This is a genomic window from Rhizobium sp. BK098 (assembly GCF_014193155.1).
In the GTDB taxonomy this organism is placed as follows: domain Bacteria; phylum Pseudomonadota; class Alphaproteobacteria; order Rhizobiales; family Rhizobiaceae; genus Rhizobium.
In genome coordinates this window covers 56,828-167,648 of record NZ_JACHYY010000002.1, presented here as the reverse complement: position 1 = coordinate 167,648, position 110,821 = coordinate 56,828, and the positions used below count along the sequence as shown (strand labels likewise).

Genomic DNA, 110,821 nt, shown 5'->3' with positions numbered 1-110,821 from the left:
GCCTTCACCGGCACCGTGGGCATCAAGCCGACCTATGGCCGCTGCTCGCGCTGGGGCATCGTCGCCTTCGCCTCGTCGCTCGACCAGGCCGGCCCGATCGCCCGCGACGTGCGCGATGCCGCCATCCTTCTGAAGTCGATGGCAAGCGTCGATGCCAAGGATACGACCTCCGTCGACCTGCCGGTGCCGGATTACGAAGCTTCGCTCGGCCAGTCGCTGAAGGGCATGAAGATCGGTATTCCGAACGAATACCGCGTTGATGGCATGCCGGAAGAGATCGAGACGCTCTGGCAGCAGGGCATCGCCTGGCTGAAGGATGCCGGCGCCGAGATCGTCAACATCTCCCTGCCGCACACGAAATACGCGCTGCCGGCCTATTACATCGTTGCGCCCGCCGAAGCCTCCTCGAATCTTGCCCGCTACGACGGCGTCCGCTACGGCCTGCGCGTCGACGGCAAGGATATCGTCGACATGTATGAAAAGACGCGCGCTGCCGGCTTCGGCCAGGAAGTGAAGCGCCGCATCATGATCGGAACCTATGTTCTCTCGGCCGGCTACTACGACGCCTATTATCTGCGCGCGCAGAAGGTTCGCACGCTGATCAAGCGTGACTTCGAACTGGCCTTCAACGCCGGTGTCGACGCGATCCTCACGCCCGCCACGCCATCCTCGGCCTTCGGCATCGCCGACGAGGACCTCGCGTCCGATCCGGTGAAGATGTACCTGAACGATATCTTCACGGTGACGGTCAACATGGCCGGCCTGCCCGGCATTGCTGTCCCCGCTGGCCTCGACCCGAAGGGCCTGCCGCTCGGCCTGCAGCTCATCGGCAAGCCGTTCGAAGAAGAAACCCTCTTCAAAACCGCCCACGTCATCGAACAGGCCGCCGGTAAGTTCACGCCGGCGAAGTGGTGGTAAGCGCCACACTCGGACGAGCGGGCTTGATGAGCGATCTCGTCAAGTTTCGCGGAGTTTAAAGCCAATAGAAAAAGGGCCGTCCGGAAATCCGGACGGCCCTTTTTCATGTGCCAATATTCCGCCCGCGCGCCATCACACTTTGGACCGAAATACGATCATAAATTGCAGCCGGCCGTTTGGTCTCGTCCTCTGCAACCGAATCGGAAGGTCTCTTCATGCTCAAGCAAGTCACGGCGATCCTGCTCCTCAGCGCATCCTTTCCAGCGATTGCGCTGGCGGCCGACAACGGGGCCATTCGATCCATCACCTTGTCCTCTGGCGGTCTGGCCCAGGTTTCCAGATCTGCCAATATCAATAGCGACGGCATGATCCGGATCGAGGTACCGCTCGATCAAGTCGATGATATCTTGAAGAGCCTTGTGGTGAATGGGTCGGCGGGCTCGGTGGCCGGCATGTCGCTGGCGGGGCCGCAGCCGTTGCAGGAGACCTTCAAGGGCCTGCCGTTCACGCCCGAAGCGCTTTCGTCCGTGCCGTCGCTTCTGACATCAATGCAGGGCGCCAGGGTGTCCGTCACCAGCGGGGGAAAGACCGTCGAGGGAAATATTCTCGGTATCGAGACGAGAAAGTCCGGCGATAAAGCAGCGGCTTACCTGCTCACCGTTATCGATAGGGATGGCGCAGTGGAGACGCTGGCACTGGGCGAGGACGCATCCGTCCGGCTTGAGGATGCCGAACTGAGAGCGAAGATCGCCAAAGCAGCGGCGGCCATCGCCCACGGCAAGAACGATCGCACACGCACCATCGATATCAAGGTGAACGGTGTGAAGGACGGCAGCGCCGTCGGCCTGACCTATGTCGTGCCGTCTCCCATCTGGAAAACGGCTTACAAGGTCGTCATCGACGGAAATGACAAGGCGCGCCTGCAGGCGTGGACGGTGCTGGAAAATGCCAGCGGTGAAGACTGGAAAGGCGTGAAGTTGACGCTGACCTCGGCCGAACCGGTCACGCTGAAGCAGGGTCTGCACCAGCTCTATTGGCGCGAGCGGCAGGAGGTGCCGGTCAACACGGCGTCGAACAATGTCCCCGATCCCGACAGCGGCGATCTCTCAAACAGGCGGCGTCTCGCTTCTGGTGCCGAGGCGCCGGCAATGCCCGCCCCGCGACGAGCGATGAAGAGCATAGGCGGAAAGATGGCCGACGCTCAGGCCTATGAGGCCGATGAATTGGCGCGGCCGGCGGAGCCGATGCAGGTTGCCGCCGGAGTCCCGGCCACGGCGACCGAAAGCGACATTTCTGCCACTTTCGAGCTTCCGGGGACCTACGATCTGGCCAATGGCGATACCTTGTCGGTGCCGATCATGGACGCGGATGTGGAAGCCGACATGGTGGACATGTATCGGTCCGGCAGCGCCTATCGCAATCCCATAGCTGCCGTGATGCTCAAGAATACCACCGGCGTCAGCATGCCGGCGGGAATTCTGACGCTCTATGACGGCAAGGCGGGCTATGTCGGCGATTCCCAGATGTCGGCACTGCCGGAGGACGACACGCGCCTCGCCAGCTTCGCGACCGATCGCAAGGTTACGATCAGCGAGCAGCAGACGCCAACGGAGGAGATTGCCTCGCTGAAGGTTGTCGATGGCGTGATGAATGCCACCGTCAAATATCGCCAGACGACAACATACACCGTATCGGGCGCGCTGGACGGCGAACGGACTGTTGTCATCGAGCATCCGATCCGGGATGGCTGGTCATTCTCCTCATCTGAAGGTTTCGGCAAGACGGCAACGCACCAGCGGCTCAAGGCGATCGTGCCGGCAGGCACGGAGAAAGTGTTGACCGCAGTCGACGAGCAGCTTCAGAGCAGCAGTTATGCTCTGGTCGATGCCGAACCGGACATGCTGCTGGGATGGTCGGCTTCGGCACATGACAAGGCACTTACGGATAAGCTCACAAACCTCGCAGATGCGCGCAAGAGGCAGGTTGCCGTCCAGAACGATCTGGAGCGGCTCGACAGCGAGATCGAGAAGACCACCAGCGAACAAGAACGGATAAGACAGAATCTCGGTGCCGTACCTGACAATAGCGATCTGAAGAAACGCTATTTGAAGGCTCTGGCGGATAGTGAGGATCAAATCGCCGCCATGAACGAAAGGCGCGATGCGGTGCAGGCAGAAAGCGATCGCCGCGGTAATGACGTGGCGGAGATCATCCGCACCTTCTGATCGCCCAGGGCTTTCTTTTCCGAATGGTATCGCCCGACGAGAGCCGCCTCATTCGGCGGCTCTCGTGTCCGGCTTATCGATTGTTCAACTGCGCCCTCACCAGCCGCAATCCCTTTTCGCTGATGCGATAGGGATGGCCGTCGGTGGATTTTATCGCCTTGAGGCGCTTCAGCCGTCGGAAGAGGTCGAGGTCGAAATCGGGGTAGACCCAGCCATCTCGCGTAAAGCAGTAGACTGTCTCGATCTTCTTATTGTCGCTGCGTTCGATTTCGATGCGCCCGCCTTGGGCGAGCAGGTGGAGAATGCGCTGTTCCGCGCGGGAAATGTCCATTGTTGTCAGAATCCGTATAGCGCCAAAGGGCGCACAAAAACGATCCGAGCCTTCCCTTGGGGAAGTCGGGGCTTCGTTTTTCAGGCCCGGCACGCAAGAAGACTTGCGAGCGGGGCCTCTACCGGGACTGACAAAAGTTAGACATCAAAACTCCGTTGATGTTTCTCTCTAAAGCAGGTTGCGCCACGTCGTCAAGTTCAACCCTTTCGATGCGTTTTGCTTCGTAGCTGTTTGCCAATCTCGCCGCTGGCAAATGCTTTCTATGGGTGCTTTACTATCTCCAAATAGCGGGGGCCTGATGATCCACATTCGCAATGCCCATGAAGGTGAAACTGCGGTATTGGCGAGCATCGGCCTGCGCTCCTGGCAGAAGGCGATGAGCGCGATCGGCGGCACGGGTGAACTGCTGGAGAGTGCCAGCGAAGCCTTTGAAAATTTCACCCGCAATCTCTGGCTGACGATATCAGTCATAGAGCTCAACGGCGAGGCTGTGGGATGGGCAGCGCGCGAGGCGCTGGACGAGGCGATTTCCGATTTCTGGATCGATCCGGATTTCGTCAGACGCGGCCTCGGCACGGCGCTTTTGGCGCGGATCGAAGCGGATGTGCGCGGGCAGGGACTGGAGAAGGTTTCATTGCAGAGCCATGCGGGCAACACCGATGCCATCGCCTTCTTCAGGGCGCGCGGCTATGAAATCCGCTGGCTGTCGATCGTCTATTCCCCCAAGCTCGACAGCGACGTGCCGACTGTCGGGCTTTCGAAATCGCTGGTCGACGACAGCGATGGCGCTTACGGACCGGGCATATAGCACGCAGGCGATGCCGAAAGCCTTGCGCCGCCTCGTCAATTGCTCTACCTCACCAAAGCAGAAAACAGCATTATACAAGAGCTTCCCATGACCATTGTCGACGTCCGTACGCCAGATCCGAAACGCTTCATTCCCGGTGCCACCGGTGATTGGGAAGTCGTTATCGGGATGGAAGTCCACGCCCAGGTGCTGAGCAAGTCCAAGCTCTTCTCCGGCGCCTCGACGGAGTTCGGCAAGCCGCAGAATTCCAACGTCTCGCTGGTCGATGCCGCCATGCCTGGCATGCTGCCCGTCATCAACGAGGAATGCGTGAAGCAGGCCGTGCGCACGGGTCTCGGCCTGAAGGCGCAGATCAACAATCGCTCGATCTTCGACCGCAAGAACTATTTCTATCCCGACCTGCCGCAGGGCTATCAGATCTCTCAGTTCAAGGATCCGATCGTCGGCGAGGGCAAGATCGTCATCTCCCTTGGCCCCGATCGTCAGGGCCAGTTCGAAGACATCGAGATCGGCATCGAGCGCCTGCATCTGGAGCAGGATGCCGGCAAGTCGCTGCACGATCAGCATAATACGATGTCCTATGTCGATCTAAACCGCTCAGGCGTCGCGCTGATGGAAATCGTCTCCAAGCCGGACATCCGCTCGGCTGACGAGGCCAAGGCCTATATGACGAAGCTGCGCTCGATCGTGCGCTATCTCGGCACCTGCGACGGCAACATGGACGAAGGCTCGATGCGCGCCGACGTCAACGTTTCCGTGCGCCGTCCGGGCGGCGAGTTCGGCACGCGCTGCGAAATCAAGAACGTCAACTCCATTCGCTTCATCGGTCAGGCGATCGAAGTTGAAGCACGCCGCCAGATCGGCATTCTGGAAGATGGCGGCACGATCGACCAGGAAACCCGCCTGTTCGATCCGAACAAGGGCGAGACTCGATCCCTGCGCACCAAGGAAGATGCGCATGACTATCGCTATTTCCCCGATCCGGATCTCCTGCCGCTCGAATTCGACGATGCCTTCGTCGCGGAGCTTGCCGAGCATCTGCCTGAGCTGCCGGACGACAAGAAGGAACGTTTCGTTCGCGAACTCGGTCTCTCGATCTATGACGCTTCCGTGCTCGTCTCGGAAAAGGCCATCGCCGATTATTTCGAAGCGGTTGCCGCCGGCCGCGATGGCAAGATGGCTGCCAACTGGGTCATCAACGACCTCCTGGGCGCTCTGAACAGAATCGGCAAAGACATTGAAGAGACTCCGGTTTCGCCCGCCCAGCTCGGCGCGATCATCGACCTCATCAAGGCCGAAACCATTTCCGGCAAGATCGCCAAGGATCTGTTCGAAATCGTGCTCACCGAGGGCGGCGATCCTGCCGAGATCGTTGAAGCCCGCGGTATGAAGCAGGTCACCGACACCGGTGCGATCGAAAAGGCCGTCGATGAGATCATCGCCGCCAACCCGGATCAGGTTGCCAAGGTCAAGGCCAAGCCGACGCTTGCCGGCTGGTTCGTCGGCCAGGTGCTGAAGTCGACGGGCGGCAAGGCCAACCCGCAGGCCGTCCAGGCGCTGGTCAAGGCCAAGCTCGGTATCGAAGAGGAATAGTCAGTGTTCTTCGTCCGTACCGCCAGCGAGCAGGACCTTGAAAAGGTCCGCGCTCTGCTCGGCGAGACTTGGCACGCGACCTATGACCGGATCTACGGGCCGGAAAAGGTCAGCGAGCTGCACGCCTCCTGGCACTCGCCGGCTTCGCTGAAGGCGCGGCTGGCGAACAAGAACTCGGAATTCCTGGTGGCCGACGACGGCAGGACCATTGGCGGCATGGGCTATGCCGCCATGTCCAAGGAGATGACAAAAACCGTCATGCTCTACATGCTCTATGTCAGCCCAAAGCATCAGCGTGAGGGTATCGGCCGAGACATATTTGCTGAGCTGGAGACCTGCTTTCCCGACGCCGAGATCATGCGCCTTGAGGTCGATCCGCAGAACAAGCCGGCAATTGCTTTCTACAAGGCTCATGGCTTTGTCGAGGTCGGTCGCACGGAAAACTGCGGCAATGGGCAGTCGGGCATTCCAGCACTGATTTTCGAAAAGCCATTGACGGCCCACTGAAAGAATAGACGAGACCGTTCATGGAAGCCGCCCGCCTGCTAATCCGCGAAGCGAAAGAAGCCGACCTTCGCACCCTGATCGGCTTATTTGCCGCCGACGCAGTGGGCGGCCATGGCGATACGACCGACCCGTCTGCCCATGACGATTACCTCCGTGCGTTTCGCATCATCGCGGCGTCGGCTGGGCAGATGCTCTATGTCGCCGAACGCGCCGGCGAAGTGGTAGGGACGTTCCAGACGATGATCACGACGACGCTGACCGGGCGGGGCGGCTCTGCCATGATCATCGAAGCGGTCCAGACGCGCGCCGATATGCGCGGGCAGGGGATCGGTGCCGCCATGATCAAGTTCTGCATCGACGAGGCAAAAAGCCGCGGCATGCGGATGATTCAGTTGACATCGAATAATGCCCGCAAGGACGCGCATCGCTTCTATGAGAGACTGGGTTTCAAGCCGACGCATCTGGGCTTCAAGATGCTATTGAAATGAAGCCTTTTGCCCGCTGGAATCACTGGACAAGCAGGCCTAGGGGCGGCATAAGCAAACTATCGAATTCTGGTATCGCTCGCCCCTCAGCGGGTATCGAGGAAAAGACATGTGGAATTTCATCGTACAGACCTTCACTTGGTGGAACAGCCAAACTTTGGGAACGCGCTTCGCGACCTGGCGGTTTGGCAAGCGTGTCGGCGAGGATGAATTCGGCAACGTCTATTACGAAGGCGGCATGTCTTCCTACGGCCTCCCGAAACGCTGGGTGATCTACAAGGGCTATGCCGAAGCCTCCGCCATTCCTCCGGGTTGGCACGGCTGGATGCATCATCGCACCGACGTTCCGCCGACCAAGGAAAACTATGTCGCCAAGGAATGGCAGAAGGAACATCGTGCCAATCCCACAGGTTCGCCGCAGGCTTACCGCCCGCCGGGCTCTCTCGCCGTTGCCGGCGAGCGTCCGCGCGTGACCGGCGATTACGACGCCTGGACCCCGGGCAACTAAGCGACAAGCCGGCTCGTCCTTTGGCCACAATTGGGCTTTAGGCGCGACATAGGCCGGCTTTTGCTCGGCGCCTTGACCGAGACCAAGCGGAGAGTGGCGGATATGATGGTTTTCACGCGGAGCGCTTCTTTGCGTGCACTGGCCGTAGCCGGCGTTGCTCTCGTCACCGGCATCTTGGCAGCTTCCACCGCCGAGGCCGCCCGTATCGCAAATCCGGTCGCCGTTTTCTCCGGCCTCGACAAGATCACCGGACGCATCACCACTTTCGATGTCTATGTCAACGAAACCGTGCAGTTCGGCGCGCTGCAGGTGACACCGCGCGCCTGCTATTCGCGAGACGATACCGAGCAGCAGAAGGTAGACGGTTTCGTCGAAGTCGACGAGATCACACTCGATCGCCGTATCCGCCGTATCTTCACCGGCTGGATGTTTGCCGATAGCCCCGGCCTCAACGCCGTCGAGCATCCGATCTATGACGTCTGGCTGAAAGAGTGCAAGCAAAAGTCCGACGTTCCGGCACCGGATACCGCTGGCGCGAAGTAATCGGTCTTCGAGACATTCACAGTAGGGTTATGTGCCCGCAGAAGCCTTGCTCCCGCGGGCATCGTCTTAACCGTTATCCGAATTGGCGGCGGATTCACCTATCGCCTGACGATCGGCAATCTCCGACAAATCAAGAATGATCCTCACGCCGTCTTTGACCTTGTGACGAAAGACGTCGTTGCGGTCCGGATGGGCTCTCAACTTGCCTCCGTCACGGAGGGCCTGAAGCCGCGAGCGCGAGATCGCCAACTCCGATGCAAGCAGCCGATCAAGGCGAAGGTTCACCGGGAACTCGGCTGATATCTCGATATCAAGCAAAGTCCGGCCGCTTGCCGCACGTATCGTCTGCTTCCGGATGATAACGTCGAGCGGCTCGTCGATACGTTTTGCTTTCCGCTTCAGTCCATCAAGATCGAACTCTTGCGCTCGCACCCACTCCGGATCGCTGCCTTGTAGCGCCTCTAGCGTGGACGGGCCAAGGTCTTGAACGGTCCGGCGCTCGAAGAGCGTTCGGTTCCATGTCTTGTCGCAATCGATGCACTTATAGACGAGCCAGGCATCGAGCCGCTTGCCATTGGCGTTGAGCCTGATCTTGCCGCTCGATCTGAAGGGCTTCTGGCATCCGCAGCCGCTGCAGGCGATCCATGGCTGAGGCGATGTTTTAGGCGTAAGGGTCCAACGGACCTGAAGAATATTGCACATACCGTCTTGGTCTTCCGTCTGGAAGTCCACCAAGCTGGCGGTGAGACAAGCCCGTCGGGGCACGGCATGGCGATATTGCGGGACGGCTGAAGAGCTGAGACAGCGGCGGCTGCATTAGGCGCGTTTTGACAATGCCAAACCGGTCTCAGGCCATCACCCAATGGACATGAACATGCATCGGACGGCATCTTGCCGCCCTGAGGCACGGGGTGATTTGGATGAGACCGGTATTTACGACGGCAAAGTGGAACCTCTGTGCACCAATGCTCTTCGCGTGAAGGGATAGCAGACCACAACCGGAATTTGAAGTGGTCCCAAAACGCTCAGGGCGGATCGTCGGAAAAGCTGAGATTGGGCGATTCCATCGCCTTCTCGAGCATCTTCGCATAGGCATCCTTCGGCACGTCGATGGCGCCGAATGTCTTCAGATGCTCGGTGGTGAATTGCGTATCGAGCAGGGTGAAGCCGCGTTCGCGCAGGCGCTCCACCAGATAGACAAGACAGATCTTGGAAGCATCCGTGCGGCGAGAAAACATGCTTTCACCGAAGAAGGCGGATCCCAGGGAGACGCCATAGAGACCGCCGACCAGCCGGTCACCTTCCCAGGCTTCGACGGAATGGGCATGGCCGATATGGTGCAGGGTGGCGTAGAGCGAGCGGATCGTCTCGTTGATCCAGGTGCTGGGGCGATCGCTCGTCTGTTCGCCGCAGGCCGCTATGACGGCCTCAAAATCGCTATCGAAACGGATGTCGAAAGGATGTTGACGGATCTTCTTGGCGAGACTCTTGGAGACGTGAAACGTATCCAGGGGGATGATGCCTCGCAATTCCGGCTCGACCCAGAAGATTTCCGGGTCATCAGCAGATTCGGCCATCGGGAAAAGCCCGATGGAATAGGCGCGCAGCAGGATCTCCGGGGTAACGCCGGGATGTCTGCTGCGCGCTCCGGGCATTGGCTAGGCCGATGTGTTTGCCAGGTAGTTTTCCAACCAGTGGATATCGTAATCGCCGTTGGCGATATCCTGGTTGGAAACCAGATCCTGGAAGAGCGGCAGGGTGGTCTTGATGCCATCTACCACGAATTCGTCCAGCGCGCGGCGCAGGCGCATCATGCATTCGACGCGGGTGCGTCCGTGCACGATCAGCTTGCCGATGAGGCTGTCGTAGTAGGGAGGGATTCTGTAGCCCTGATAGGCGCCGGAATCGATACGAACGCCGAGGCCACCGGGCGCATGGAAATGCGTGATCGTGCCGGGCGAGGGGACGAAGGTACGCGCGTCCTCGGCATTGATGCGGCATTCGATGGCATGGCCTTGGAAATGCACCTCATCCTGCGTCACCGAAAGACCACCGCCGGAAGCGACGCGGATCTGCTCGTGCACGAGGTCGATGCCTGTGATCGCTTCCGTGACCGGATGTTCCACCTGCAGGCGCGTGTTCATTTCGATGAAATAGAACTCGCCGTTCTCATAGAGGAACTCGATGGTGCCGGCGCCGCGATATTTCAGCTTCTTCATCGCGTCGGCGCAGATCTGGCCGATCTTCATGCGCTGTTCGACGTTGAGTGCCGGGGAGTTGGCTTCTTCCCAGACCTTCTGGTGGCGGCGCTGCAGTGAGCAGTCGCGTTCACCGAGATGGATGGCGTTGCCTTCACCGTCACCGAAAACCTGGATTTCGATGTGGCGCGGCTTGCCGAGGTACTTTTCCATATAGACGGATTCGTTGCCGAAGGCTGCTGCGGCCTCCGTGCGGGCCGTCGACCAAGCCTCGATCAGGTCCTCTTCCGTGCGGGCAACCTTCATGCCGCGGCCGCCGCCGCCGGCGGTTGCCTTGATGAGAACCGGATAGCCGATTTCGCGCGCCGTCTTCAGCGCATCCGCCTCGGTCTTCACTTCGCCGTCGGAGCCGGGGACAACCGGAATGCCGAGCTGCTGCGCCGTGGTCTTGGCAGTAATCTTGTCGCCCATGATGCGGATATGCTCCGCCGTCGGACCGATGAAGGTGATGCCGTGTGCATCGAGAATATCGGCGAACTTGGCATTTTCCGAAAGGAAGCCATAGCCGGGATGCACGGCGTCCGCGCCGGTGATTTCACAGGCGGCAACAATCTGGTGGATGTTGAGATAGCTGTCGCGCGACGGCGGCGGGCCGATGCAAACGCTTTCATCCGCCAGGCGCACATGCATCGCGTCGCCGTCAGCGGTCGAATGCACCGCAACGGTCGCAATGCCAAGCTCCTTGCAGGCGCGCAGCACGCGCAGAGCGATCTCTCCGCGATTGGCTATGAGAATCTTCGAAATAATGGGCATGGGCCGACCTTACTCGATGACGACCAGGGCTTCGCCGTACTCGACCGGACGACCGTCCTGAACGAGAATTTCAGTCACCGTTCCGGACTTCGGCGCGGGAATCTGGTTCATCGTCTTCATGGCTTCGATGATGAGCAGCGTCTGCCCTTCCTTGACGGACGCGCCGACCTGGATGAAGGCAGCAGAGCCCGGTGCCGGCGCAAGGTAGGCAGTGCCGACCATGGGCGCGCTGACGATGTTGTCGGGATTGCGGGCGTTGCTTGCCGGAGCAGCGGCGGTCGATGCTGCTGCAGCGGCGGCGGGAGCGGCATAGGCGACCGGGGCGGCAATCGGCGCCTGAACATATTGCGTCGCGCCGGCGCGCGACACGCGGATGCGCAAATCTTCCTGTTCGACTTCGATCTCGGTCAGATCCGTGTCGTTGAGAATATTGGCGAGATCGCGAATCAGCGCCTGGTCGATACCCGATTTCTTTTCAGCCATTGGATTTCTTGCCCTGTATTTTTGTTATTGGGTGATGGATTTCAGCGCTTGCAGCGCCAGGATGTAGCTATGAGGTCCGAAACCGCAGATCATGCCCTTTGCAGCGGGCGCGATCATCGATTTGTGCCGGAATTCTTCGCGTGCGTGGATGTTTGAAATATGCACCTCCACGACGGGAATGGAGATGGCGCGGATCGCATCGTGTAAAGCGATCGACGTGTGACCGTAGGCGCCGGGATTGATCGCGACACCGGCGGCCTTGTCGCCGGCTTCATGGATCCAGTCCACCAGCACGCCTTCGTGATTGCTCTGACGGAAGTCGACAACGAAGCCCAGGCTTTCACCGACGGACTTGCAGTCGGCTTCGATATCCTTGAGCGTCTTGCCGCCATAGATGCCCGGCTCGCGCTTGCCGAGAGCATTTAAATTGGGTCCGTTAAGGACGAAAATAGTTTGCGCCATCAGTGGTTCCGTCAAAGTGCAGCGCAACCTATAGACTCCCGAGGCCCTATAGGAAAGCCCCGGTGAGAAGGTTGCGTGCCTCTAGATGTGGAAACGCCGCGATTTTGGCATTTTTGCGCCGCTCAGCAGCTCGTCTTGCCGCAACTGCGAACGTTGGCGATCTTCTCCTTGATGGCATCGAGGCCAACCGCGCCGGAAATCATCTCGTTGCCGATGACGTAGGCGGGTGTACCGTTGACGCCGAGATCGGTAGCAAGCTGGTAAGTGGCCTTGATCATGGCGGTATTCGGCGCTTTTGCCATTTCGGCGCGGATGGCCGCCTCGCTGACGCCAAGCGAGGTGGCGACATCGATGGCCGTGTCCTCGGAGGCGCGGCCGTCGCTGCCCAGCAGCTTATGATGGAATTCGGCATATTTTTCCGGTGCGAGCAGGCGGAACGCGCTGGAAACCCGGGAGGCTGCTACCGAATCCTGGCCAAGGATCGGGAACTCCTTCAGCACGAAGCGAACATTCTTGTCCTGCTGCAGGAGCTTGTCCATGTCGCCAAGCGCATGCCGGCAATAGGTGCAGTTATAGTCGAAGAACTCGACAACGGTGATATCGCCCTTCGGATTGCCGATGGCGACATCATCCTTGGAATTGAAGATCGCGTCCTTATTCTGTGTGATCACCTGCGACGACTGTGCGATCCGGGCTTCGTCCTGCTTCTTTTCGAGCGCGGCCTGCGCATCCAGCAGCACCTCCGGATGCTCGACGAGATACTCCTTGATGAAATCCCCGATTTCCTTCTTCTGCTGGTCGTCCAGCGCCGCGGCCGGCTGGATTGTGGCGAAGGACGCTGTCAGGGCAATCGCCGAAACCGTCAGCAGGCTTTTGAGAGAAAAGGTCATTGGGTCCTCGTTTGGATCTGATCGGAGACGTCATTCTCGGATGCGCCATAGCATCGTCGGGTTAACATCCGCAAATAGGCATCGACAATTTACGGTGCGTCCTTATTTCCAGAAACAGGAATTTTCACGACAAAGCCGCAATCGCAGGATTGTGAACGAGCCGATATTGCGGCAAATGTCGCTTGCCTATCCGATCCGAGAGAGAATTGACCTTGTTTTCCCTATCCAAGCGCAGCGATGTCGAACCCTTCCATGCCATGGACGTACTGGCGGAAGCGACGCGGAGACGCCAAGCCGGACACGCGGTCATTTCCATGGCTGTCGGACAGCCGTCTCATCCCGCACCGCAGGCGGCGTTGGAGGCTGCGCGTGCGGCTCTCGGCCATGGCCGCATCGGCTATACGGATGCGCTCGGCACTCTAGCCCTGCGGCAGGCACTCTCCACCCATTACCAGGCACACCACGGCCTCAGCATCGATCCGAAGCGCATTGCGATCACGACCGGATCGTCGGCCGGCTTCAACCTTGCCTTTCTGACCTTGTTCGATGCCGGTGACAGTGTCGCCATCGCACGGCCGGGCTATCCGGCCTATCGCAACATCCTTGCCGCACTCGGTCTCGATGTCGTCGAGGTTCCGGTCACCGAGGAGACGCAGTTTACACTCACGCCCGAGAGCTTGGAGGCAGCACAAGCGGCGAGCGGTAAGCGACTGAAGGGCGTGCTGCTGGCAAGCCCAGCCAATCCCACAGGCACGGTGACGGGCAGGGCGGCTTTGAAGGCGCTGGCGGATTATTGCGCCGATCGCTCCATCGCCTTCATCTCCGATGAAATCTACCACGGGCTGACCTTCGTCGGCGAGGAGACGAGCGCGCTGGAACTGACGGACGAGGCGATCGTCATCAATTCCTTCTCGAAATATTATTGCATGACCGGCTGGCGCATCGGCTGGATGGTCTTGCCGGAGCGGCTGGTCCGCCCCGTCGAACGTGTGGCCCAGAGCCTTTATATCTCCGCGCCGGAATTGTCGCAGATCGCCGCCGAGGCAGCGCTCGGCGCAGGTGCCGAATTGGATGTCTATCGTGAGAGCTACGGCCGCAACCGCGATTTCCTCATGCGCCGGCTGCCGGAAATCGGCTTTCACATTGCCTCGCCCATGGATGGCGCTTTCTACGCCTATGTCGATGTCAGCCGCTTCACGAACGACAGCATGGTCTTCGCGCAAAAGATGCTGGCGGAAATCAATGTCGCCGCCACGCCCGGCCTCGATTTCGATCCCGTTGAAGGACATCGCGCGATGCGCTTCTCCTATGCCGGCTCGAATGCCGAGATCGAGGAAGCCACCGAACGCATGGCGGCGTGGCTGAAATAGAATCCGCAATAAACAGCTTGTGCGAGCTTGCGAAAGTGCTTTCGCAAGTCGACGAGCTGTACGCTTTGGCCTCGATCTGTTCAGTGCTTGGGCATGACTGACGAATAAATCGTGCAACGGAAACGAAAAATCCGGCCGCGTCGCCACGGCCGGATTTTTGTCAAATTATTCTCAGTCGGTTTTCTTAAAAGAAGCCGCGGCGCTGCCACCAGCCGGCCTTCTTCGGCTTCGCCGACTCTCCGTCGCTCTCGCCACCTTCATTGGTGCGAGTGGATTTTACCACTGGAGCAGAGGAGGAAACGTTCGATTCGCGATTGGCTCGGGCCGGCTTGACTGCATCCTCAGTCGCTTCGGGCGTTGCCGCTTCCGCCGAATTGTCCAAAGCTTCGGTGGTCTCGGCGACCGCTTCGATTTCGACATCCGCTGCCGGCGCTTCGTCAACCGCGGGCGTCTCGACGGGCGATGCCTCGATGGCCTTTGCCTTGCGACGACCGCGGCCCTTGGCGGGCTTGATGTCTTCGGTGACGGCTGCTGCGGTTTCGACCGCTGCCATGGCGGGCTGCGCCTCGACGGCAGCTTCGCCTTCGGCGACCGCGATCTCGGCCACCGTTACGGTTGCTTCGTCGCCGTCTTCGGCATCATTCTCATCAGCTTCGTCGGAACCGGTTTCCTCGCCTGCAGCGGCCTGTTCGTTGCCTTCGTTTTCACGATTACGCCGGCCACCACGCTTGCCGCGGCGACGGCGCTTGCGCTTCTGCTGCGCGTCATCGTCGCCGCCAGCGGATGCAGCGTTATCTGCGCCGGCATCATCCTCGTCATCGTCGCCTTCGTCTCCATCATCGGCGATATCGGCCGTGGAGCCGTCTTCGGAAGCAGGAGCGGCTTGGTTATCATTGCCGCGGCCACGACGCCGACGACGGCGCTTGCGCTTGCGGTTGCCATCATTGCTTTCAGAGCGAGCGGCAGGCTGCTGCTCGGCGCTTGCAGCCTTTTCTTCCAACTCTTCGTCTTCATCCTCATCGGCTTCGATGACGATATCGTCGTCATCATCGTCCGGAATGGCTGCGAAGTTGAACAGGCTTTCGATCTTCACCGGATTGGCGACCGGCTCGCCACGGTCGATCGCGAAGTGCTGCGTGCCAACGGCATTGTCGGCATCGATGAGGATCGCGACGCCGAAGCGGCTTTCGTAATCGATGATCGTCTGGCGCTTGTGGTTGAGCAGATAGAGCGCAATGTCCGGCGTCGTGCGCACGGTGATGTCGTGCGTCGTGTTCTTGAGCAGATATTCCTCGATGCCGCGCAGGACATGCAGGGCAACGGAAGACTGCGAGCGAACGTGACCCGTGCCGCCGCAATGCGAGCAGATTTGCGTCGTGCTTTCGAGAACCGAAGCGCGGATGCGCTGGCGCGACATTTCCAGAAGGCCGAAATGCGAGATGCGGCCGACCTGGATGCGGGCGCGGTCATTCTTCAGGCATTCCTTCAGCTTCTTCTCGACGGCGCGATTGTTGCGCTTTTCTTCCATGTCGATGAAGTCGATGACGATCAGGCCGGCAAGGTCGCGCAGGCGAAGCTGGCGAGCCACTTCGTCGGCTGCTTCGAGATTCGTCTGGAGCGCGGTGTCCTCGATCGAATGTTCGCGAGTCGAGCGGCCGGAGTTGACGTCGATCGAAACCAGCGCTTCCGTCTGGTTCATGATCAGGTAGCCGCCGGACTTCAGCGTGACCTGCGGCTGCAGCATGCGGTCGAGCTGCGCTTCGATGCCGGAACGCGAGAAGATCGGATGGATGTCGCGGTACGGCTGAACCACCTTGGCGTGGCTCGGCATCAGCATCTTCATGAAGTCTTTCGCTTCACGATAGCCTTCCTCGCCAGAGACGATGATCTCGCTGATATCCTTGTTGTAGAGGTCGCGGATCGAGCGCTTGATCAGGCTGCCTTCTTCGTAGACGAGGCAAGGAGCCGTCGATGCCAGCGTCAGCGTGCGGACGTTTTCCCACAGGCGCATCAGATATTCGAAATCGCGCTTGACCTCGACCTTGGTGCGGTTGGCACCGGCAGTACGCAGGATGACGCCCATGCCCTGCGGCACTTCGAGCATCTTGGCGATTTCCTTCAGGCGCTTGCGGTCCTGCGGATTGGTGATCTTGCGGGAGATGCCGCCGCCGCGCGCCGTGTTCGGCATGAGAACCGAATAGCGGCCTGCGAGCGAAAGATAGGTGGTGAGTGCCGCACCCTTGTTGCCGCGTTCTTCCTTCGCCACCTGAACCAGTAGAATCTGGCGGCGCTTGATGACTTCCTGGATACGGTATTGCTTGCGCGGCTTGCGCTGGGCGCGATCGGGAACTTCTTCCATCGCGTCTTCGGCGCCGACGGATTCGATCACTTCCTCTTCATGGTCATCATCATCGTCGTCGTCATCGCGGCGACGCTTGGAGGTCGCGACGTCTTCCGAGATCGAATCGGTTTCAACCATCGCCGCCATTTCGCCCGACGGTCCTTCTTCGTCCTCGCTCGGCGCATCGACTGCGTCCGTCGCTTCAGGGGCGGGGGCTTCTTCAACTGCGGCCTTCTTGCGGCTGCGGCGCGGCTTTGCCTTCTTGGCAGGCGCTGCCTTTTCGGTGGCTTCGACAGCCTCCGAAGCAGGAGTCTGTTCCGCGATTGCGGCCGGCACTGCGGCTTCTTCGGCCTGCGCCGGGACAATGCCGATATCGGGTTGTTCCTGCTGTGAAAGATCGAGCGCCGTTTCGACATGCTCGACGTCGTCGTCGCGGCGATGCTCTTCGGCCTCAGCCTTCAAAAGCGCCTGCCGGTCGGCCAGCGGGATCTGATAGTAATCGGGATGGATTTCCGCAAAGGCCAGGAAGCCGTGCCGGTTGCCGCCGTAGTCAACGAAAGCGGCTTGAAGCGAGGGCTCGACCCTCGTTACCTTTGCAAGATAGATGTTGCCGCGGATCTGCTTCTTGTGCTGGGACTCGAAGTCAAATTCTTCTATGCGGTTCCCGCGAACGACAACGACGCGCGTCTCTTCCTCGTGAGACGCATCGATAAGCATTTTGTCTGCCATGAAAGCTGTGCTCCTCGGCGCAGACAATCGGATGGGGGCCTTCCTGTCACTGGGACAGGCCGGATGTGATCCGCAATTGTTGCGCCGGATAATGAAAGTCGCGATTGGTTCGGCGATGACAGCATCCAGACGGCAGCCGGGGCATCATATCCCTGGGGTCTGTTGACTTTCTGAAAAAGCTGCTGCGGTAACATCCGTAACCAAGCGAGATCGACTATGCCTTAGACCCACAAATGGGTCCGATGAAGGTGCTCTCTAAAGAGCGTTTGGTGGCTTTCCACCGATGAATTTCCCGTTTGAAGCCGGAAATTCAGATATCCACTGTTTCGAGCAGAAGTACTGCAGACGGCGGATGAATGCCGCTTATTGGCGCCTGGTACTCGAGGCGGCTGCCTTTGCGACGACTCTATCCCGTCAACACTTCTACCCTAATATGCGTTGTATGTTTTATCTGTCACAATAGCAAGGGAAAAGCCAAGTATGCCATAATATTGATGGATTCGTCGGATGATGAGGACGCGGGAGGATGTCTTGTCGATTCGTCTCCCGGCGCATCACCGATGCAGCCATCAGGTCAAACCTGGTTCCCGTTATTGGCACTTCAAAAACAACGCCGAAACCAATATGGGGCGCGTTGGGCACTTGGTAAAGGGATTGCGGCATGTGGCGGAGAGTGGCGTGAGGGCTTTGCGATTTGCGGCAGCGGCCTTTGCTCTGGTGATTCTCGTTTCGGTTTCTGCATTTGCGCCCGCAGCGGCGGCGGATGCTTCTGTGCTTGCCTATGGCGCCCGCATCGCCGGCGACGATGCCCGCACGCGTATCGTCATCGACATGGACCGGGCTCCCACCTTCACGGTTCACTACCTTGACAATCCCGTCCGTGTCGTCGTCGATCTCCCATCAACTGCATTCGGCTTCCCCGCCGGCAGTCTGAAGCCGACCGGCCTCTTCAAGGATATTCGCTACGGCACGATGGATGCGGACAGCGCCCGTATCGTGCTGACGGCAAAGAAACCGGTTAAGCTGGTCACGGCCAAGGTTCAGGCCGATGAGAGCGGCAAGGGGCAGCGCCTCGTGCTGGATGCCGAGATGCTGCCTGCCGAACAATTTGCCGAGCTTGTAAATAAGCAGAGCTGGACGAGCGACGATACCGCCAAGGACGTCGGTCCGGTCGAGCCGGCGCAGAAAGCCGATCCGAATGTCTTCCTCGTTGCGGTCGATGCCGGTCACGGCGGTATCGATGCCGGCGCGACCGGCACGGACGGCGTCACGCAGGAAAAGGACATTACGCTCGCATTTGCGAAGATGTTTGCCGACAAGCTGAATGCGCAGCCCGGCATCAAGGCCTTCCTGACACGCGATAAGGATCAATATCTCTCGCTGTCCGAACGCGTGACCATCGCCCGGCAAAATCGCGCTTCGCTCTTCATCTCGCTGCATGCCGATACGCTGAAGCAGAAGGATATCCGCGGCGCGACCGTATATACCATCTCGGACAAGGCATCGGACCGTCTTGCCGGCGAGGTGGCCGATCGTGAAAACAATTCCGATCAGATCGCCGGCGCCGAGGCTCAGACGCAGCCGGCCGCCGTCAATGATATTCTCATGGATCTGACACGCCGCGAGACTCAAGCCTTCTCCATTTCGCTGGCGCAGGATGTATTGTCCTCGTTCAACGGCCAGATCGCCATGATCAACAATCCGCATCGCCATGCGGGTTTCCAGGTGCTGACTGCGCCCGACGTGCCCTCGATCCTGCTCGAGCTCGGTTTTCTCTCCAACAAGGAGGATGAAAAGCTGCTGCTCGATGCCAATTGGCGGGAGAAGGTCGCCGATCGTTTGACGGAGGCGGTGAAGCAATATCGCGTGGCCATCATCGCCAATGGCGGCTGATGGCTTCGGATTGGACGATCCGTCGTGGCTTCCATGTAACAGCGATGTACTTTAGGACTGGATGAAATTGGAATGCTGGCGTCGGGCCCTATTTTGCTCACATTCCCGCCGTTACAGCGAAGTATCATTTGCTCGCGTATGAAGCACGGCTTTGTCCCATTGCCGTCTTGCATTCACGCCGCGAGCGTGCAAAACGCCCGTGATTATGCGATGATCTCGCGCACGTGCCGCATGAAGAACAAGCACCGGTAGTATCAGATGATCAGACTGATTGGATATTTCTTTGGCCTGGGCTGCCTCCTGTTTCTGGGTGTGGCGGCTGCGGCTGCCATCTATCTGAGCGTGGTCTCGAAGGAACTGCCCGATTACGAGGTGCTTGCCAAATACGCGCCGCCGGTCACGACGCGCATCCACGCCGGCAACGGCGCGCTGATGAAGGAATATTCGCGCGAGAACCGGCTTTTCGTGCCGATCCAGGCCATTCCCGATCGCGTCAAGGCGGCTTTCCTTTCGGCGGAAGACAAGAATTTCTACAACCATCCCGGCGTTGATGTCGGCGGTCTTATCCGCGCCGTGGCCGTGAATCTGCAGAATATCGGTTCCGGCCGCCGCTTCGTCGGCGCGTCCACCATCACGCAGCAGGTCGCCAAGAACTTCCTGCTGTCCGCCGACCAGACTTTCGACCGCAAGATCAAAGAAGCGATTCTCTCCTTCCGCATCGAGCAGGCCTACAGCAAGGACAAGATCCTCGAGCTTTACCTGAACGAAATCTATTTCGGCCTGAATTCCTACGGCATCGCCGGCGCTGCGCTCACCTATTTCGACAAGTCGGTCAACGAACTGACCATCGCCGAATCGGCCTATCTGGCATCGCTCCCCAAGGGGCCGTCGAACTATAATCCCTTCCGCCGCGCCGAAGCAGCGCTCACCCGCCGCAACTGGGTGATCGATCGCATGGTCGAGAATGGCTATGTCAGCCAGAGCGACGGTGAAGAGGCGAAGAAGCAGCCGCTCGGCGTCGTGCCGCCGAAGAGCGGCCCGTCGCTCTTCGCGTCCGACTATTTTGCCGAGGAAGTTCGCCGCCAGTTGATCGACCAATATGGCGAGAAGACCCTCTACGAAGGTGGCCTTTCCGTTCGTACGTCGCTCGATCCGCAGATGCAGCTCGAAGCTCGCAAGGCCCTTCAGGATGGTCTGATCGATTATGACGAGCGCCGCGGCTATCGCGGCCCGCTCAAGCAGATTGCCACCTCACAGGATTGGGGCGTCGAGCTCGCGAAGGTTCCAAGCCTGAGCGACGTGCCGGAATGGCGGGTCGCCGTCGTCCTTTCCGTATCGGATCAAGGCGTTGATATCGGCCTGCAGCCGCGCGTCGATGCCGCCGGCAAGGTATCGACGGAGCGGACACGCGGCACGATCTCCCCCGCCGACATGCGCTGGGCCTATCGCTCGGCCGGCGGCAAGTCGGCCAAATCGCCGAGCGGCGTATTGAGCCCCGGTGATGTGATTTACGTGCAAAAGACCGGTAATGCCGATTCGAGCAGCTACCGTCTGCGCCAGCCGCCGAAGGTGCAGGGCGGTCTCGTTGCCATGGACCCGCATACCGGCCGCGTACTCGCCATGGTCGGCGGCTTCTCCTACGCGCAGTCCGAATTCAACCGTGCAACGCAGGCCAAGCGGCAGCCCGGTTCGTCGTTCAAGCCTTTCGTCTACGCGGCCGCCATGGATAATGGCTATACACCGGCCTCCGTCATTCTGGACGACCCGCTGCAGATCACGCTGAGCAATGGCGATGTCTGGAAGCCGACGAACTACGAAGGCGAGGGTGGTGGCGTTCATACGCTTCGTTTCGCCATCGAACACTCGCGCAACCTCATGACGGTGCGTCTCGCTTCCGATATGGGCATGCCGTTGGTTGCCGAATATGCCGAGCGCTTCGGTATCTACGACCATATGAACCCCGTGCTTGCCATGTCGCTCGGCGCCGGCGAAACGACGGTGCTGCGCATGGTTTCGGCCTATTCGGTCATGGCCAATGGTGGCAAACAGATCAAGCCGACGCTCATCGACCGCATCCAGGACCGTTACGGCAAGACCATCTTCAAGCATGAGGAACGCGTCTGCGACAGTTGCAACGTTAGCGCCTGGCAGAATCAGGACGAGCCTGTCATCGCCGACAATCGCGAGCAGGTGCTCGATCCTATGACGGCCTATCAGGTCACGTCGATGATGCAGGGCGTCATCATCCGCGGCACGGCCGCCGGCAAGATCAAGCTCAATACCGATGTCGCCGGCAAGACCGGCACCACCAATGATGAGAAGGATGCCTGGTTCGTCGGCTACACGCCGAGCCTCGTCGCCGGCCTTTACATCGGCTACGATACGCCGACCCCGCTCGGCCGCGGCGGCACCGGCGGCGCCCTTGCCGCGCCGATCTTCAACGAGTTCATGCAGGCCGCCACCAAGGATGAGGCGCCTGAGAAGTTCCAGGTTCCGGCCGGCATGACGATGGTTGCGGTCAACCGCGCGACCGGCATGGCCGCACAGCCCGGCGAGCCGAATGCCATTATGGAAGCCTTCAAGCCCGGCACCGGCCCGGCTACCAGCCTGCAGGTCATCGGCGGCGGCGATGCCGCGGCGCAGGTGGCGCCTGAGGAAATCCTCAGGACTTCGCCGCAGGCGAACCAGGCGGTCACCTCCGGATCCGGCGGTCTCTTCTGATCCGACCCTATTTGTCTGATCGACATGCCGCGGGGCTTTACACCAGCGGCATGTATATCTATGTCACCAGCACTCTTTGAATTGGATGACCGCTGTCTTGAGCGGTGAACTGAAGAAGTGGGATTATGCGAGCCGAAATCGAGAAAGTAGTCGATGAAACCAAGCAGGCTATCACCCTGCTGAGGAGGCATCTTTGACTGGGACCAGGCGGTAAGACGACTGGACTGGTTGAATAACAAGTCAGAGGATCCGACCCTCTGGAACGACGCTTCTGAGGCGCAGAAGCTCATGCGCGAGCGCCAGCAGCTTGACGACGGCATCAGTGGCGTGCGCGCGCTGGAGCAGCAGCTTGCCGACAATGTCGAGCTGATCGAGCTTGGCGAAGAAGAGGGCGACGCCGATGTCGTCCGCGAGGCTGAAGAAGCGCTCAAGGGCTTGAAGGCGGAAGCCGCCCGCCGGCAGGTGGAAGCCATGCTGTCGGGCGAGGCTGACTCGAACGATACCTACCTCGAAGTCCATTCCGGCGCCGGCGGCACCGAGAGCCAGGACTGGGCGAACATGCTCCTGCGCATGTATACCCGCTGGGCCGAACGCCAGCGCTTCAAGGTGGAGCTGCTGGAAGTCCATGACGGCGAAGAAGCCGGCATCAAGTCTGCAACGCTGCTCGTCAAAGGCCACAATGCCTATGGCTGGCTGAAGACCGAATCGGGCGTGCATCGCCTCGTGCGCATTTCGCCATATGACAGCAATGCGCGCCGTCACACGTCATTCTCATCGATCTGGGTCTACCCGGTCGTCGACGACTCGATCCAGATCGAGATCAACGAAAGCGATTGCCGCATCGATACCTACCGCTCGTCGGGCGCCGGCGGTCAGCACGTCAACACGACCGATTCGGCCGTGCGTATCACGCACATCCCGACCGGGATTGTCGTGCAGTGCCAGCAGGAACGCTCGCAGCACAAGAATCGCGCCAAGGCGTGGGACATGCTGCGTGCCCGCATGTACGAAGCTGAGTTGATGAAGCGGGAAGAGGCGGCCAATGCCGAAGCCGCCTCCAAGACGGATATCGGCTGGGGTCATCAGATCCGTTCCTACGTCCTGCAGCCTTACCAGCTGGTGAAGGATCTGCGCACCGGCGTTTCCAGCACGGCGCCGAGCGACGTTCTGGACGGGGATCTCAATGAGTTCATGGAAGCAGCCCTAGCGCATCGCATCAGCGGTGCTGCCGATGCCGTCGTCGACGACGTCGAATAAGGTCGCATCCTTTCATGCATAGAAAAGCCCCGGAGACGGGGCTTTTTTCATGGTGCTTCTGGCCGGCTGCTTCCGGTCTCTTGGGCCTGATGCAGATAGCTGGGTCAATCCGAAAACTGTTCCGCCAGGATCCTGTCCGACCATGATCTGTCCGGATCGGAGAGGATGCGAGCCGTCGTATCCTCGCTCTGGCGGATCTGAATGCCGAGAACCGATTTGACTTCGGTATTGTCTGCGGCGGCATTGACGGGGCGCTTCTCTGCCTCAAGCACGGTGATGTCGACCGTCACTCTGTTGGGAAGGAGCGCGCCGCGCCAGCGGCGAGGGCGGAAGGCGCTGACGGGCGTCATGGCAAGCAGCGGCGCTTCCAGCGGCAGGATCGGGCCATGGGCGGAAAGATTGTAAGCGGTGGAGCCCGCCGGCGTCGTCACCATCAGCCCGTCGCAGATCAGTTCCGGCAGGCGGACCCGCCCGTCGATCTCCACCTTAAGCTTTGCCGTCTGATAGGATTGACGAAACAGCGACACTTCATTGATGGCGAGCGCGACGCAGGAGCTGCCGTCGGCATTGCGTGTGGTCATCTGCAGGGGGTGAAACGCGTTTTCAACGGCTGCTTCGATGCGCTCAGCCAAACCGTCCGTGCGGTAGTCGTTCATCAGGAAGCCGATGGAGCCGCGATTCATCCCATAGACGCGTTTGCCGGTATTCATCGTCTTGTGCAGCGTCTGCAGCATGAAACCATCGCCGCCGAGAGCCACGACAATATCCGCATCTTCCTGCGATGTCTGGCCGTAGAGGCCAATAAGCTCTTCCTGCGCCGCTTGAGCCTCTGGCGCGGTGGAGGCGAGAAAACAAACGGATTGAAGATTGCGCGACATGCAATGTCCCCTGAATAGCGATTCTTCGTAATGTTATTCCCTTGTCGCGACAAGACGTTTCGCGCGAACTGGTGAATCGGTCGATCCCCAGCTTTAACGTGGATCGACCGATTTTCCCTTTACAGGATTTCAAAGTCTGTTATTTGGCATGCCTATACGCCCTTGTAGCTCAGTTGGTAGAGCACCTGATTTGTAATCAGGGGGTCGCGGGTTCGAACCCTGCCGGGGGCACCATTTTTTTCCTGAATATTGTCGATCGTTTCATCTCCGGTATGGAAAACCGGCGACAACGACATAATATCTCGTTGCTAACGGGCTCCGAACGCTCGTAACAGTCATCAATCCTATATTCGTGTGCCTGGAACCCTATGCCGAGCAAGCCCAAGAAGCCTAAACTCGAACACTCCGAGCTTTCGGGTGAATTCACCGACGATGGCGTGACCGTCCTGGTCGATATCTTTCGCCCGGCCGGCACCAATGCCGACTGGCGGATGGAGGTAATCACGCCGGAAGAGGATCTGATCGAATGGGAAGAGCCCTTCGCGACCGATCGCGAGGCATTCGACGAGTTCCTGGCGACGATCGCCCGCGATGGCATCAGGTCGTTCTTCGATGAAGCGGACCCTATGGTTCACTGAGCCTGCCGATAGGTCTTGGTGAGCGCATCAAATCGCCCCCGGTTCTTCATGCATCCATTCGCCTGCCTGCTCGGGATTGCAGATGCATTTACAACGCCAGAAATCGGCATACACTTCATCCGTCAATGGTGGAGAGGATACGTCCATGCGCGGGATATCGCGGCATGCCGCCTTGGGATTGCCGGTTGTCGTGATCACGGCGTTTACAGGCGCATCAGTGTTAGCTGGTGGAAACTGCTACTGTAAAAATGCGGATGGAAAGCAGCATGCGGTCGGCGAGGTCGCCTGTATGACCGTCGGGGGGCGGAGCTACCTCGCGCAATGCGAGATGAACCTCAATGTCACCTCCTGGGCGAAGCTGCAGGACGGCTGCCCGGTTACCGAGAGGGTGCTTTGGCGCCAATCGGCCTGGCATCGGGCGCCGATGATCGTGCGATGAGCATTACGCGCTTGATTTAGCGCTCGCGGTGAGCGTGCTTCGATATGCTTCAACCAACCTATTTGCGGACCAGCAGCAACGGCTCGCCTTCCTCTTCCTCGGACTTCTGGAAACTGCCGTCGGGCTTCATATCAAAAGAGAGCGAGGAGCCATCGCTGCCCAGCATGACAAGTCCGAACCCTTCTGTCGCCCACAGGGAAAGCTTGAGGTCGGCGACTTCGCCGGCGCAGTTGCCGCTGGATGACATCTTGGCGGTGCCGTCCTGATCCTTGTCGGTTGTGAGCGTGATATCGCAGATGGGCTTGCCGTCCGGCGTCTGGATGCGCCACGTGCCTGCAAGGCTTTCGGTAGTCGGCACGTGATCGACAACGCCGAGCGCCGGCAGCAGCCAGGTCCGATCGCCGCCTTCGCTTTCCCACGGCGAGCCTTCCTCCTGCTGGAAGCGCATGAGCGGCTTGCCCCCACCGTCCGTGATCGCCAGCGCGCCATCATCGGTGAAATTCCAGATCTTGGCGGCGGTAAGGGCGGGGAGCGGCGTCGCACATGCATCCGCCCCTGTAATCTCGTAGCCGCCAGAGACCGTATTCGTCCCGAAGGTGAGGCGGCAGCCCTTGGCGCCGCTTTCAGGCGCAACCAGCCAGACGCCTGCTTGCGCCTGGATCATTTCGTCATCGGCGGCGCGCGCCGGCTGGACTATGGCCAAAGCAAGGGCGGCGGCAACCGCCGCAGGACCAAGAAGACGGATCAAAGCAAATTCTCCCAACGTGCTGCGGCCGCCAAGGGCGCCACTATGATTTGAGATAGGACCGCGTCGCATATAGCGCGATCGCGGCAGCATTCGAGACATTGAGCGACTTGATGGCGCCCGGCATATCGAGCCGAGCGAGCGCATTCACCGTCTCCCGTGTCTTCTGGCGCAGGCCCTTGCCCTCGGAGCCGAGCACGAGGGCGATCTTGTCGCCGCTGAAGGTGCCTTCCAGCGGTGCCGGACCTTCCGAATCAAGCCCGATGGTCGTGAAGCCGAGCCGGTGCAGCTCGCCGAGTGCGTCGGCGAGATTGGTGATCTGTATATAAGGTATGAGTTCCAGCGCGCCCGAGGCCGATTTTGCCATCACGCCTGATTCGGTCGGGCTGTGGCGTTGTGTCGTGATGACGGCGCCCGCATCGAAAGCGACGGCCGAGCGCATGATGGCGCCGACATTGTGCGGGTCCGTCACCTGATCGAGGACCAGTAGCAACGGGCTGTCCTTCAATGCCTCGAGACGGCGCACGGGCAGGGGGCGCGTTTCCAGCATGACGCCTTGGTGAATCGCTTCCGGGCCGAGCACCTTATCGATATCCTGCGGCGAGACGATCTCGACGGGAATGCCGAGTTGGTCGGCCGGGCCGACCTCAAGCCGCACCAGCGCATTCTGCGTCGTCGACAGCTTGATGTTCTTGCGCTCGGGATTGGCAAGCGCCGCGCGGACCGTATGGAGGCCATAGAGAAAGACCTGGTCGGGTGCGAGCGCCGGCGGCTTCCAATCGTCCGCACCAGTCTTCTTGCGCTTCTGCGGCGTCGGCGTCGGGATTTCGCCGCGCTCGCGCTTGGCATCGCGATGCGCGCGACGCAGGGTGGCGTAATGCGTGTCCTTGGCCGACTTGTCGTCGGAGGTGCTGTCTGGGCCGGCGCGGCCGGAAATTTTATCTTTGCTCATGCGGCTTTATAACCAGCGCGTCCGCAAGCGCCTAGCCTCTTTCAGTGCCGGGCTTTTCCCACAGGCTGAAATTTTTTTGTCATTTTTGGCAATTCCTTGTGTTGACAGACGGAAGTGGTCCGGCCATATACGCGGCGCAGATCACGGCGGCGACGCCACGGTCTGACAAGCTTGGTCGCAAGATCCAGTCGGAATACTGGAGGGATGCCCGAGTGGTTAAAGGGGACGGACTGTAAATCCGTTGGCTCAGCCTACGTTGGTTCAAATCCAACTCCCTCCACCATTCCGTGCCGGATCTTGACCATCCCGCGGGTATAGCTCAATGGTAGAGCAGCAGCCTTCCAAGCTGAATACGCGGGTTCGATTCCCGCTACCCGCTCCAAGAATTTCAGTTTGTTAGCATCTTCATCGTTCTTCGTTAAAGCGAAGAGGATATTGTGCCTTGCATGCTTGTCGGTCCTGATGGCGGCTTCGGTCTCGGCGTGTTGGCTTCTGCCTTTGCATATTTGACATGAAGGGTTGCTTATATTTGCGCGAGCGATACATATTGCTCAGGCAACCGAAACGGGAGAGCGCAAATGGGTATCTTCGACAAGATCAAGGGTGCAATCTGGGGACAGGCAAAGGCTGCCGAGGCTGCTCCGGCACCGACGACGACAGCCGCAACTGCCAATCCGGCGCCTGCGCCGACGCCAGCTCCTTCAGCGACGACGGCAGCAACCTCGCCTGCTACCAGCGCACCGTCCGCGCCGGTGGATATCGCCTCCATCCTCGATGCTGCTGTCAAGAAAAGCGGCCAGAAGCTCGACTGGAAACATTCGATCGTCGACCTGATGAAGGCGCTTGGCATGGATGCGAGCCTTTCCGAGCGCAAGGAACTGGCGCAGGAGCTTGGCTATACCGGTGATGCTGGCGATTCCGCCAAGATGAACATGTTCCTCCACAAGGCTCTTCTGAAGAAGCTTGCGGACAATGGCGGCAAGGTGCCGGCTGATCTTCTCGACTGATCGCTGCAAAGCTTCGGCGTCTCCGATCGGCTGCGTCGAATGATGCATCGTGACAAGCGACGATTGATTGTGGTTTGATAATTCTGCGCCCTTTCCTGCCGGGAGAGGGCGCTTTGCGTTCGAGATCGTACGAATGCCTACCCCTCTAGCGGCACTGGATTTCTTCGCCGTGTCTCCCTATGTAAGCGCCTGAACCGGCAAATGCTTTTTTGTCTTTCCGGATCGGCCGGCGAACCTTACGCGGCGAAGGAATGTTGATGGCTTGAGATCATCCGCCATCGGCCAGGCTTCGCCCGGAATAGGGCCTGCAATTAAGTCTTGCGCAAATGCGATGAAAGCCTTAAACGGCGGCACTAAACCGGTTCGCCGGGGTCACTCATTACGTTCACAGGAAGCATTCAAATGGCAAAGAGTAAGTTTGAGCGCAATAAGCCGCACGTTAACATCGGTACGATCGGTCACGTTGACCACGGCAAGACGTCCTTGACGGCAGCGATCACGAAGTACTTCGGCGAGTTCAAGGCGTACGACCAGATCGACGCGGCTCCGGAAGAGAAGGCTCGTGGTATCACGATCTCGACGGCCCACGTTGAATACGAGACGCCGAACCGTCACTATGCGCACGTTGACTGCCCCGGCCACGCCGACTACGTCAAGAACATGATCACGGGTGCCGCTCAGATGGACGGCGCGATCCTGGTTTGCTCTGCCGCCGACGGCCCGATGCCGCAGACGCGCGAGCACATCCTGCTCGCTCGCCAGGTTGGCGTTCCGGCGATCGTCGTGTTCCTGAACAAGGTCGACCAGGTTGACGACGCCGAGCTTCTCGAGCTCGTCGAGCTTGAAGTTCGCGAACTTCTGTCGTCCTACGACTTCCCGGGCGACGATATCCCGGTCGTCAAGGGTTCGGCGCTTGCAGCCCTTGAAGATTCGGACAAGAAGATCGGCGAAGATGCGATCCGCGAGCTGATGGCTCAGGTTGACGCCTACATCCCGACGCCTGAGCGTCCGATCGACCAGCCGTTCCTGATGCCGATCGAAGACGTGTTCTCGATCTCCGGCCGTGGTACGGTTGTGACGGGCCGCGTCGAGCGCGGTATCGTCAAGGTTGGTGAAGAAGTCGAGATCGTCGGCATCCGTCCGACGTCGAAGACGACGGTGACCGGCGTTGAAATGTTCCGCAAGCTGCTCGACCAGGGCCAGGCCGGCGACAACATCGGCGCGCTGGTTCGCGGTGTTAACCGTGACGGCGTCGAGCGTGGTCAGATCCTGTGCAAGCCGGGTTCGGTGAAGCCGCACAAGAAGTTCATGGCTGAAGCCTACATCCTGACGAAGGAAGAAGGCGGCCGTCATACGCCGTTCTTCACGAACTACCGTCCGCAGTTCTACTTCCGTACGACTGACGTGACGGGCATCGTGACGCTTCCGGAAGGCACGGAAATGGTTATGCCTGGCGACAACGTCACGGTTGCCGTTGAGCTGATCGTTCCGATCGCGATGGAAGAAAAGCTTCGCTTCGCAATCCGCGAAGGCGGCCGTACCGTCGGCGCTGGCATCGTTGCATCCATCGTCGAGTAATCTTCGGATTATTCCTTTATAAGAGGCCCCGCTGGAAACAGCGGGGCCTTTTCGCATTCGGAGGTATTGCATGAGCCTGATCATTCTGACCGGGGCTTGGGGCTCGGGAAAGACCGCGATCGCGCAGGCGATCGCCAAGGACCATGCCTATACATCAGCCGTCCATCATTTCGACAGTATCGGCGTGCCGTCGCTTGACGCCATGATCCGCGATCACGGTTCGCCCGAGGGCTGGCAGCGGGATAAGACCCTGGAATGGCTGGCGCGGCTTGCGCCACAGGTGCGGAAAGGTAGGGCCACTCTTCTCGAGGGGCAGATGCGGCCATCCTTCATCAAGGAGGCAGCGGCCGCCGCCGATATCGATGACTATCGCCTCATATTGGTCGATTGCGATGATGCAACGAGGACACATCGTTTGTCCGTCGAGCGAGGCCAGCCGGAACTTGCCGATGCGAATATGATGAACTGGGCCGCCTACCTGCGCCGCGAAGCTCAGACAAATGGCTGCGAGATCCTGGACACGAGCAATCTTTCGATCGGGCAAAGCGCGGATGTCGTGCTGAAATAGCTGTTCCGGTAGCCCCAAACCCTTCATCACCGAGTGGTGACGTGATCCCAGTTGCCATTGGCCTCTTGGGCAAGTCGGCCGTCTCGATTCCCTTATTTTGCCGAGAAAGCGTCAGCTCACCAAGCCGTGTCTTGCGAAATGGAAGCAAGGGCCTATGTATCGCTCGATTTTATCTGGAGGAGATTTCATGAAGAAACGTATTTTGTTCACGGGCGGCAGCGGCAAGGCTGGACGTCACACGGTTCCTTGGCTGGTCAATGCCGGCTATGAGGTCCACAATGTCGATCTCGTGCCACTGAACAGCCCTGGCGTCACCAACCTGCAGGCCGATGTCACCGATGCGGGACAGGTCTATAATGTCCTTAGCATGCACCGCGATTTTCCGGATCTCGATCAAGGCAAGGGTGTGCAGCCTTTCGACGCTGTGGTGCATTTCGCCGCTATTCCCCGAATCCTGATCAAGCCCGACAACGAGACATTCCGCGTCAACACGATGAGCACCTACAATGTCATCGAGGCGGCCGCGAAGCTTGGCGTCAAGAAGATCATTGTCGCCTCCAGCGAGACGACCTATGGCGTCTGCTTTGCCGAAGGCCATCGCGACTTCCATCAGTTCCCGCTGGAAGAAGACTATGATGTCAACCCGATGGATTCCTACGGTCTGTCCAAGGTCGTGAATGAGAAGACGGCTCGGGCTTTCGCCGAGCGTTTCGGCATCGACATCTATGCGCTGCGCATCGGCAACGTCATCGAGCCGCATGAATATGAGCGGTTCCCCGAGTTTTTCGCCAACAGCGAAATCCGCAAGCGCATCGCCTGGAGCTATATCGACGCCCGCGACCTCGGCCAGATCGTCCATCTCTGCATCGAGAAGAGCGGCCTCGGCTTCCAGGTGTTCAATGCCGCCAACGACACGGTATCGGCCAATACGCCATCGCGAGAGCTGGCCGCCAAGCACTTTCCGAACGTCCCGTTCACGCGCGAGATCGGCGAATATGAGGGCTTGCTGTCTAATCGCAAGATCCGCGAGGTCCTAGGCTTCAAGGAGGAGCACGACTGGCGGAAATATGTGAAGGTCTGAGGCGTACAGCCTGAGAAGTACCCCGGGCGCCGCTCTCTGGCGCGCCCGGGAGAGGGGCAAGCGGAAATCTCTCCATTTGTTACGCAGCATAACCAAAAATGCTTCCGCAAACACTCGACAAATATCCTTGTTTCTTTAAGTAGGATCAGGTTCGCGGCATCTCCCGTAGATTGCAGCGCGTCGTGCGGCGTATTCGGGCACATGTGTTGAACCCTCATCCCGCAGCCGATAGGCTTCATGCGATGAATTGAGCCTTGCTTGCGTCACGGCGAAAGATAATTTGCCGGCTGATTCAAAACAAACCAGCCGTTTCGGAGGTATCATGAAGGATAATGTTGCACGTATTTTCGTCGGGTTCGATTCCAAGGAGGTCGTGGCTTACCACGTCCTGACCCAGAGCATCATCGAGCGCTCGTCTATTCCGGTGGTGTTCTCGCCGATCGTGCTCAATAATCTCGAGGGCATCTTCACGCGCGAGCGCAACCCGCTGCAGTCGACCGAGTTTTCCTTCTCGCGCTTCCTCGTGCCTTACCTCAGCGATTACCAGGGCTGGAGCATCTTCATGGATTGCGACATGCTCGCCCGCGCCGATATTGCCGAGCTTTGGGCGCTGCGTGACGATCGCTACGCCGCCATGTGCGTCAAGCACGATTACCAGCCGAAGATCGAGACCAAATTCCTCGGGCAGACGCAGACGAAGTATGAAAAGAAGAACTGGTCGAGCATGATCCTGTTCAACAATGCCAAGTGCACGGCTTTGTCGAAGGATTTCGTCAATACGGCAACGGGCCTTCAGCTTCATCAGTTCAAGTGGCTGGAGAACGACGATCAGATCGGCGAGGTGCCGGTCGTCTGGAACTATCTCGTCAACGAATATGATTACCGCGACGATGCCAAGCTGGTGCATTTCACCGATGGCGGCCCCTATTTCGATGAATATCGCAACGACGATTACGCTGAAGAATGGTTCGCCATGCGTGACCGGATGCTGCACGTCCAACAGAAATGAAGGAATTAGACCAAAGAGCGTCAGGTGCCGTTGATGTCGGTCTTCCGGCTGCGGGTTCCGCAGCCGGCCTGAATAGCACCGACGAATGGCACAGGGTGCTGGCGGCTTTCTCACATATCGTGCTGGTAGCCAACAGCGACGCGGTCGATATCGCAAGCCTGCAGACGCAGTTTCCTGAGACGGCGCTCTTCGTCTTCTTCAACAAGGTCTACAAGGTTCTGGATCGCCCGTTCCATGGGCACTCGCTGCTAGTCTCGCGCGGCCAGCCGCGCGGCGCCAACATCGTCTATCGCGGCGAGGTGGGCGAAGTGGTCAAATTCTTTCCGAAGGAATATTTCCTCGGCATCATGAACATACGCCTCGGTCTGGAAGAGAAGCTCAATCCGGTCGCCGACTTCCAGGGCGCGCCGACCGGCCACCTCGACCTCGTGGGCTTCTGCTCGGATTTCTATACGGAAGGCAAGACGCCGACGAGCGGCTTTGCCATGGCGCTTTGGCTCAGCGATCTGAAATTGCCCGGCGCGATCGTGCTTGCCGGCTTCTCGGCCAGGCGCAGTCAGAAGTGGAGGGTGGTTTCCGCCCATGACTGGAGCTTCGAGCAGACCTTTCTTCGTCTCTTTGCCCGCCTTGGAAAGATCACCATCCATGGCGGGGTCGCGCTGAACCCCTATATCAGCCTTGCCCAGCGCTTCACGGAGGTGCCTCCGGCCGAAATTGCTTTGGCCGCAGCCGAAGTTTTGTCGGAGCGGCTCGGCAATACCGATGCTGAAATAGACAAGCTGATCTCCCTGACCAATGTGATTCGCTCGGCGGATAACTTCATGCGCCGCCTCCGGCCGAAATTTCTCAAGCGCAAGCCGAAAGGTTCTCCCGGAGAGTAGTGAGGGTGAGGGGCATCCTTTCCGTAGCGTTCGCGGCGGCTTTGCCTGTCCGCAGGGGCTGTCCCATGTGAAGTTGCAGGTCCGATTGGGAAAAAGCAAAAAACGCTCTTGCCAATCGTTTCATCCCGCCTTAAAGGGAGCGCCAAGTCTTCGAACTGCTCAAGCGGTCCACCGCTTGAAGTGAATATTCGAAGGAAGAAGGGGTATAGCTCAGTTGGTAGAGCGGCGGTCTCCAAAACCGCAGGTCGTAGGTTCGAGCCCTGCTGCCCCTGCCATTCTCCTTGATTTGACTGGCGCGTCGTTTCGCAGCTTCTCTGGTTGAGGGTTATGCCGGATTGTCGGCAAATTTTAGAAAGCACCGTATTGCCTCTTGTTAAATTGGGAATCGGTGTTTATGTAGAGTTCAACAGACACGCGGTGCGTGGGGCTGATAGTTTCAGCTTTACGCGCCGTAATTGCGTGGGCAGTCAATGGCATCCAAAACGAATCCACTAGCGTTTCTGCGGCAGGTGCGCTCCGAGACGTCGAAAATCACTTGGCCCTCGCGTCGCGAGACGATGATCTCGACGGTGATGGTGCTCGTCATGGTCGTTTTCGCCTCGCTGTTTTTCTTTGCTGCCGACCAGCTTATTGGCTGGATTCTCAGCTATGTGCTGAATACCGGCAACTGATATCGGGTGGAGATGAACATGGCGGCACGTTGGTACATCGTCCACGCTTATTCTAATTTCGAAAAGAAGGTGGCTGAATCCATTGAGGAGAAGGCCAGGCAGAAGGGTCTCGAGCATCTGTTCGAAAAGATTCTTGTGCCAACCGAAAAGGTTGTTGAAGTTCGTCGCGGCCGCAAGGTTGATAGCGAGCGCAAGTTCTTCCCGGGTTACGTGCTTGTGCGCGCCAACCTGACGGATGAAGCTTACCACCTGATCAAGAATACGCCGAAGGTCACTGGTTTCCTCGGCTCCGACAATAAGCCCGTTCCGATTCCGGATTATGAAGCCGAGCGTATTCTCGGTCAGGTCCAGGAAGGCGTCGAGCGGCCGAAGGCTTCCGTATCCTTCGAGATCGGCGAGCAGGTCCGCGTCTCCGATGGCCCGTTCGCTTCGTTCAACGGCACGGTTCAGGATGTGGACGAAGAGCGTTCGCGCCTGAAGGTGGAAGTGTCGATTTTCGGCCGTGCTACGCCGGTCGAGCTGGAATACAGCCAGGTCGAGAAGGTCTGATTGCGATTTCTACGAAAGGTTGGCCTGGCGGCTAGCCTTTCGTTCGAGTTTGGATATAAGCAAATGCTTGCTTATATCTCGCGGCCAAGCCGCAATCCGCGTGGAAGGGTAGGGTCTTAGCCGGGCCTGGTGATCCGCACCACGCAACCGCAGCCGCCGGAGCGATCCGGCATAGTGGGCCGGGCGACCGGTCATATAGAAAGGCAGAGAGAAATGGCTAAGAAAGTTGCAGGCCAGCTCAAGCTGCAGGTCAAGGCCGGCTCGGCGAATCCGTCGCCGCCGATCGGTCCTGCGCTTGGTCAGCGTGGCATTAACATTATGGAATTCTGCAAGGCGTTCAATGCCGCCACGCAGGAAATGGAAAAGGGTATGCCGATCCCGGTCGTCATCACCTACTACCAGGACAAGTCCTTCACCTTCATCATGAAGCAGCCGCCGGTCAGCTACTTCCTGAAGAAGGAAGCCAAGATCCAGTCCGGTTCGAAGACCCCGGGTAAGGGTTCCAAGGCTGGTTCGCTCACCAAGGCTCAGATCAAGTCGATCGCCGAAGCCAAGATGAAGGACCTGAATGCGGCCGATATCGAAGGCGCAATGGCCATGATCGAGGGCTCTGCCCGCGCGATGGGCCTGGAAGTGGTGGGCTAAGATCATGGTAGCAAAGCGTATTCAGAAGATTCGTGAAGGCGTTGATCCGACCAAGCTTTATGCTCTGGATCTGGCCATCAACATGGTCAAGGAACGTGCCGTCGCCAAGTTCGACGAAACCGTCGAAATCTCGATGAACCTCGGCGTTGACCCGCGTCACGCCGACCAGATGGTTCGCGGCGTTGTTAACCTGCCGAACGGCACCGGCCGTACGGTTCGCGTTGCCGTCTTCGCTCGCGGCGCCAAGGCTGATGAAGCCAAGGCTGCTGGCGCAGACGTCGTCGGTGCTGAAGACCTGGTTGAAATCGTTCAGGGCGGCAAGATCGATTTCGATCGCTGCATCGCCACCCCGGACATGATGCCGCTCGTCGGCCGTCTCGGTAAGGTTCTCGGCCCGCGCGGCATGATGCCGAACCCGAAGGTTGGCACTGTTACGATGGACGTCAAGGGTGCCGTCGAAGCTTCCAAGGGCGGCGCTGTCGAGTTCCGCGTCGAGAAGGCTGGCATCGTCCATGCCGGTATCGGCAAGGCTTCGTTCGACGCCAAGGCTCTGGAAGAAAACATCCGCGCATTCGCTGATGCGGTCATCAAGGCGAAGCCGGCTGGTGCCAAGGGCAACTATGTCAAGCGCGTAGCGATCTCCTCGACCATGGGTCCGGGTGTCAAGATCGAGCCGTCGACGGTTACGGCGCCGAGCGCCTAATGATTATGCCGGGCGTTGTGCCCGGCGTTTAAGAATTCCCGGCCCTTCGGGGCCGGGATTTCCGGAGAAATCCGGAATTCCTGTCCGAGATTGCAGGTGGTTATCCCTTAATCACTCAAGCCTGCATGAGACGGGTAAGACCCGAATTTTGAAGAAGCTTTGCTTCGATGAACTCGGTTCGAGCCTTGGATGCCTTGTGCCTTGGAGCCGTCAGGCTCGAGCGCGAGGGGACAGGATCCTCAAGCGTCGCTTGGGATCTCATTGATCCCAGGAGGCAAAAGGCAACCCGGCAGGCCCGTTAATCCGGTCCTGTCAACTGGAGAAAAGCAGTGGAAAGAGCGGAAAAACGCGAATTCGTCACGGAACTGAACGAAGTCTTCAAGGCTTCTGGTTCGGTTGTCGTGGCCCACTATGCTGGTGCTACAGTCGCTCAGATGAACGATTTTCGTTCCAAGATGCGCGCTGCTGGCGGCACCGTCAAAGTCGCGAAGAACCGCCTGGCCAAAATTGCTCTTCAGGGCACGGATGCGGAAGGGATTTCCAATCTCTTCACCGGTCAGACGCTGATCGCATACAGCACTGATCCGATTACCGCTCCGAAGGTCGTCGTGGATTTCGCCAAGGGCAACGACAAGATCGTTGTCTTGGGCGGCGCCATGGGAACAACAACGCTCAACGCCGAAGGTGTAAAGTCGCTCGCGACCCTGCCTTCGCTGGACGAGCTGCGCGCGAAGCTGCTGGGCATGATCCAGACTCCGGCTACCCGCATCGCAGGTGTTGTTGCAGCGCCGGCAAGTCAGCTTGCTCGCGTGTTCTCGGCCTACGCCAAGAAGGACGAAGCCGCGTAAGGCGGTTTTTCGCTGTTCATAACCAACCAGTTCGAACCGAACAAAAGGAACTACAAAAATGGCTGATCTCGCAAAGATCGTAGACGACCTCTCCTCGCTGACCGTTCTCGAAGCCGCAGAACTGTCCAAGCTTCTCGAAGAAAAGTGGGGCGTTTCCGCCGCTGCTCCGGTAGCTGTTGCTGCCGTTGCCGGTGGTGCTGGCGGCGCTGCTGCAGCTGCTGAAGAAGAAAAGACCGAGTTCGACGTCATCCTCACGGATGCCGGCGCGAACAAGATCAACGTCATCAAGGAAGTCCGCGCCATCACCGGCCTGGGCCTCAAGGAAGCCAAGGATCTCGTTGAAGCCGCTCCGAAGGCTGTCAAGGAAGCTGTTTCCAAGGCTGAAGCTGCTGACATCAAGAAGAAGCTCGAAGACGCCGGCGCTAAGGTCGACGTTAAGTAAGCTTGAAACTGCTTTGGGAGGTGGCTTTTTGCTACCTCCCATTTGCCGTTTTTCTGAACGAATTACCCAAAAGCCGCGGGCAAAACGGCTTTTGGGTAATGGGTTCTTCAAGAGGATGGTCTCAAACCGAACCGCGACGCAATCCGGCTGAGCGGTTTTCGGTTAGATAGACGAGATTGAACTACTCATTGATTGATGGGGTCGCCTGGCCAGCGATTCCCGTCCGTTGCAGGCCCGGGTGCAGGATTTTAAAGGAGCGACGATGGCTCAGACCCTTTCGTTCAACGGTCGCAGGCGCGTACGCAAGTTTTTTGGTAAGATTCCCGAAGTCGCAGAGATGCCGAACCTCATCGAGGTTCAAAAGGCGTCCTACGATCAGTTTCTCATGGTCGAAGAACCCAAGGGCGGCCGCCCGGACGAAGGTCTTCAGGCCGTCTTCAAGTCGGTTTTCCCGATCACCGACTTCTCCGGCGCTTCTATGCTGGAGTTCGTTTCCTATGAATTCGAGCCGCCGAAGTTCGACGTCGACGAGTGCCGCCAGCGCGACCTGACCTATGCAGCGCCGCTGAAGGTGACCCTCCGTCTGATCGTGTTCGATATCGACGAGGATACGGGCGCGAAGTCCATCAAGGACATCAAGGAACAAAGCGTCTACATGGGCGACATGCCGCTCATGACGAACAACGGTACGTTCATCGTGAACGGCACCGAGCGCGTGATTGTGTCGCAGATGCACCGTTCACCGGGCGTCTTCTTCGATCACGACAAGGGCAAGAGCCATTCTTCCGGCAAGCTGCTCTTTGCCGCTCGCGTCATTCCGTATCGCGGTTCCTGGCTTGACATCGAATTCGACGCCAAGGACATCGTCTACGCCCGTATCGACCGTCGCCGCAAGATTCCGGTGACGTCGCTGCTGATGGCACTCGGCATGGACGGCGAAGAAATCCTGTCGACGTTCTACACGAAGTCGCTTTATGAGCGCTCCGGCGATGGCTGGCGCATCCCCTTCAAGGCGGAAACGCTGAAGGGCGCCAAGACCGTTACAGACATGATCGACGCCGACACCGGCGAAGTCGTGGTCGAAGGCGGCAAGAAGCTCACGCCGCGCCTGCTGCGTCAGTTGCAGGACAAGGGTCTCAAGGCTCTGAAGGCGACCGACGAAGAGCTGTACGGCCTGTTCCTGGCGGAAGACATCGTCAACTTCCAGACCGGCGAGATCTATCTCGAAGCCGGCGACGAAATCGACGAGAAGACCCTGCCTGTTATCCTGAAGGCCGGCTTCGACGAGATCCCGATCCTCGGCATCGACCACATCAATGTCGGCGCCTACATCCGTAATACGCTGTCGGCTGACAAGAACGAGAACCGCCAGGACGCTCTGTTCGACATCTACCGCGTCATGCGTCCGGGTGAGCCACCGACCATGGAATCGGCCGAAGCCATGTTCAACTCGCTGTTCTTCGATGCGGAGCGTTACGATCTCTCCGCCGTCGGCCGCGTGAAGATGAACATGCGCCTCGACCTCGATGTCGAAGACACCGTTCGCATCCTGCGCAAGGACGACATCTTGGCCGTAGTCAAGATGCTTGTCGAGCTGCGTGACGGCAAGGGCGAGATCGACGACATCGACAACCTCGGCAACCGCCGCGTCCGTTCGGTCGGCGAGCTGATGGAAAATCAGTATCGTCTGGGTCTGCTGCGCATGGAGCGTGCGATCAAGGAACGTATGTCCTCGATCGAAATCGACACCGTCATGCCGCAGGACTTGATCAACGCAAAGCCGGCTGCTGCTGCCGTCCGCGAATTCTTCGGCTCCTCGCAGCTGTCGCAGTTCATGGACCAGGTGAACCCGCTTTCGGAAATCACCCACAAGCGCCGTCTTTCGGCTCTCGGTCCGGGCGGTCTGACCCGCGAGCGCGCCGGCTTCGAAGTCCGTGACGTTCATCCGACGCACTACGGTCGTATTTGCCCGATCGAAACGCCGGAAGGTCCGAACATCGGTCTTATCAACTCGCTGGCGACCTTTGCCCGCGTCAACAAGTACGGCTTCATCGAAAGCCCTTATCGGCGTATCATCGACGGTAAGGTGACCAACGACGTGCTCTACCTCTCCGCCATGGAAGAGGCGAAGTACTACGTTGCTCAGGCCAATGCCGAGCTCGACGCCGACGGCTCCTTCATCGAGGAATTCGTCGTTTGCCGTCATGCCGGCGAAGTCATGCTCGCTCCGCGCGACAACATCAACCTGATGGACGTCTCGCCGAAGCAGCTGGTTTCGGTCGCTGCCGCTCTGATCCCGTTCCTGGAAAACGACGACGCCAACCGCGCTCTCATGGGCTCGAACATGCAGCGTCAGGCCGTGCCGCTTCTGCGTGCCGAAGCTCCGTTCGTCGGCACCGGCATGGAGCCGGTTGTCGCGCGTGACTCCGGTGCTGCCATCGGCGCCCGCCGCGGCGGCGTGGTCGACCAGGTCGACGCAACGCGTATCGTTATCCGCGCCACCGAAGACCTCGATCCGTCGAAGTCCGGCGTCGATATCTACCGCCTGATGAAGTTCCAGCGTTCGAACCAGAACACCTGCGTCAACCAGCGTCCGCTGGTCACCGTCGGTGACGTGGTCAACAAGGGCGACATCCTGGCAGACGGTCCGTCGACCGACCTCGGCGATCTGGCTCTTGGCCGCAACGTGCTCGTCGCGTTCATGCCGTGGAACGGCTATAACTACGAAGACTCGATCCTGCTCTCCGAGCGTATCGTTGCCGACGACGTGTTCACCTCCATCCACATCGAAGAATTCGAGGTGATGGCGCGCGACACCAAGCTCGGTCCGGAAGAAATCACCCGCGACATTCCGAACGTTTCGGAAGAAGCGCTGAAGAACCTGGACGAAGCCGGCATCGTTTACATCGGCGCCGAAGTTCAGCCGGGCGATATCCTCGTCGGCAAGATCACGCCGAAGGGTGAAAGCCCGATGACGCCGGAAGAAAAGCTCCTGCGCGCCATTTTCGGTGAAAAGGCATCGGACGTTCGCGATACCTCCATGCGCATGCCGCCCGGCACCTACGGTACGGTCGTCGAAGTTCGCGTCTTCAACCGTCACGGCGTCGAAAAGGACGAACGTGCCATGGCGATCGAGCGCGAAGAGATCGAACGCCTTGCCAAGGACCGCGACGACGAACAGGCGATCCTCGACCGTAACGTCTACGGCCGTCTGGTCGAGATGCTGCGCGGTCAGGTTGCTCTTGCTGGTCCGAAGGGCTTCAAGAAGGGCACGGAACTGTCGAACGCCGTCGTTTCCGAGTATCCGCGTTCGCAGTGGTGGATGTTTGCCGTCGAGGACGAAAAGGTCCAGAGCGAGCTCGAAGCCCTGCGTGGCCAGTACGACGAATCCAAGTCGCGTCTCGAACAGCGCTTCATGGACAAGGTCGAAAAGGTCCAGCGCGGCGACGAAATGCCTCCGGGCGTCATGAAGATGGTCAAGGTCTTCGTCGCTGTGAAGCGCAAGATCCAGCCGGGCGACAAGATGGCAGGCCGTCACGGGAACAAGGGCGTGGTCTCACGCATTGTTCCGGTCGAGGACATGCCGTTCCTGGAAGACGGTACGCATGTCGATATCGTGCTGAACCCGCTGGGCGTTCCCTCGCGTATGAACGTCGGTCAGATTCTCGAAACGCACCTTGGCTGGGCTTGCGCCGGCATGGGTCGTCAGATCGGCGAACTGATCGAAGCCTACAAGGCGAGCGGCAACATCGAACCTCTGCGCAAGACGATCGATCTGGTCGTTGGCGACGGTCCGAAGAGCGACGACGTTCACGAGTATGACGATGCGTCGGTGCTGCGTCTGGCCGATCAATGGAAGCGTGGTGTGTCCATCGCGACCCCGGTCTTCGACGGCGCTGGCGAAGCTGACGTCAACCACATGCTGGCAATGGCGGGTCTCAAGCAGACCGGTCAGTCGACGCTGTACGACGGTCGTACCGGCGAGCAGTTCGACCGCCAGGTCACGGTTGGCTACATCTACATGCTGAAGCTGAACCACCTTGTCGACGACAAGATCCACGCCCGTTCGATCGGTCCGTACTCGCTCGTTACCCAGCAGCCGCTGGGCGGTAAGGCGCAGTTCGGCGGCCAGCGCTTCGGCGAAATGGAAGTCTGGGCGCTCGAAGCTTACGGTGCAGCCTACACGCTGCAGGAAATGCTCACGGTCAAGTCGGACGACGTGGCCGGCCGCACCAAGGTCTACGAAGCCATCGTTCGTGGCGACGACACCTTCGAGGCGGGCATTCCGGAAAGCTTCAACGTTCTCGTCAAGGAAATGCGCTCGCTGGGCCTCAGCGTCGAACTGGAAAACTCCAAGGTCGACGATCTGCAGACGGCAAGCCAGCTTCCGGACGCAGCCGAGTAATAGCCTGCGGGTGCGCGCTGCCAGTCAGCGCGCACCGCTTGGAATATTGCAGCGCCGTTGGCGTCCCTTCGGATGCATGGCGCCGCAAGGCGGTTTTAAAGCGTCAGTCCGGTTCCCGGGATTTGCCGGCACTGTTCGCAATTCGAGGGCGTTTCGCCCCTAAAGGAGATAGGCATGAACCAAGAGGTCATGAATCTTTTCAATCCGCAGGTGCCTGCGCAGAATTTCGATTCCATCCGGATTTCGATTGCGTCGCCGGAGAAGATTCTTTCCTGGTCTTATGGCGAGATCAAGAAGCCGGAAACGATCAACTATCGTACGTTCAAGCCGGAACGCGATGGTCTTTTCTGCGCACGAATCTTTGGACCGATCAAGGACTACGAATGCTTGTGCGGCAAGTACAAGCGCATGAAGTACAAGGGCATCATCTGCGAAAAGTGCGGCGTCGAAGTCACGCTGTCGCGCGTTCGCCGTGAGCGCATGGGCCATATCGAGCTCGCCGCTCCCGTTGCCCACATCTGGTTCCTGAAGTCGCTGCCTTCGCGCATTTCGACGCTGCTCGACATGACGCTGAAGGATGTGGAGCGCGTGCTCTACTTCGAAAACTACATCGTCACCGAGCCGGGCCTGACTGCTCTTAAGGAGCACCAGCTTCTCTCGGAAGAAGAGTATATGCTCGCAGTCGACGAATATGGCGAAGACCAGTTCACCGCCATGATCGGCGCTGAAGCGATCTACGAGATGCTGGCCAGCATGAACCTCGAAAAGATCGCCGGCGACCTGCGTTCCGAGCTTGCCGACACCACGTCGGATCTCAAGCAGAAGAAGCTGATGAAGCGCCTGAAGATCGTCGAGAACTTCATGGAGTCAGGCAACCGTCCGGAATGGATGATCATGAAGGTCGTCCCGGTCATCCCGCCGGACCTGCGCCCGCTGGTTCCGCTGGATGGCGGCCGTTTCGCGACATCGGATCTGAACGATCTGTATCGCCGCGTCATCAACCGTAACAACCGTCTGAAGCGCCTCATCGAACTGCGCGCTCCGGGCATCATCATCCGCAACGAAAAGCGCATGCTGCAGGAATCTGTCGATGCGCTGTTCGACAACGGCCGTCGTGGCCGCGTCATCACCGGCGCCAACAAGCGTCCGTTGAAGTCGCTGTCCGACATGCTCAAGGGCAAGCAGGGCCGCTTCCGCCAGAACCTGCTTGGCAAGCGCGTCGACTATTCCGGCCGTTCGGTTATCGTGACCGGTCCGGAACTCAAGCTGCACCAGTGCGGTCTGCCGAAGAAGATGGCGCTCGAGCTGTTCAAGCCGTTCATCTATGCCCGCCTCGACGCGAAGGGTTACTCCTCGACCGTCAAGCAGGCCAAGAAGCTGGTCGAAAAGGAAAAGCCGGAAGTCTGGGATATCCTGGACGAGGTCATCCGCGAGCATCCGGTTCTCCTGAACCGCGCACCGACGCTGCACCGCCTGGGCATCCAGGCCTTCGAACCCACTCTGGTCGAAGGCAAGGCCATCCAGCTGCACCCGCTCGTCTGCACGGCCTTCAATGCCGACTTCGACGGTGACCAGATGGCCGTTCACGTGCCGCTCTCGCTGGAAGCCCAGCTGGAAGCCCGCGTGCTGATGATGTCGACCAACAACATTCTGCACCCGGCAAACGGCGCGCCGATCATCGTTCCCTCGCAGGACATGGTTCTCGGCCTGTACTATCTGTCGATCCTGAACCAGAACGAACCGGGCGAAGGCATGGCCTTCTCGGATCTCGGTGAGCTGCATCACGCGCTTGAAAACAAGGTCGTGACGCTGCACTCGAAGATCCGTGGCCGCTTCAAGTCGATCGGCGAAGATGGCAAGCCCTATTCGAAGATCTATGAAACGACCCCCGGCCGTCTGCTGATCGGTGAACTCCTGCCGAAGCATGGCAAGGTGACCTTCGACATCTGCAACCAGGAAATGACCAAGAAGAACATCTCCAAGATGATCGACACGGTCTACCGCCATTGCGGCCAGAAGGACACGGTCATTTTCTGCGACCGCATCATGCAGCTCGGCTTCTCGCATGCCTGCCGCGCCGGCATTTCGTTCGGCAAGGACGACATGGTCATTCCGGATACCAAGGTTAAGATCGTCGGCGATACTGAAGCGCTCGTGAAGGAATACGAGCAGCAGTACAACGACGGTCTCATCACCCAGGGCGAAAAGTACAACAAGGTTGTCGACGCCTGGGGTAAGGCCACGGAGAAGGTCGCCGAAGAAATGATGGCCCGCATTAAGGCCGTTGAATTCGACGAGAAGACCGGTCGCCAGAAGCCGATGAACTCGATCTACATGATGAGCCACTCTGGTGCCCGTGGTTCGCCGAACCAGATGCGCCAGCTGGGCGGCATGCGCGGCCTCATGGCCAAGCCGTCGGGCGAAATCATCGAGACGCCGATCATCTCGAACTTCAAGGAAGGCCTAACCGTTAACGAGTACTTCAACTCGACGCACGGTGCCCGTAAGGGTCTGGCCGACACCGCCTTGAAGACCGCGAACTCCGGTTACCTGACCCGCCGTCTCGTCGACGTCGCGCAGGATTGCATCGTCACGCACGTCGATTGCGGTACCGAAAACGGCCTCACCATGACCGCCATCGTCGATGCCGGTCAGGTCGTCGCCTCGCTCGGCGCCCGCATCCTCGGCCGTACGGCCCTGGACGACATCGATCATCCGGTCACGGGTGAGCGCATCGTCGACGCCGGCAAGATGATCCTGGAACCGGATGTCATCGAGATCGAGAAGGCTGGTATCCAGTCGATCCGCATCCGTTCGGCCCTGACCTGCGAAATCCAGACGGGCGTATGCTCGGTCTGCTACGGTCGTGACCTTGCTCGCGGTACGCCTGTCAACATCGGCGAAGCTGTCGGCGTCATCGCCGCTCAGTCGATCGGTGAGCCGGGCACCCAGCTGACCATGCGTACCTTCCACTTGGGCGGCACGGCGACCGTGGTCGACCAGTCGTTCCTGGAAGCTTCGTATGAAGGCACGGTTCAGATCAAGAACCGCAACATGTTGCGCAACTCCGACGGCAACCTGGTTGCCATGGGCCGCAACATGACGGTCCAGATCCTGGACGAACGTGGTGTCGAACGCTCCTCGCAGCGCGTCGCTTATGGCTCGAAGCTGTATGTCGACGACGGCGACAAGGTGAAGCGCGGTCAGCGTCTGGCGGAGTGGGACCCCTATACCCGTCCGATGATGACGGAAGTAGCCGGTACGGTTCACTTCGAAGATGTCGTCGACGGTCTCTCGGTTCTCGAAGCGACGGACGAATCCACCGGTATCACCAAGCGTCAGGTTATCGACTGGCGCTCGACGCCGCGCGGCTCCGATCTGAAGCCGGCGATCGTCATCAAGGACGCCAGCGGCAATATTGCCAAGCTGTCGCGTGGTGGCGAAGCCCGCTTCCTTCTCTCGGTCGACGCGATCCTGTCGGTCGAGCCGGGTACGAAGGTGTCGCAGGGTGACGTTCTCGCCCGTTCGCCGCTGGAAAGCGCCAAGACCAAGGACATCACCGGTGGTCTGCCGCGCGTTGCCGAACTGTTCGAAGCTCGTCGTCCGAAGGACCACGCCATCATCGCAGAGATCGATGGTACGATCCGCCTCGGCCGCGACTACAAGAACAAGCGTCGCGTCATCATCGAGCCGGCGGAAGACGGTGTCGAGCCGGTCGAATACCTGATCCCGAAGGGCAAGCCCTTCCACCTTCAGGAAGGCGACTATATCGAAAAGGGTGATTACATCCTCGACGGTAACCCGGCTCCGCACGACATCCTGGCGATCAAGGGCGTGGAAGCTCTGGCTTCCTACCTGGTCAACGAAATCCAGGAAGTCTACCGCTTGCAGGGCGTTGTCATCAACGACAAGCACATCGAAGTGATTGTCCGTCAGATGCTGCAGAAGGTGGAAATCACCGATGCGGGCGACAGCCAGTACATCGTCGGCGACAACGTCGACCGTATCGAGCTGGACGACAACAATGATCGCCTGATCGAAGAAGGCAAGAAGCCTGCTTATGGCGATCCGGTTCTGCTTGGGATCACCAAGGCATCGCTGCAGACGCCGTCCTTCATCTCGGCCGCATCCTTCCAGGAAACGACGAAGGTGCTCACCGAAGCTGCAATCGCCGGTAAGACCGACGGTCTGCAGGGCCTGAAGGAAAACGTCATCGTCGGCCGCCTCATCCCGGCCGGTACGGGCGGTACCATGACGCAGATCCGCCGTATCGCTACGGCTCGCGACGAACTCATCCTCGAAGAGCGCCGCAAGGGCACGGATGCCGGCGTCGCAACGCCGATGCTGCAGGATCTCGCCAGCGAGAACAGCCCGGCTGAATAAGTCGGTAGCGAATGTGAAAAATCAAAACCGCCCGGAGCGATCCGGGCGGTTTCTTTTTACGCGATGATAAAATCGATGAGGCGAGGGGAGGCCGCCTCCGCTGGCGGTCGGCCAATCAGCGGAAGCGGATGATCGCGACTTCACCTTCGAGCGCGCCTTGGTAGGCGGAGGCATGCGGCTCTTCGTCCGGTATATCCGTCAGGAGCCCGATCTGGTCGAGATCGGCCTCGATGAAGCCTTCCTCGGCCAACGCGTTCAGCGCCTCGCGCACAGCGGTATCGTCGTCAGGCGCTTTCAGCATGACATGCAAGTCGATGCCTTCGCCGCCATCGGTCTCGTAGCCCTTGCCGATGATGATGAAGACCATGGGACCGTCTGAATTGTTGTCGTTGTCTGGCGCAGTAATCATGGATCTTCCTTCGGGAGTATCGAATCGACCCGGCGATTCCTTTTTGCCGCGCGGGTCCGTCGGATGAAAATATTCTTCCGTGATTCCTTATAGGGATTTTGTCGAAATACCAAAGTCCATCTTGCGGAAGGGGCGGCATTTCCGTATCCAATGCGCCAAATGGCTGGTTTGGCCGGGGTTTCCGGGCTTTATGACAAAGATAATTTCTTAACCGGCCTTGACGAACCGGCGGGAAACCAGTAGTACCGCCGCCATCGGAACCCATGTGAGGCATGGCTATTCGGGGCGACGCGCCCTGGAGTTCACCTCAAACAAGGTTCTAAACGCACGTTGAAGACACGAATGCTGCACGCACGACGCCACTTTTGGTGTCCTCTGCTTTTCTGTGGTCCATCTGCGAGAGCGGATCGGGCCACGTTTTGCGCATTGAGACGAACGTGTGTCGGTGCCGGTGACGGCGAAAGTCATGCCCGTAAGGGTGTCGAGATAGATTTACAAGGGATGGTTGAATGCCTACCGTAAACCAGCTGATCCGCAAGCCTCGCCAGGCGCAGGTAAAGCGTAACAAGGTTCCCGCTCTTCAGGAGAACCCGCAAAAGCGCGGCGTTTGCACCCGCGTCTACACCACGACGCCGAAGAAGCCGAACTCGGCTCTGCGTAAGGTCGCAAAGATCCGCCTGACCAACGGCTTCGAAGTCATTGGTTACATCCCCGGTGAAGGTCACAACCTTCAGGAACACTCCGTCGTCATGATCCGTGGCGGCCGCGTTAAGGACCTTCCGGGTGTTCGCTACCACATCATCCGCGGCGTTCTCGATACCCAGGGTGTCAAGAACCGCAAGCAGCGCCGTTCGAAGTACGGTGCAAAGCGTCCGAAGTAATTCGGATTTTTAGATATTCCGGCGCTGCGCGAGGTTCTCCGCGTGGTGAAGCGTCGCAAAAGTTGAGAGACGAGAAGTTATATGTCCAGACGTCACAGAGCAGAAAAGCGCGAGATCAACCCGGACCCGAAGTTCGGCGATCTGGTCGTAACCAAGTTCATGAATGCCATCATGCTCGACGGCAAGAAGTCCGTAGCTGAAAACATCGTATATGGCGCGTTTGACGCCGTGCAGGGCAAGGCAAAGCAGGAGCCGCTCGGCGTGTTCCATCAGGCTTTGGATAACATCGCTCCGCACGTTGAAGTCCGCTCGCGCCGCGTTGGTGGTGCTACGTACCAGGTTCCGGTCGATGTGCGTCCTGAGCGCCGTCAGGCTCTGGCCATCCGCTGGCTGATCACCGCTGCTCGCAAGCGTAACGAGACGACCATGGTCGATCGTCTCTGCGGCGAACTTCTCGATGCCTCCAACAACCGCGGCGCTGCCGTCAAGAAGCGCGAAGACACGCACAAGATGGCTGATGCCAACCGTGCGTTCTCGCATTATCGCTGGTAATCCCGAACGGTTTCGGAAAGGCAGTCCATTATGGCTCGCGAATATAAAATCGAAGACTACCGCAATTTCGGTATCATGGCGCATATCGACGCCGGCAAGACCACGACCACCGAGCGTATTCTTTACTACACCGGCAAGTCGCACAAGATCGGCGAAGTGCACGACGGCGCAGCCACCATGGACTGGATGGAGCAGGAGCAGGAGCGTGGCATCACGATCACTTCCGCTGCTACGACCACCTTCTGGAAGGGCCGCGACGGCAAGACCCGCCGCTTCAACATCATCGACACCCCCGGCCACGTCGACTTCACCATCGAAGTCGAGCGCTCGCTGCGCGTTCTCGACGGTGCCATCGCTCTGCTCGACGCCAATGCCGGCGTTGAGCCACAGACGGAAACCGTATGGCGTCAGGCTGAGAAGTATCATGTTCCGCGCATGATCTTCTGCAACAAGATGGACAAGACCGGCGCTGACTTCTATCGCTCGGTCGAGATGATCAAGACCCGCCTCGGCGCGACGGCTGTTGTCATGCAGCTGCCGATCGGTGCTGAAACCGAATTCAAGGGCGTCGTCGACCTGATCGAGATGAATGCTCTCATCTGGCGCGACGAATCGCTCGGCGCTCAGTGGGACGTCGTCGAAATCCCGGAAGACATGAAGGCCAAGGCTGCTGAATACCGCGAAAAGCTGATCGAGACCGTTGTCGAGATCGACGAAGCCGCGACAGAAGCCTACCTCGAAGGCAATCTGCCTGACAACGATCAGATCCGCGCGCTCGTCCGTCGCGGCACGATCGACGTCAAGTTCCATCCGATGTTCTGTGGCACCGCCTTCAAGAACAAGGGTGTTCAGCCGTTGCTCGACGCCGTTGTCGATTACCTGCCGTCGCCGCTCGACATTCCGGCGATCAAGGGCATCGACTTCAAGACGGAAGCCGAAATCGAACGTCACGCCGACGACAGCGAGCCGTTGTCCATGCTGGCATTCAAGATCATGAACGACCCCTTCGTCGGTTCGCTCACCTTCGCCCGCATCTACTCCGGCAAGCTCGAAAAAGGCGCATCGGTCATCAACACGGTCAAGGACAAGCGCGAGCGCGTCGGCCGTATGCTGCAGATGCACTCGAACTCGCGTGAAGACATCGAAGAAGCCTTTGCTGGCGACATCGTTGCTCTGGCCGGCCTCAAGGAAACCACGACTGGCGATACGCTCTGCGATCCGCTGAAGCCGGTTATCCTTGAACGCATGGAATTCCCCGAGCCGGTCATCCAGATCGCGATCGAACCGAAGACCAAGGGCGACCAGGAAAAGATGGGCCTCGCGCTCAACCGTCTGGCTGCTGAAGATCCGTCCTTCCGCGTGAAGACGGACCAGGAATCGGGTCAGACCATCATCGCCGGCATGGGTGAACTTCACCTCGACATCATCGTCGACCGCATGCGTCGTGAATTCAAGGTTGAAGCGACTGTCGGTGCGCCGCAGGTTGCTTACCGCGAAACCATCACACGCCAGACGGAAAAGGACTACACCCACAAGAAGCAGTCGGGTGGTACCGGTCAGTTCGCTCGCGTCAAGATCGTGTTCGAACCGAACCCGGACGGCGACGATTTCAAGTTCGAGTCCAAGATCGTCGGCGGTTCTGTTCCGAAGGAATACATCCCGGGTGTTCAGAAGGGTATCGAAAGCGTCCTGTCTTCTGGTCCGCTGGCTGGCTTCCCGATGCTCGGTGTCAAGGCGACGCTCATCGACGGCGCCTTCCACGATGTTGACTCGTCGGTTCTGGCCTTCGAAATCGCTTCCCGCGCTTGCTTCCGTGAAGCAGCCCGCGAAGCTGGTGCCCAGCTCCTCGAGCCGATGATGAAGGTCGAAGTCGTGACGCCGGAAGATTACGTCGGCGACGTCATCGGCGACCTGAACTCGCGTCGTGGCCAGATCCAGGGCCAGGAAAGCCGCGGTATCGCTGTTGTCATCAACGCGAATGTCCCGCTGGCGAACATGTTCAAGTACGTCGATAACCTGCGCTCGATGTCTCAGGGCCGTGCACAGTACACGATGACCTTCGATCATTACGCGCCGGTTCCGTCGAACGTCGCACAGGAAATCCAGGCAAAGTATTCCGGTCAGAAGTGACCGGAATACCAATTGACCGATAACAAGAATTGATCCCTCAGGGGACAGGAAAACGGAGAGCCGAAAATGGCAAAGAGTAAGTTTGAGCGCAATAAGCCGCACGTTAACATCGGTACGATCGGTCACGTTGACCACGGCAAGACGTCCTTGACGGCAGCGATCACGAAGTACTTCGGCGAGTTCAAGGCGTACGACCAGATCGACGCGGCTCCGGAAGAGAAGGCTCGTGGTATCACGATCTCGACGGCCCACGTTGAATACGAGACGCCGAACCGTCACTATGCGCACGTTGACTGCCCCGGCCACGCCGACTACGTCAAGAACATGATCACGGGTGCCGCTCAGATGGACGGCGCGATCCTGGTTTGCTCTGCCGCCGACGGCCCGATGCCGCAGACGCGCGAGCACATCCTGCTCGCTCGCCAGGTTGGCGTTCCGGCGATCGTCGTGTTCCTGAACAAGGTCGACCAGGTTGACGACGCCGAGCTTCTCGAGCTCGTCGAGCTTGAAGTTCGCGAACTTCTGTCGTCCTACGACTTCCCGGGCGACGATATCCCGGTCGTCAAGGGTTCGGCGCTTGCAGCCCTTGAAGATTCGGACAAGAAGATCGGCGAAGATGCGATCCGCGAGCTGATGGCTCAGGTTGACGCCTACATCCCGACGCCTGAGCGTCCGATCGACCAGCCGTTCCTGATGCCGATCGAAGACGTGTTCTCGATCTCCGGCCGTGGTACGGTTGTGACGGGCCGCGTCGAGCGCGGTATCGTCAAGGTTGGTGAAGAAGTCGAGATCGTCGGCATCCGTCCGACGTCGAAGACGACGGTGACCGGCGTTGAAATGTTCCGCAAGCTGCTCGACCAGGGCCAGGCCGGCGACAACATCGGCGCGCTGGTTCGCGGTGTTAACCGTGACGGCGTCGAGCGTGGTCAGATCCTGTGCAAGCCGGGTTCGGTGAAGCCGCACAAGAAGTTCATGGCTGAAGCCTACATCCTGACGAAGGAAGAAGGCGGCCGTCATACGCCGTTCTTCACGAACTACCGTCCGCAGTTCTACTTCCGTACGACTGACGTGACGGGCATCGTGACGCTTCCGGAAGGCACGGAAATGGTTATGCCTGGCGACAACGTCACGGTTGCCGTTGAGCTGATCGTTCCGATCGCGATGGAAGAAAAGCTTCGCTTCGCAATCCGCGAAGGCGGCCGTACCGTCGGCGCTGGCATCGTTGCATCCATCGTCGAGTAATTCGAAGACGGCCACTCCATCCGAGTGGCCGATTCGATGACAATATTATGATGCAAGCGGCACTAGCCGCTTGCTTATGACATAGAAATGTTGCAAATGGCGCGCGAGCGCGATTTGCGCGCTGCTTCGGATGACGAAGTGGCCAATGAAATTAACAATAAGGTGGGCCGAAAGGCCTAAAGAGTGGATAGGGATGCCGTAGCCGGCGTCCCTCTCGATCTTTGAAACCGGTGGTCCGCCTTAGGAAACAGAACAAACCGTGCCTTTTCGAAAGGCACGCGAGATAACAAACACAAGGATAACGTCGAATGAACGGCCAAAATATCCGCATTCGCCTGAAGGCGTTCGATCACCGGATTCTCGATGCTTCCACGCGCGAGATCGTGTCGACGGCGAAGCGCACCGGTGCAAGCGTCCGGGGCCCCGTTCCGCTTCCGACTCGTATCGAGAAGTTTACGGTAAACCGGTCCCCGCACATCGACAAGAAGAGCCGCGAGCAGTTCGAGATGCGCACGCATAAGCGCCTCCTCGACATCGTTGACCCGACCCCGCAGACGGTAGACGCGCTGATGAAGCTCGATCTCGCCGCCGGTGTCGATGTTGAGATCAAGCTCTGAGACCTCCGGTCCTCGAGCTGAGTGAGAAGGATTGAACCGATGCGTTCAGGTGTGATTGCACAGAAGGTGGGAATGACCCGCGTCTATAACGACGCCGGCGAGCATGTCCCGGTTACCGTATTGCGTTTGGATGGCTGCCAGGTCGTAGCCCAGCGCACAGTTGAAAAGAATGGCTACACTGCAGTTCAGCTCGGTGCCGGCCAGGCTAAGGTTAAGAACACGACGAAGGCTCTTCGCGGCCATTTCGCCGTTGCAAGCGTAGAGCCGAAGGCCAAGCTCGCAGAATTCCGTGTCACGGAAGACAATCTGCTTGAAGTCGGCACCGAGCTCAACGCAGGTCACTTCACGGCGGGTCAGCTCGTCGACGTGACCGGCACGACGATCGGTAAGGGCTTTGCCGGCGCCATCAAGCGTCACGGCTTCGGCGGTCTGCGCGCCACGCACGGTGTGTCGGTTTCGCACCGCTCGCACGGTTCGACCGGTTCGCGCCAGGACCCGGGCAAGGTGTTCAAGAACAAGAAGATGGCTGGTCACATGGGCCAGACGCGCGTTACGACGCAGAACCTTGAAGTGGTATCGACCGACGAAGATCGTGGTCTGATCCTGGTCAAGGGTGCGGTTCCCGGCTCCAAGGGTGCCTGGATCATCGTGCGCGACGCCGTCAAGTCGGCAGCGAAGTAAGGGAGCCAAACCAATGGAATTCAACGTCAAGACCCTCGAGGGCAAAGACGCCGGGAAGGTTTCCCTTTCTGATGCGATTTTCGGCCTCGAGCCGCGTGAAGACATTCTCGCTCGCGTCGTTCGCTGGCAGCTTGCCAAGAAGCAGCAGGGCACGCATCAGGCAAAGGGCCGCGCGGACGTAGCGCGCACCGGCGCCAAGATGTACAAGCAGAAGGGTACGGGCCGCGCTCGTCACCATTCGGCTCGCGCTCCGCAGTTCCGCGGCGGTGGTAAGGCTCACGGCCCGGTCGCCCGCAGCCACGAGCATGATCTGCCGAAGAAGGTTCGCGCCCTCGGCCTGCGTCACGCTCTCTCGGCCAAGTTCAGGGCTGAAGACGTGATTGTTATCGACAATCTCGTCGCTACCGAAGCCAAGACCAAGGCACTCGCTGGCGCTTTCGAGACGCTCGGCCTGACGAACGCTCTGTTCATCGGCGGTGCTGAACTCGACAGCAACTTCAAGCTCGCAGCCCAGAACATCCCGAATATCGATGTTCTGCCGGTTCAGGGCATCAACGTTTACGACATCCTGCGCCGCGGCAAGCTCGTGCTGTCCAAGGCTGCAGTTGAAGCTCTAGAGGAGCGATTCAAGTGACGGATCTTCGCCATTACGATGTGATCGTTTCTCCTGCGATCACCGAAAAGTCCACGCTGCTTTCGGACAATAACCAGGTTGTTTTCAACGTTGCTAAGACCGCGACGAAGCCGGAAATCAAGGCTGCCGTCGAAGCGCTCTTCGGCGTCAAGGTTACGGCCGTTAATACTCTGCTGCGCCTCGGCAAGACCAAGCGGTTCAAGGGTCTCGTCGGCAAGCAGAAGGACGTGAAGAAGGCTGTTGTGACGCTCGCCGAAGGCCAGTCGATCGACGTCTCCACCGGTCTCTGAGGAATAAGAAAATGGCATTGAAAACATTCAATCCGACGACCCCGAGCCAGCGTCAGCTGGTCATTGTCGATCGCTCCTCGCTCTACAAGGGCAAGCCGGTCAAGTCGCTGACCGAAGGTCTCACCTCCAAGGGTGGCCGTAACAACACTGGCCGTATCACCGTCCGTTTCCAGGGCGGTGGTCACAAGCGCAGCTATCGTCTGGTCGACTTCAAGCGTCGCAAGTTCGACGTCGAGGCAACCGTCGAGCGTATCGAATACGATCCGAACCGTACCGCTTACATCGCTCTGGTGAAGTACACGGACGGCGAACTGGCCTACATCATCGCTCCGCAGCGTCTTGCTTCGGGCGACAAGGTCATCGCTTCGGAAAAGGCAGTGGACGTGAAGCCGGGCAACACCATGCCGCTTCAGTTCATCCCGGTCGGCTCCATCATCCACAATGTGGAAATGAAGCCGGGCAAGGGTGGCCAGATCGCTCGCTCCGCCGGTTCCTATGCTCAGCTCGTCGGTCGTGACCAGGGCATGGCGATCCTTCGCCTGAACTCGGGCGAACAGCGCCTCGTGCACGGCACCTGCCTCGCAACGATCGGTGCGGTTTCGAACCCGGATCACGGCAACATCAACGACGGTAAGGCCGGTCGTTCGCGTTGGCGTGGCAAGAAGCCGCATAACCGCGGCGTTGTCATGAACCCGGTCGACCATCCGCACGGCGGTGGTGAAGGCCGCACCTCCGGTGGTCGCCATCCGGTGACCCCATGGGGCAAGCCGACCAAGGGCAAGCGTACGCGGTCGAACAAGTCGACCGACAAGATGATTATGCGCTCGCGCCATCAGCGCAAGAAGTAAGAGAGGAAGTCTCAAGTGGCTCGTTCAGTATGGAAAGGTCCGTTTGTTGACGGCTATCTTCTCAAGAAGGCTGAGAAGGTGCGTGAAGGCGGACGTAACGAAGTAATCAAGATGTGGAGCCGTCGCTCCACCATCATGCCGCAGTTCGTTGGTCTCACCTTCGGTGTCTACAACGGCAGCAAGCACATTCCGGTCAGCGTCAATGAAGACATGGTCGGACACAAGTTCGGCGAGTTCGCCCCGACCCGTACCTATTATGGTCACGGTGCGGACAAGAAGGCGAAGAGGAAGTAACAATGGGCAAGGCAAAAACCGAACGCCGGCTGAAGGACAATGAAGCGCAGGCAGTTGCGCGCACGCTCCGTGTCAGCCCGCAGAAGCTCAACCTGGTCGCGGCTTCGATCCGCGGCAAGAAGGTTGATCGCGCGCTCGCAGAGCTGGAATTCTCGCGCAAGCGCATCGCAGGAGCCGTCAAGAAGACGCTCGAATCTGCGATCGCCAATGCAGAGAACAACCACGATCTCGACGTTGACTCGCTGGTCGTAGCGGAAGCTTACGTCGGCAAGTCGATCGTCATGAAGCGTTTTCACGCTCGTGGCCGTGGCCGCGCATCTCGCATCGAGCGTCCGTTCGCACACCTGACGATCGTCGTTCGTGAAGTGGAAGCTCAAGAGGAGGCCGCATAATGGGTCAGAAAATCAATCCAATCGGCTTTCGTCTTGGCATCAACCGCACTTGGGATAGCCGCTGGTTTGCGGACAATGCCGAGTACGGCCAGCTCCTCCACGAAGACCTGAAGATGCGCAAGTTCGTTATGAACGAATTGAAGCAGGCTGGTATCTCCAAGGTGGTCATCGAGCGTCCGCACAAGAAGTGCCGCGTCACGATCCACTCGGCTCGTCCGGGCCTGATCATCGGCAAGAAGGGCGCTGACATCGACAAGCTCCGCAAGAAGCTGTCGGACATGACGAATTCCGAAACGCACCTCAACATCGTTGAAGTTCGCAAGCCGGAAATCGACGCGACGCTGGTTGCCCAGTCGATCGCTCAGCAGCTGGAACGCCGTGTTGCTTTCCGTCGCGCCATGAAGCGCGCCGTTCAGTCCGCGATGCGTCTTGGCGCCGAAGGCATCAAGATCACCTGCGCCGGCCGTCTCGGCGGTGCTGAAATCGCTCGTACGGAATGGTACCGCGAAGGTCGCGTGCCGCTGCACACGCTGCGCGCCGACATCGACTACGGTACGGCTGAAGCAGAAACCGCTTTCGGTATCTGCGGCATCAAGGTCTGGATCTTCAAGGGCGAAATCCTTGAGCACGATCCGATGGCCTCCGAACGCCGCGCGCTCGAAGGCGACGCCCAGGGTCCGGCTAGCCGCGATCGCGATAGAGACCGTCGCCGCGACAACGCTTGATAGCGTACGTGGCAGATAAGTTCGGAGAATAAGAAAATGTTGCAGCCAAAGCGTACGAAGTACCGCAAGCAATTCAAGGGCCGCATCAAGGGCGTTGCCAAGGGTGGTTCTGATCTGGCGTTCGGCGAATTCGGCCTGAAGTCGCAAGAGCCCAACCGCGTCAACGCTCGCGAGATCGAAGCGGCTCGCCGCGCGATCACGCGCTATATGAAGCGCGCCGGCCGTGTATGGATCCGCGTGTTCCCGGATGTTCCGGTAACCGCAAAGCCGACCGAAGTCCGTATGGGTAAAGGTAAGGGCTCTGTCGAATACTGGGCATGCAAGGTCAAGCCCGGTCGTATGATGTTCGAGATCGACGGTGTGAGCGAAGAAATCGCTCGTGAGGCTCTGCGCCTCGGCGCTGCCAAGCTCTCGGTCAAGACGCGCTTCGTTCAGCGCATTGCAGAGTAAGGAAGAAGCTCATGAAAGCCGCAGATGTTCGCGCCCTGAGCGCCGACCAACTCAAGGACGAGCTTGCCAAGCTGAAGAAGGAGCAGTTCAACCTGCGCTTTCAGAAGGCGACCGGCCAGCTCGAGAAGTCCTCGCGCATCAACGAAGTCCGCAAGGACATCGCTCGCGTAAAAACCATTGCCCGCCAGAAGGCGGCAGAAGCAAAGGCCTAAAGGAAAAATAACATGCCGAAGCGCATTCTGCAGGGCGTCGTGGTCAGCGACAAGAACGAGAAGACGGTAGTTGTCCGCGTTGAGCGTCGTTTCGCTCACCCGCTGCTCCAGAAGACCGTTCGTCGTTCCAAGAAGTACAAGGCTCACGACGAAAACAATCAGTACAAGACCGGCGACGTCGTTTCCATCGAGGAATGCGCGCCGATCTCCAAGGACAAGACCTGGACGGTCATTTCCGCCCAGTCCAAGTAACAGAATTTCGCTCAGGCCCTTGCGCTTGGGCGAAATATCTGTATGAAGCACGAGCTTGGAAGCAGGACGCTCGAGAACGGGCGTTCTTTTGCTTTATTGATGGCCGGCAGAGACGATCCTTGTGGTCGCGAAGCCAGGCATAATCAGACAAGACACTAGTCCATAAGCCGGGGTAGGGGGTCTATCGGCCCAACCATTCCGGTAACAACAAGAAGGCGACCTGACATGATTCAGATGCAAACAAACCTCGACGTGGCGGATAATTCCGGCGCACGTCGTGTCATGTGCATCAAGGTGCTGGGCGGCTCGAAGCGCAAGTATGCCTCGATCGGCGACGTTATCGTCGTTTCGATCAAGGAAGCTATTCCGCGCGGCCGTGTGAAGAAGGGTGACGTGATGAAGGCGGTCGTCGTTCGTACCGCCAAGGACATCCGTCGTCCGGATGGCAGCGTCATCCGCTTCGATACCAACGCAGCAGTCCTCATCGACAACAAGAAAGAGCCGATCGGCACCCGCATCTTCGGACCGGTTCCGCGCGAACTTCGCGCCAAGAACCACATGAAGATCATCTCGCTGGCTCCAGAAGTACTGTAAGGAGCGGAGCGATGCAGAAGATCCGTAAAGGCGACAAGGTTGTCGTATTGACCGGTAAGGACAAGGGCCGTACCGGCGAAGTCATTCAAGTGCTGCCGAAGGAAGACCGTGCGGTCGTTCGTGGCGTCAACATCATCAAGCGCCATCAGCGCCAGACGCAGAACCAGGAAGCCGGCATCATCAGCAAGGAAGCCTCGCTTCACCTGTCCAACCTGGCAATCGTCGACAAGGACGGCAAGCCGACCCGCGTCGGTTTCAAGGTTGTAGATGGCAAGAAGGTCCGCGTGGCGAAGACCTCGGGAGAAGTGATCGATGGCTGAGGTAAAGTACGAGCCGCGGCTCAAGAAAGAATACGTTGCTCGCATCCGTGCAGCCATGCAGGAGAAGTTCTCCTACGCTAACGAGATGCAGATCCCGAAGCTGGACAAGATCGTGATCAACATGGGTGTTGGCGAAGCGACGGCTGATTCGAAGAAGCCGACCGTTGCTGCTGCCGACCTGGCGGCCATCGCTGGCCAGAAGCCGGTCATCACCCGCGCACGCAACTCCATCGCTGGCTTCAAGGTCCGCGAAAATATGCCGATCGGCGCGAAGGTCACCCTGCGCGGCGCCCGCATGTATGAGTTCCTGGATCGTCTGGTCAACATCGCGCTTCCGCGCGTTCGCGACTTCCGCGGCCTGAACCCGAAGAGCTTTGACGGTCGTGGCAATTTTGCCATGGGCATCAAGGAGCACATTGTGTTCCCTGAGATCAACTACGACAAGGTTGATCAGATGTGGGGCATGGACATCATCGTTTGCACGACGGCGACGACCGACGACGAAGCACGGGCTCTTCTGACAGAGTTCAACTTCCCGTTCCGTCAATAACCGTAACGACGAGCGTAGAAAAGGAACCCTGATATGGCGAAGACAAGCGCAGTTGAAAAGAACAAGCGCCGCCGCAATACGGTTGCCAACCAGGCCGCGAAGCGGGCTGCTCTCAAGGCAATCATCATGAACCAGTCTCTCTCGATCGAAGACCGGTTCAAGGCCACTCTGAAGCTGGCATCGCTGCCGCGCGATGGATCGAAGACCCGTATTCGCAATCGTTGCGAAGTGTCTGGCCGTCCGCGCGCCTACTACCGCAAACTGCGCATGTCGCGTATCGCGCTGCGTGAACTCGGCAATCTCGGCAAGGTGCCGGGCATCGTCAAGTCCAGCTGGTAAGGAGCAGATTAGATGTCTATGACTGATCCTTTGGGCGATATGCTCACCCGCATCCGCAATGGCGCTTCGCGCCGCAAGTCGTCGGTTTCGACGCCTGCGTCCAAGCTCCGTGCACGCGTTCTCGATGTACTCCAGGCTGAAGGCTACATCCGTGGCTACTCCGTCGTCGATTTCGGCAACGGCAAGTCTGAGCTCAACATCGAACTCAAGTACTACGAAGGCGCATCGGTGATCCGTGAGATCGGCCGTGTGTCTAAGCCGGGCCGCCGGGTTTATGTCTCGGTCAAGTCCATTCCGCAGGTCGCGAACGGCCTCGGCATCACGATCCTTTCGACTCCGAAGGGTGTGATGGCCGATCACCAGGCTCGCGAACAGAATGTTGGTGGTGAGGTTCTCTGCTCGGTCTTCTAAGATCGAACAGACATCTCCTTCGAAACAGACAGGTTTGAAAAATGTCTCGTATCGGTAAGAAGCCCGTTCAGGTACCTGCAGGGATCACGGCCACGGTTGATGGCCAAAAAGTGACCGCCAAGGGCCCCAAGGGCGAACTGTTTTTCGTCGCTAACGACGAAATCGGTCTCAAGCTGGAAAACAATGCAATCGTCGTGACGCCGCTCAACGACTCCAAGGATGCTCGCGCAAAGTGGGGCATGTCCCGCACGATGATCGAGAACATCCTCAAGGGTGTTAAGGACGGCTACGAGCGCAAGCTCGAAATCAACGGCGTCGGCTACCGTGCCTCCATGCAGGGCAAGAACCTGCAGCTCGCGCTCGGCTTCAGCCACGACGTGGTTTATGAGCCGCCGCAGGGTATCTCGATCGCTGTGCCGAAGCCGACGGAAATCGTCGTCACCGGCATCAACAAGCAGCAGGTCGGCCAGGTTGCCGCTGAAATCCGCGAATACCGCGGCCCCGAGCCCTACAAGGGCAAGGGTGTTAAGTATGCCGAAGAGCGGATCATCCGCAAAGAAGGCAAGAAGAAGTAAGGATCACGCGAAATGGCTAGCAGGAAAGAAGCACTTGCGCGTCGCGCCAACCGCGTGCGCCGCCAAATCAAGTCGGTGGCCAATGGCCGTCCGCGCCTGTCGGTTCATCGCTCGTCGAAGAACATCTACGCCCAGGTCATCGATGACGTGGCTGGCAAGACCCTCGCGGCTGCCTCCACCCTCGACAAGGATCTGCGCGGTTCTCTGAAGACCGGTGCCGATACCGCAGCCGCAGCCCTCGTTGGCAAGCTCGTTGCAGAGCGCGCCTCCAAGGCCGGCGTGAAGGAAGTCGTGTTCGATCGCGGCGCTTTCATCTACCACGGCCGTATCAAGGCTTTGGCTGAAGCAGCCCGCGAAGGCGGCCTGACCTTCTAATCAGATTTCCGGCCGGCGATCCCAAGGATGCCGGCCGGATATTCACCGGACCGCAGGTTTCCCGCAAGGGAAGGCATGCGGTCTTCGTTTTGTTTGCCGATTGCACCCGGAAAAGAAAAAGGAAGAGGACAATGGCACAGGAAAAGAGGGCTCCGCGGGAAGACCGTCAGAGCCGTGAAGAGCGCGATAGCGAATTCGTCGACAAGCTGGTCGCGATTAACCGCGTCGCCAAGGTTGTTAAGGGTGGCCGTCGCTTCGGCTTCGCCGCTCTCGTCGTCGTCGGCGACCAGAAGGGCCGCGTAGGCTTCGGTCATGGCAAGGCACGTGAAGTGCCGGAAGCTATCCGCAAGGCAACCGAAAGCGCGAAGCGCGACATGATCTTCGTACCGCTGCGCGACGGCCGTACGCTGCATCACGACGTTCATGGCCGTCATGGCGCCGGCAAGGTTCTGCTGCGCTCGGCCAAGGTCGGTACCGGTATCATCGCCGGCGGCCCGATGCGCGCCGTTTTCGAAACGCTCGGCGTTCACGACGTCGTTGCCAAGTCGACCGGTTCGTCGAACCCGTACAACATGGTTCGCGCCACGTTCGACGCCCTGAAGCACCAGGTTCACCCGAAGGACATCGCAGCTCAGCGCGGCATCAAGTATGCCACCCTGCAGGCTCGCCGCGCCGCTTCGGGCAACGCCTCTGAAGAATAAGGGAGTTTGACCTATGGCCAAGACGACCAAGAAGGCTGAAGCTAAGGCGACCGTTACGGTCGAGCAGATTGGCAGCCCGATCCGCCGTCCGGATGTTCAGCAGAAGACGCTGATCGGTCTCGGACTGAACAAGATGCACCGTCGCCGCACGCTGGAAGATACTCCGGCTGTTCGTGGCATGATCCGTGCTGTCCAGCATCTCGTTCGCGTTGTCGACGAGAAGTGAGCCGGAGGTAATTCGCTATGAAACTGAATGAAATCAAGGATAACGAAGGCTCGACCCACAGCCGCAAGCGCCTCGGCCGCGGCATCGGCTCCGGCTCCGGTAAGACCGGTGGCCGTGGTGTGAAGGGTCAGAAGTCCCGCTCGGGCGTTGCGATCAACGGCTTCGAAGGCGGTCAGATGCCCATCTACCGTCGTCTGCCGAAGCGCGGCTTCAACAACATCTTCGCATCCGACTACGTCGTCGTATCGCTGGCACGCATCCAGGCTGCCGTCGATGCCGGCAAGCTCGATGCCAAGAACACCGTTGATGCAGCGGCTCTCAAGGCTGCCGGCGTTATTCGCCGCGTCAAGGACGGCGTTCGTGTTCTCTCGGACGGCGAACTGAAGGCGAAGCTTGCTCTTGAAGTTGCAGGCGCTTCCAAGTCTGCAGTCGAGAAGATCGAAAAGGCTGGCGGCTCCATTAAGCTGCTCGCTGCCGCCGCAGAATAATATTATCAATAATCGCCCGAAGTGACTTCACTTCGGGCGATTTTGCTCCCATATGTGAGCCTCACGAATCTGATCGATGCGGCAAGTGTCTTTCCGATCGATAACGGGAACCAAGGGTGAGGCGCCCGATTGCTGCGCAATCCGTCCGAAGCCCGGCTTTTGAACAATTTACAGACCGATTCCGGACTCGGCCGACTATGCCGGAATTGGTGATGCGGAGATTTGCATGGCTTCTGCAGCGGAACAATTGGCGTCCAACCTCAATTTTTCGACCTTTGCCAAAGCCGAGGATCTCAAGAAGCGCCTGTGGTTTACGCTCGGCGCTCTCCTCGTCTACCGGCTCGGCACCCATATTCCGCTTCCTGGCCTCAATCCTGCCGCTTATGCCCAGGCTTTCCAGAATCAGTCGGGCGGCATTCTCGGCCTCTTCAACATGTTCTCGGGCGGCGCTGTGCAGCGCATGGCGATCTTCGCGCTCGGCATCATGCCCTACATTTCCGCCTCGATCATCGTTCAGCTGATGACGTCGGTCGTCCCGTCGCTCGAAAACCTGAAGAAGGAAGGCGAGCAGGGCCGTAAGATCATCAACCAGTACACCCGCTACGGCACGGTGCTGCTCGGCGCATTGCAGGCCTATGGCATTGCGATCGGTCTAGAGCACGGCAACGGCGTCGTCGTTGATCCCGGCTGGTTCTTCCGCATCTCCACCGTCATCACGCTGCTCGGCGGCACAATGTTCCTGATGTGGCTTGGTGAGCAGGTGACGTCGCGCGGTATCGGCAACGGCATCTCGCTGATCATTTTCGCGGGTATCGCTGCAGGTCTTCCGACTGCGCTTGCCGGTACGCTCGAACTCGGCCGCACCGGCGCGCTTTCCACGCCGCTCATTCTCGCCGTGCTGATCGTCGCTATTCTGGTCATCGCACTCATCGTCTTCGTCGAGCGTGCGCAGCGTCGCCTTCTGATCCAGTATCCGAAGCGCCAGGTCGGCACGCGCATGTTCCAGGGCGATACGTCGCACCTGCCGCTGAAGCTCAACACTTCGGGCGTCATCCCGGCGATCTTCGCGTCGTCGCTGCTGCTGCTGCCGGCAACCGTTGCAGGCCTCGGCAACAACACCGCGCTCCCGACCTGGGTGACTTCGATCGTTGCGGCACTCGGCCACGGCCAGCCGGTCTATATGGTGCTTTACGGCGCTCTGATTGCCTTCTTCGCTTTCTTCTACACGGCTCTCGTCTTCAATCCGAAGGACACGGCTGACAATCTGAAGAAGCACGGCGGCTTCATTCCGGGCATCCGTCCGGGTGAGCGCACCGCCGAATATATCGATTACGTGCTGACCCGCATCACGGTCATCGGCGCGATCTATCTTGTCTTCGTCTGCATCCTGCCCGAAATTCTCGTATCCCAGACCGGTATTCCCTTGTCTCTGGGTGGCACTTCGCTTCTGATCGTGGTTAGCGTAACGCTGGATACGGTGGCGCAGATTCAGGGTCACCTGATCGCACAGCAATATGAAGGCCTGATCAAGAAATCGAAGTTGCGTGGAGGAAAGAGGGGGCGATGAGACTCATACTTTTAGGGCCGCCGGGAGCAGGTAAGGGGACCCAGGCCCAGCGCATCGTGGAAAAGCACGGCATTCCGCAGCTTTCCACAGGCGATATGTTGCGCGCGGCCGTTCAGGCCGGCACGGAAGTCGGCAAGCGCGCCAAGGCTGTCATGGACGCCGGCAAGCTTGTTTCGGATGAGATCGTGAATGCGATCGTTTCCGAGCGCATCGATCAACCGGATTGCGTCAGGGGCTTTATCCTCGACGGCTTTCCGCGCACCTTGGTGCAGGCCGATGCCACCGAAAAAATGCTCAATGCGAAGGGCCTCGAACTCTCCGTTGTGATCGAGTTGAAGGTCGATGATGCCGAACTGATTCGGCGCGTCTCCGGCCGCTATTCCTGCTCGAACTGCGGCAGCGTCTATCACGACACTGACAAGGTTCCTGCAAATGCCGGTGTCTGCGACAAATGCGGCTCGACTCATTTCAAGCGCCGCCCTGACGATAATGCTGAAACCATGGCGACTCGCCTCCAAGTCTACTACAAGGAGACGTCGCCGCTGATCGGTTACTACTATGCTAAGGGTAAGTTGCAGAGCATCGATGGCATGGCCGATATCGAGCATGTGACCGAAAGCATAGAGGCTATCCTGGCTAAGCTCTAGATAGCCTAAAATAAACTTGCCGGAGCGGTTGCTTTTTCGCGCTGATTCCGCTAAACACCGCGCCAACTCGCGACATGCTATGCGATCGGCGCGGATTTCCAACGGGAAGTCCGAGCACGGTCGTTTTGACATGTGGCGGACACACATCGAACAAGCAGCTCCCGGGCTGCATAACAAGACCCTTTGCCAAGGCAAAAGGAATGCAAGGAGAACAGGCGTGGCTCGTATCGCTGGCGTCAACATCCCGACTGCAAAGCGCGTAGTTATTGCGCTTCGTTACATTCACGGGATTGGACCGAAGTTTGCACAGGAAATCTGCGAGAAGGTTGGTATTCCGGCCGAGCGTCGCGTCAACCAGTTGACGGATGCTGAAGTTCTGCAGATCCGCGAAACCATCGACCGTGACTATCAGGTCGAAGGTGATCTGCGTCGCGAAACCGCGATGAACATCAAGCGTCTTATGGACCTGGGTTCCTACCGTGGTCTGCGTCATCGCCGCGGCCTGCCGGTTCGTGGCCAGCGCACGCACACCAATGCCCGCACCCGCAAGGGCCCGGCAAAGGCGATCGCTGGTAAGAAGAAGTAATTTCCGGGCAACCGGATTTGGGAGGCTGGCGGTCCGCCGGCCTCTTTTGAGTTTGAAGCGGTGCTCCATGGGTGCCGCTTCGGTGTAGCCGCTGGCATTACGGCGGTGCAGAGATCCAAGAAAGGACTAACATGGCCAAGGAAGCCGTACGCGTTCGTCGTCGCGAGCGTAAAAATATCACGTCGGGCGTCGCACACGTCAACTCGACCTTCAACAACACGATGATCACCATCACCGACGCACAGGGCAACGCTATTGCCTGGTCGTCCGCTGGTGCCAAGGGCTTCAAGGGTTCGCGCAAGTCGACCCCGTTCGCTGCCCAGATCGCTGCCGAAGACTGCGCCAAGAAGGCTCAGGAACACGGCATGAAGTCGCTGGAAGTTGAAGTTTGCGGTCCGGGCTCCGGTCGTGAATCCGCTCTGCGCGCCCTCCAGGCTGCTGGTTTCATGATCACGTCGATCCGCGACGTGACCCCGATCCCGCACAATGGTTGCCGCCCGCGCAAGAAGCGTCGCGTCTGATCATCGCCACTCACGACACCGGCCGGGGTAGATGCGCCCGGCTTGGTGTTACTCAAGCTCGGTTGCCACGATTGGATGGTGGCAACGAACGGAAGGCAAAAACATGATTCAGAAAAACTGGCAGGAACTGATCAAGCCCAACAAGGTCGAGTTCACCTCGAGCGGCCGCACCAAGGCAACGCTCGTGGCCGAACCGCTGGAGCGTGGCTTCGGTCTCACCCTCGGCAACGCGCTGCGTCGCGTTCTGCTGTCCTCTCTGCGCGGCGCCGCTGTAACGGCCGTGCAGATTGACGGCGTGCTGCATGAGTTCTCCTCTATCCCGGGCGTTCGGGAAGACGTGACGGACATCGTGCTGAACATCAAGGAAATCGCCATCAAGATGGACGGCGATGATGCCAAGCGCATGGTCGTCCGCAAGCAGGGCCCAGGCGTAGTAACGGCTGGCGACATCCAGACGGTCGGCGATATCGAAATCCTCAACCCTGAGCATGTCATCTGCACGCTCGACGAGGGTGCCGAAATCCGCATGGAATTCACCGTCAATAACGGCAAGGGCTATGTGCCCGCCGAGCGTAATCGTGCGGAAGATGCTCCGATCGGCCTCATCCCGGTCGACAGCCTCTATTCGCCGGTCAAGAAGGTGTCCTACAAGGTTGAAAATACCCGCGAAGGACAGGTTCTCGACTACGACAAGCTGAGCATGTCGATCGAAACCGATGGTTCGATCAGCGGTGAAGATGCCGTCGCGTTCGCGGCTCGCATCCTTCAGGATCAGCTTGGCGTGTTCGTCAACTTCGACGAGCCGCAGAAGGAAACCGAAGAGGAAGCAGTTACCGAACTCGCTTTCAATCCGGCGCTCCTCAAGAAGGTGGACGAACTCGAACTGTCCGTTCGTTCGGCAAACTGCCTGAAGAACGACAACATCGTCTACATCGGCGACCTCATTCAGAAGACCGAAGCAGAAATGCTCCGCACGCCGAATTTTGGTCGCAAGTCGCTGAACGAAATCAAGGAAGTTCTCGCTTCCATGGGCCTGCACCTCGGCATGGAAGTGCCGGCATGGCCGCCCGAGAACATCGAAGATCTCGCCAAGCGTTACGAAGACCAATACTAACCAACAAACTGCAGGCGAACGATGCCTGCAAGTGAAGGAGAATAGCCATGCGCCACGGTAAAGCCGGCCGCAAGCTGAATAGAACCGCTAGCCACCGCAAGGCGATGTTCGCCAACATGGCGGCTTCGCTCATCACCCATGAGCAGATCGTCACCACGCTCCCGAAGGCGAAGGAAATTCGTCCGATCGTCGAGAAGCTGGTAACCCTCGGCAAGCGCGGCGACCTGCACGCTCGTCGTCAGGCCATCTCGCAGATCCGCGACGCAGCTGTCGTTTCGAAGCTGTTCGACGCGATCGCAACCCGCTACGCCACCCGCAACGGCGGCTACCTGCGTATCATGAAGGCCGGCTTCCGCCAGGGCGACAATGCCGCTCTCGCAGTCGTCGAGTTCGTGGATCGTGACGTCAATGCCAAGGGCGCAGCCGACAAGGCTCGCGTTGCTGCTGAAGAAGAAGCCGCAGCCGCTTAAGGCTAAGCTTCGGATTAAATATAAAAGGCCGGATGAGCGATCATCCGGCCTTTTGTCGTTTGTGCTATGGGAGCGGCCTTTCAATCCCTCTGAATGCTTTGGAGTATCGTAAGCAGCCTTGCTGAGTCGCAGGCGACTCGGGTGCATCAGGGCAGGGAGCGTTGTGGGACATGCAGCGAAAATTGAAGCGTGGGAGACTGCTTCTGGTCGTGGCGCTGCTGGTCACCATCGCCAGCGGTCTTGCGTTGCGGCGCTATGGTTATGCGATCAATCTGCCCTTCGTGGTCGTCAAATATGGCGGCTCGCTCCTATGGGGAGCGATGGTCTATTGGCTCCTGGCGGCAATCTTCGTGTCGCCAGTGCGTTTTGGGATTGCCGCGGCAGCATTGCTCATCGCGGTCGCCGTAGAGTTTTTCCGGCTTTGGCACACGCCTGATCTCGATGCTTTTCGATTGACTGCCGCCGGAGCCCTGTTGCTGGGCAGGGTATTCTCGCCGTGGAATATCGTCGCCTATGCCGCCGGCATTGCGCTGGCGCTGGCGGTCGATTGCGCGCTGTCGAAACCCAAACCGGTGTGAAAAGCCAAAACCGCTAGGGCGCGAGCTCATTCAGCCGCCGCAGCCAGCCTGCGCGCGGGTTCGCTACGATGAAGATGAACGGCAAGCGTGTCCCAGGGCGGTGTAATGGAGAGCTGCGCTAGAAGTCGACCGATCTCGCCTCTGTGGTAGCCTCCATGCGTGACGACATGAAGGAGCATCTCCTGGCGCGTCATGCAGCCTCTGTCGCCATCCGTGAAGACGAATGGTACGGGAGCTGACAGAAGCTCCGGGTCGACGGTTTCGAGATATTGCAGATACCATTGATCCGAGGCTGTCAGCGCCGCGCCGAGATCGGGCAGGGAGGGAGTTTCCGGCGTGTTGTCGTCCGCGTAGCCATGCTCTCTTCCTGTGAGATGCGCCGCAAATATGCGGCCGATGACCAGCGAGTGATTCATCAGGCGTAGGGCGAGATGGCCTTCCTTGTTGTGATGGGCGGGATCGAGGCCACCGATAGCGTCGAGCAATTCCCCGTTCGCCCAGGCCTGATAGCGGAACAGAGTCTGCAGCAATGATATCTCGCTCATGATGAAACACCCTTTCGCCCGTCGATGAAATGCGAGTAGTCTGCTCACATTTTCATGGAATGGGTGCCGCATGTCTACTCGCATTAAAAAACCGCGCTCGCCGATGCGAAAAGAGCCGAGCCAGGCGCGTTCGCGGGCAACGGTCGATGCAATCGTCGAATCGGGTGCTCGCGTTTTAGGGGAACGCGGATGGAGCGGCTTTACGACGAATACCGTCGCGGCCGTCGCTGGCATCAGCATTGGTTCGCTCTATCAGTATTTCCCCGACAAGCTTTCCTTGGTCGAGGCCGTCAGGCGTCGGCATTTCGATGAGGTGCTTGCGGTCATGCACAAGACGATGGCCGATGCGCTGCCGTTGCCGCAGCGCGCGGAGGCGCTCGTGCAAGGCATGATCGACGCTCACAATGTGAACCCGGAGCTTCACAGAGTGCTGCTGGATGAGGCGCCGGGCCACGACGGTTCGAGGTTGGCGCACGATGCCTTCCTGGCCGAATATCACGCTCACTACAAAGCTTTCGTCGTCACGCATCGCAATGACCGTGACGGTTCCTCCGACGACGTTCTCGCGCAACTGCTATCCGGTGCCGTTGAGGGAGTGATCCACAGTGCGGCTCGAAAGCATGTGCTGGGCTCGCCGGAACTAAAGCGGGAGCTCGTCAGAATGATCTGTTCCTATCTGAGCAACGCCGATCGATGAAAGACGGGTCGAGTGGCTGGGCCGATCTCCACCCAGCGATCTCGACCTCTTTACTGTCTTGATCATCGTTGAGCGCATAGCTGCATTTCTCATCTACGATAGCGCTTTTGATGATAATAATTTTAATCCTAATTAGTTTAGTGCTAATAGGTTCTCATGAACTCGTCAAACGCCCTGCAACGCATATTCACCGCCAATCTGCTGACCACCGGCCGCCAATGGCGCCGGGCTGTCGATCTTGCGCTGAGCTCCCATGGCATATCCGAGGCGGTGGCCGCGCCGCTGCTTTGGATCGGCCGCCTGGGGGGAGGAGTGCGGCAGGTGGTGCTCGCCACCTGTGTCGGCATCGAGGGCCCGTCTCTGGTTCGGCTGATCGATCAGCTCGAAGGCATGGAACTTGTCATCCGCAAGGATGATCCCACGGATCGGCGCGCGAAGGGCCTGTGGCTGACGCCTGAGGGCGAAAAGCTGGCTTCCCGTATGGAAGACGTACTTGATGAGCTGCGTGGCAAGATCCTTGCCAATGTCGACCCTGCGGATATCGAAGCCGCGGTTCGCGTCCTGAAGGCTTTCGAGGAGTTTGAGGCATCCAAGGCCGTCGAACCGGAGCCGGAGAAGGTCTCATGAGCGTTCCATCCTGGCGTGAGTGGTTATTTTCCGTCAAAGCCTTCATTGCTGCGATCATGGCGCTGTTCATCGCCTTGTCGCTCGATCTGCCGCGTCCCTATTGGGCGATGGCCGCTGTCTATGTGGTTGCCAATCCTCTTGCCGGCGCAACCAGTTCCAAGGGACTTTACCGCGCGCTCGGCACGCTTATCGGTGCTACCGCGTCGGTCATTCTCATCCCACTCTTCGTCAATGCGCCTGAACTGCTTTCGATCGTGGTAGCGCTCTGGACCGGCACTTTGCTGTTCATCTCGATGCTCGATCGCACCTCTCGCAGCTATGTCTTCATGCTGGCCGGCTATACCTTGCCGCTGATCGCGCTGCCGACCGTCGGCTCGCCCGAAACCATTTTCGATGTGGCGCTCGCCCGCTCCGAGGAGATTATTATCGGCATCGTCTGCGCTAGCGTGGTAAGCGCCGTCGTCTTTCCGAGCAGCGTCGGCACCGTGCTCGGTCAGCGCATAGGTTCCTGGCTGGATGACGCAGGCACCTGGGCGGATGAGATCCTGCGCGGCGAGGGCGCTTCGCCCGCAACTCCCCTGAAGCGGCAGAAGCTTGCCGCCGACGTTTCCGGCCTGGATCTCGTCATCAGCCAGTTGCGCTATGATGCCGGCAGCCGTGACATCGTGAGACATTCGCGCGAGCTGCGCGGCCGCCTGCTGATGCTGCTGCCGCTCTTTTCCTCCCTTGCCGACCGCCTGCACGCCTTGAAGGCCGGTGGCAAGCCGTTACCGCAGGAATTGGTCGGTGTTTTGAACGAGGTGGCCGACTGGCTGAGGCAGGGTGGTCGTGGCAAGGCCGATGAGACCTTGTCGCGGAAGATCGAGGAGTTGCAGGAGGACGACCTCGATATCGGTTGGGACGATCTCGTCCGGTCGAGCGCGCTTGCTCGCCTCAAGGAAATTGTCGACTTGTGGCAGGATTGCCTGACGCTGCGCGCTGAGATCGTCTCGGGGCAGCAGGTCGGCACCTGGCGCCCCGCCTTCCGCTACCGCAATGTCGTCGGTCGCAGCAGGCATTATGATTACGCCCTACTTGCCTTCTCTGCCGGTAGCGTCATCGCCGGGATTGCCGTCGCCTGCTTCTTCTGGATCTATTCCGGCTGGGCGGATGGTGCCGGCTTCATCGCCATGGTGGCCGTTGCCTGCTCGTTTTTCGCCGCGCTCGATCGTCCCGCCCCCTTCATCACCACCATGTTCGTTTGGACTGCGGTGAGCCTGGTTATCGCCTGCGTCTATATCTTCATGGTGCTGCCGTCGATTTCCGGTTTCGAGATGCTGGTGCTGGTCTTTGCACCGCCCTTCCTGGTGATGGGGCTGCTGATTACGCGCCCGCAAACCAACATGCTCGGCATGCTGCTGGCGGTGAACGGTGCAAGTTTCATCGCACTGCAGGATCGTTACACCGCCGATTTCGCCAGCTTCACCAACAGTGCGATCGCCGCTCTGGCCGGTGTTGGCTTCGCCTTGGTCTGGACCTTGCTTACCCGTCCCTTCGGTTCTGAGCTTGCCGCCTGGCGTTTGGTTCGAGCCGGCTGGAGAGATCTGGCCGAAACTGCTGCCGGTATCCGCCGCGCCGATCATGAACGGCTCTCCGGCCGCATCCTCGACCGCCTGGGTCAGCTCGTGCCCCGCCTTGCAGGCATTGAGGACCGAGAGTTGAAGAAGGTCGATGGCTATGCCGATGTCCGTCTCGGCTTCAACGTGCTGATGCTGCAGAAGGAGCGCGGCCAGCTGAAACCGGCTGCCGCTGCATCCGTCAGCGAAGTGCTCATCGGTGTGTCGGATTTCTATCGTTCGCGGCTGAAGGCAAAACGGGCTGTAGATCCGGCCGATGACCTGCGCGCCTCGATCGACCATAGCCTAGAAGCCGTTGCGCAGGAAAAGCGAGAATCCGCTCGGGCGAGCCTCGATGCACTGGTCGGCCTTCGCCGGGCGCTCTTCCCGCATTCCGAACCGCCGGCGAGCTGGCGACCGCCCGTAGCGGACATAACCCCACCACATCCCATTGCCGCCGAGTAATATCATGCCCGCAGAATTCGATCTTTATGGCGTCTATATCCCGCGCCTTCTCGTTCTCATGCTCTTGACCTTGTTCATCGTCATCATCCTTCGACGCCTGCTTGCATGGATCGGAGTCTACACTCTGGTCTGGCATCGCGGTCTTTTCGATCTCGCGCTTTATGTCCTGCTGCTCGGCGCCGTCTCCTCAGTCTCCCGTTGGTACTTCACATGAACGCGTTAAAACTCATCGGCCGTGTGGCTGTCACTCTCATCTTCGTCGTTGCCGCCGTCTATGTCGGCCGCCAGCTCTGGGGCCATTACATGGACGAGCCGTGGACGCGCGATGCGCGCCTCAGGGCCGATGTCGTCGGCATCGCGCCTGACGTCTCCGGCCTGGTGAGCGAGGTCCTCGTCAAGGACAACCAGACCGTCAAGAAGGGCGATGTCCTCTTCCGCGTCGATCGCGATCGCTTCGCCATCGCTCTCGAACAGGCGGATGCAGCCCTTGCAAGCAGCAAGGCGGCTCTCGATCAGGCCCAGCGTGAAAGCGCGCGGCAGGCGCGTCTCGGCGATGCCGCCTCCCTGCAGCAGAAGGAGCAGGCGCTGACCACCGTGCAGCAGGACGAAGCCGCCGTTCGTCAGGCGACTGCCAATCGCGAACTCGCCCAGCTCAATCTCGATCGCTCCGAGGTTCGCGCCACCGTCAACGGCACGATCTCGAACCTCAGCCTGCGTCCGGGCGATTATGTCTCTGCGGGCACTGCGAAGGTGGCGCTCATAGACAGCGATTCCCTTCGTGTCGAGGGCTATTTCGAGGAAACCAAGCTGCCGCGCATCCATGTCGGCGACGAAGTCCATATCCATCTGATGGGCCAGGCCGAGAAGCTGACCGGCCACGTCGACAGCATCGCCTACGGCATCGAGGACCGCGAACGCACCTCCGGCAGCCTGCTTGCCAACATCACCCCGACCTTCAGCTGGGTGCGGCTGGCGCAGCGCGTGCCGGTGCGCATCGCGCTCGACAAGGTTCCCGATGGCACGAAGCTGATCGCCGGCCTGACGGCAACCGTCGAGGTGCAGGAACAGAGCCAGGCAAAGATCGCCAGCGCCGCCGAATAACCATCACTGGAACAGGCAGTGCGGCCGTCTCAAGCCGCTCTGGAGCTCGACGCCGCAGCCGGCTTACGCGCCGCCCGGCGTCTTTCCATCATGATCGGCCGGTAGGACCTGTAGAGGATCATGGCGATCAGCAGGCCGATATAGATGAACTGCTCCACCGACAGCACCTTGGTCGACAGTGCAAAGTGCAGAGCACCGCAGGCGGCGATGATATAGACGAGGCGATGCAGCCAGATCCATTTCTTGCCGAGCCGTTTGATCGAGAAATTGTTCGAGGTCACGGCCAAGGCCAGCAGCATGACGAGCCCCGCCATGCCGAACATGATGAAGGGCCGCTTCAGCACATCATCAATGACCGCCTGTACGTCCAGCGCCTGGTCGAGGACCATATAGACCGTCAGATGCATCAGGGCGTAGTAGAAACAGAGCAGGCCGAGCGCACGGCGATAGCGCAGATAGTTCCAGCCGAAGAGATCGCGGAGCGGCGTCACCGCAAGCGTCAGCAGTAGGAAGCGGATCGCCCACAGGCCCAGGAAGAGCTCGAAGGTTTTCACCGCATCGGCGCCGAGCTGATCGGTAGCGCCAAGATAGAATTCCCAGGCCGCCGGTAAAAGCCCGACAAAGTAGAGCGCCCAGACGGAGGCGGGTTGCCAGCGCTTGGGAAGAGCGAAGGAGAGGGCCATCAGAAATTCACCCTGAGATCCATGCCGCTATAGAGGCTGGCGACCTGATCGGCATAGCCATTGAAGGGCAGGGTGGGGTGGCGGTTGGAGCCGAAGAAGCCGCCTTCGCCGATGCGCCGTTCGGTCGCCTGGCTCCAGCGCGGATGATCGACGGCCGGATTGACGTTGGCATAGAAGCCATATTCCTGGCTGTTCGTCGCTTGCCAGGTATTGATCGGCTGCTTGTCGGTGAGCGTGATGCGGACGATCGACTTGATGCCCTTGAAGCCATATTTCCAGGGCACGACGAGCCGGATAGGCGCGCCGTTCTGGTTGGGCAGGGTCTCGCCATAGAGGCCGACGGCAAGCAGCGTCAGCGGGTTGCGCGCCTCATCCAGACGCAGGCCCTCGACATAGGGCCAGTTCAGGGATTGCAGGAGGCCAGACTGCCCCGGCATTTCTTCAGGTCGCACCACCGTCTCGAAGGCTACATATTTGGCGCTGCCCTGTGGCTCCACCTTGTCGAGCAGGGCGGAGAGCTGGAAGCCGTCCCATGGAATGACCATCGACCAGGCTTCGACGCAGCGCATGCGATAGACGCGCTCTTCCGGCGGGAACTCCTTGATCAGCGCATCGATGTCGAAGGTGCCGGGCTTGTTGACCATGCCGTCGACCTTGATCGTCCAGGGACGTGGCTTGAACTTGCCCGAGAGGTTGGCCGGATCGGCCTTGTCGAGGCCGAACTCATAGAAATTATTGTAGGTGGTGACATCCTTAATCGGCGTCAGCTTCTCATCGACCGTATAATTGCTCTTGGTCGCCGTCAGTGCCTCGGCCAGCGCCGTCTTGCCGCCGATAGCCGCCATGCCGATGCCGGCCCCTGCTGCCGTTAGGAAGTCGCGGCGCTTCAGATAGATCGAGCGGGGTGTAATCTCGGAGGATGCGATTTTCGGCGGGCGATAGGCGGCCATGGAACGATTCCTTTATGCGATAGCAGCTTCGATATGAGCGATACGCAATGGACACAGGTTTTGTTACACTCTTAGGCAGGCATTTCTTTGGAAGTGAAAGCAACTTTTTGTGTGCGCTTGTGATCGGCCTGTTCCGTTCCCAGCTTTGGTCGAGCGACTTGTTTGCCTGGACGCGGCCTTTGCCCGGCAGCGTACCGGATTCGCTCGAGTTGATAGTGACAGTACTGCATGATTGGATTAGGACAATTCCAAAAAGCGGAGTTGCCGGCGCCCCTTTGGCCTGAAACCTTTGGCCCATGCCCGACGCCGCGCAAATTCCAGGATGACGAGGAAGACACCATGCCAGCTTATCGTTCCAGAACAACCACCCACGGCCGCAACATGGCCGGCGCGCGCGGCCTTTGGCGCGCGACGGGTATGAAGGACAGCGATTTCGGCAAGCCTATTATTGCGGTGGTCAACTCCTTCACCCAGTTCGTGCCCGGCCACGTTCACCTCAAGGATCTCGGCCAGCTCGTCGCGCGTGAAATCGAGGCGGCCGGCGGCGTTGCCAAGGAATTCAACACCATCGCCGTCGACGACGGTATCGCCATGGGCCATGATGGCATGCTCTATTCGCTGCCGTCACGCGAGCTGATCGCCGATAGCGTCGAGTATATGGTCAACGCCCATTGCGCCGACGCCATGGTCTGCATCTCCAACTGCGACAAGATCACCCCCGGCATGCTGATGGCGTCGCTGCGCCTCAATATCCCGACGGTCTTCGTGTCCGGTGGCCCGATGGAAGCCGGCAAGGTCGTTCTCCATGGCAAGAAGGTCGCGCTTGACCTCGTCGACGCCATGGTTGCGGCGGCCGACGACAAGATCAGCGATGAAGACGTCCAGGTCATCGAGCGCTCCGCCTGTCCGACCTGTGGCTCGTGCTCGGGCATGTTCACCGCCAATTCGATGAACTGCCTGACTGAAGCGCTCGGCCTGTCGCTGCCGGGCAACGGCTCGACGCTTGCCACCCACTCCGATCGCAAGCGCCTCTTCGTCGAGGCCGGCCATCTCATCGTCGATCTCGCCCGCCGTTACTACGAGCAGGACGATGCCTCCATCCTTCCACGTTCCGTCGCCTCCAAGCAGGCCTTCGAGAACGCCATGGCGCTCGATATCGCCATGGGCGGCTCCACCAACACGGTTCTGCACATCCTGGCAGCTGCGCACGAAGGCGAGGTCGATTTCACCATGGCCGACATCGACGCGCTGTCGCGCCGCGTCCCGTGCCTGTCCAAGGTTGCGCCTGCCAAGAGCGACGTTCACATGGAAGACGTGCACCGCGCAGGCGGCATCATGTCGATCCTCGGCGAACTCGATAAGGGCGGCCTCATCAACCGCGATTGCCCGACGGTTCACGCCGAAACGCTCGGCGACGCCATCGACCGTTGGGATATCACCCGTACCAACAGCGAAAGCGTACGCGAATTCTTCCGCGCGGCTCCGGGCGGGGTTCCGACCCAGATCGCCTTCAGCCAGAGCTCCCGCTGGGATGAACTCGATACGGACCGCGAGAAGGGCGTCATCCGCTCCGTCGAGCATCCCTTCTCCAAGGATGGCGGTCTTGCTGTCCTCAAGGGCAATCTGGCGCTTGACGGCTGCATCGTGAAGACGGCCGGCGTCGATGAATCGATCCTGAAGTTCTCCGGTCCGGCCAAGGTCTTCGAAAGCCAGGACGCTGCCGTCAAGGGCATCCTCAGCAACGAAGTGAAGGCGGGTGACGTGGTCGTCATCCGATACGAAGGCCCGAAAGGCGGCCCCGGTATGCAGGAAATGCTCTATCCGACGAGCTACCTGAAGTCGAAGGGCCTCGGCAAGGCCTGCGCGCTGATCACCGACGGCCGCTTCTCCGGTGGCACCTCGGGCTTGTCGATCGGCCATGCTTCGCCGGAAGCGGCCAATGGCGGTACGATTGGCCTGGTGCGCGAAGGCGACATGATCGACATCGACATCCCGAACCGCACCATCAACCTGCGCGTTGATGACAAGGAACTTGCCGCTCGCCGCGAAGCGCAGAACGCCAAGGGCTGGCATCCGGCGGAAGCGCGCAAGCGCAACGTCACCACGGCCTTGAAGGCTTATGCCGCTTTCGCAACCAGTGCTGACCGTGGCGCTGTTCGGGATTTGGGTGGGAAGTAACAAAGCACCTTCGCCCCGTGAAACGGGGAGAAGGTGGACTTGAGCGGTCGAGCGGAGCTCGGCTGCGAGAGGGCGGATGAGGGGCTTTTCGAATTCCATCGCGATGGCACAGCTTGCCGTTCCTGCGTTTGCCCCTCACCCTGACCCTCTCCCCGCATGCGGGGAGAGGGGACTTTGTCCGGTCAAGCCCGCAAACCTTTCGAACCAATTCCTTACAGCGGCCGATTGATCTGCTTGTAGGTGTCGTTCAGCACCTTCAGGCGCTCCTCATAGGACGTCTTCAAGCAGGCGACATCCGCCTCGCAGGCCTGCCGCTTCTTCAGCCATTCGGTCTGCTGGTCCTGCATCGTGCCGCGCGCACCCATGGCAAGCAGCCCTGAAAGCAGGTCGAAGGTCGTCACCATTCTCACGTCGGCATCGTTGAGCGCCCTCACGTCGCAGATCGTCTTCTCATCCGGCTTCAGGTTCTGCGCCTCGCAATCAAAACTGGCGGCGTGAGAGGCACCGGCCATGCCCAGAGAGACGAGGAAAGTGGCGGCGGCAAGATGGTTCAATCGCATGTCTGGTTCCCTTTTGACGATTCCCAACGCGAAATGCATCACAGCATGTTTTTGTTCGGCGAGCCTGTTTTTTATCGTCGCCAGCTTCCATTTATGCTTCATGGTTCCGCCCTCTTTTCTTTCTAGCGTCGGGCGCTACAACGTTGTTTAAAGAGAATTAAAAAGGGAAATTTCTATGCATGTATTCCTGAAGCGCACTGCCGTTTCGATGATTGCCCTCGTCATGGCGATGCCGCTTTCCGCTGAGGCTCAAACGGCAAAGACGCTGCCGCAAAGCCAGACGCAGATGCAGCTTTCCTTCGCTCCGCTGGTCAAGCAGACCTCCGGCGCCGTAGTGAATGTCTATGCCGAGCGTGTGGTGCAGCGTCAGTCGCCCTTCGCCGGCGATCCCTTCTTCGAGCAGTTTTTCGGTCAGCGCATGCCGAATCGCACCGAGAAGCAGTCTTCACTTGGCTCGGGTGTCATCGTGGAGGCGAATGGCACCGTCATCACCAACAACCACGTCGTCGACGGTGCTGACGATATCAAGATCGCGCTTTCGGACGGCCGCGAATTTCCCTGCAAGGTCGTCCTGAAGGACGATCGCGTCGATCTCGCCGTCTTGAAGATCCAGTCGAAGAACGAGAGCTTCCCGGTTCTGCCGCTCGGCAATTCCGACGGCATCGAAGTGGGCGACCTCGTGCTTGCGATCGGCAATCCCTTCGGCGTGGGCCAGACGGTCACGAGCGGTATCGTCTCGGCGCTTGCCCGTAACCAGGTCAAGAACGAGGTCGGCTTCTTCATCCAGACCGATGCCTCGATCAACCCTGGCAATTCGGGCGGTGCGCTCGTCAACATGACCGGCGAGCTGATCGGGCTGAATACGGCGATCTTCTCCCAGGGCGGCGGCTCAAACGGTATCGGCTTTGCCATCCCCGCAAATCTGGTCAAGGTTTTCCTTGCCGCTGCCGATCGCGGCGACAAAGCCTTCGAGCGCCCCTATATCGGCGCCTCCTTCGAGCCGGTGACATCGGACGTCGCCGAAGCACTCGGCCTCGACAAGGTGCGCGGTGCGTTGGTAACGAAGGTGGTCGATGGCGGGCCTGCGGCCAAGGCCGGCCTCAAGCCCGGCGAAGTGATCACAGCCCTGAACAATATCTCAATCGAGCATCCCGATGCGCTCGGCTATCGCCTGACGACGGCCGGTCTCGGCGCGACGGTGGCATTGACGGTGCTGGATAACGGAAAGGAACATCAGGCCACGATGACGCTGGCCGCAGCGCCCGAATCGACACCGCGCGACGAGCGGGTGATCGACGGCAACAATCCTTTCTCCGGCGCGACTGTTGCCAATCTCTCGCCGCGCGTTGCCGACGATCTGCATATGCCGCCGGATTCCACCGGCGTCGTCATCGAAAGCCTGAAGCAGAACTCGCCGGCTGACCGGCTTGGTTTTGCCGCCCGCGATATCGTCATCTCCATCAATGGCGTCGCGATCAACACCACGGAAATCCTTCAGAAGACCGTCACGTCAAACCCCAGCTTCTGGCGCGTCGAGATCGAGCGTGACGGCCAGCGTATCAGGCAGTTCTTCCGATGAGCGATGATCTGTTTGCACCGCGGATACCGGAGGAGGTCGCCAACAAGCGGCCTCTCGCCGATCGCCTGCGGCCGCAAACACTGGCCGAAGTCACCGGTCAGGAACATCTGACCGGCGAGGATGGTGTATTGCGTCGGATGATCGAGGCGGGTTCGCTTGGATCGATGATCTTCTGGGGACCGCCCGGCACCGGCAAGACGACCGTTGCAAGGCTGCTTTCGGGCGAGGCGGGCCTCGCCTTCGAACAGATTTCGGCAATCTTCTCCGGCGTGGCCGATCTGAAGAAGGTGTTCGAGGCGGCGCGTCTGCGCCGCATGGATGGCCGCCAGACCCTGCTGTTCGTCGACGAGATACATCGCTTCAATCGCGCGCAGCAGGATAGCTTCCTGCCTGTGATGGAGGACGGTACAGTCATTCTTGTGGGAGCGACGACCGAAAATCCATCCTTCGAACTCAACGCCGCTCTTTTATCCCGCGCCCGTGTCCTGACCTTCCATTCGCACGACGAGGAAAGTCTGGAAGAGCTGCTGCGCCGGGCCGAGACCGTGGAGGGCAAGCCGCTGCCGTTGACGGAGGATGCCCGTGCCAGCCTGATCCGCATGGCGGATGGTGATGGCCGCTCGGTGCTGACGCTGGCGGAAGAGGTCTGGCGTGCCGCGCGCAAGGACGAGCTTTTCGATCCCGATATGCTGGTCAAGATCGTCCAGCGCCGCGCTCCGGTCTATGACAAGGCGCAGGATGGGCATTACAATCTGATTTCTGCGCTGCATAAATCGGTTCGTGGCTCCGACCCGGACGCCGCGCTCTATTATCTCGCCCGCATGTTCGATGCCGGCGAGGATCCGCTTTATCTCGGACGCCGGCTGGTGCGCATGGCGGTGGAGGATATCGGGCTTGCCGATCCGCAGGCTCTGGTTATCTGCAATGCTGCCAAGGATGCCTATGATTATCTCGGGTCGCCTGAGGGTGAATTGGCGTTGGCGCAGGCCTGCGTCTATCTCGCCACCGCCCCGAAATCCAATGCCGTCTACACGGCCTTCAAGGCGGCGACCCAGGCCGCCAAGCAGAATGGCTCGCTGCTGCCGCCGAAACACATCCTGAACGCGCCCACGAAGCTGATGCGCACGGAAGGCTATGGCGACGGCTATCGCTACGATCACGACGAGCCGGACGCTTTTTCAGGCCAGAATTATTTCCCGGAAAAGATGGGTCGCCAGACCTTCTACGATCCGCCGGAGCGTGGTTTCGAGCGCGAAATCCGCAAGCGGCTGGATTGGTGGGCGAAGCTGCGCAAGGAGCGTGGCGAGCGCTAGTCCATATATCACCTGGCGGTGACGGATTGCCGCTATGCTTTTTGCATGCGTGGAACGGTTACCCTGTCCACCATTTTGACGCTCGATTCCGCCAGGCTCTTATGACCTTCCATATCGACCACCAGATGCCAATGGCCAGCCTCCGGAATGACCAGCCGTATCGGCGATTTCTTGGCAACGCCGCCGAGAAACTGATGCTTCAGCGTTTCGGTGAAGCGCTCGAAATTCGAGCCGTTCATCAGCCTGACATTGGCAATGGCCGAGAGCGTGATTTCGATCACCGTTCCGGCGCGCTGTTCTCCGAGATCGTAGTGGCTATAGCGGAAGGCAGGCTTCGACATTGTCTTCTGTTCTATGGATATCTGGCGAAAGCTTACCTTGGGGCGGTTAAGGAAGCGTTCGGCAGGATATTGTCGAAGCCTGCCAAGGGCAAGTTCAATGCAGGTTTGACGGGGCGAGGGTAAAGCCATCCAGATCGAGGATGGCGCCTTCGGGTGCCAGGCAGATGTCGGCCGGATTGTGGTTACATTCCTCGGCGGCGAAGTGGAGGGCCGCCGCTTCATTGCGGAACAGACCGCCAACGAGGCCTTGCCGGTCCTGAACGATCCAGCTGCCGCGGCGGTCACGACCGATGATGAAACGCGCCGGCGCCGGAGCGAGCGGGCTGCGGGCCGAGCGACGTTGAAGATGTTGTGCGTTTGCCATTGCTATTTCCTCTTGGATCTCTTCGATTTCACTCAGTGTCCGGTCAGATGCAGCCCCATTTGCAGGGCGGCGGCGACCAGGAGGACAAGTCCGAGGCGCGGAGCGACGGAGCGAATTCCGTCCAGCAATGCGTCCGAAGAGAAGTGACGCTCGTCGCGCGCAAACGCGACGGCGCGAGGGCGTTGGAGAGGGTCGGCGGATAGGCCGACTTGCCTGTAGCGTGACATCATGGTTCCTTTCAGTGTCACCAGCACTACGGGTCCGATAAGACCATTTCCAGTGCTACGCTGTTGAATCTATGAGGGGGCTGCTAGGTTTTCCATTTGCCTGAAACGGCAAAAATATAAAAATCTCATAGGGATGAAGCGATTTCACAATCCCCGGCGATAGGTATGGCGCGAGGCAAACCGGCCGCTGCCATCAAGCTGAAACGAAGCAACTGCCGCCTGGATGGCCGCGGCTGTCTCAGTGCCGACGCCGACCAATGGCAGGCGAACTTCCGCTTCGATATCTCTGGCTAGTGACAAGGCATGCTTGATCGTCGCCGGCTCACTCTCGCGGGCGAGTGCGTTGAACAATGGCTGCAGGCGCTCGTCGATGGATCGGGCAGCGCTGATGTTGCCGCACGCGGCCGCATGCTGCATGGATCGAAAGAGGCGTGGGACGATATTGGCCGCACTGGAGAAGCATCCATGACCGCCCGCAGCCGTGAAGCCGAGCGCATTGGCGTCGTTGGATGTGAACAGGCCGAACCGCTCCGGCAGGAAGGGCCGCCAGAGGTCGACGCGCGAGATATAGCAGCCGTCGTCGGCGATCCCGATAATCCCTCGAATTTCGGCAAGCCGCGCGACCGTTGTCGGAGCGAGGTCGACGGCGGTATGCGATGGCTGATTGTGGATGATGATCGGCAGTTCGGTCCGCGCCGCCAGCTGCTCGAAATGGTGGATGATCCCTTTTTGCGTCGGCTTGGAATAATAGGGCACCGTCACGAAGGCCGCATCCGCGCCAAGGCGCTGTGCCTGTATCGTTTCCTCCAGCGTCGTCTTCGTGTCGTTGGTTCCGGTCGCGACGATGACCGGCACCTTGTCTTCGGAAAGCTCGACACATATCTCGATGGCTCTCACGCGTTCGGCCTCGGTCAGCGTCGGGCCTTCGCCGGTCAGCGAACAGACGAGAAGCCCATCGATCCCGCTTAGCAGCTGCCACTCGATATGAGCCATCATATCGACGCCATCGAAAACGCCGTCGCGAAAAGGCGCGACGAGGGCGGTGATCGCACCGCCGACACGCCTTCGAAAAGTCGGTCTACTCATGTCTGTGAAATCTCAGAGATAATGCAGCACGATGAAAAGCTCGAGGGCGCCGAGCAGCAGGCCGAAGGCGAGCATGGCCTGAAAGGTGCGCTTTTCCCGAACCTGGCGCGAGCGAGGCTGGTTCTTATGCGGTCTCTTCGTTGTTTCAGCCGATGCCGGAATGCGATGATGCTTCTCGTCACTGTTATGAACGAGAACACGGATGGATTCCGTGAGATTGGGTGCGTGCGTGTCGAGCATGGGATCTATCTCCATATTCCACCGCAAGTGTAGAGCCGGGTCCCATAGGAAATCCATTCACGGCCAAAGACGAAGAAGTAAGTGAAATATAAAGAACCGACATGCCCGGAGTTCCTCCGGAAACTGGCCCGTGGACCGCTGCCGGAGGATCGAAAAGCTGTCTGGTGTAGTCGACCGCCGCCTACTCGGCGCCTTGCTGGTTCTTGCGGTCGAGCTGCGTCACCAGCGCCAGGATGGTCGCCGAGACCGGCGTCGGTATATTCACGAGCTTTCCGAGCGAGACGACGACGCCCACGAGAGGCGTGATTTCCAGCGCCTTGCCGGCAAGTAGATCCTGCAGCATCGAGGTGCGGACGGGTCCGATCTGACGGGAACGCTCAAGACGTTCCTCCACGGACATGGCAATGTGCGATCCCAAAGCCTCGGCAACGGCTTTTACCTCGCTCATCACCTGACCAACCATGGCGGCTAGTGCCGGGTCTTCCATGATATCGGACATCAATCCGCGGGTGAGCGCGCTGATCGGATTGAAGGCGGCGTTGCCCATGAGCTTGCTCCAGATATCGTCGCGAATGCGCGAGGAAATCGAAACATTGACGCCGGCCCGCTGCAGCAGCGCAGCAATGGCTTCGATATCGCCCGTCGTCTCCCCCGAAGGTTCACCAAGGATGAAATGTCCGTTGTTGGCGAGCTTGACCTCGCCGGGTGCGACGACTTCCGCTCCCTGATAGGCGACGCAGCCGATGACGCGCTCCGGCCCGATCAGACGCCAGAGATCGCCGTTCGGGTCGAGCTCTTCTATCTGGTGTTCGGCGTAACCGCTCTGGCTATCCCGGTGAAAATACCACCATGGTACGCCGTTGAGGATCATGACGACGCGCGTACCGGAATGCAGCAATTTCGCAATGCCCGGAGCGGCTGCGCCAAGCTGATGACCTTTGAGGCCGGTGATGACGAGATCCTGTGGCGGCAACTCGCCTGAATCCGAGGTTGCTGTCATCTGCGCAACGATAGGACTGTCCGCATCCGCTTCCCACAGGCTTATGCCGTCAGCGCGAATAGCCTCCAGATGGGCTCCACGCGCCACGACGGAAATCTTGGTCTGGCTTTCTTTGGAGGAGGCGAGCTTGGCCGCGATCGCACCACCGAGCGCGCCGGCGCCGTAGACACAGATGTTCTTGATGGGAGAGGACGTCATGACTTGATGCTCCGAACGAAGTCGCATGCCCCTGCCAAGATATGGCGGGACCGTAATTTGGCGAGTGGTTTATCCGATTGCCGGCAGTTGAAACTGAAAATTACGTAGCCTTTCGACACACTACGGGTCTCTCGCAATTTCACCATGCTTGTGCGGCTTGAATAAGAGGCTTTTTTATTCGGCGTAGGCTTGGGCTAGTCTTTACCACAATCACATCCTAACCTCTGTCACATCGCTCTGGACCGCGGACAACCGGTGCGATATCGATCTCTCAATTGTCCTTTCTAAGTTGATGAATTCGCCGGGGAAGATCGTTGCGTTTCGAAGCCCTCAACCGTCTCTGGGATAGCGTTCGAGAGACCAGCCATGATTTCCGTGCGTCGACGGATGTTTTTCCCGTCGTCGATATCGAAAAGCTAGGTGCGACCCTCGACCTGAAGGAAAAGGGAGCCGCAGCCGGGCGTCAGAACCGGCCGCCGCCGGATGCGCAATCGCATGACGAGACGGAGCAGCGCATCGTCTCCTGGGTCGAGGCGGAGAAGAAAAGCTCCTACCAGATCCTTGAAGACCAGTTCCAGACCTTCGACAGCCGCTTGCGTAACCTCGATTTCGAGGGGCAGTTCGGGCTGATCCGCCAGGCGAACGCGTCAAGCGTCTCGGATTTCAAGGCGGAAGTGGCAAGCGGCGTCGACGAGCTTCACGGCCTGCGCCGCAAGCTGAAGACGGCCGAGGACGAGATGGTGGGCTTCAAGGCCACGCACAAGCTGCAGCGGGCCGCCAAGGTTTCCAGCCGTGCGGCATGGGGCTTCAAGGTCTCGCTGATCGTCTTCCTCGTGCTCATCGAAATGGTGATGAACGGCAGCTTTCTGGCCAAGGGAAGCGAGCAGGGTCTCGTCGGTGGTGTAACCGAGGCGGCCGCCTTCGCCTTCCTGAACATCGGCACAGCGCTGATGTTTTCTTTCTTCTGCGTGCGTTTTCTGGTGCATCGCTCCTATGCGCTGAAGCTGCTCGGCCTGCTAGGGCTTGTCGCCTATGTCGCCGTGGCCCTCGGGATCAACATTGCGCTGGCGCATTATCGCGAGGTCTCCGCGACGATCCTGAGCGGAGCCGGTGCCGAGGTGATCCAGCGGCTCAAGACCGCACCGCTCGGGTTGCAGGAGCTGAACTCCTGGATGCTCTTTGCCATCGGTCTGATGTTCTCGCTCGTCGCCTTCATCGACGGCTGTTATCTGACGGACCCTTATCCGGGTTTTGCCGGCGTGCAGAAACGTCTCGATGCCGCGAGGGACAATTATATCGACCGCAAGCTTGATCTGATCGAAGATCTCCGCGAGATCCGCGACGAGCACAACAGCAAGATCGAGGAGATCATCCGCGACCTCTCGCTGCGCCGGCAGGAAACGGCTGCCATCATCTCCCATCGCGCCAGGACCGCAGGCCTCTTTGCAGAACACCAGAACCATCTTGAGCGCGCCGCCAATGTGCTGCTCACCTCCTATCGCGATGCGAACCGGGCTGCGCGAATCGAGGCAGAGCCACCCTATTTCAAAACCGCTTACAAGATGGAGCGCCTGGCACCTGTCATTCGCACCGAAGAAGAATGGGACGACAAGGTACTCGGCGCACGCATCCAGAGCGCCCAGGCGGAATTGTCGGAGCAGATCAAGCGGATCGGCGACGAATTCGAGCGCGCCATCGAGAAATACCATCAGCTCGACAATCTTTTCCCGGAGAGCATCCTTGGCGCGACGCAAGCGGCGTAGCCGGCGCGGCGGATCCGCCGGTCTCATCATCGCAACGGTTTGTCTCGCCGTCCTGTCCCTCGGGATCGTCGGCGCCTATGGCTGGCTGCGCTACAAGGCAAGCGGCAATGTCGCCGTCGACCAGGCGTCTCTCTGCCCGATTGATGGCCCGAAAGCGGAAACGGCCATCCTCCTCGATGTTACAGATCCGATCGCCGATGCGACGGCGCTCGATCTGCGCAACCAGTTCCAGAAGATCGTTGCGGATGTGCCAATCGGCGGCGCGATCGATATCTATGCGCTCACTGAGAAGGAAGGGGAGCTGATCCAGACCTTCCATGGCTGCAATCCTGGAAGCGGCGCGAATGTCGACGAGTGGACCAGCAATCCGCGTCTGGCGCAGGCGCGGTGGGAGAAGGGCTTCCAGAAGCCGCTCGCCGATATCGCCGGCAAGCTGACCGCGGGCGAGTCCGGCAGGCTGTCGCCGATCATGGCAGCCATCCAGAAAATCAATCTGGAGGCCTTTGCCAACGCGCCGGCAGGCTTGCCGAAGCGCCTCTACATCGCCTCTGACATGATCGAGCACACCGCCGCCTTCTCTAATTACAAGGATGGCGTCTCCTATCAGAAATACCAGAACAGCCCTGCGAGCGACCGCTTTCGCACGTCACTGAGTGGTGTCACGGTCAAGATTCTCGCCTTTCAAAGGCCCAACATGAAGTTCAGCATGGAGGAACTTGCGAACTTCTGGGCGCAGTGGATCAAGAACAACAAGGGTGATTTTGGCGGCTTCGTGCGGCTGGAGGGGATACGCTGATGGCCAATACCGACGCCAGATATCTCATCCGGGATTATGGGCCGATGGTGCTTTTCGCCTCCATCACCGTCGGCGGCATGATCTTCATCTGGTCGTCGAAGCTCATGGGTTGGTCGCTGCCCATCGTGACCGGCGTGCCGCTCGCGCTGATGGGGGTCTACTTTATCGTGTCGCTCGCCGTTGCCGGGTTCCGGCTGCACAATGAGCAGGCGGGCGACAACCTCTATTACATGGGTTTTCTCTTCACCCTCTCGAGCCTTGGCGTATCGCTCTATCTCTTTGCTGGCGAAACATCGATCGAGACCATCGTCCGCAATTTCGGCATTGCCGTCACCTCGACCATTGCCGGCGTGACGCTGCGCATTCTCTTCAACCAGATGCGGCGAGATCCGATCGACATCGAGCGCAGCGTGCGCCATGAGCTTGCCGAGATGACGCGGCGCGTGCGCACCGAACTCGATTCCTCGTCGCGTGAATTCTCGCATTACCGGCGCGTCAGCAACCAGATGCTCTCCGAAGGGTTCGAGGAGATCGCGCGGCAGGCCGAGCGCAATGGCCAGGAGATCAACAAGATCCTGGAAATGCTGGCGAAGCAGGCCGTGACGCCGATCAACGATGCCGCCGCGCAGCTGACGGCGACGACCTCGCAGCTGTCCGAGATCATCGGCACGTTCGGCGCCGCCGTCGAGAATGTTGGCAAGAAGCTCGACGAGATCCGCGCGCCGGAGGATGTCGTGCGCGCTGAGCTGGCACCGGCGATCGCCGCCATCAGGGAGATGTCGGAGGCGCAATTGCAGCCATTGCGCAATATCGAGCTGGCGCTCGGTCGCGTGGCCGAAGCGATGGGGCAAACGCCGCTGCCGAGGCCCGATGGCGATATCGCTGCTGAGCCCGAAGTCGTGCAGCGAAAACGCTGGTGGCATCTATGGTAGCTGGAGGCTCGGACAACGCGCCGAAACTGGAGCACAGGGGCTATAATCGTGGCCTCATCCTTGGCCTGACGATGGCCGAATCCATGCTGCTTCTGGTCTTCTGCCTGCTGCTCGTGGCCGCCGCCATGATTTCCGCGGAGAGAAACAAGCGCTACGAGGTCGAGCGGAAGCTTGAGAAAGTCGAGCAACAGGTCGCAGTGCTGGAGAAGAAGCGGGCGGAGCAGGCGGCCGAGATCGTGCTTCTCCAGTCCAAGGTTGTCTCCGGCGATCTCTCCGCTGCCGACAAGGCCGTGGTGGACAAGCAATGGCGAGAGCTGGTGCTGGCGAAGCAGACACTCGACAGCATGGCGGATCAGGGCGCGACACCGGCCGATCTGCAATCGCTGTCCAAGGTTGCAGCCGTTCTGAGGGAACATGGCATCTCGCTCGCGACGGCCCCCGATGCGGTCAATAAGCTTCTGGCCAGCAATGGCGGCGGGAACGGCATGCACGACTGGCCGCCCATCATCAATCTCGACGATGCCAAGAAGAACTATTTCCAATCCGGAAGCGCCGAGCTCACAGGCACTTTCGCACAGTTGCTCAGCACGACGATTACAGATGAAATCGCCAGCAACCTGAGCCTCTACGGCGCCAATATCGTCGAGGTGATCGGCCACACCGACGAGCAGCCGGTGGCGCGCGAAAAATCCAATCTCGACGATACGATCATCAGTGCCATGGATGGCAAGCTGCCGGTATCGGCTTTGCTGCCCGCTGATAATGCCGGTCTCGGCCTTGCCCGCGCCATTGCCGTCGCCAATGTGCTGAAGGCCAATTCGAAGCTGAAGGATGCCACGATCCTGCCGATGTCCGCCGCGCAACTGATCCTGCCCGGCGATACCGTCACTTCGGGCCAGCGCGGCGCCGTCGAGGCACGACGCCGCATCGAAATCCGTGTGCGGGGCAGGACGGCCCCCGTTGCCGTCATCAATGCCGGTGCCGCGCCCTCAACGAACACGCAATAGTGCTGGTTCGGCTTGTCATCAGCTTCTGAGGCCGGGTGCCTCATAGCCGGTGCGCTCCACGTACTCGGTGTAACCGCCGGCATATTGGTGGATGCCTTCCGGTGTCAGCTCCAGAACGCGATTGGAGAGCGCTGCCAGGAAATGCCGGTCGTGCGAGACGAACAGCATAGTGCCTTCATATTGCGACAGCGCCTCGATCAGCATTTCCTTGGTATCGAGATCGAGATGGTTGGTCGGCTCGTCGAGCACCAAAAGGTTCGGCGGATCGAAAAGCATGATCGCCATGACAAGCCGCGCCTTCTCGCCGCCCGACAATACGCGGCACTTCTTTTCGACATCGTCGCCAGAGAAGCCGAAGCAGCCGGCAAGGGCTCTCAGGGAGCCTTGGCCTGCCTGCGGAAAATCATGTTCGAGCTGCTGAAATACGGTGCGCTCTCCATCCAGCAGGTCCATGGCGTGCTGAGCGAAATAGCCCATCTTCACGCTGGCGCCGAGCGCCACGCTGCCTTCATCCGGCTGTGCCGAGCCGGCAACCAGCTTCAGAAGCGTGGATTTGCCGGCACCGTTGATGCCCATGATGCACCAGCGCTCGCGCCGGCGTACCATGAAATCAAGCCCTTCATAGATGGTGCGGCTGCCATACTTCTTGTGAACGTTCTTCAGCACGGCCACGTCTTCACCCGAGCGCGGCGCCGGCTGGAATTCGAACGCAACGGTCTGGCGGCGCTTCGGCGGCTCGACGCGATCGATCTTTTCCAGCTTCTTCACGCGGCTCTGCACCTGCGAAGCATGCGATGCGCGCGCCTTGAAGCGCTCGATGAACTTGATTTCCTTGGCAAGCATCGCCTGCTGGCGCTCGAACTGCGCCTGCTGCTGCTTTTCGTTCTGAGCGCGCTGCTGCTCGTAGAATTCATAGTCGCCCGAATAGCTGGTGAGATTACCTGCGTCGATTTCGATGATCTTGGTGACGATGCGGTTCATGAACTCGCGGTCGTGCGAGGTCATCAGCAGCGCGCCTTCATAACCCTTCAGGAAGGACTCGAGCCAGATCAGGCTCTCAAGATCCAGATGGTTGCTCGGTTCGTCGAGCAGCATGACGTCGGGACGCATCAAGAGGATGCGGGCCAGTGCCACACGCATCTTCCAGCCGCCAGACAGCGCGCCGACATCGCCGTCCATCATCTCCTGGCTGAAGCTCAGGCCCGCCAGCACTTCGCGAGCGCGGCCTTCGAGCGCATAGCCGTCCAGTTCTTCATAGCGTGCCTGCACCTCGCCATAGCGCTCGATGATCTCATCCATCCTGTCGGCCTGGTCCGGATCGCTCATCGCTGCTTCGAGTTCGCGAAGTTCGGCGGCAACGGCGCTGACGGGACCGGCACCTTCCATCACTTCCGCGACGGCACTGCGCCCCTCCATCTCGCCGACATCCTGATTGAAGTAGCCGATGGTGACGCCCTTATCGACGGAAACCTGCCCCTCGTCGGGCTGCTCCTGTCCGGTAATCATCCGGAAAAGCGTCGTCTTGCCGGCGCCGTTCGGCCCTACGAGACCGACGCTCTCGCCTCTGTTGAGGGCAGCGGATGCCTCGATGAAGAGGATGCGGTGGCTGTTCTGCTTGCTGATATTCTCGATACGAATCATGGTTACGCGAGGCCCGAAGAAAGTTTTTCGGGGGCCTTATGCCACGGGTCGGGCGTTCTGTCGCAGCTTTTCGGGCGGAGATGTGAGATCGATAGCGAACTGACGTTCAAGGACGACAATTTCCGGTCCGCCTATTTGCCATACGGGAGAGAAACTTTCGCTGGGCGACGGATTCTGCCCTCGCGTTCGTTCAAGCAGCATGGCTTCCAGCAGCAGGATAGGCGCTTGATCGGATCGCCGGCTGTCTTCCGCGTGGTTGGAAGTCGCTATAATCATTGTCATCCGTCTCAGCCGAGTTTTACAGATGAAGATTATGAGAAGCACTCAGGCCCGGGTTTGCGCCCGACTGACGATCGCAGCGCTGATCGCCATCGGCATGTCAGGCGAAGGCCAGTCGGCCAATGCGGCCTCCCAACACGCGCGGCTCAACGAACCAGTCAAGGAGATCGCGGATCAACGCCTGCTCCTCGACACGCCTGATGGCAAAGGGGAGCTGCCCATCTACGCGGATCATGCGATCGAAGCGGCATCGCCCGATGTGACGAAGGTGTTGATCATAATTCATGGCACGCTGCGAAATGCAGATGCCTATTACGCCGCTGGAGAGGAGCTGCTCGCGAAGGCGGGGGATCTCGCCGACGGTACGATGGTGGTCGCACCGCAATTCCTGATAGGGCCTGACGTGGACGCGTTCTCACTAAATGCGCAGACGCTCGCCTGGACGCAGAATGGCTGGAAAGGCGGTGAAGCCGCGCGCCAGCCGGCGCCGATCAGTTCTTTTGCCGCGCTTGATGCCCTGCTCAAGCATTTCGCCGATCGTCGGTTGTATCCGTCTCTGAAGACCATCGTGGTGATGGGACATTCGGCAGGAGCGCAATTGGTCCAGCGTTATGCCGTGGCCGCAAGAGAGATCGAAGATTTGACGAGCGCCGGCATCTCCGTCCGCTACCTCGTCGCCAATCCTTCGAGCTATCTATATTTCGACAACGAACGACCGGCCTTGCAAGATCAGCAGGCAGGGTTGGCATCGTGCCCAAAGGCGACGCAATGGCGATATGGTCTGACCGGCGCACCGCCTTACGTGTCCACACAGGATCCGAAACTCCTCGAAAACAGATATGCCGCGCGCAATGTCGTCTATCTGCTGGGGCAGGCGGACACGAATCCCTACACTCATTTCATCGATCGCTCCTGCGGAGCAATGGCGCAGGGACCGTATCGGCTCGCGCGCGGGCTGACCTATTTCGACTATATGAGAAAGAGGCATCCATCCGATCTCAATCAGAAGGTCGTCGAGGTGCCGGGCGTGGGACATGATGACGAAGCGATGTTCACATCGGATTGCGGCATTGCTGTTCTGTTCGATCGCCCGGTGCCGCAATCCTGCCCGGTTATCGATGCGACTGCAAAAGTATCCGGAGCGGTGCCGTAAGTTTTCTAGAGTGGTCGATCCGCATCGCGATCACATGCAGGTGGTGAGGCTTTTGGGGTCCAGAGTGATCCGACCGTCCACTTTCATGCTTCAGTTGCGATAGGCCGGCCGCGGGCGCGACGATCGCATTTTTCGCTGTATCGGACGCTCGATGCCCAAGTAGAAAACGATGGCAAAGGCCAGCGAACCCAATGCGATAGGCATAGGCTGCATATCGTGCGGCACCCCGAGGCGCAAAAGCAGCGCCGTGACCAGGATGCCCGTCAGGACGTGCCAAACGTAGATGGAATAGGAGGCATCCCCCAGGAAATGTAGGAATGCCAGCTGCGGCACGCCTCGTTCCCGCTCGGCGAAAACGGCGCCCGATAGTAGCAACATTGCCGGTATGCCCCAGCGCACGGCGCGTTCCAGATGGATCAGCGGGTCACTCGCGACGAGCAGCACGACCCCGATGATCATCAAGCCTATGGCGACGCGAAAGGGCAGCCGATATCCTTGCTTCCACAGATGCCCGATGACGATTCCAGCGGCGAATTCCAGAATGATCGGCTGCGTAAAAATACTGGCATACCCAGAGGGCAGCAGGAAATGTGCAACGACAACGGCCCCCAGGATCACGATCAGGAACCATAGCCGACGGAACTCCGGCAGGAGCAATGAAACCGAAAAGATAAGATAGAAGAACATCTCATAGGATAGGGTCCAGCCTTGTTCGACGACGGGTTGGAGCGCTTCATCCTTGACGATAGGCACGAAAAACAACGAGCCCAACAGATTGCCGACGCTCGAATTCGTATCGAAGAAGAATTGCGGTTTCAACACGGCCACGGCGAATGTTACCAATGTCGCAATCCAGTAAAGCGGCACGATCCTGATGATCCGGCGCCACATGAATTCCTGCGGGCCGATCGGTTTTCCAACCGTCGTAACCCACATGATGAAGCCGCTGATGACGAAGAATATATCGACACCCGCCGCCCCGATCTTGAAGTTCAGGCCGTATGTTTCGCTCACATGGAAGCAAAGGACGGAGATCGCCGCGATGGCGCGCAGATACTGGATGCTCTTGATATCGTTGCCGGTTTTCAGGATGGTGCCTCCTGCGACTGGACTACTATCGCCGATGCCCTGATGGCCGATTTAGCAATAGAATGCGTCGAAAGGCCGGATACTCATGCGAAATGGCTCGGAGTACGGCAGATATGGCTGGTGGCAACAATTTCAATCAAAATGGATGATATTCCGCAATTACACGGCTGAAATCCGGGAATTTTGGGTTTCAGAAACACTCTGACAAAGTCGGGACTTTAGTCAGGCACGTCTTTCGCGGGATGGCATATCCTCAGGCGTAAAATTCGATTTTTATCCCTGAAAGGTATAGCGGCGGGGCTTATGCGTGAACACGCGGAAAATCGCGAACGTGTACTTTATCTTCTGCAGCCATTTCTAGCGCTGATAGATAGGCGTGTTTTTGTTTTTCTTCAAACACTTGTTCGCCCAATGTTTGCGTAACTTCTTTTAAAACATCGACTAGCTCGATGAAATCCGGGCAATTAACGCCCAACCGGTTACGAAGTTTTCGTATATAAAAATTCTTAAATCCCTTGAGCTTAAAACCAACAAGAGAACGATCTTCCATCGAAAAAATTAGAGTTAAGATCGGGTCTATTCTCCTATAGATTGTAGGAGAGGGCATACGCAAATACTCAAGGCTATCCGAGTCCTCGTAATAGATAGCCACAGGTTCGTAGTCCTTTGAAGCTACCAAATCTATTTTCATCGCTACGTATCCGCTTCTCTACCATAGACGGCGGCGATATCTTTGTTTGTGGTCAATGGGCAGTAGGCCATTTTCGTCGGCTTCAACAACTTCCCAATGAGTGACGATACCGCGGCTCATCGGAGTCGATTTGCCTGATGGGTGGTGGCGACCATAAGGATAATCCATCCTTACGTATATGACACAAACTAAGTCCGACGGTACCGTCACCGCCTCGATGACGCATCCCATGGACGGTGCATATTTAAAACGTACACCAGGTTTCGTGACATAAGCGTAAACATCATAACCTTGATCGTCATCTCCCAGTGGTCTTTTAATACCACGAAAACATGCATGTGCGCTACTCATTGAACAAAGTGAGGCCGGCACATCGCTATTTCCCCATCGTGTCAATGCGTTATTAACAGGCGGTATTTGACCGTGGACTAGACACCACAGATCTAACAAAGGCTGTCTGTTGCCGGCATCAAGGGCTTTTCTGACGTTAGCGCCAGCTATACGGAAGGTTGTTGGCTCCGAATGGTTTTCGGGCGACGGACATATGATTGTTTGCGGAACCTCAATCCATGCGGAGGGCTTTCGCCCCCCACCGTTAATTAAGACCAAGTTATGATTTTCAACGGGGCGGCGCATCAAATATACACCTCCCGTATCAATCAAGAGCAGCCGCTCGTCGCGCCGCAAGTGTCGCACTTCTCGCAAGTTCCATTCCGGACCATCGTGAAGTTCTGGCACTCGGTGCACATGTTGCCGGTATAGCCCTGCATGATGGAGCGGGCGCGGCGTTCGGATTCCAGCTTCTTGGCTTCCGTCTTGGCATTGGCAGCTTCACTTGCCGCGTTGTCGCTGAAGAGACCTGTCGCGGATTCGGAGATGACTTCCTCCGCGATCTCTTCGGCCAGTTCCTTCGCACGCTCCTCATAATCGCGCTTGAAGGCGACGACTTCGGAGGTTGCGACGGAGCTTGCCGGTTCCAGCTTGCGGACCGTGTTGCCGGCAAAGGCGGTTACGGTCGAGAGCGAGGCAGCGCGGGCAGGGGCAGCCGTTGCCGAACCCTTGGCGTCTGCCGAACGCTCGCCCGATGTCTGAACCAGCGTCGGCTTGTAGCCGCGGGTCAGGCCCTTGGAGACGACATCGGCCTTGCCTTCGGAAACGCCGCGGCCGAGCGCCGTGTTGTTGAAGTCGGACGTGTCGACATGGGCGAGATCGTGGCGGCCGAGATAAGAGATCGCCAGTTCGCGGAACACGTAGTCGAGGATCGATGTCGCGTTCTTGATTGCGTCGTTGCCAGTCACGATGCCAGCCGGCTCGAACTTGGTGAAGGTGAAGGCATCGACATACTCTTCGAGCGGCACGCCATACTGCAGGCCGAGCGAGACGGAGATTGCGAAGTTGTTGATGAAGGCACGCAGAGCCGAGCCTTCCTTGTTCATATCAAGGAAGATTTCGCCGAGACGGCCGTCGTCATATTCGCCGGTGCGCAGGAAGATCGTGTGTCCGCCGATCTTGGCCTTCTGGGTATAACCCTTGCGGCGGCTCGGCAGTTTTTCCTGCGTGCGGATGACCTTTTCGATGACGCGCTCGACGATCTTTTCCGTGATGGTGACGGCCTGTGCGGCTGCCGGAGCCTGCAGGAATTCCTCCAGCGCATCCTCGTCGCTGTCATCCTCGATCAGCGAGGCGTTCAGTGGCTGGCTGAGCTTGGAGCCGTCGCGATAGAGCGCGTTGGCCTTCAGGCCGAGCTTCCAGGACAGCATGTAGGCGTTCTTGCAATCCTCGACGGTTGCTTCGTTGGCCATGTTGATCGTCTTGGAGATTGCGCCCGAGATAAAGGGCTGCGCTGCCGCCATCATGCGGATGTGGCTTTCGACCGAGAGATAGCGCTTGCCGATCTTGCCGCAGGGATTGGCGCAATCGAAGACAGCCAGATGCTCGTTCTTCAGGAACGGCGCGCCTTCCAGCGTCATGGCACCGCAGACATGGATGTTCGCGGCTTCGATGTCCTTCTTGGAGAAGCCGAGATGGTCGAGCAGGTTGAAGCTCATGTCGGCCATCTGCTCGTCGGAAACCTTCAGCGTGCCCTTCAGGAAGTCGGCGCCGAGCGTCCACTGGTTGAAGACGAACTTGATGTCGAAGGCGCTCTTGAGAGCGGCGTTGACGGCATCGACCTTCTCAGCCGTGAAGCCCTTGGCCTTCAACGTCGACGGGTTGATGGCCGGAGCCTGGTTCAGGTTGCCGTGGCCGACAGCATAGGCCTCGATCTCGGCGATCTGGCTTTCGGAATAGCCGAGCGTCCGCAGCGCTTCCGGAACGGCGCGGTTGATGATCTTGAAGTAGCCGCCGCCGGCGAGCTTCTTGAACTTCACCAGGGCGAAGTCCGGCTCGATGCCGGTCGTGTCGCAATCCATGACGAGACCGATCGTGCCGGTCGGCGCGATCACGGTTGCCTGGGCGTTGCGGTAGCCGTGCTTTTCGCCGAGTTCAAGCGCCTTATCCCAGGCAGCCTTGGCATGGGCGACGAGATCCTGGTCCGGATTGTCGGAGTGGATCAGCGCCACCGGATTGACCGACAGGTTCTCATAGCCCGAGGTCTCGCCATAGGCGGCGCGGCGATGGTTGCGGATGACGCGCAGCATGTTTTCGCGGTTCGGCTTGAACATCGGGAAGGTTCCGAGTTCGGAGGCCATTTCGGCCGAGGTCGCATAGGCGACACCGGTCATGATCGCGGTCAGCGAGCCGGCGATGGCGCGGGCTTCGTCCGAGTCATAGGGAATGCCCGACGACATCAGCAGGCCGCCGATATTGGCGTAGCCGAGGCCGAGCGTGCGGTATTCATAGGAGAGTTCAGCGATACGGCGCGAGGGGAACTGCGCCATCATCACGGAGACTTCGAGAACGACGGTCCAGAGGCGAACGGCGTGTTCGTAATCGGCAATGTTGATGCGCTTCGTCGCTGCATCCTTGAAGGTCATCAGGTTCAGCGAAGCGAGGTTGCAGGCCGTGTCGTCGAGGAACATGTATTCCGAGCACGGGTTGGACGCGCGGATCGGCCCGGCAGCCGGGCTGGTGTGCCAGTCGTTCATCGTCGTGTTGAAGTGCAGGCCCGGATCGGCCGATGCCCAGGCGGCGTAGGATATGGATTCCCAGAGGTCGCGGGCCTTCAGCGTCTTGACGACCTTGCCGTCTTTGCGGGCGGTCAGGTTCCAGTCGCCATCATTCTCGACGGCGCGCAGGAAGTCATCCTTGATCGAAACCGAGTTGTTGGAGTTCTGCCCGGATACCGTCAGATAGGCTTCCGAATCCCAGTCCGTGTCGTAGGTCTTGAATTCGAGATCCGTATAGCCCTGGCGGGCGAACTGGATAACGCGCTGGACGTAGTTTTCCGGAACCTGATCCTTCTTGGCAGCGCGGATCTCGCGCTTCAGGGCAGGGTTCTTGGCCGGGTCGAAGCAATCGTCATTGTCGCCTTCGCAATTGACCGTCGCCTTCATGATCGCCTTCAGGTGCTTGGCGACGATCTTGGAGCCGGTGACGAGGGCGGCAACCTTCTGCTCTTCCTTGACCTTCCAGTTGATGTATTCCTCGATATCCGGATGGTCGATGTCGACGACCACCATCTTGGCGGCGCGGCGGGTCGTGCCGCCCGACTTGATGGCGCCGGCAGCGCGGTCGCCGATCTTCAGGAAGCTCATCAGGCCCGAGGAGCGGCCGCCGCCGGAGAGCTTTTCGCCCTCAGCACGCAGCATCGAGAAGTTGGAGCCAGTGCCCGAACCGTATTTGAATAGGCGCGCTTCGCGAACCCAAAGGTCCATGATGCCGCCCTCATTGACGAGATCGTCTTCGACGGACTGGATGAAGCAGGCATGCGGCTGCGGATGCTCATAGGCCGACTTGGACTTGGTGAGCTTGCCGGTGAACGGGTCCACATAATAGTGGCCCTGGCCGGGGCCATCGATGCCATAGGCCCAGTGCATGCCGGTGTTGAACCACTGCGGCGAGTTCGGTGCGACGCGCTGCGTGGCGAGCATATAGGCGAGCTCGTCCTGGAACGCAGAGGCGTCTTCCTCCGACGAGAAGTAGCCGCCCTTCCAGCCCCAATAGGTCCAGGTGCCGGCGAGGCGATCGAAAACCTGGCGCGCATCGGTTTCCGAGCCGCTCTGCTGATCCTTGGGCAGATCCTTCATGGCGGCATCGTCAGGCACGGAACGCCACAGGAAGGAAGGAACGTCGTTTTCCTCGACCTTCTTCAACTTGGCGGGCACGCCGGCCTTGCGGAAATACTTCTGCGCGAGAATGTCGGCGGCGACCTGCGAGAACTGCGCGGGTACATCGATGTTTTCTAGGCGGAACACGATCGAACCGTCAGGATTCTTGATCTCGCTCGTCGCCTTGCGGAATTCGATGTCCGCATAGGGTGACTGGCCGGCCTTCGTAAAACGACGTTCGATGCGCATGGTCCCAATCCTTCATTCGTTGGTGTGCGCCTGCATGAAAACAGGGCGCAAAAATTCTCATTCCGGCATCGCGAATTCAACGCGCAGCCAGCTTCCGATCCGCTCTTTGACAGGAGGTGTCATCCGGAGATGTCTTTCCTGTATCTTGTGGTGATGGTGGCTGCAAACACTAAATATAGTATTAACAGCTTGTTGCCGCCAGTCCCCGCATATATTTTTTCGGCAGCCTCGATACCGGCACAAAAACCCTCACGGCGGGCCACCTGCATAGGTGAAACGCCTTGAATCCAAATCCGATTTCGAATTGAGAACCAGTCCTCGTAACCCCGCCTGGTCCAGTCGCCGCCGCAACGTCGTCCATTAACTTTGAAAGACCCGATTCCGTCAAGGGGTGGTTTGTAATGGATTGCTAACCACAATATCTTGTGGGCTTGCCTGTGGAAACTGGGGAAATGCCAGTAGAGCAAGAGATTCAAGAACTTGAGGGGGGATGCTCGCCCTTCGTGCGACCGTTGGCGCAACAACTATTATCACCGCGGGTGTCGAAAGCGACAAAATTGTGACCGTGACCTCAATGCCATTGGCAGCACGGCAAAATCATGCCGTGGAGCATCATGATTCGCGTGGAAACCCTTGAATCCCACGCATTCCCATCAAAGCGACGTCCACTAAATCTAGTGGGCGCCGCAGCGCCCACCTCTATTACCGTTATTCGAATCATATTTCGGCATCGCGATCAGATCGGGCCTGATTCGCGCTGCCGGCAGCGGGCAGCTCAGCCGCGATGACCCTTGGCGATCGGCTCCTGATAGGTGAAGCCCATGTCCCAGGGGAAGTAGATCCAGGTATCCTGGCTGACCTCTGTGATGAAGGTGTCGATCGTGGGAACGCCGGTCGGCTTGGCGTAGACGCAGGCGAAATGCGCCTTCGGCAGCAGGGCGCGAACTTCCAGGGCCGTTTTGCCGGTATCGGTGAGATCGTCGATGACGAGGACGCCTTCGCCGCCGTTGACCGACAGCTCTGGTGCGATGCCTTTGAGCAGGTTCATTTCGCCCTGGCTGGAGTAGTCGTGATAGGAGGCGACACAGACCGTCTCGATCAGCCGGATATTGAGCTCGCGAGAGATGATGGCGGCCGGCACGAGGCCACCGCGGGTAATGCAGACGATTGCCTTGAATTCACGGTTGAGGCCGGCAAGCCGCCAGGCAAGGGCGCGCGCATCGCGATGGAACTGATCCCAGGATACGGGAAAGGCTTTATCGGGCAGGGACATGGCAGAAAGCTCCGGGGCATGGAATAATGACGCACCGGCAGCGCCGGCGACCCTGAGCAGACCCCGCGCTGGGCGCGGACCAAGAACCAAATCCGGAACGCGATTCGCTTGCTATCTGCTTGAACAGGATCTCATCCGGGAAAAGCCTGGGCTTTTCGGGATCATGCCCCTTAGACCGCGCGAACGGTTCCCTGGCGGGAATTCTGTCATCGGTCGCTGCTTTCTGCTGGATTTGCTGGCAAAAGGCAATAGCTGCAGCGGGCGCAACCGGTGCACATTCACACCGGTTGCCACAGGAATTGAGTTTTCAGCCGTTCAGCGGGCCAGCAGCGTCATCGCCGTCATCGATTGCAGCAGCGTGCGCGTCGTGCCGCCGAAGATCATCTGCCACAGCCAGGAATGCGTATAGGCGCCCATGACAAGAAGGTCGATGCTATCGTCGGCCAGCCGGTTTTCGATGACCTGCGACGGCGTCGATTTGCCGGTGCAGGCTGCCGTCTCGAACTTGGCGCGCACGCCATGGCGCGTCAGCGCCGCGGCTATCCGCACACCGGTTTCCTTGGACGGATGCGGGTCCTTTTCCGACGTGCTGACGGAAAGGATCTCGACCGAATCCGCAGCCTTGAGGAAAGGCAGCGCATCAAAGGTGGCGCGGGCTACTTCCTTGGAGCCGTTCCAGGCGATCAGCACGCGGCGGACGGGCTTCGGCTCCTTGAGAATGTAGGGGATCAATAGCACCGGCCGGCCGCTGTCAAACAGGAAGGTTTCGACATCGACCTGCGTATCGGCATATTTCGACGGGTCCGGCTGCACGGCCACCAGAAGATCGGCGCTGCGCGCACTTTCGATCAGCGGTTCGGTGCCGTAGCCGACCGAGCTGGCAAAACTGTGCCATTCATAGTCGAGACCGGCGGCCTCCATCTTCGAGCGGAACACCCGTTCGATTTCAACCGCCTGATTATGGGCGACGTCCTGAAGCGCCTGGACCGCGACAGGGTCCGGAATCTCCATCGGCGCCACCAGCGGCACGGTCGAGACGATTTCCGCATGAAGCCCGACGACATGGGCGCCGTGCTCCTTTGCGAGCGCCGCGGAAAATGCGGCAGCGATGCGCGTGTTATCGGGATTGTCGAGAACGGTCACTATCGTTTTGTAGGACATGAAGAGATCTCCCATGCGGAAGGGTTGGATCGGATCATGATATCAGCATTCCGCTACAAGATAATGCTCTGAATGGTCTCAGGGTTCCCCGGAAGTACACGTCCTCGTTGAGAGTCAGGCTTCAGCCGACTGATTTTCGATACAGCGCCGCGCGTCATATATGACGCGTAAAGGTCGCTGTAATACTTTAAGTCTGCTGCATAATTTATCCTTAAATCGCTTTCGATTTAAGGAATTATGCAGTCGCTTTCGACTGCCCGATGGCTTCGATCATCGCGCGCACTTCGGCTGCGACGCTTTCAACCAGTTCGGCGGAACGCCCGCGCACGACGATCTCCGTCGAAAAGAATTGGCCGACATAGCGCGGGTAGGAGCCGATGCTGGTATCCGGATGCGCCTTCTGGATGAGGCCGAGCGGCGTGCCGATCTCGCCCTCGCCATAGGGGCAGGAAATCGCTGTTGATAGCACCTTTGCGCCGGTCTTCAGCGTCGGCATGACATTGTCGAGCATCGCCTGGAAAACCTGCGGCACGCCGGCCATGACATAGACATTGCCGATGTTGAAGCCGGGAGCGGTCGAGACCGGATTGGCGATATGCTTCGATCCCACCGGCATGCGGGCCATGCGCTGGCGAGCCTCGGTGAATTCCATCTCGCGCCGGGCATACATTTCACCCATGATCCGCATGGCTTCGGCGTCATGCTCGCAGGGCACGCCGAAGGCCTTGGCGATGGCATCGGCGGTGATGTCGTCATGGGTCGGGCCGATGCCGCCTGACGTGAAGACGTAATCATATTGGCCGCGCAGGGCGTTCAGCGCCGAAACGATTGCGTCCTCGTCATCGGCGACGATGCGGACTTCCTTGAGGTCGATACCGGCCAGCAGCAGCACGTCGGCAAGATGGCCGATATTCTTGTCCTTGGTCCGGCCGGAGAGCAATTCGTCGCCGATGGCGAGCATGGCGGCTGTGACAATGGTTTCGTTCGACATGAAGATATCCAGGACAATGCGCAGTCGGCGCGTTCAAAAAGGTCCGAGATAGGTAGCGCTGTTTGCAGCGAATGCAAACGCTCCTTTTGCCGGGCCGCTGGTCATCACAAGATGTTGCAAGTGAATTTCCGTCTATACAGGATGAACACTGCGTTCTGAGCGTGGGGGCTGCGCCCCTGTCGCATCGCTGATACAACATTCCCCGACATTCAACGCGTCCAACAAACGGGAGACGTACTCATGGCTAAGGTTCTGGTTCTCTATTATTCCGCTTACGGTCACATCGAGAAGATGGCCTATGCCGTCGCAGAAGGCGCAAAGTCGGCCGGTGCCGAAGTCACCGTCAAGCGCGTGCCGGAACTCGTTCCGGAAGAGGTCGCCAAGGCCTCCTACTTCAAGCTCGATCAGGAAGCCCCGATCGCAACCCCGGACGAACTGACAGACTATGACGCCATCATCGTCGGCGCCGGCACCCGCTTCGGCACGGTCGCCTCGCAGATGCGAAATTTCTGGGATCAAACCGGCGGCCTGTGGTTCGGCGGCAAGCTCGTCGGCAAGGTCGGCTCGGTCTTCACCTCGTCAGCAACGCAGCACGGTGGCCAGGAGTCCACCATCCTCGGCTTCATCCCGACGCTCCTCCACCACGGCATGGCCGTCGTCGGGCTTCCTTATGCCTTCCAGGGCCAGATGGGCACGGAAGAAGTCAAGGGCGGCTCGCCCTACGGCGCCTCCACCATCACCAACGGTGACGGCTCGCGCCAACCTTCCGAAATCGAACTGGAAGCCGCAAAGTATCAGGGCGCGCACGTCGCCAAGATTGCTGCCAAGCTCACTGCCTAAATTCGAAAGCTTTGCAAATGTTGATGAGGCGCGGCGAAAGCTGCGCCTTTTTCGTTTGGACTTTGATAAAGTTTGATCTTGGTGCGGACGACGGGGGTCGAACCCGTACAGCCAAAGGCCGAGGGATTTTAAGTCCCTTGCGTCTACCAGTTTCGCCACGTCCGCGTGCCTTTCCCCATCAAGCACTTGAGCGATTCAGTCAAGGATTGTTTTGCAGGAACGGGCCGATCGGCGTGAGCTTGACATGCTCGGCTCAGCGACCCTTGAGAACGCTGACAAGCGCCGGTGTCACCTTCTTCTGTTGGAACATGGCCTTAAAATCAGCATAGCTGATCTTTCCCGATACCACACCATTCATCAGTCGCTGACAAAAGAGCCGCTTTGCGTCGCTTCTTTGAGATTTGACGTAGAAAGCGATTTCATCCAGCGTTTCCGGTGGCAGGCGCTGCGACATGCACTTGTCGATGACCTGCGCTCGTGCCGTCGGGCTTTCCTTCATAATGGGGATGTTCTTCTCGAAGCTTTTTTCCTGCGAGGCGCAGGAAGCAAGCACCGCAAGAGTGAAAGCGATTATAGCTGGGCGCATAAGGCGCATGACGATGTTCTCCCCTCGAATGAAACTGGGATAAGCATCCTTCACGCGATTCTCAATCCCGGGCGCAAGTATAAGTTAGTGCCTAGGGATAGGCGAAGCCCGCCGGAGCCGACGGATCGGTTTTAGGGCGGGCCTCTAACCATCATCATGATGGCTGTGTCATATTGGACGCGGGGGGAGCTTGGCTGTCAACTCGCAGATTTAGGAGTTTCCGCAGTCAGGGGCATAAATAGTTAATGACTCGTCAGTACGGCGAATATCGCTGTCACAGGTCCGAAAGCGCGATAAACAGGCTTTCTTTGCTCATCTTTCCTGTGCCATAGCGGAGGCGGATTGAATAAGGACGGATAGACCGTGGACAAACAGACTGTTCTCGAAGCTACAGAGGCCATGCGTGGCCTCTTTCCTGCAACGCCGCTGCAGCTGAACGAGCATCTTTCTGCCCGCTATGGCGCCGATATCTGGCTGAAGCGCGAAGATCTGACGCCGGTTCGCTCCTACAAGATCCGCGGCGCCTTCAATTTCTTCCGCAAGGTAATTGCCGAGGGCGGTACGGGAAAGACATTCGTCTGCGCATCCGCCGGCAATCACGCTCAGGGCTTTGCCTTCGTCTGCCGCCATTTCGGTGTGCCTGGTGTGGTCTATATGCCCGTGACGACCCCGCAACAGAAAATCGACAAGACCCGCATCTTCGGCGGCGAGTTCATCACCATCAAGCTCTTCGGCGATTTCTTCGATCAGTGCTATCAGGCGGCGCGCGAATACGTCGAAAAGATCGATGGCGTCATGGTACCGCCTTTCGATCACGCTGATATCATCGAAGGGCAGGCGACGGTCGCTGCCGAGATCGCCGAGCAGCTGCCTGATGGCGTTATCCCCGACCACGTTCTGCTTCCCGTCGGCGGTGGAGGCCTTGCAGCCGGGATCACCGGTTACTTTGCCGATACGCTTCCCCGTGACGCCTTCACCTTCGCCGAGCCTGCCGGCGCGCCGAGCCTGCGGCGCAGTATCGAGGCGGGGCATGTGGTCACACTGGCGAAGGTCGATAATTTCGTCGATGGCGCTGCCGTCGGTCGCATCGGCGAACTGAACTTTGCTGCGCTGAAGGGTTTTGCGGCCGAGCAGGTCAAGCTCATCGAGGAAAACGCCATCTGCGTCACCATCACCGATATGCTGAATGTCGAAGGCGTGGTGCTGGAGCCGGCCGGTGCGCTGGCGATCACGGCGCTGGAAAAGCTCGATCGCGAGAGCATCCGCGGCAAGACCATCGTCGCCGTCGTCTCCGGTGGCAATTTCGATTTCGAGCGCCTGCCTGACGTCAAGGAACGCGCCATGCGCTATGCGGGCTTGAAGAAATACTTCATCCTGCGGCTCGCGCAGCGTCCCGGCGCGCTTCGCGATTTCCTCAACATGCTCGGGCCGGAAGACGATATCGCCCGCTTCGAATATCTGAAGAAGAGCGCCCGCAATTTCGGCTCCATCCTGATCGGCATCGAGACGAAGAATCCCGATAATTTCAAACAGCTTATCACGAACTTTGAAAGTTCCGGCATGGGCTATGAGGACATCACCGAAAACGAGATCCTGGCAAACCTGATCATTTGACTTTGCGACCTTGCAACCTTCATGCTAAAGGCGATCCATGGCTTCGTTCTTTTCAAATATCCTTTCGATCTTCACCGGTGGCGCATCGCAGGCAGGCACTGAAAAGTCCAGCGGCTCGACAGTCAGCGTCGAACCGCAGGTGCATGCCGGCTGCACGATCTATGCGACGCCGCAGCGCGAGGGCAATCAGTTCCGCCTCATGGGCCGGATTGAGAAGGATGTGAACGGCGAGATCCTGGTGCGCAATTTTATCCGCGCCGATGTTTTTACCTCCTCGGATGATGCTGTGGAATCGACCTTCCGCAAGGGCCAGCAGATCATCGATCAGAACGGTGCCGGCCTCTTCGGCGATGGCGAAAAGGTCCGTCAGGTCTGATATCTGGCGGATTTGCTTAATGCACGCCTGATGCGGGGCCGCCTCTGCATCTGCTTTGGCGGCCCATAACACTCACTGAAATCGATGGCTGGTTAGACTTTCGCCAGGGCTTAAGCCGTGCGGAATATCTTTGCGCCAGCGGGGGCATTAACGGCGCCGCCGTCGACCGTGATTTCGACCGCCGTGACATTGGCGGAATCATCGGAGGCGAAATAGAGCGCGGCCTTGGCGATTTCATCGGCTTCGCTCATGCGGCCGAGCGCACTCAGGCCGCCAAAGCGCGCCTGCAGCGCATCCAGTGCCTCCGGCGTGGCTGCGCGCGGCTCCCAGATCGGTGTCTTGGTGGCGCCTGGCGTCACCTGGTTGACGCGGATGCCGCGCGGCGCAAGCTCGGAAGCGAGATTGCGGGTCATGGCGCGAACGGCGCCCTTCGTGCCGGCATAGGCCGAAGCGCCGGGAATGCCGAGAACGGCATGCACGGAGCCGTTCAGGATCACCGAGCCGCCATCGTTCAGATATGGTAGGGCCGCCTGCACGGTGAAGAACACGCCGGTGAAATTGACGCGGACGATGGTTTCGAACTGCTCGAGCGTCGTCTTGCCGAGCGGGGTATCGCCGGCAATGCCGGCATTGGCAAAAACCACATCGAATTTCCCGAGCTTCTCCGCAGCTTCGGCAAAGGCCTTCTCCATGGCCGGGATATCGGTGGTGTCGGCCTGCAATGCCAGCACGCCGCCGCCGAGTTGCTCGGCTGCAGCAGCCAGTGTCTTGGCGTTGCGGCCCGTTATGGCGACCTTGGCGCCCTCGGCGAGGAAGAGGCGGGCGGTGGCAAGGCCAATACCGCTGTTTCCGCCGGTGATGACGGCAACCTTGTTCTTGAGACGCATATTCGTAGCTCCTATTGGCTTTTGTCACGATCTGGATTATGATCGTTATCTATAAGGATTATGATCGTAATCCATTTTGTCAAGCCGGGCATGAAAGGATTTTCAATGGGCCGCTCACAATTGGAAAAGCAGAAGACGCACGAACGCATCGTGACGCTTGCCGCCAGGCGCCTGCGCGAGGAGGGATTGGAAGGGATCGGCGTCGCCGACCTCATGAAGGAGGCGGGGCTTACCGTCGGCGGCTTCTACAAGCACTTCGCCTCACGCGATGAACTTGTGGCGGAAGCCGTCGAATCCGCGATCGGGTCATGGCGGCGGCAGCAGGAGGAAAAGGGGATCGCCCCCGAGACCATCTCGCTCAACGATTATGTCGATACCTATCTCAGCGAAGCTCATCGCGATCATTGCGGTGAGGGCTGCGCCTATGCGGCGCTGACGGCGGATTTGGCGCGTAGCAGCGATACGGTCCGCGCGGTTGCCACGGAAGGCCTGCGACGGAATTTCAACGCCATGGCGGCGCGCATGCCGGAGCCGGAAACTGCCGAAGCAAGGCGAAAGGCGATCATCGCGTCGTGCCTGATGACCGGGGCGCTCGGCCTCGCGCGCGTGGCGGATGACGAGGCTCTTTCGGCCGAAATTCTGGAGACCGTGAAGCAGTTCGTAAAGGCGCTGCCGCAAGCAAAATAGCAAAGCGGCCGGTTTTAACCCCGGCCGCCTGTGATCATCTGAATAAGTAATTGATTAAGCGGCGAGAGCCAGCTCGGAAGCGCGAGCCTGGGCAGCGCCGATGGCCTTTTCAGCAGCTTCCGGACCGAAGGCCACGCCTTCGATGTAAACGGTCTCGACATCGGTGATGCCGATGAAGGCGAGAACCGACTTCAGGTAGGGAACGGCGTGGTTCAGCGGGGCAGCCGGGCCTTCGGAGTAGACGCCGCCGGAGGCGAGCACGATGTAGGCCTTCTTGCCGGTGGCAAGGCCCTTCGGGCCGGTTTCCGTATAGGTAAAGGTGCGGCCGGCGCGGGCGATGTTATCGATCCAGGTCTTCAGCGAGGAATAGATGTTGAAGTTGATGAGGCCGGTGCCGATGACCAGCGTGTCGGCTGCGAGCAGCTCGTCGACCAGCGCGTCGGAAACCTTGACCAGTTCCTGCTGCTCGGGCGTGCGGGCGTCTGCCGGCGTGCGGATGGCGTCGGTGAACGGGCCGTCGATATGGGGCAGGTTGTCAGAAGCGAGGTCGCGCTTGACGAGCGTCTTGCCCGGGTTGTTGGACTTGATCTTCTCGGCCAGCTCGGTGGCGATCTTGGTGGAGAGTGAGTCCGGACGCGGGCTGGACGTCAGAAGCAGAATGGAGGACATATCCGTTTTCCTTTTCAATAAGTTGCTAAATCGGCTGGGAGAGTCCGATCACGTTCGCCCCCATAAATAAGTCGTCAGTGCTATCGAGAAAAACTGTGATAATATGGATTGGAATTATCGATAGAATGGATGGCAGATGCTCCCCAATCCCACCCTTGACCAATTGCAGGTCTTTCTGACCGTCGCCGAGTCAGGCAGTTTCTCCGCCGCCTCGCGCGCGCTTAACCGCGCGCAGTCGGTCATCAGCTACACGATCGCCAATCTGGAGGCTCAGCTCGAAATGCCGCTGTTCGAGCGCTCGGGATCGCGCCAGCCGAAGCTGACGGATGCGGGCAGGGTGATGCTTGAGGATGCGCGCCGCATTCTTTCCGATCTGCAAGTGATGCGCGCCAGGGTGAAGGGTTTGAAGACCGGGCTCGAGGCGGAGGTGGCCGTCGCCATCAGCGTCATGGTGCCGGTTCATGCGACCGTCGACGTGCTGCGCGAATTCCGTGATCGTTTTCCTTACGTCTCCCTGCGGCTCGATACCGGCGAACTCGGCTCAATGCTGGAGCTTGTCACAAGCGGCAAGTCGACGATCGGTATCGGCGGCTCGGTTGTGAAACAGGATGATGCTTTGGTGATCGAGCGCATCGGACATTCCTTCATGATGCCGGTTGCTGCCCCGACGCATCCACTCGCTTTGCTGGGACGGCCGTTGACGCTTGCCGATGTACGCGAAGAAGTGCAATTGGTCGTCACCGACGCGTCAAACCTCACCAATGGCAAGGATTTCAACGTCCTGTCCTACAAGATCTGGCATCTGAGCGACATCGCCACCAAGCATCAGTTGATCCGGGGTGGTCTTGGCTGGGGCGGTCTGCCGGCCTCGTTCATCATGGAGGATCTGCAGAAGGGCAGGCTGGTGCCTTTGGCTCTCGATGCCTACGATCAGAGCGAATACCCGCTCTATGCCGTCCGCAAGGTCGACAATCCTCCGGGACCTGCTGCCGCATGGATGATCGAGGCTTTCCGCTCGCGCCTGGCGCGGTGCCCGAATCAGGAGGACTTCAAGTCCGCCGTCGAGATGTTCCATCCAGGTGACAAGCGTCTGGCAGCGGAGTGAAAAAGTCCTCTCCTGGTTACCGTAGGCACGTGCTTCTAAGGCTTTTGGTGTCGTGAATTCCTTCTCCCCAACGGGGAGAAGGTGGCCCGAAGGGTCGGATAAGGGGGGGCTGATGGCCTCGAATCCATCGGCTTTCGTATCCTTGGCAGCCCCCTCATCCGCCTGTCGACACCTTCTCCCCGTTGGGGAGAAGGTGTGGAGCAGCAACGGCCTCATTTCATACGTAACTGGCCTCTTTTTCCCGAAGAAGCAGCAGTCGTCAATGATTACAGCACCAGCCGGTAGTTGCGGAAGCCGTCGGCACCTTCGCCGGCATCTTCGATCTTCACGCTCTTGACCTGATCAAGGAAATCCTTGGCCTTCGGCGAACTCTGGAACCGGACGGTCGTGTCCGCCAGCGGCTTGAAGGTCCAGTTGCCGTCGGCGGTCGGGTTGATCGTGCCCTGCTCGTGGACATAGCGCACGATGACGTCGCGGTTGGTGTCCGGCGCCTGATAGACGACCTTGTCCGCCGCGATTTCCGGGAAGTTGCCGCCGCCGCCGGCGCGGTAGTTGTTGGTGACGACGAGGAACTTCTGCGCGGGGTCGATCGACTTGCCGTTGAACTGCAGGTTCTGGATGCGATTTGCATCGGCATTCAGAACCTTGCCGTCATCGCCGAAGCGGCGTGGCTGCGAAAGGTCGATCTGGTAGGTGACGCCGTCGATGACATCGAAGTTGTAGGATGGGAAGCTGCTGTTGATCAGATCCGCATCCTTCGCGCCCGGTTGCACCTGGTTGAACATCGCAGCCGACATTTCCAGCCAGTTCTTGACCTGCGCGCCGTTGATGACGACGGCCTGCACCGTATTCGGATAGAGGTAGAGGTCGGCGACGTTCTTGATGGCGATGTTGCCGGCCGGAACGTCGGTATAATAGTCGGCGCCGTTGCGGCCGCCGCATTTGAAGGGGGCAGCCGCCGAAAGAACCGGCAGGTCCTTGTACTGCGTCTCCTTCAATATGTTCTTGATGTACCAGATTTGCGCCTGGCTGACGATCTGGACAGAGGGATCGTCGGCAACCAGCGCGAAATAGGAATAGAGCGGTGCGGAGGTCTTGCCGACGGGCGTGCGGACATAGGTCAGCGTCGCCTCATGCTCGGCCTTGGCTGCTTCCACGACTTCCTTCTTGTCTGCGACATCGGCGACAACCTTCTTCTTGTCGTCGCGGTGGTAGATCGGGCGTGCCTCGGAAGTGAAGTCGACGATCTTCCAGCTCTTGCCGTCCTTTTCGAGCAGCAGGTCGATGAGGCCGAGATGCGAGCCCCAGAAGCCGGCCATGACGGCGGGCTTGCCATGGAGCGTTCCCTTGACCGGATCGGCATCCTTGATGCCGTCCCACGTCTTAGGGCCGGGGAAGACGAGATGCTGATGGCCGGTGAAGACGGCATCGATGCCATCGACCGCCGCGACATAGAGCGAGGCGTTTTCCATCTTCTCGCTCGGGCCGCTGCCGTCGATGCCGGAATGCGAGAGAGCGATGACGATATCGGCGCCTTCGGCCTTCATGACCGGAACCCAGGCCTTGGCAGCTTCGACGATGTCCCGCGTCTGTGCCTTGCCTTCGAGGTTCTTGATGTCCCAGAGCATGATCTGCGGCGGCACGAAGCCGATAAAGCCGATCTTGATCGAGCTTTCGTTGCCGGCGCCGTCCTTGATCTTCTTTTCGAGGATCAGATAGGGTTTGAAGAACAGGTCGTCCTTCGTCGGGTCGGAGGCGAGCTGACCCTTGGTTAGGTTGGCGCAGACGAAGGGGAAATTCGCGCCGGCCAGCACCTTGAACATGAAATCGAGGCCGTAGTTGAATTCGTGGTTGCCGAGCGTGCCCACGGAATAGCCGAGCGTATTCATCGCCTTGATAACCGGATGGACGTCGCCGTCCTTCATGCCGTGCTGATAGGCCATGTAGTCGCCCATCGGATTGCCCTGGAGCACATCGCCATTGTCGATGAGGAGCGAGTTGGTGGCTTCGGCGCGGATATTGTCGATGATCGTCGCCGTGCGCGTCAGGCCCATCGTGTCGTTCGGCTTGTCGGCATAATAGTCATAGGGAAATACGTTGACATGAATGTCGGTCGTTTCCATGAGGCGCAGATGCGCCTGGTTGCTCGCCGCGCGGGCCGCGAAAGGATGCAGCACGATCAGCGCCGCCGTGGCACTGAGGCCTTGCAGCAGGGAACGGCGCGACATGCTGTGCAAATCCAGAATGGAAGACATAAGACACTCCTTCAACGATGGGGCTATAAGTCCGTCGATCATCTCTCGGGCGAGGGAGATTAGGACGATTTTTGAAGGTGTGCACCAGTAATGTGACAGGCTTATTGTGGATCGTAGCCGGCTCACGCCGACATGCCATCAACGTTTGAGAACCGGCTTCATGTCCTTGTGGAAAAAGCGGAAATAGGACGCGACCTTAGCCGATGCATTGGACGAGCGGTCGAATTCGATGCCGATGCGGCCGTTGTGAGCCCAGCGCACGAAACCATCCAGCAGGCCGATATCGTCGCACTCGACGCGAACCTTGCTGCCAGCGGCGGCATAAAGCGGCGCCTGCAGGTCGAGCGCAATGCCGCTGGTGGAAATATCGACCACGCGGCCGGTGACAAGCTTGGTGAAATATCGAACCTGGCCCATGAGCCGCGCATGGTGGCGCGACGAGCCGCGTGTCTTGATTTTCAGATTGCCCTGAATGGGAGATTTCGAAGAGAACTGCATGATGTTATCCCGACTCATCTGTCTTTTCTCGTTTTGGATATCAGATGTGCCTTGCGGGATGTTTAGCATAATCGCTAAAATTGTAGCCGGGCGTCCCGAATCGGTACCGCATCGCGATGGCCGTTGCGATCGGCGATGTGACTATGAGAGGTGCAGGATATGCGTATCGTTTCATTGAATGCATGGGGCGGCCGGCTGCATGAGCCGCTAATCCCCTATCTCGTTGATATCGATGCGGATGTTCTGTGCCTACAGGAAATGGTTCGCACGCAGGGAGCGGACGCCGATTGGCTGGTCTATCGCGATCACGGTATCGAGCTCCTGCAGCGCGCCAATCTCTTCGAGGAACTGAAGGCTGCTTTGCCAGCTTACGATGCTTTCTTCCTCCCCGTAGCGCGAGGCGATCTTTTCGATGGGGACCGGCGATTCGATTCCGAATTCGGACTGGCAACCTTCGTGCGTCGGACCTATCCGATCATCGGCCAGGTAGCCGGCTTCGTTCATGGTGAATTCTCGGCCGATGGCTATGGGCCTCATCCGCGTTCGCGCAATGCCCATTGCATCCGCCTGTTCGACTATGAGCGCGGCTATCCGATCACGATTGCTCATGTGCATGGTCTACGGGATCTGGAAGGCAAGGGCGATACGCCGGCCCGGCGCCATCAGGCGCATGCGCTGGTCGAGATCATTCGCCAGGTTCGGCAAGAGGGCGACCGGCTAGTCGTTTGCGGTGACTTCAACGTGTTGCCGGATAGCGAGACCTTCAAGATCCTCGGCAGCCTGGGTCTTGTCGATCTCGTCACTTCACGGGGACATGACGACACGCGCACCTCGCATTACAAGAAGCAGCCCCGTTTTGCCGACTACATGCTGGTGACGTCCAATGTCGAGGTGATTAATTTCGATCCTGTAGCCGAGCCCGAGGTGTCCGATCATCGCGCATTGCTGCTGGATATGCGCTGACGAAGATCACAAGCCCACATTCGGCCGGTCGATGATCTCGCGCAGTGCAAAGCTGGAATTGATTTTCACGACGTGGGGCAGGGCGGAGAGCCAATCGCGATGGATGCGCTCGTAGTCCTCGAGGTCGCGCGCGGCGACGCGCAATATGTAATCGTATTCGCCCGACATGAGGTAGCAGGACAGCACGTTGGGGCAGCGCTTCACCGCCGTCTCGAATTCCGAAAGCGTCTTGGCGAACTGGCCTGACAGCGAGATGTGCACGAAGGCGATCATCTTGTAATCAAGCGCCTTGTGCGAGAGATGCGCGTGATAGCCGTCGATGACGCCGCTCTTTTCCAGGATATCGAGCCGCCGCGAACAGGCCGAGGGCGAAAGACCGACCTTCTCGGCCAGTTCCGCATTGGTGATCCTGGCGTTCTGCTGCAGCATCCGAAGAATCGAATGATCTATGGCGTCTAGGTCGGACATTCGAAGATCTTTCGAAAAAACTCCTGTTCACGCAATAAATCACGAAAAATGACTGCAGCGCAAATCGTCTTTGCAAGGACATTGCGGGGCGGTGGTGGTCTGATTTCAGTTGGAGAAAAAGAAAGACGCAAAAACATTCGAGGAGGAATGAAATGCGCGTTGGCTGCCCGAAGGAAATCAAAAACCACGAATACCGCGTCGGTCTGACGCCCGCGTCCGTTCGCGAATATGTCGCTCATGGCCATGAAGTCTGGGTCGAGACGAAGGCCGGCGCCGGCATCGGCGCCGATGACCACGCCTACATTGCCGCAGGCGCCAAGATCGCCGCAAGCGCCAAGGATATTTTTGAGAAGTGCGACATGATCGTAAAGGTCAAGGAGCCGCAGCCCTCTGAATGGGCGCAACTCCGTGACGGACAGCTTCTCTACACCTATCTGCATCTCGCGCCGGATCCGGAACAGACTAAGGGCTTGCTCGCATCAGGCGTTACAGCTGTTGCCTATGAAACCGTGACAGACGAGCGCGGCGGCCTGCCGCTGCTGGCGCCGATGTCCGAAGTCGCAGGTCGCCTATCCATCCAGGCGGGTGCGACGGCTCTGCAGAAAGCCAATGGCGGCCTCGGCATCCTGCTCGGTGGCGTGCCCGGCGTGCTGCCGGCCAAGGTGACGATCATCGGCGGCGGCGTCGTCGGCCTGCATGCGGCCAAGATGGCGGCCGGGCTCG

Annotated in this window: 116 protein-coding genes and 5 tRNA genes (2 of these 121 cut by a window edge); 85 read left to right on the top strand and 36 right to left on the bottom strand. The window is 59.2% G+C overall.

Annotated features, from left to right (window positions below; translation table 11 throughout):
• Positions 1-918, top strand: the 3' portion of a protein-coding gene (gene gatA / locus FHT73_RS05710) for an Asp-tRNA(Asn)/Glu-tRNA(Gln) amidotransferase subunit GatA (protein WP_112607104.1). 564 nt of this gene lie to the left of the window's left edge; only the last 918 of its 1,482 coding nucleotides appear in the window; its start codon lies beyond the left edge, outside the window; it ends in the stop codon at positions 916-918.
• 215 nt (positions 919-1,133) lie between these two features.
• Positions 1,134-3,143 (top strand): DUF4139 domain-containing protein, encoded by a 2,010-nt coding sequence (locus FHT73_RS05705; protein WP_183710300.1) that lies wholly within the window; start codon positions 1,134-1,136, stop codon positions 3,141-3,143.
• Positions 3,144-3,216: 73 nt separating this feature from the next.
• On the opposite strand, the gene FHT73_RS05700 is transcribed toward FHT73_RS05705, so the two are convergent.
• The gene (locus FHT73_RS05700; protein ID WP_015339560.1) at positions 3,217-3,474 is read right to left on the bottom strand and encodes a YjhX family toxin; all 258 of its coding nucleotides are present in this window, start codon (positions 3,472-3,474) and stop codon (positions 3,217-3,219) included.
• A gap of 298 nt (positions 3,475-3,772) precedes the next feature.
• Here FHT73_RS05700 and FHT73_RS05695 point away from each other — a divergent pair, with 298 nt between their 5' ends.
• The 6 genes from FHT73_RS05695 (at position 3,773) to FHT73_RS05670 (ending at position 7,918) form a co-directional block, all read left to right on the top strand.
• A complete protein-coding gene (locus FHT73_RS05695; RefSeq protein ID WP_015339561.1) occupies positions 3,773-4,282 on the top strand; it encodes a GNAT family N-acetyltransferase in 510 nt (169 codons plus the stop codon).
• 87 nt (positions 4,283-4,369) lie between these two features.
• On the top strand, positions 4,370-5,875 hold the full coding sequence (gatB, locus tag FHT73_RS05690; RefSeq protein WP_183710298.1) for an Asp-tRNA(Asn)/Glu-tRNA(Gln) amidotransferase subunit GatB: 1,506 nt from the start codon (positions 4,370-4,372) through the stop codon (positions 5,873-5,875).
• A 3-nt stretch (positions 5,876-5,878) separates the two neighbouring features.
• Positions 5,879-6,382 (top strand): GNAT family N-acetyltransferase, encoded by a 504-nt coding sequence (locus FHT73_RS05685; RefSeq protein WP_183710296.1) that lies wholly within the window; start codon positions 5,879-5,881, stop codon positions 6,380-6,382.
• A gap of 20 nt (positions 6,383-6,402) precedes the next feature.
• Positions 6,403-6,870: a GNAT family N-acetyltransferase gene (locus tag FHT73_RS05680; RefSeq protein WP_183710294.1), complete on the top strand. Its 468-nt coding sequence runs from the start codon at positions 6,403-6,405 to the stop codon at positions 6,868-6,870.
• A gap of 106 nt (positions 6,871-6,976) precedes the next feature.
• The gene (locus FHT73_RS05675; RefSeq protein ID WP_095434555.1) at positions 6,977-7,375 is read left to right on the top strand and encodes an NADH:ubiquinone oxidoreductase subunit NDUFA12; all 399 of its coding nucleotides are present in this window, start codon (positions 6,977-6,979) and stop codon (positions 7,373-7,375) included.
• 102 nt (positions 7,376-7,477) lie between these two features.
• A complete protein-coding gene (locus tag FHT73_RS05670) occupies positions 7,478-7,918 on the top strand; it encodes a DUF2155 domain-containing protein (RefSeq protein WP_183710292.1) in 441 nt (146 codons plus the stop codon).
• A 66-nt stretch (positions 7,919-7,984) separates the two neighbouring features.
• Here the strand turns inward: FHT73_RS05670 and FHT73_RS05665 are convergent, their stop codons facing one another.
• The 6 genes from FHT73_RS05665 to FHT73_RS05640 all read right to left on the bottom strand — a co-directional run bounded on the left by FHT73_RS05665 (position 7,985) and on the right by FHT73_RS05640 (position 12,764).
• Positions 7,985-8,620 (bottom strand): DUF1062 domain-containing protein, encoded by a 636-nt coding sequence (locus tag FHT73_RS05665; protein ID WP_183710290.1) that lies wholly within the window; start codon positions 8,618-8,620, stop codon positions 7,985-7,987.
• Positions 8,621-8,943: 323 nt separating this feature from the next.
• Positions 8,944-9,573 (bottom strand): leucyl/phenylalanyl-tRNA--protein transferase, encoded by a 630-nt coding sequence (aat, locus tag FHT73_RS05660; protein WP_183710288.1) that lies wholly within the window; start codon positions 9,571-9,573, stop codon positions 8,944-8,946.
• A gap of 3 nt (positions 9,574-9,576) precedes the next feature.
• Complete coding sequence (gene accC, locus FHT73_RS05655) at positions 9,577-10,929, bottom strand: acetyl-CoA carboxylase biotin carboxylase subunit (RefSeq protein WP_015339569.1); 1,353 nt, start codon at positions 10,927-10,929, stop codon at positions 9,577-9,579.
• 9 nt (positions 10,930-10,938) lie between these two features.
• Positions 10,939-11,412, bottom strand: a complete 474-nt coding sequence (gene accB / locus FHT73_RS05650) for an acetyl-CoA carboxylase biotin carboxyl carrier protein (RefSeq protein ID WP_183710286.1) — start codon at positions 11,410-11,412, stop codon at positions 10,939-10,941.
• Positions 11,413-11,436: 24 nt separating this feature from the next.
• A complete protein-coding gene (aroQ, locus tag FHT73_RS05645; protein WP_132716398.1) occupies positions 11,437-11,874 on the bottom strand; it encodes a type II 3-dehydroquinate dehydratase in 438 nt (145 codons plus the stop codon).
• A 122-nt stretch (positions 11,875-11,996) separates the two neighbouring features.
• Positions 11,997-12,764 (bottom strand): DsbA family protein, encoded by a 768-nt coding sequence (locus FHT73_RS05640; protein WP_112337484.1) that lies wholly within the window; start codon positions 12,762-12,764, stop codon positions 11,997-11,999.
• A gap of 212 nt (positions 12,765-12,976) precedes the next feature.
• On the opposite strand from FHT73_RS05640, the gene FHT73_RS05635 reads away from it, so the two are divergent.
• Positions 12,977-14,134: an aminotransferase class I/II-fold pyridoxal phosphate-dependent enzyme gene (locus FHT73_RS05635; protein WP_112607596.1), complete on the top strand. Its 1,158-nt coding sequence runs from the start codon at positions 12,977-12,979 to the stop codon at positions 14,132-14,134.
• 184 nt (positions 14,135-14,318) lie between these two features.
• On the opposite strand, the gene FHT73_RS05630 is transcribed toward FHT73_RS05635, so the two are convergent.
• A complete protein-coding gene (locus tag FHT73_RS05630; RefSeq protein WP_112607084.1) occupies positions 14,319-17,204 on the bottom strand; it encodes a ribonuclease E/G in 2,886 nt (961 codons plus the stop codon).
• Between the two features lie 678 nt (positions 17,205-17,882).
• On the opposite strand from FHT73_RS05630, the gene FHT73_RS05625 reads away from it, so the two are divergent.
• The 3 genes from FHT73_RS05625 (at position 17,883) to prfB (ending at position 23,075) form a co-directional block, all read left to right on the top strand.
• Positions 17,883-19,097 carry an N-acetylmuramoyl-L-alanine amidase gene (locus tag FHT73_RS05625; RefSeq protein WP_112607082.1) on the top strand — a complete coding sequence of 405 codons (1,215 nt, stop codon included), beginning with the start codon at positions 17,883-17,885 and terminating at the stop codon, positions 19,095-19,097.
• A 258-nt stretch (positions 19,098-19,355) separates the two neighbouring features.
• Positions 19,356-21,818, top strand: coding sequence for a penicillin-binding protein 1A (locus FHT73_RS05620; protein WP_183710284.1), 2,463 nt, complete (start codon positions 19,356-19,358; stop codon positions 21,816-21,818).
• A 125-nt stretch (positions 21,819-21,943) separates the two neighbouring features.
• Positions 21,944-23,075, top strand: a protein-coding gene (prfB, locus tag FHT73_RS05615) for a peptide chain release factor 2 (RefSeq protein ID WP_112607078.1) whose coding sequence is annotated in 2 segments (ribosomal slippage) — positions 21,944-22,012 and positions 22,014-23,075 — 1,131 coding nt in all. Because the reading frame shifts where the segments join, the coding sequence is not laid out codon by codon here.
• Positions 23,076-23,179: 104 nt separating this feature from the next.
• Here prfB and FHT73_RS05610 read toward each other — a convergent pair.
• On the bottom strand, positions 23,180-23,953 hold the full coding sequence (locus tag FHT73_RS05610; RefSeq protein WP_112410567.1) for an NAD kinase: 774 nt from the start codon (positions 23,951-23,953) through the stop codon (positions 23,180-23,182).
• Positions 23,954-24,111: 158 nt separating this feature from the next.
• Between FHT73_RS05610 and FHT73_RS05605 the strand changes: the two genes are divergently transcribed.
• The 3 genes from FHT73_RS05605 (at position 24,112) to FHT73_RS05595 (ending at position 25,030) form a co-directional block, all read left to right on the top strand.
• Positions 24,112-24,187 (top strand) — tRNA-Thr (locus FHT73_RS05605).
• A gap of 134 nt (positions 24,188-24,321) precedes the next feature.
• Positions 24,322-24,591 carry a hypothetical protein gene (locus tag FHT73_RS05600; RefSeq protein WP_069614918.1) on the top strand — a complete coding sequence of 90 codons (270 nt, stop codon included), beginning with the start codon at positions 24,322-24,324 and terminating at the stop codon, positions 24,589-24,591.
• A 145-nt stretch (positions 24,592-24,736) separates the two neighbouring features.
• Positions 24,737-25,030: a hypothetical protein gene (locus FHT73_RS05595; RefSeq protein ID WP_112607076.1), complete on the top strand. Its 294-nt coding sequence runs from the start codon at positions 24,737-24,739 to the stop codon at positions 25,028-25,030.
• A gap of 58 nt (positions 25,031-25,088) precedes the next feature.
• Here FHT73_RS05595 and FHT73_RS05590 read toward each other — a convergent pair whose 3' ends face one another.
• On the bottom strand, positions 25,089-25,778 hold the full coding sequence (locus tag FHT73_RS05590) for an AprI/Inh family metalloprotease inhibitor (RefSeq protein WP_183710282.1): 690 nt from the start codon (positions 25,776-25,778) through the stop codon (positions 25,089-25,091).
• A 40-nt stretch (positions 25,779-25,818) separates the two neighbouring features.
• Positions 25,819-26,727, bottom strand: coding sequence for a 23S rRNA (guanosine(2251)-2'-O)-methyltransferase RlmB (rlmB, locus tag FHT73_RS05585; RefSeq protein ID WP_112607072.1), 909 nt, complete (start codon positions 26,725-26,727; stop codon positions 25,819-25,821).
• Positions 26,728-26,925: 198 nt separating this feature from the next.
• Between rlmB and FHT73_RS05580 the strand changes: the two genes are divergently transcribed.
• The 17 genes from FHT73_RS05580 (at position 26,926) to rpoC (ending at position 45,497) form a co-directional block, all read left to right on the top strand.
• Positions 26,926-27,010 (top strand) — tRNA-Tyr (locus FHT73_RS05580).
• A gap of 25 nt (positions 27,011-27,035) precedes the next feature.
• Positions 27,036-27,109, top strand: a tRNA-Gly gene (locus tag FHT73_RS05575).
• Positions 27,110-27,305: 196 nt separating this feature from the next.
• Positions 27,306-27,734 (top strand): DUF3597 domain-containing protein, encoded by a 429-nt coding sequence (locus tag FHT73_RS05570; protein WP_112607070.1) that lies wholly within the window; start codon positions 27,306-27,308, stop codon positions 27,732-27,734.
• A gap of 402 nt (positions 27,735-28,136) precedes the next feature.
• Complete coding sequence (gene tuf, locus FHT73_RS05565) at positions 28,137-29,312, top strand: elongation factor Tu (RefSeq protein WP_015339584.1); 1,176 nt, start codon at positions 28,137-28,139, stop codon at positions 29,310-29,312.
• A gap of 70 nt (positions 29,313-29,382) precedes the next feature.
• Positions 29,383-29,880, top strand: coding sequence for an AAA family ATPase (locus FHT73_RS05560; protein WP_183710280.1), 498 nt, complete (start codon positions 29,383-29,385; stop codon positions 29,878-29,880).
• A gap of 187 nt (positions 29,881-30,067) precedes the next feature.
• Positions 30,068-30,961: an NAD(P)-dependent oxidoreductase gene (locus tag FHT73_RS05555; protein ID WP_183710278.1), complete on the top strand. Its 894-nt coding sequence runs from the start codon at positions 30,068-30,070 to the stop codon at positions 30,959-30,961.
• Between the two features lie 322 nt (positions 30,962-31,283).
• On the top strand, positions 31,284-31,970 hold the full coding sequence (locus FHT73_RS05550) for a glycosyltransferase (RefSeq protein ID WP_112337473.1): 687 nt from the start codon (positions 31,284-31,286) through the stop codon (positions 31,968-31,970).
• On the top strand, positions 31,967-32,851 hold the full coding sequence (locus FHT73_RS05545) for a 3-deoxy-manno-octulosonate cytidylyltransferase (protein WP_183710276.1): 885 nt from the start codon (positions 31,967-31,969) through the stop codon (positions 32,849-32,851). Before FHT73_RS05550 ends, FHT73_RS05545 begins: the two co-directional genes overlap by 4 nt.
• A 199-nt stretch (positions 32,852-33,050) precedes the next feature.
• Positions 33,051-33,126 (top strand) — tRNA-Trp (locus tag FHT73_RS05540).
• A 195-nt stretch (positions 33,127-33,321) separates the two neighbouring features.
• Entirely contained in the window at positions 33,322-33,522 is a 201-nt protein-coding gene (gene secE, locus FHT73_RS05535) for a preprotein translocase subunit SecE (RefSeq protein WP_069614841.1), read from the top strand.
• An 18-nt stretch (positions 33,523-33,540) separates the two neighbouring features.
• Positions 33,541-34,071, top strand: a complete 531-nt coding sequence (gene nusG, locus FHT73_RS05530; RefSeq protein WP_004123460.1) for a transcription termination/antitermination protein NusG — start codon at positions 33,541-33,543, stop codon at positions 34,069-34,071.
• 213 nt (positions 34,072-34,284) lie between these two features.
• The gene (gene rplK, locus FHT73_RS05525) at positions 34,285-34,716 is read left to right on the top strand and encodes a 50S ribosomal protein L11 (protein ID WP_112337471.1); all 432 of its coding nucleotides are present in this window, start codon (positions 34,285-34,287) and stop codon (positions 34,714-34,716) included.
• 4 nt (positions 34,717-34,720) lie between these two features.
• Positions 34,721-35,419 (top strand): 50S ribosomal protein L1, encoded by a 699-nt coding sequence (rplA, locus tag FHT73_RS05520; protein WP_069614843.1) that lies wholly within the window; start codon positions 34,721-34,723, stop codon positions 35,417-35,419.
• Between the two features lie 329 nt (positions 35,420-35,748).
• Positions 35,749-36,267: a 50S ribosomal protein L10 gene (gene rplJ, locus FHT73_RS05515; RefSeq protein ID WP_004123444.1), complete on the top strand. Its 519-nt coding sequence runs from the start codon at positions 35,749-35,751 to the stop codon at positions 36,265-36,267.
• 58 nt (positions 36,268-36,325) lie between these two features.
• Positions 36,326-36,709 (top strand): 50S ribosomal protein L7/L12, encoded by a 384-nt coding sequence (gene rplL, locus FHT73_RS05510; RefSeq protein WP_112337470.1) that lies wholly within the window; start codon positions 36,326-36,328, stop codon positions 36,707-36,709.
• 262 nt (positions 36,710-36,971) lie between these two features.
• Complete coding sequence (gene rpoB / locus FHT73_RS05505; RefSeq protein WP_112610986.1) at positions 36,972-41,114, top strand: DNA-directed RNA polymerase subunit beta; 4,143 nt, start codon at positions 36,972-36,974, stop codon at positions 41,112-41,114.
• Positions 41,115-41,288: 174 nt separating this feature from the next.
• Positions 41,289-45,497, top strand: a complete 4,209-nt coding sequence (gene rpoC / locus FHT73_RS05500; RefSeq protein WP_015339595.1) for a DNA-directed RNA polymerase subunit beta' — start codon at positions 41,289-41,291, stop codon at positions 45,495-45,497.
• A gap of 115 nt (positions 45,498-45,612) precedes the next feature.
• On the opposite strand, the gene FHT73_RS05495 is transcribed toward rpoC, so the two are convergent.
• Complete coding sequence (locus tag FHT73_RS05495) at positions 45,613-45,906, bottom strand: hypothetical protein (protein WP_004123433.1); 294 nt, start codon at positions 45,904-45,906, stop codon at positions 45,613-45,615.
• Between the two features lie 509 nt (positions 45,907-46,415).
• On the opposite strand from FHT73_RS05495, the gene rpsL reads away from it, so the two are divergent.
• The 32 genes from rpsL (at position 46,416) to FHT73_RS05335 (ending at position 66,168) form a co-directional block, all read left to right on the top strand.
• Positions 46,416-46,787: a 30S ribosomal protein S12 gene (rpsL, locus tag FHT73_RS05490; protein WP_003507760.1), complete on the top strand. Its 372-nt coding sequence runs from the start codon at positions 46,416-46,418 to the stop codon at positions 46,785-46,787.
• 81 nt (positions 46,788-46,868) lie between these two features.
• Entirely contained in the window at positions 46,869-47,339 is a 471-nt protein-coding gene (rpsG, locus tag FHT73_RS05485; protein ID WP_015339596.1) for a 30S ribosomal protein S7, read from the top strand.
• A 30-nt stretch (positions 47,340-47,369) separates the two neighbouring features.
• Positions 47,370-49,469, top strand: coding sequence for an elongation factor G (gene fusA, locus FHT73_RS05480; RefSeq protein WP_112337467.1), 2,100 nt, complete (start codon positions 47,370-47,372; stop codon positions 49,467-49,469).
• 66 nt (positions 49,470-49,535) lie between these two features.
• Entirely contained in the window at positions 49,536-50,711 is a 1,176-nt protein-coding gene (tuf, locus tag FHT73_RS05475) for an elongation factor Tu (protein ID WP_015339584.1), read from the top strand.
• A 308-nt stretch (positions 50,712-51,019) separates the two neighbouring features.
• Positions 51,020-51,328: a 30S ribosomal protein S10 gene (gene rpsJ / locus FHT73_RS05470; RefSeq protein WP_003547547.1), complete on the top strand. Its 309-nt coding sequence runs from the start codon at positions 51,020-51,022 to the stop codon at positions 51,326-51,328.
• A 39-nt stretch (positions 51,329-51,367) separates the two neighbouring features.
• A complete protein-coding gene (gene rplC, locus FHT73_RS05465; protein ID WP_015339598.1) occupies positions 51,368-52,009 on the top strand; it encodes a 50S ribosomal protein L3 in 642 nt (213 codons plus the stop codon).
• A gap of 13 nt (positions 52,010-52,022) precedes the next feature.
• Positions 52,023-52,643: a 50S ribosomal protein L4 gene (gene rplD, locus FHT73_RS05460; protein WP_112399793.1), complete on the top strand. Its 621-nt coding sequence runs from the start codon at positions 52,023-52,025 to the stop codon at positions 52,641-52,643.
• A complete protein-coding gene (locus FHT73_RS05455) occupies positions 52,640-52,933 on the top strand; it encodes a 50S ribosomal protein L23 (protein ID WP_015339600.1) in 294 nt (97 codons plus the stop codon). The genes rplD and FHT73_RS05455 overlap by 4 nt, the downstream gene beginning before the upstream one ends.
• 11 nt (positions 52,934-52,944) lie before the next feature.
• Positions 52,945-53,781 carry a 50S ribosomal protein L2 gene (rplB, locus tag FHT73_RS05450; protein ID WP_015339601.1) on the top strand — a complete coding sequence of 279 codons (837 nt, stop codon included), beginning with the start codon at positions 52,945-52,947 and terminating at the stop codon, positions 53,779-53,781.
• 15 nt (positions 53,782-53,796) lie between these two features.
• Positions 53,797-54,075 carry a 30S ribosomal protein S19 gene (gene rpsS, locus FHT73_RS05445; RefSeq protein WP_037199970.1) on the top strand — a complete coding sequence of 93 codons (279 nt, stop codon included), beginning with the start codon at positions 53,797-53,799 and terminating at the stop codon, positions 54,073-54,075.
• 2 nt (positions 54,076-54,077) lie between these two features.
• Positions 54,078-54,467: a 50S ribosomal protein L22 gene (rplV, locus tag FHT73_RS05440; RefSeq protein ID WP_015339603.1), complete on the top strand. Its 390-nt coding sequence runs from the start codon at positions 54,078-54,080 to the stop codon at positions 54,465-54,467.
• Positions 54,467-55,192 carry a 30S ribosomal protein S3 gene (rpsC, locus tag FHT73_RS05435; RefSeq protein ID WP_004118393.1) on the top strand — a complete coding sequence of 242 codons (726 nt, stop codon included), beginning with the start codon at positions 54,467-54,469 and terminating at the stop codon, positions 55,190-55,192. Before rplV ends, rpsC begins: the two co-directional genes overlap by 1 nt.
• A gap of 36 nt (positions 55,193-55,228) precedes the next feature.
• Complete coding sequence (gene rplP, locus FHT73_RS05430) at positions 55,229-55,642, top strand: 50S ribosomal protein L16 (RefSeq protein ID WP_004118395.1); 414 nt, start codon at positions 55,229-55,231, stop codon at positions 55,640-55,642.
• An 11-nt stretch (positions 55,643-55,653) separates the two neighbouring features.
• Positions 55,654-55,854 (top strand): 50S ribosomal protein L29, encoded by a 201-nt coding sequence (gene rpmC, locus FHT73_RS05425; RefSeq protein ID WP_007690763.1) that lies wholly within the window; start codon positions 55,654-55,656, stop codon positions 55,852-55,854.
• A 12-nt stretch (positions 55,855-55,866) separates the two neighbouring features.
• Positions 55,867-56,106 (top strand): 30S ribosomal protein S17, encoded by a 240-nt coding sequence (rpsQ, locus tag FHT73_RS05420; RefSeq protein ID WP_015339604.1) that lies wholly within the window; start codon positions 55,867-55,869, stop codon positions 56,104-56,106.
• Between the two features lie 225 nt (positions 56,107-56,331).
• A complete protein-coding gene (gene rplN / locus FHT73_RS05415; protein WP_003573790.1) occupies positions 56,332-56,700 on the top strand; it encodes a 50S ribosomal protein L14 in 369 nt (122 codons plus the stop codon).
• Between the two features lie 11 nt (positions 56,701-56,711).
• Complete coding sequence (gene rplX / locus FHT73_RS05410; RefSeq protein WP_183710274.1) at positions 56,712-57,020, top strand: 50S ribosomal protein L24; 309 nt, start codon at positions 56,712-56,714, stop codon at positions 57,018-57,020.
• Positions 57,013-57,570: a 50S ribosomal protein L5 gene (rplE, locus tag FHT73_RS05405; protein WP_015339606.1), complete on the top strand. Its 558-nt coding sequence runs from the start codon at positions 57,013-57,015 to the stop codon at positions 57,568-57,570. The genes rplX and rplE overlap by 8 nt, the downstream gene beginning before the upstream one ends.
• Positions 57,571-57,603: 33 nt before the next feature.
• Positions 57,604-57,909 (top strand): 30S ribosomal protein S14, encoded by a 306-nt coding sequence (gene rpsN, locus FHT73_RS05400; RefSeq protein WP_004118406.1) that lies wholly within the window; start codon positions 57,604-57,606, stop codon positions 57,907-57,909.
• A 12-nt stretch (positions 57,910-57,921) separates the two neighbouring features.
• A complete protein-coding gene (rpsH, locus tag FHT73_RS05395) occupies positions 57,922-58,320 on the top strand; it encodes a 30S ribosomal protein S8 (protein ID WP_015339607.1) in 399 nt (132 codons plus the stop codon).
• Between the two features lie 41 nt (positions 58,321-58,361).
• A complete protein-coding gene (gene rplF / locus FHT73_RS05390; protein WP_015339608.1) occupies positions 58,362-58,895 on the top strand; it encodes a 50S ribosomal protein L6 in 534 nt (177 codons plus the stop codon).
• A 12-nt stretch (positions 58,896-58,907) separates the two neighbouring features.
• The gene (gene rplR, locus FHT73_RS05385; protein ID WP_004118412.1) at positions 58,908-59,270 is read left to right on the top strand and encodes a 50S ribosomal protein L18; all 363 of its coding nucleotides are present in this window, start codon (positions 58,908-58,910) and stop codon (positions 59,268-59,270) included.
• Between the two features lie 131 nt (positions 59,271-59,401).
• Positions 59,402-59,971 carry a 30S ribosomal protein S5 gene (rpsE, locus tag FHT73_RS05380; protein ID WP_004118414.1) on the top strand — a complete coding sequence of 190 codons (570 nt, stop codon included), beginning with the start codon at positions 59,402-59,404 and terminating at the stop codon, positions 59,969-59,971.
• 13 nt (positions 59,972-59,984) lie between these two features.
• Positions 59,985-60,197, top strand: a complete 213-nt coding sequence (rpmD, locus tag FHT73_RS05375; RefSeq protein WP_007690786.1) for a 50S ribosomal protein L30 — start codon at positions 59,985-59,987, stop codon at positions 60,195-60,197.
• A 17-nt stretch (positions 60,198-60,214) separates the two neighbouring features.
• A complete protein-coding gene (rplO, locus tag FHT73_RS05370; RefSeq protein WP_183710272.1) occupies positions 60,215-60,685 on the top strand; it encodes a 50S ribosomal protein L15 in 471 nt (156 codons plus the stop codon).
• Positions 60,686-60,911: 226 nt separating this feature from the next.
• A complete protein-coding gene (secY, locus tag FHT73_RS05365; protein ID WP_015339610.1) occupies positions 60,912-62,252 on the top strand; it encodes a preprotein translocase subunit SecY in 1,341 nt (446 codons plus the stop codon).
• Complete coding sequence (locus tag FHT73_RS05360; RefSeq protein WP_112337465.1) at positions 62,249-62,899, top strand: adenylate kinase; 651 nt, start codon at positions 62,249-62,251, stop codon at positions 62,897-62,899. Before secY ends, FHT73_RS05360 begins: the two co-directional genes overlap by 4 nt.
• Positions 62,900-63,116: 217 nt before the next feature.
• The gene (gene rpsM / locus FHT73_RS05355; RefSeq protein ID WP_004118424.1) at positions 63,117-63,485 is read left to right on the top strand and encodes a 30S ribosomal protein S13; all 369 of its coding nucleotides are present in this window, start codon (positions 63,117-63,119) and stop codon (positions 63,483-63,485) included.
• A gap of 131 nt (positions 63,486-63,616) precedes the next feature.
• Positions 63,617-64,006, top strand: a complete 390-nt coding sequence (rpsK, locus tag FHT73_RS05350) for a 30S ribosomal protein S11 (RefSeq protein ID WP_004118426.1) — start codon at positions 63,617-63,619, stop codon at positions 64,004-64,006.
• A gap of 103 nt (positions 64,007-64,109) precedes the next feature.
• Positions 64,110-65,120 carry a DNA-directed RNA polymerase subunit alpha gene (locus tag FHT73_RS05345; RefSeq protein WP_112337464.1) on the top strand — a complete coding sequence of 337 codons (1,011 nt, stop codon included), beginning with the start codon at positions 64,110-64,112 and terminating at the stop codon, positions 65,118-65,120.
• A 47-nt stretch (positions 65,121-65,167) separates the two neighbouring features.
• The gene (rplQ, locus tag FHT73_RS05340) at positions 65,168-65,590 is read left to right on the top strand and encodes a 50S ribosomal protein L17 (protein WP_015339614.1); all 423 of its coding nucleotides are present in this window, start codon (positions 65,168-65,170) and stop codon (positions 65,588-65,590) included.
• Between the two features lie 170 nt (positions 65,591-65,760).
• Positions 65,761-66,168 (top strand): DUF2809 domain-containing protein, encoded by a 408-nt coding sequence (locus tag FHT73_RS05335; protein ID WP_183710271.1) that lies wholly within the window; start codon positions 65,761-65,763, stop codon positions 66,166-66,168.
• Between the two features lie 26 nt (positions 66,169-66,194).
• On the opposite strand, the gene FHT73_RS05330 is transcribed toward FHT73_RS05335, so the two are convergent.
• A complete protein-coding gene (locus FHT73_RS05330; RefSeq protein ID WP_183710269.1) occupies positions 66,195-66,713 on the bottom strand; it encodes a DinB family protein in 519 nt (172 codons plus the stop codon).
• A 70-nt stretch (positions 66,714-66,783) separates the two neighbouring features.
• Between FHT73_RS05330 and FHT73_RS05325 the strand changes: the two genes are divergently transcribed.
• The 5 genes from FHT73_RS05325 (at position 66,784) to FHT73_RS05305 (ending at position 71,198) form a co-directional block, all read left to right on the top strand.
• Positions 66,784-67,410: a TetR/AcrR family transcriptional regulator gene (locus FHT73_RS05325; protein WP_183710267.1), complete on the top strand. Its 627-nt coding sequence runs from the start codon at positions 66,784-66,786 to the stop codon at positions 67,408-67,410.
• 156 nt (positions 67,411-67,566) lie between these two features.
• Entirely contained in the window at positions 67,567-68,037 is a 471-nt protein-coding gene (locus tag FHT73_RS05320; RefSeq protein WP_112399790.1) for a MarR family transcriptional regulator, read from the top strand.
• Positions 68,034-70,097 (top strand): FUSC family protein, encoded by a 2,064-nt coding sequence (locus FHT73_RS05315; protein ID WP_183710265.1) that lies wholly within the window; start codon positions 68,034-68,036, stop codon positions 70,095-70,097. The genes FHT73_RS05320 and FHT73_RS05315 overlap by 4 nt, the downstream gene beginning before the upstream one ends.
• 4 nt (positions 70,098-70,101) lie before the next feature.
• Positions 70,102-70,311 (top strand): DUF1656 domain-containing protein, encoded by a 210-nt coding sequence (locus FHT73_RS05310; protein ID WP_112610045.1) that lies wholly within the window; start codon positions 70,102-70,104, stop codon positions 70,309-70,311.
• A complete protein-coding gene (locus FHT73_RS05305) occupies positions 70,308-71,198 on the top strand; it encodes an HlyD family secretion protein (RefSeq protein WP_183710263.1) in 891 nt (296 codons plus the stop codon). Before FHT73_RS05310 ends, FHT73_RS05305 begins: the two co-directional genes overlap by 4 nt.
• A 29-nt stretch (positions 71,199-71,227) precedes the next feature.
• Here FHT73_RS05305 and msrQ read toward each other — a convergent pair whose 3' ends face one another.
• Both msrQ and msrP read right to left on the bottom strand, forming a co-directional pair.
• Complete coding sequence (msrQ, locus tag FHT73_RS05300; protein ID WP_183711097.1) at positions 71,228-71,884, bottom strand: protein-methionine-sulfoxide reductase heme-binding subunit MsrQ; 657 nt, start codon at positions 71,882-71,884, stop codon at positions 71,228-71,230.
• The gene (gene msrP / locus FHT73_RS05295) at positions 71,881-72,831 is read right to left on the bottom strand and encodes a protein-methionine-sulfoxide reductase catalytic subunit MsrP (RefSeq protein ID WP_183710261.1); all 951 of its coding nucleotides are present in this window, start codon (positions 72,829-72,831) and stop codon (positions 71,881-71,883) included. The genes msrQ and msrP overlap by 4 nt, the downstream gene beginning before the upstream one ends.
• A 339-nt stretch (positions 72,832-73,170) precedes the next feature.
• Between msrP and ilvD the strand changes: the two genes are divergently transcribed.
• Positions 73,171-75,009: a dihydroxy-acid dehydratase gene (gene ilvD / locus FHT73_RS05290; RefSeq protein WP_183710254.1), complete on the top strand. Its 1,839-nt coding sequence runs from the start codon at positions 73,171-73,173 to the stop codon at positions 75,007-75,009.
• A 212-nt stretch (positions 75,010-75,221) separates the two neighbouring features.
• Here the strand turns inward: ilvD and FHT73_RS05285 are convergent, their stop codons facing one another.
• On the bottom strand, positions 75,222-75,521 hold the full coding sequence (locus FHT73_RS05285) for a hypothetical protein (protein ID WP_246698855.1): 300 nt from the start codon (positions 75,519-75,521) through the stop codon (positions 75,222-75,224).
• 223 nt (positions 75,522-75,744) lie between these two features.
• On the opposite strand from FHT73_RS05285, the gene FHT73_RS05280 reads away from it, so the two are divergent.
• Positions 75,745-77,148 (top strand): DegQ family serine endoprotease, encoded by a 1,404-nt coding sequence (locus FHT73_RS05280; protein WP_112337457.1) that lies wholly within the window; start codon positions 75,745-75,747, stop codon positions 77,146-77,148.
• A complete protein-coding gene (locus tag FHT73_RS05275; RefSeq protein ID WP_112337456.1) occupies positions 77,145-78,461 on the top strand; it encodes a replication-associated recombination protein A in 1,317 nt (438 codons plus the stop codon). Before FHT73_RS05280 ends, FHT73_RS05275 begins: the two co-directional genes overlap by 4 nt.
• A gap of 32 nt (positions 78,462-78,493) precedes the next feature.
• Here FHT73_RS05275 and FHT73_RS05270 read toward each other — a convergent pair whose 3' ends face one another.
• The 6 genes from FHT73_RS05270 to FHT73_RS05245 form a co-directional block, all read right to left on the bottom strand.
• Entirely contained in the window at positions 78,494-78,802 is a 309-nt protein-coding gene (locus FHT73_RS05270) for a DUF1883 domain-containing protein (protein ID WP_112337455.1), read from the bottom strand.
• A gap of 94 nt (positions 78,803-78,896) precedes the next feature.
• Positions 78,897-79,166 carry a hypothetical protein gene (locus FHT73_RS05265; protein WP_183710252.1) on the bottom strand — a complete coding sequence of 90 codons (270 nt, stop codon included), beginning with the start codon at positions 79,164-79,166 and terminating at the stop codon, positions 78,897-78,899.
• A gap of 32 nt (positions 79,167-79,198) precedes the next feature.
• Positions 79,199-79,393, bottom strand: a complete 195-nt coding sequence (locus FHT73_RS05260; protein WP_162708076.1) for a hypothetical protein — start codon at positions 79,391-79,393, stop codon at positions 79,199-79,201.
• 144 nt (positions 79,394-79,537) lie between these two features.
• Complete coding sequence (dapA, locus tag FHT73_RS05255) at positions 79,538-80,479, bottom strand: 4-hydroxy-tetrahydrodipicolinate synthase (protein WP_183710250.1); 942 nt, start codon at positions 80,477-80,479, stop codon at positions 79,538-79,540.
• 12 nt (positions 80,480-80,491) lie between these two features.
• Entirely contained in the window at positions 80,492-80,719 is a 228-nt protein-coding gene (locus FHT73_RS05250) for a hypothetical protein (protein ID WP_183711139.1), read from the bottom strand.
• A gap of 181 nt (positions 80,720-80,900) precedes the next feature.
• Positions 80,901-81,917: a 2-dehydropantoate 2-reductase gene (locus FHT73_RS05245; protein WP_183710248.1), complete on the bottom strand. Its 1,017-nt coding sequence runs from the start codon at positions 81,915-81,917 to the stop codon at positions 80,901-80,903.
• A gap of 314 nt (positions 81,918-82,231) precedes the next feature.
• Here FHT73_RS05245 and FHT73_RS05240 point away from each other — a divergent pair, with 314 nt between their 5' ends.
• From FHT73_RS05240 to FHT73_RS05225, 4 genes are read left to right on the top strand one after another with little or no spacing between them, the layout of a single operon-like run.
• Complete coding sequence (locus FHT73_RS05240) at positions 82,232-83,680, top strand: hypothetical protein (protein WP_183710246.1); 1,449 nt, start codon at positions 82,232-82,234, stop codon at positions 83,678-83,680.
• Positions 83,658-84,476, top strand: coding sequence for a hypothetical protein (locus FHT73_RS05235; protein WP_183710244.1), 819 nt, complete (start codon positions 83,658-83,660; stop codon positions 84,474-84,476). The genes FHT73_RS05240 and FHT73_RS05235 overlap by 23 nt, the downstream gene beginning before the upstream one ends.
• Positions 84,476-85,408, top strand: a complete 933-nt coding sequence (locus FHT73_RS05230; RefSeq protein ID WP_183710242.1) for a hypothetical protein — start codon at positions 84,476-84,478, stop codon at positions 85,406-85,408. Before FHT73_RS05235 ends, FHT73_RS05230 begins: the two co-directional genes overlap by 1 nt.
• The gene (locus FHT73_RS05225) at positions 85,402-86,415 is read left to right on the top strand and encodes an OmpA family protein (protein WP_183711095.1); all 1,014 of its coding nucleotides are present in this window, start codon (positions 85,402-85,404) and stop codon (positions 86,413-86,415) included. The genes FHT73_RS05230 and FHT73_RS05225 overlap by 7 nt, the downstream gene beginning before the upstream one ends.
• Before the next feature lie 18 nt (positions 86,416-86,433).
• Here FHT73_RS05225 and FHT73_RS05220 read toward each other — a convergent pair whose 3' ends face one another.
• A complete protein-coding gene (locus tag FHT73_RS05220; protein ID WP_112337445.1) occupies positions 86,434-88,056 on the bottom strand; it encodes an ABC-F family ATP-binding cassette domain-containing protein in 1,623 nt (540 codons plus the stop codon).
• 313 nt (positions 88,057-88,369) lie between these two features.
• Between FHT73_RS05220 and FHT73_RS05215 the strand changes: the two genes are divergently transcribed.
• The gene (locus FHT73_RS05215) at positions 88,370-89,488 is read left to right on the top strand and encodes an alpha/beta fold hydrolase (protein WP_246712062.1); all 1,119 of its coding nucleotides are present in this window, start codon (positions 88,370-88,372) and stop codon (positions 89,486-89,488) included.
• Between the two features lie 90 nt (positions 89,489-89,578).
• Here FHT73_RS05215 and FHT73_RS05210 read toward each other — a convergent pair whose 3' ends face one another.
• Positions 89,579-90,502: an acyltransferase gene (locus tag FHT73_RS05210; protein WP_348648120.1), complete on the bottom strand. Its 924-nt coding sequence runs from the start codon at positions 90,500-90,502 to the stop codon at positions 89,579-89,581.
• Between FHT73_RS05210 and FHT73_RS05205 the strand changes: the two genes are divergently transcribed.
• Positions 90,503-90,748 (top strand): hypothetical protein, encoded by a 246-nt coding sequence (locus tag FHT73_RS05205; protein WP_183710238.1) that lies wholly within the window; start codon positions 90,503-90,505, stop codon positions 90,746-90,748.
• A gap of 130 nt (positions 90,749-90,878) precedes the next feature.
• Here FHT73_RS05205 and FHT73_RS05200 read toward each other — a convergent pair whose 3' ends face one another.
• The 5 genes from FHT73_RS05200 to FHT73_RS05180 form a co-directional block, all read right to left on the bottom strand.
• A complete protein-coding gene (locus FHT73_RS05200) occupies positions 90,879-91,268 on the bottom strand; it encodes a hypothetical protein (protein WP_183710236.1) in 390 nt (129 codons plus the stop codon).
• Between the two features lie 659 nt (positions 91,269-91,927).
• Positions 91,928-95,725, bottom strand: a complete 3,798-nt coding sequence (locus tag FHT73_RS05195; RefSeq protein ID WP_112337440.1) for a vitamin B12-dependent ribonucleotide reductase — start codon at positions 95,723-95,725, stop codon at positions 91,928-91,930.
• A gap of 775 nt (positions 95,726-96,500) precedes the next feature.
• Positions 96,501-96,998, bottom strand: coding sequence for a xanthine phosphoribosyltransferase (gpt, locus tag FHT73_RS05190; RefSeq protein WP_015339639.1), 498 nt, complete (start codon positions 96,996-96,998; stop codon positions 96,501-96,503).
• A 315-nt stretch (positions 96,999-97,313) separates the two neighbouring features.
• Positions 97,314-98,159, bottom strand: coding sequence for a universal stress protein (locus FHT73_RS05185; protein WP_112337439.1), 846 nt, complete (start codon positions 98,157-98,159; stop codon positions 97,314-97,316).
• Positions 98,160-98,394: 235 nt separating this feature from the next.
• Complete coding sequence (locus tag FHT73_RS05180) at positions 98,395-99,150, bottom strand: competence/damage-inducible protein A (RefSeq protein WP_183710234.1); 756 nt, start codon at positions 99,148-99,150, stop codon at positions 98,395-98,397.
• 240 nt (positions 99,151-99,390) lie between these two features.
• Between FHT73_RS05180 and wrbA the strand changes: the two genes are divergently transcribed.
• A complete protein-coding gene (gene wrbA / locus FHT73_RS05175; RefSeq protein WP_112610087.1) occupies positions 99,391-99,990 on the top strand; it encodes an NAD(P)H:quinone oxidoreductase type IV in 600 nt (199 codons plus the stop codon).
• Between the two features lie 79 nt (positions 99,991-100,069).
• Here the strand turns inward: wrbA and FHT73_RS05170 are convergent.
• Together FHT73_RS05170 and FHT73_RS05165 are read right to left on the bottom strand one after the other, a co-directional pair.
• Positions 100,070-100,155, bottom strand: a tRNA-Leu gene (locus tag FHT73_RS05170).
• Between the two features lie 88 nt (positions 100,156-100,243).
• Complete coding sequence (locus tag FHT73_RS05165; RefSeq protein ID WP_069611935.1) at positions 100,244-100,585, bottom strand: hypothetical protein; 342 nt, start codon at positions 100,583-100,585, stop codon at positions 100,244-100,246.
• A gap of 354 nt (positions 100,586-100,939) precedes the next feature.
• Here FHT73_RS05165 and ilvA point away from each other — a divergent pair, with 354 nt between their 5' ends.
• Complete coding sequence (ilvA, locus tag FHT73_RS05160) at positions 100,940-102,190, top strand: threonine ammonia-lyase IlvA (RefSeq protein WP_183710232.1); 1,251 nt, start codon at positions 100,940-100,942, stop codon at positions 102,188-102,190.
• 37 nt (positions 102,191-102,227) lie between these two features.
• A complete protein-coding gene (locus FHT73_RS05155) occupies positions 102,228-102,566 on the top strand; it encodes an HlyU family transcriptional regulator (protein WP_113409245.1) in 339 nt (112 codons plus the stop codon).
• Positions 102,567-102,676: 110 nt separating this feature from the next.
• On the opposite strand, the gene FHT73_RS05150 is transcribed toward FHT73_RS05155, so the two are convergent.
• Positions 102,677-103,453, bottom strand: a complete 777-nt coding sequence (locus FHT73_RS05150; RefSeq protein WP_183710230.1) for an SDR family oxidoreductase — start codon at positions 103,451-103,453, stop codon at positions 102,677-102,679.
• A gap of 105 nt (positions 103,454-103,558) precedes the next feature.
• Here FHT73_RS05150 and FHT73_RS05145 point away from each other — a divergent pair, with 105 nt between their 5' ends.
• Positions 103,559-104,140, top strand: coding sequence for a TetR/AcrR family transcriptional regulator (locus tag FHT73_RS05145; RefSeq protein WP_183710228.1), 582 nt, complete (start codon positions 103,559-103,561; stop codon positions 104,138-104,140).
• A 54-nt stretch (positions 104,141-104,194) separates the two neighbouring features.
• Here the strand turns inward: FHT73_RS05145 and FHT73_RS05140 are convergent, their stop codons facing one another.
• On the bottom strand, positions 104,195-104,809 hold the full coding sequence (locus FHT73_RS05140) for an FMN-dependent NADH-azoreductase (protein WP_112610095.1): 615 nt from the start codon (positions 104,807-104,809) through the stop codon (positions 104,195-104,197).
• A 136-nt stretch (positions 104,810-104,945) separates the two neighbouring features.
• Here FHT73_RS05140 and FHT73_RS05135 point away from each other — a divergent pair, with 136 nt between their 5' ends.
• Positions 104,946-105,914: a LysR family transcriptional regulator gene (locus tag FHT73_RS05135; RefSeq protein ID WP_112337431.1), complete on the top strand. Its 969-nt coding sequence runs from the start codon at positions 104,946-104,948 to the stop codon at positions 105,912-105,914.
• Positions 105,915-106,180: 266 nt separating this feature from the next.
• On the opposite strand, the gene FHT73_RS05130 is transcribed toward FHT73_RS05135, so the two are convergent.
• Both FHT73_RS05130 and FHT73_RS05125 read right to left on the bottom strand, forming a co-directional pair.
• Positions 106,181-108,169 (bottom strand): bifunctional 2',3'-cyclic-nucleotide 2'-phosphodiesterase/3'-nucleotidase, encoded by a 1,989-nt coding sequence (locus tag FHT73_RS05130; RefSeq protein ID WP_183710226.1) that lies wholly within the window; start codon positions 108,167-108,169, stop codon positions 106,181-106,183.
• A 138-nt stretch (positions 108,170-108,307) separates the two neighbouring features.
• The gene (locus FHT73_RS05125; protein WP_112337591.1) at positions 108,308-108,667 is read right to left on the bottom strand and encodes a PilZ domain-containing protein; all 360 of its coding nucleotides are present in this window, start codon (positions 108,665-108,667) and stop codon (positions 108,308-108,310) included.
• A 159-nt stretch (positions 108,668-108,826) separates the two neighbouring features.
• Here FHT73_RS05125 and FHT73_RS05120 point away from each other — a divergent pair, with 159 nt between their 5' ends.
• Positions 108,827-109,630, top strand: a complete 804-nt coding sequence (locus FHT73_RS05120; RefSeq protein ID WP_183710224.1) for an endonuclease/exonuclease/phosphatase family protein — start codon at positions 108,827-108,829, stop codon at positions 109,628-109,630.
• A gap of 6 nt (positions 109,631-109,636) precedes the next feature.
• On the opposite strand, the gene FHT73_RS05115 is transcribed toward FHT73_RS05120, so the two are convergent.
• On the bottom strand, positions 109,637-110,098 hold the full coding sequence (locus FHT73_RS05115; protein WP_075852386.1) for an Lrp/AsnC family transcriptional regulator: 462 nt from the start codon (positions 110,096-110,098) through the stop codon (positions 109,637-109,639).
• Between the two features lie 152 nt (positions 110,099-110,250).
• On the opposite strand from FHT73_RS05115, the gene ald reads away from it, so the two are divergent.
• Positions 110,251-110,821, top strand: the 5' portion of a protein-coding gene (gene ald / locus FHT73_RS05110) for an alanine dehydrogenase (RefSeq protein ID WP_183710223.1). The gene runs 548 nt beyond the window's last position; 571 of the gene's 1,119 nt are visible here — the first part of the coding sequence; the start codon lies at positions 110,251-110,253; its stop codon lies beyond the right edge, outside the window.

What these genes read in the sequence shown, in the direction of transcription:
- FHT73_RS05145 (WP_183710228.1), top strand. Translation starts at nt 103,559, where the DNA reads ATGGGCCGCTCACAATTGGAAAAGCAGAAGACGCACGAACGCATCGTG.
- aat (WP_183710288.1), bottom strand. Translation starts at nt 9,573, where the DNA reads ATGCCCGGAGCGCGCAGCAGACATCCCGGCGTTACCCCGGAGATCCTG.
- tuf (WP_015339584.1), top strand. Translation starts at nt 28,137, where the DNA reads ATGGCAAAGAGTAAGTTTGAGCGCAATAAGCCGCACGTTAACATCGGT.
- rpsJ (WP_003547547.1), top strand. Translation starts at nt 51,020, where the DNA reads ATGAACGGCCAAAATATCCGCATTCGCCTGAAGGCGTTCGATCACCGG.
- FHT73_RS05620 (WP_183710284.1), top strand. Translation starts at nt 19,356, where the DNA reads ATGATCAGACTGATTGGATATTTCTTTGGCCTGGGCTGCCTCCTGTTT.
- rplK (WP_112337471.1), top strand. Translation starts at nt 34,285, where the DNA reads ATGGCTAAGAAAGTTGCAGGCCAGCTCAAGCTGCAGGTCAAGGCCGGC.
- FHT73_RS05150 (WP_183710230.1), bottom strand. Translation starts at nt 103,453, where the DNA reads ATGCGTCTCAAGAACAAGGTTGCCGTCATCACCGGCGGAAACAGCGGT.
- rplF (WP_015339608.1), top strand. Translation starts at nt 58,362, where the DNA reads ATGTCTCGTATCGGTAAGAAGCCCGTTCAGGTACCTGCAGGGATCACG.
- FHT73_RS05195 (WP_112337440.1), bottom strand. Translation starts at nt 95,725, where the DNA reads ATGCGCATCGAACGTCGTTTTACGAAGGCCGGCCAGTCACCCTATGCG.
- rpsG (WP_015339596.1), top strand. Translation starts at nt 46,869, where the DNA reads ATGTCCAGACGTCACAGAGCAGAAAAGCGCGAGATCAACCCGGACCCG.
- FHT73_RS05345 (WP_112337464.1), top strand. Translation starts at nt 64,110, where the DNA reads ATGATTCAGAAAAACTGGCAGGAACTGATCAAGCCCAACAAGGTCGAG.
- FHT73_RS05670 (WP_183710292.1), top strand. Translation starts at nt 7,478, where the DNA reads ATGATGGTTTTCACGCGGAGCGCTTCTTTGCGTGCACTGGCCGTAGCC.
- dapA (WP_183710250.1), bottom strand. Translation starts at nt 80,479, where the DNA reads ATGAGTAGACCGACTTTTCGAAGGCGTGTCGGCGGTGCGATCACCGCC.
- FHT73_RS05130 (WP_183710226.1), bottom strand. Translation starts at nt 108,169, where the DNA reads ATGTCTTCCATTCTGGATTTGCACAGCATGTCGCGCCGTTCCCTGCTG.
- gpt (WP_015339639.1), bottom strand. Translation starts at nt 96,998, where the DNA reads ATGTCCCTGCCCGATAAAGCCTTTCCCGTATCCTGGGATCAGTTCCAT.
- FHT73_RS05140 (WP_112610095.1), bottom strand. Translation starts at nt 104,809, where the DNA reads ATGTCCTCCATTCTGCTTCTGACGTCCAGCCCGCGTCCGGACTCACTC.
- FHT73_RS05280 (WP_112337457.1), top strand. Translation starts at nt 75,745, where the DNA reads ATGCATGTATTCCTGAAGCGCACTGCCGTTTCGATGATTGCCCTCGTC.
- FHT73_RS05600 (WP_069614918.1), top strand. Translation starts at nt 24,322, where the DNA reads ATGCCGAGCAAGCCCAAGAAGCCTAAACTCGAACACTCCGAGCTTTCG.
- rplN (WP_003573790.1), top strand. Translation starts at nt 56,332, where the DNA reads ATGATTCAGATGCAAACAAACCTCGACGTGGCGGATAATTCCGGCGCA.
- FHT73_RS05330 (WP_183710269.1), bottom strand. Translation starts at nt 66,713, where the DNA reads ATGAGCGAGATATCATTGCTGCAGACTCTGTTCCGCTATCAGGCCTGG.
- FHT73_RS05495 (WP_004123433.1), bottom strand. Translation starts at nt 45,906, where the DNA reads ATGATTACTGCGCCAGACAACGACAACAATTCAGACGGTCCCATGGTC.
- FHT73_RS05555 (WP_183710278.1), top strand. Translation starts at nt 30,068, where the DNA reads ATGAAGAAACGTATTTTGTTCACGGGCGGCAGCGGCAAGGCTGGACGT.
- FHT73_RS05245 (WP_183710248.1), bottom strand. Translation starts at nt 81,917, where the DNA reads ATGACGTCCTCTCCCATCAAGAACATCTGTGTCTACGGCGCCGGCGCG.
- FHT73_RS05675 (WP_095434555.1), top strand. Translation starts at nt 6,977, where the DNA reads ATGTGGAATTTCATCGTACAGACCTTCACTTGGTGGAACAGCCAAACT.
- rplR (WP_004118412.1), top strand. Translation starts at nt 58,908, where the DNA reads ATGGCTAGCAGGAAAGAAGCACTTGCGCGTCGCGCCAACCGCGTGCGC.
- FHT73_RS05215 (WP_246712062.1), top strand. Translation starts at nt 88,370, where the DNA reads ATGAGAAGCACTCAGGCCCGGGTTTGCGCCCGACTGACGATCGCAGCG.
- rplD (WP_112399793.1), top strand. Translation starts at nt 52,023, where the DNA reads ATGGAATTCAACGTCAAGACCCTCGAGGGCAAAGACGCCGGGAAGGTT.
- FHT73_RS05550 (WP_112337473.1), top strand. Translation starts at nt 31,284, where the DNA reads ATGAAGGATAATGTTGCACGTATTTTCGTCGGGTTCGATTCCAAGGAG.
- FHT73_RS05155 (WP_113409245.1), top strand. Translation starts at nt 102,228, where the DNA reads ATGGCTTCGTTCTTTTCAAATATCCTTTCGATCTTCACCGGTGGCGCA.
- FHT73_RS05695 (WP_015339561.1), top strand. Translation starts at nt 3,773, where the DNA reads ATGATCCACATTCGCAATGCCCATGAAGGTGAAACTGCGGTATTGGCG.
- ilvD (WP_183710254.1), top strand. Translation starts at nt 73,171, where the DNA reads ATGCCAGCTTATCGTTCCAGAACAACCACCCACGGCCGCAACATGGCC.
- rplB (WP_015339601.1), top strand. Translation starts at nt 52,945, where the DNA reads ATGGCATTGAAAACATTCAATCCGACGACCCCGAGCCAGCGTCAGCTG.
- FHT73_RS05700 (WP_015339560.1), bottom strand. Translation starts at nt 3,474, where the DNA reads ATGGACATTTCCCGCGCGGAACAGCGCATTCTCCACCTGCTCGCCCAA.
- fusA (WP_112337467.1), top strand. Translation starts at nt 47,370, where the DNA reads ATGGCTCGCGAATATAAAATCGAAGACTACCGCAATTTCGGTATCATG.
- FHT73_RS05285 (WP_246698855.1), bottom strand. Translation starts at nt 75,521, where the DNA reads ATGGCCGGTGCCTCTCACGCCGCCAGTTTTGATTGCGAGGCGCAGAAC.
- FHT73_RS05265 (WP_183710252.1), bottom strand. Translation starts at nt 79,166, where the DNA reads ATGGCAAACGCACAACATCTTCAACGTCGCTCGGCCCGCAGCCCGCTC.
- msrP (WP_183710261.1), bottom strand. Translation starts at nt 72,831, where the DNA reads ATGGCCGCCTATCGCCCGCCGAAAATCGCATCCTCCGAGATTACACCC.
- FHT73_RS05315 (WP_183710265.1), top strand. Translation starts at nt 68,034, where the DNA reads ATGAGCGTTCCATCCTGGCGTGAGTGGTTATTTTCCGTCAAAGCCTTC.
- FHT73_RS05135 (WP_112337431.1), top strand. Translation starts at nt 104,946, where the DNA reads ATGCTCCCCAATCCCACCCTTGACCAATTGCAGGTCTTTCTGACCGTC.
- FHT73_RS05570 (WP_112607070.1), top strand. Translation starts at nt 27,306, where the DNA reads ATGGGTATCTTCGACAAGATCAAGGGTGCAATCTGGGGACAGGCAAAG.
- rpoC (WP_015339595.1), top strand. Translation starts at nt 41,289, where the DNA reads ATGAACCAAGAGGTCATGAATCTTTTCAATCCGCAGGTGCCTGCGCAG.
- rpmC (WP_007690763.1), top strand. Translation starts at nt 55,654, where the DNA reads ATGAAAGCCGCAGATGTTCGCGCCCTGAGCGCCGACCAACTCAAGGAC.
- nusG (WP_004123460.1), top strand. Translation starts at nt 33,541, where the DNA reads ATGGCGGCACGTTGGTACATCGTCCACGCTTATTCTAATTTCGAAAAG.
- FHT73_RS05680 (WP_183710294.1), top strand. Translation starts at nt 6,403, where the DNA reads ATGGAAGCCGCCCGCCTGCTAATCCGCGAAGCGAAAGAAGCCGACCTT.
- wrbA (WP_112610087.1), top strand. Translation starts at nt 99,391, where the DNA reads ATGGCTAAGGTTCTGGTTCTCTATTATTCCGCTTACGGTCACATCGAG.
- rpsQ (WP_015339604.1), top strand. Translation starts at nt 55,867, where the DNA reads ATGCCGAAGCGCATTCTGCAGGGCGTCGTGGTCAGCGACAAGAACGAG.
- FHT73_RS05665 (WP_183710290.1), bottom strand. Translation starts at nt 8,620, where the DNA reads ATGTGCAATATTCTTCAGGTCCGTTGGACCCTTACGCCTAAAACATCG.
- rplX (WP_183710274.1), top strand. Translation starts at nt 56,712, where the DNA reads ATGCAGAAGATCCGTAAAGGCGACAAGGTTGTCGTATTGACCGGTAAG.
- FHT73_RS05250 (WP_183711139.1), bottom strand. Translation starts at nt 80,719, where the DNA reads ATGCTCGACACGCACGCACCCAATCTCACGGAATCCATCCGTGTTCTC.
- rpsK (WP_004118426.1), top strand. Translation starts at nt 63,617, where the DNA reads ATGGCCAAGGAAGCCGTACGCGTTCGTCGTCGCGAGCGTAAAAATATC.
- rpsE (WP_004118414.1), top strand. Translation starts at nt 59,402, where the DNA reads ATGGCACAGGAAAAGAGGGCTCCGCGGGAAGACCGTCAGAGCCGTGAA.
- rplV (WP_015339603.1), top strand. Translation starts at nt 54,078, where the DNA reads ATGGGCAAGGCAAAAACCGAACGCCGGCTGAAGGACAATGAAGCGCAG.
- FHT73_RS05270 (WP_112337455.1), bottom strand. Translation starts at nt 78,802, where the DNA reads ATGTCGAAGCCTGCCTTCCGCTATAGCCACTACGATCTCGGAGAACAG.
- FHT73_RS05275 (WP_112337456.1), top strand. Translation starts at nt 77,145, where the DNA reads ATGAGCGATGATCTGTTTGCACCGCGGATACCGGAGGAGGTCGCCAAC.
- FHT73_RS05545 (WP_183710276.1), top strand. Translation starts at nt 31,967, where the DNA reads ATGAAGGAATTAGACCAAAGAGCGTCAGGTGCCGTTGATGTCGGTCTT.
- rpoB (WP_112610986.1), top strand. Translation starts at nt 36,972, where the DNA reads ATGGCTCAGACCCTTTCGTTCAACGGTCGCAGGCGCGTACGCAAGTTT.
- FHT73_RS05610 (WP_112410567.1), bottom strand. Translation starts at nt 23,953, where the DNA reads ATGTCGCGCAATCTTCAATCCGTTTGTTTTCTCGCCTCCACCGCGCCA.
- FHT73_RS05640 (WP_112337484.1), bottom strand. Translation starts at nt 12,764, where the DNA reads ATGACCTTTTCTCTCAAAAGCCTGCTGACGGTTTCGGCGATTGCCCTG.
- rplP (WP_004118395.1), top strand. Translation starts at nt 55,229, where the DNA reads ATGTTGCAGCCAAAGCGTACGAAGTACCGCAAGCAATTCAAGGGCCGC.
- FHT73_RS05595 (WP_112607076.1), top strand. Translation starts at nt 24,737, where the DNA reads ATGCGCGGGATATCGCGGCATGCCGCCTTGGGATTGCCGGTTGTCGTG.
- rpmD (WP_007690786.1), top strand. Translation starts at nt 59,985, where the DNA reads ATGGCCAAGACGACCAAGAAGGCTGAAGCTAAGGCGACCGTTACGGTC.
- secY (WP_015339610.1), top strand. Translation starts at nt 60,912, where the DNA reads ATGGCTTCTGCAGCGGAACAATTGGCGTCCAACCTCAATTTTTCGACC.
- FHT73_RS05360 (WP_112337465.1), top strand. Translation starts at nt 62,249, where the DNA reads ATGAGACTCATACTTTTAGGGCCGCCGGGAGCAGGTAAGGGGACCCAG.
- rlmB (WP_112607072.1), bottom strand. Translation starts at nt 26,727, where the DNA reads ATGAGCAAAGATAAAATTTCCGGCCGCGCCGGCCCAGACAGCACCTCC.
- rpsH (WP_015339607.1), top strand. Translation starts at nt 57,922, where the DNA reads ATGTCTATGACTGATCCTTTGGGCGATATGCTCACCCGCATCCGCAAT.
- FHT73_RS05305 (WP_183710263.1), top strand. Translation starts at nt 70,308, where the DNA reads ATGAACGCGTTAAAACTCATCGGCCGTGTGGCTGTCACTCTCATCTTC.
- FHT73_RS05705 (WP_183710300.1), top strand. Translation starts at nt 1,134, where the DNA reads ATGCTCAAGCAAGTCACGGCGATCCTGCTCCTCAGCGCATCCTTTCCA.
- FHT73_RS05325 (WP_183710267.1), top strand. Translation starts at nt 66,784, where the DNA reads ATGTCTACTCGCATTAAAAAACCGCGCTCGCCGATGCGAAAAGAGCCG.
- rplC (WP_015339598.1), top strand. Translation starts at nt 51,368, where the DNA reads ATGCGTTCAGGTGTGATTGCACAGAAGGTGGGAATGACCCGCGTCTAT.
- FHT73_RS05185 (WP_112337439.1), bottom strand. Translation starts at nt 98,159, where the DNA reads ATGTCCTACAAAACGATAGTGACCGTTCTCGACAATCCCGATAACACG.
- rplA (WP_069614843.1), top strand. Translation starts at nt 34,721, where the DNA reads ATGGTAGCAAAGCGTATTCAGAAGATTCGTGAAGGCGTTGATCCGACC.
- rpsL (WP_003507760.1), top strand. Translation starts at nt 46,416, where the DNA reads ATGCCTACCGTAAACCAGCTGATCCGCAAGCCTCGCCAGGCGCAGGTA.
- gatB (WP_183710298.1), top strand. Translation starts at nt 4,370, where the DNA reads ATGACCATTGTCGACGTCCGTACGCCAGATCCGAAACGCTTCATTCCC.
- FHT73_RS05220 (WP_112337445.1), bottom strand. Translation starts at nt 88,056, where the DNA reads ATGATTCGTATCGAGAATATCAGCAAGCAGAACAGCCACCGCATCCTC.
- FHT73_RS05560 (WP_183710280.1), top strand. Translation starts at nt 29,383, where the DNA reads ATGAGCCTGATCATTCTGACCGGGGCTTGGGGCTCGGGAAAGACCGCG.
- FHT73_RS05335 (WP_183710271.1), top strand. Translation starts at nt 65,761, where the DNA reads ATGCAGCGAAAATTGAAGCGTGGGAGACTGCTTCTGGTCGTGGCGCTG.
- FHT73_RS05310 (WP_112610045.1), top strand. Translation starts at nt 70,102, where the DNA reads ATGCCCGCAGAATTCGATCTTTATGGCGTCTATATCCCGCGCCTTCTC.
- secE (WP_069614841.1), top strand. Translation starts at nt 33,322, where the DNA reads ATGGCATCCAAAACGAATCCACTAGCGTTTCTGCGGCAGGTGCGCTCC.
- rplQ (WP_015339614.1), top strand. Translation starts at nt 65,168, where the DNA reads ATGCGCCACGGTAAAGCCGGCCGCAAGCTGAATAGAACCGCTAGCCAC.
- accC (WP_015339569.1), bottom strand. Translation starts at nt 10,929, where the DNA reads ATGCCCATTATTTCGAAGATTCTCATAGCCAATCGCGGAGAGATCGCT.
- rpsC (WP_004118393.1), top strand. Translation starts at nt 54,467, where the DNA reads ATGGGTCAGAAAATCAATCCAATCGGCTTTCGTCTTGGCATCAACCGC.
- rplE (WP_015339606.1), top strand. Translation starts at nt 57,013, where the DNA reads ATGGCTGAGGTAAAGTACGAGCCGCGGCTCAAGAAAGAATACGTTGCT.
- FHT73_RS05205 (WP_183710238.1), top strand. Translation starts at nt 90,503, where the DNA reads ATGGAAGCAAAGGACGGAGATCGCCGCGATGGCGCGCAGATACTGGAT.
- FHT73_RS05120 (WP_183710224.1), top strand. Translation starts at nt 108,827, where the DNA reads ATGCGTATCGTTTCATTGAATGCATGGGGCGGCCGGCTGCATGAGCCG.
- FHT73_RS05225 (WP_183711095.1), top strand. Translation starts at nt 85,402, where the DNA reads ATGGTAGCTGGAGGCTCGGACAACGCGCCGAAACTGGAGCACAGGGGC.
- FHT73_RS05320 (WP_112399790.1), top strand. Translation starts at nt 67,567, where the DNA reads ATGAACTCGTCAAACGCCCTGCAACGCATATTCACCGCCAATCTGCTG.
- FHT73_RS05630 (WP_112607084.1), bottom strand. Translation starts at nt 17,204, where the DNA reads ATGGCAGACAAAATGCTTATCGATGCGTCTCACGAGGAAGAGACGCGC.
- FHT73_RS05125 (WP_112337591.1), bottom strand. Translation starts at nt 108,667, where the DNA reads ATGCAGTTCTCTTCGAAATCTCCCATTCAGGGCAATCTGAAAATCAAG.
- rplO (WP_183710272.1), top strand. Translation starts at nt 60,215, where the DNA reads ATGAAACTGAATGAAATCAAGGATAACGAAGGCTCGACCCACAGCCGC.
- FHT73_RS05180 (WP_183710234.1), bottom strand. Translation starts at nt 99,150, where the DNA reads ATGTCGAACGAAACCATTGTCACAGCCGCCATGCTCGCCATCGGCGAC.
- rplL (WP_112337470.1), top strand. Translation starts at nt 36,326, where the DNA reads ATGGCTGATCTCGCAAAGATCGTAGACGACCTCTCCTCGCTGACCGTT.
- FHT73_RS05260 (WP_162708076.1), bottom strand. Translation starts at nt 79,393, where the DNA reads ATGTCACGCTACAGGCAAGTCGGCCTATCCGCCGACCCTCTCCAACGC.
- rpsN (WP_004118406.1), top strand. Translation starts at nt 57,604, where the DNA reads ATGGCGAAGACAAGCGCAGTTGAAAAGAACAAGCGCCGCCGCAATACG.
- FHT73_RS05200 (WP_183710236.1), bottom strand. Translation starts at nt 91,268, where the DNA reads ATGAAAATAGATTTGGTAGCTTCAAAGGACTACGAACCTGTGGCTATC.
- FHT73_RS05230 (WP_183710242.1), top strand. Translation starts at nt 84,476, where the DNA reads ATGGCCAATACCGACGCCAGATATCTCATCCGGGATTATGGGCCGATG.
- FHT73_RS05115 (WP_075852386.1), bottom strand. Translation starts at nt 110,098, where the DNA reads ATGTCCGACCTAGACGCCATAGATCATTCGATTCTTCGGATGCTGCAG.
- aroQ (WP_132716398.1), bottom strand. Translation starts at nt 11,874, where the DNA reads ATGGCGCAAACTATTTTCGTCCTTAACGGACCCAATTTAAATGCTCTC.
- accB (WP_183710286.1), bottom strand. Translation starts at nt 11,412, where the DNA reads ATGGCTGAAAAGAAATCGGGTATCGACCAGGCGCTGATTCGCGATCTC.
- tuf (WP_015339584.1), top strand. Translation starts at nt 49,536, where the DNA reads ATGGCAAAGAGTAAGTTTGAGCGCAATAAGCCGCACGTTAACATCGGT.
- FHT73_RS05165 (WP_069611935.1), bottom strand. Translation starts at nt 100,585, where the DNA reads ATGCGCCTTATGCGCCCAGCTATAATCGCTTTCACTCTTGCGGTGCTT.